The sequence below is a fragment of the Psychrobacillus sp. NPDC093200 genome (assembly GCF_050280345.1).
Classification (GTDB): domain Bacteria; phylum Bacillota; class Bacilli; order Bacillales_A; family Planococcaceae; genus Psychrobacillus; species Psychrobacillus faecigallinarum.
Map to the genome: position 1 here is coordinate 57672 of NZ_JBNNVC010000001.1, position 115343 is coordinate 173014.

Consider the following 115343-nt stretch of genomic DNA (forward strand, 5'->3'; position numbering starts at 1 on the left):
AGAGGTGGACTATAATAAAATAAATGAGATGTAAAGTAGAAGGGAAGTATTAAAATGTTAAAAACAGCAGTATTTGATCAATTGAAACAAGCGATGCGTGATAAAGATGTGCTTTCTAAGGGAGTATTAACCCTTTTAAAGGCAGCTCTAGATAAAGCAGAAAAAGAAAAAGGATCCTCTTTAACTCCAGAAGAGGAAGTAGCGGTAGTAAACCGTGAAGTAAAACAAACAAACCAAGCATTGGATGGCGCAAAAGATGCAGGACGTGAAGATTTAATCGAAAAAGAGGAAGCAAAGCTGGTATTACTCAAGAGCTTCTTGCCTAAACAATTAAGTGAGGAAGAAATTGCTGCAGCTCTAACAGAAGCTGGAGTTACTAAGGGAATGAACATGGGAGATGCAATGAAAATTGCTAAACCATTACTAGCAGGAAAAGCAGATGGCGCTACAACATCTAAAGTGGTAAAGAGCTTAATCTAAAAAAAGGGATGGCCGTGACTTGAATCACGACCATCCCTTTTATATTTGCTTGGAGCGCCAAATAAAGTAGCTTATCGAGCGCATTGTAAACCTTGCGGGAAATGGGTTAAACCTTGCACAAATGGTCCAAAACCTTGCGGAAAAGGGTTAGAACCTTGCACAAATTTACTTAACCCTTGCAGAGAACACCCTGAACCTTGCAGTAATGATAAAACATTGCCCCTTTACTTACTTGTCCGGTTCAGCGCAACCAAGGATATTTGCATCGAATGAAGAAATGCCTCCATTTGCTTGTCGGGGCAGAAACAGCCGCTTACACTTTTCTTATTGTCCAGTTCCATCGACTTGCCCCTCGAGGTCAAATGAGGAACTACTGCGGTGGCTGAGGAGCTGCCTCCTCGTATTTCCGCATTTGCTTGTCGGTGCAGAACAGCCGCTTACCCTTTTCTTATTGTCCAGTTTCAGCGGCTTGCCCCTCGAGGTCAAATGAGGAACTACTGCGGTGGCTGAGGAGCTGCCTCCTCGCATTTCCTCATTTGCTTGTCGGGGCAGAAACAGCCGCTTACACTTTTCTTATATAGCTCGTATGAAAAGTACTTTTAAATAGTTACCCTCTTTAAAAAGTGGGGAAGTACGGAAATCATTTGGTAAAGAGAATTCTTCCTCAATTACGTACTTTTGACTGCTTTCTTTAAAAGCTTTTTCTACAAAGCTTTTAAATTTTTTCATTCCAAAGGTTGCATTGTTCGTGGAGGCAACTATTACACCATTTTTTTCAGTAATAGCAATTGCATCCTTCAATAATTTTGTATAATCTTTGGCAGAGCTGAATGTATACTTTTTCGAACGTGCAAAGCTAGGGGGATCTAAAATGACCATATCAAAGGATAGCTCCTTGCGCTTCGCGTACTTGAAATAATCAAAGACATCCATGACGATGATATCCTGCTTCTCAACGTCAATTCCATTTACCTCAAATTGCTCAGTTGTTTTGCTCAAACTACGCTTAGCTAAATCGACGCTAGTAGTTTTCTTAGCACCACCAGCTGCAGCAAAAACAGAAAATGCACCAGTATAAGAGAATGTATTAAGAACATTTTTTCCTTTGGCATACTCATCACGAATTTTTTTTCGGACTTCCCTTTGATCTAGAAAGACTCCGACCATCGCACCGTCGTTCAAGTATATTGCAAAATTTTCCCCATTTTCTTTTACTAGGAGAGGGAATTCTCCTCGATTGCCTTTGACAAAATCGTCGTCCTCTAAATATTGTCCCTTAGTATCAAATCGTTTCTTTTCATAAATTCCTTTGTAGGAAGGGACAGCAGATTCCAATGCTTCTAAAATTAGCTCCTTAAACGCAAAAATCCCCTGGCTGTACCAGCTGATTAAATAAAAACCATCAAAATAATCAATAGTTAAACCGCCGATTCCATCTCCTTCCCCATTAAAGATGCGGAAAGCAGTTGTATCATCGCTATTAAAATAATCATCCCGATGCTTCAAAGCATTGGTGATTTTCTTTAGGAAGAAGTCAGTATCAATTGCTTCGGCTTCATTTTTGGTAAGTAACCAGCCAATCCCTTTATTTTGCTTTCCGACGTAGCCTTTCCCGATAAATTTTCCACCGGGATTACGCAGCTTTAAGATTGTGCCCTCTACTAGCGAATCTATTTCATGAAAGCCATCCTTCAATAAAACAGGGACGCCCTTCTGTAAATCATTTGCTAACAACTCTTTTACTTTTATATCTATTTCATTTCTCATCAAATTCATCCTTAAAATGTGTTTTCTCTATTATCACATAAGAAACTAGATTTAAAAAGGAATGGGGTATTTGGTGTGGAGCTTAAGGAGTTTATGGAGAAGAAGACGATAAGTGCTTATACGAGACAATGAATGAGTTGTAGGAGAGCTTGTCGAGTAGGTACAAAATACGTGGCATATCTTATATAACTTTAATTGGCTCATTTCAAGAAGATAACAAACTCATTCCATATTTCACCCATGTACTCACATTCTCCCTATGATTTTATGGTATACTAAACTATATGTCGGAAAGGAAGTTCGCTTTGAAAAAATCAAAAGTTATCATACCGATCATGGTAATTGTGGCTGTATTGGCATCGATTATTTTATCTCAAGAAGAATATAATGAAGTGACTATTATAAATAAGATCCTTATCGCACTTGGTGCAGCTATTGTGTCCTCTCTCTTAGGGTATATCCTCTTAAAACCAGACATCGACAAAGTTGATCCAAAACCCCAAACAAATCAAACTAATACAGGGAATAAAAAGAAGGGAAGCGGAAAATAATCTGTTTCCCTTTTTACTTCACTAGATAGGAGCGACCAGCATGCTAGAAAATGCAACACAACTACTACAGGAATATTATGGGTATGACTCTTTTCGAGAAGGACAAGAGACTATTATAAACTATGTAATGGATGGCAAGTCGAGCCTATGCGTAATGCCAACAGGAGGCGGAAAGTCTCTTTGCTATCAAATTCCGTCCCTATTATTAGATGGTACAACGATAGTAATCTCTCCTCTAATCTCTCTGATGAAGGATCAGGTCGACACATTGTTGCAGGCTGGGATACCAGCAACTTTTATCAATAGTACATTGACGGCAGAAGAAGTCAGAGAAACGATGGAAGAGGTTTTGAATGGCCAATATAGAATGCTATATATTGCACCAGAGCGTTTGGAGTCTCAAAGTTTTTTAAACCAATTAAAAAAAGTGAAGGTGCCATTAATAGCAGTTGATGAGGCTCACTGTATCTCGCAATGGGGACATGATTTTCGACCTAGCTACCGTGCTATCCATCGGTTAAAGGACGTATTTACAGACCCCCCTGTTGTACTAGCACTAACAGCGACAGCAACACCAGCTGTACGAGACGACATTTGTCGTTTACTACAAATTAATGACGGCAATACGGTTATCACTGGATTTGCTCGTTCCAATCTTTCGTTCTCTGTTGTACTTGGACAAGACAAGAATAAATTTCTGAAGGATTTCATTAAAAAGAATGCGCACGAAGTTGGTATTATTTATGCAGCAACAAGAAAAACCGTAGATTTGCTGTATGATTTATTAAACAAGTCAGGGGTACAAGCAGCTAAATACCATGCTGGATTGCCTGAGGCATTTAGAAATAAGGAGCAGGAGCGATTTCTAACAGACGAGGCACAAGTTATGGTGGCTACAAATGCTTTTGGAATGGGAATTGACAAGTCCAATGTCAGATACGTCATTCACTATCAGCTCCCAAAAAACATGGAAAGTTATTACCAAGAGGCTGGAAGAGCTGGGCGTGATGGGCTCGCAAGTGAATGTGTCGTGTTATATGCATCTCAAGATGTACAAACTCAACGATTCTTAATAGATCAGGCTTTGGACCGTGAACGAATTCCACAAGAGCTAGAAAAGCTACAAGGAATGGTAGACTACTGTCATACAGAAAGTTGCTTACAGCAGTACATTGTCCAATATTTCGGTGAGCCAAATGGAGAACCTTGTGGTCAATGTGGAAATTGTACGGATTCCAGAGAAGTGCAGGATGTAACAAAGGAAGTACAGATGGTTCTATCTTGTGTGGTAAGGATGGGACAAAAATTTGGTAAGACGATTATCGCTCAGGTATTAACTGGTTCTCAAAACAAAAAAGTGGTAGATTTTGGGTTTGCTAAGCTATCTACTTATGGGATTTTAAAGAATAAATCCTCTAAAGAAGTTTTAGGGCTTATGGAGTTTATGATTGCGGAAGGATTACTATTAGTAAAGCAGGGTAGTATGCCGACAATTTATATATCAGATGCAGGAAAAGATGTGTTGTTAGGAAAGAGAAAGATAACTCGTAAGGGAGTGGCGGTCACAAAGCAAATCGCTAAGAATGACCCATTATTTGAAGGTTTAAGGGTACTTCGGAAAAAAATTGCGGACGAAGCTGGTGTTCCACCGTTTGTTATATTTTCTGATAAAACATTACAAGACATGTGTGTAAAGCGTCCGCAAACCGAAGATGAATTATTAGATGTACATGGAGTAGGTGCTAATAAGCGAGACAAATATGGTCAAGCTTTTCTGGAAGAAATACTTCGTTATAGCACCGTATAATTTTTATGAGATACTACTGTAAGGTTGGAAGGAACATTAATTTTCTTCGCATCCTCCATAGATATTTCGACAATAACAGATTGCTCTAAAATTTTAAAAATAGTACCTTGTACTTCAACATCATTACGTGTAAAAGAGATCTTCTCATCAATTTTCCGTGCTGCCACGAAAGGTGAAACGTCCTTAGGTTGTCGTTGGAAACTCATGTATCTGCCTCTTTTCAATTATTTTCACTCACAGAGCGATATGGTAATTATACCACAGTTCTATGATGAAAATTGTAGATTAAGATTATTAAAAAGAGTTTCCTTGCGAAAGCTGTCGAACTCACTTTAGAATTTAAGGAGAAGTTTTGGGGAAGTATTAGAAATATAACCTATTTAGATATAACGTATAGATCCAAGGGTTTGAGAATAACGAATTTGTTCATGATAGAGATAGATGGCAAGATAAAAAAGATTTCATATAGAGGAGATAATGCATGATGCATTTTAAAGAATTTAAGTTAGATGATAAAATATTGCAAGCTATAGAACAATTAGGATATATAGAACCAACCGAGGTACAACAGAAGGTGATACCAGTAGCGTTGTCAAAGCAAGATATTCTAGTGAAATCCAAAACCGGTAGTGGTAAAACGGCAGCTTTCGCTACACCTTTATGTGAGTTAGTGGACTGGGAAGAAAATAAGCCTCAGGCATTAGTGTTAACTCCAACAAGAGAGCTTGCAGTACAGGTTCAAGAGGATATTACGAATATCGGTCGCTATAAGCGAATTAAAGGATTAGCGTTATATGGAAAATCGCCTTTTGCAAAACAAAAGCTGGCATTAAAACAAAAAACACATATTGTTGTAGGTACACCAGGTCGAGTGCTTGACCACATGGAAAAAGGAACATTGGATGTGTCCAAGATAGAATACTTAGTTATCGATGAAGCAGACGAAATGTTAAATATGGGCTTCCTAGATCAAGTGGAATCTATTATAAAGCTACTTCCTAAAAAACGAACTACAATGCTATTTTCTGCTACTTTGTCACAAGAAATAAAAACGTTAAGCGGCAAATATATGAATGATGCAGTATCAATAGAAATAGACGCAGGTGAAGAAGACGCCCCTAAAATTGAACACGTAAAATATGTTGTAAAGGATGATCAGAAGTTAGCATTTTTAGAAAAATTAACTATCGTAGAAAATCCTGATAGCTGTATTATCTTTTGCCGTACGAAAGAGCGCGTAGATCAGCTGGTAGATGCACTGGATCAAAAAGGTTATACAGCAGATAAGATTCACGGAGGCATGATGCAGGAGGATCGTTTTGAGGTAATGGACGATTTCCGAAGAGGAGAGTTCCGTTATTTGATAGCTACGGATGTTGCAGCCCGAGGTATAGATATTGAAGATATTACCCATGTAGTACATTATGATGTGCCATTAGAGCAAGAAAGCTATGTTCACCGGACAGGTCGAACAGGACGAGCAGGCAGAAGTGGAAAATCCATTATGCTAGCAACTCCTCATGAAGATAAATTTGTGAAAGAAATAGAAGCGTTTGTTGGCTTTGAAATTCCTAGTGGAAGTGAAATGAAGGCAGAAGCAGTAGCTCAGAATCGCGCGGCATTTGATTTGAAAATGCAGGAGCAGCCTGAATTTAAAAAGTCGAAGGGCGAGCAGCTGAACGCTAATATTACTAAGTTATATTTCAATGGCGGGAAGAAGAAGAAAATCCGTGCAGTAGATTTTGTTGGAACAATAGCTAAAATTGAAGGCATTTCTGCGGATGATATAGGTATTATTACTATTCAAGATAATGTTTCCTACGTTGAAATCCTAAATGGAAAAGGTCCTCTTGTTTTGAAAAAGATGAGAAATACAACGATAAAGGGTAAACTTCTAAAAGTTCATATTGCCCATAAATAAAAAAGAGAAGGAGTTTTCCTTCTCTTTTTTTAGTATGAAAGCAAATGCTTTTCAAATTTGGTTAGGCTACTTGAAGAGGGCTGTGAATTTTTACTCGTTTTTGGATTTAGATACCACCTTAAGCCAGACGAAGTGGGAAGTAGTAAAATTCCCAGGATTTGAATATAAAGATAAGTAGGCATATCATGAATAAGATAAAATAAGTCAGCATCCATTAGGCCGCTGACTTTTTACTAATCATTTTATTCCTTTGTATATTCCTGGATCAAAAGAGACAGATTTTCACCTAGTATGTTAAGTTTAATAACTAGTGATTAGAATAGCTCGTTCTCTATAAAGGTGCGATAAGATGCTACAATACCTTCGGGCAAGTTATTTGGAGGGAAAAATTGAAGAGAGATAGTTTCCAAGCCATCTGGAGTAAGAATACCTTCAAATTCGTTTGTTTTGTAGACAGCTGTAACCGAATAGAAAGTATCTCCGTTTGGGTTTTCAATATAATAATCTTGACCAGAATAGACATGACATAGTGTAAGTTTACCTATACGCAAGCCTGTCTCCTCAAAGACCTCTCGGCGTGCAGTATCTTCCAAGCTCTCACCCAGCTCCATTAGACCGCCAGGCAGACCATAAACTCCTGTCGCTCTTTCTTGAAGTAGTACCTCTTTATTATTGTTTAGTATTAGCACGACTGACCCAGGAAGTATAAGAGGCTGATGACCAACATATTGGCGCAGTGTTTTATAGTATTCCAAAAGTCTTCCCCCCTCTCCAAATTAAGATTTATTAACAGTTTACTATAAAAATGTTACGATACGTATATAAGTGAAACTTACCTAAAGATAATGCGTATAGAATATTAAGTTAAACATACATTGAGGATGTGAAAGTTAGTTGACTAAAAAACTATGGTTTCAAGTTGGAACTGCAATTTTATTTACGTTATTGATTATTTTTATGTTCATGCAAGTTAAGTCTATTTTCTCTCCATTTATGATAATAGCTCAAGCAATTTTTATGCCGTTATTATTAGGAGGGGTGCTCTTCTACTTATCAAGACCTCTTCAAAAATGGCTAGAATCCAAAAAGTTTCCTAGATGGGCAAGTATTATATCTGTATTTATCGTAATTGGTCTACTTATATGGGGCTTTATAGCACTTGTAAGCCCGGTATTGACCAAACAGGTGAATGCTCTGGTAAATAATACACCGGAAATGGTAGAAGAAATAGAAGATTTTATTAATTACACAATTTCTCAACGAGAGAAAATAGGAGAACTACCAAAGGCCCTCCAAACAACTTTGGATAGCGCAAGCGGAAAAATTGAAACAATAGCAGTATCTGCCGGTGGTTTTATAGTCAAGTTCATCCAGAATGTTTTCCAAGGGGTATTTTTACTAGTTCTTGTACCATTCTTCCTTGTCTATATGTTGAAGGATCACGAAAAGTTTGTTCCTTTCATTACGCAGTTCTTTAAAGGTGAAAAGAAAATCTTCATACGTAAAACTTTATCGGATATTGACGATACACTTCGTTCTTATGTTCAAGGGCAATTGTTTGTTAGTTTTCTAGTGGGAGTTATGCTATTTATCGGATATACAGCTATTGGTCTAGAGTATGCATTACTGCTAGCACTGTTTGGGATGATTATGAATGTTATTCCTTTCTTAGGGCCGTATATATCATTAGTGCCTGCTCTCATTATTGCTTTAATTCAAGAGCCTAAGTTAGCTATCTATGTGGCAATTATTATGCTAGTTGCTCAGCAGATTGAAAGTAACTTCATTACACCTAATGTAATGGGTAAATCATTGGATATTCATCCGTTAACGGTAATCACGATTATTTTAGCAGCAGGAAATATTGCCGGTCTTATGGGCATCATTTTAGGGGTACCAACCTATGCGGTAGTAAAAGCGATTTTGAAAAATATTTATGCCCACCGGGAAGGTATTAAGGACACAGCCACGAAATCTGTTTAGGAGGCGATGGGATGACCTTTAAATCTAAAATTGATAAAACCTTTACTTATATAATCATGAGTGCGATATCTATAGTAGCTCTTGCTACTCTGGTACCTGTAGTTTATGAACTATGGTCAGATAATGTAGATGTAAAAGCTGTAATTATTATTAGTTCATTGTTTGTCATGTGTGTTGCGTTTATTTTGTGGTTGACCTTTGATATTGAATACTCCTTCAAGGAGAATTATTTATTTATTAAAGGGGGACCATTCAGAAGTAAAATTCCATATGAAGATATTACGAAGGTCAATAAAACTTCACAGATTCTAGCTGGTTATCGGATTCTTTCTTCCAAGGATGCAATTGAGATTCACTATAAAAAAGCATCCCTTGGTAGTGTGATTATTTCGCCTAGTGAGCAACAGAAATTCTTATTAGTTTTGTCGGAAAAAGCTCCACATATCTCTTTGAAATGAGGATTAATGATGGACAAAGACGAATATATTCCTCCTGTGAATGATTTGATGGGGGACATTCTAAGGAACTATGAAAAAACTGGTGGGATGGAAAACTTAAAGGGCGCTGGAAAGCCGCTTTCTGAAGAGTATTTTAAGGGGGACATCTTTCAGCACTTTCAGAAAGTAGCTAAGGATGCCGGATATAAACCACATTGGCTCAAGCTACAGCATGAGATCCGTGATGAATTACAGCATATCGCTACGAAGTATGCACAGGGTCTTAATGAGGACCTGCACTTCCGAGTTACAAAGGTGAATGAAAAGATTTTAGCCTACAATAAATCCTGCCCACCTCCAATGCAAAAAAGTACGGTGAAATTAGAATCGGTAGAAAATGCATTAAACAGTTGGCATTAAGAAATAGTCTTACCTCGTGCACCTAAAATAATTAAATATATAAATCAATTAAGCGGGGTTATTTGGTTCTACTGGCGGCTATATTTTACCAACTTTTACAGCTGCGATATGTATTAGCTTTCTTTTAGACACATTAGGCTATAGTAAAAAAACAGCTATCGGTGCTAATATGCTTAGTATATTTATAATAAAAAAAAGAATGCTCCGAGGGGAACGGAGCATTCTTTTTTGTTGCTACTAGGAGCATTTTGAAACTTATCTTGGGGGAAATCGTTCTTCACTTGAAGAACGGTCTTTTGTGTGGGTATGATTTCTTTCATCTTGCACCTGTATGTTTAAATCCTCTACAGAAATTGCATCGACGGTTTGCATATCTTCATGCATATCAAACAGACTCATTTTCGTTGTCTTTACCCTATCGGGATTATCGAGTAAGCGACCATCTGATTCTTCCCGTCTATCCTTCATTTCTTGTAAGCTTTAAAAGCATATGACTAAGCGCATGTTGTTGATCTTTATCTGCACTTTTCCACAATTGCTGTAATAGGTGTTCTTCTCGGTTTTTCGGTTCTTCGTTAGCAGCAAGGTATCCAGCAACTTTTTCAGTAGCTTTCGCTAAAGTATCATCGCTAAGACCCATTTTTTCACCGATTCTCACTTTGTCAGATAGATAGTCCTTAAACGTAGTAAAGTTTTTTAGGATATCATTTTTTTCATCAGTACTGAAGCTTTCCAATGCGACTTCCACTTGTTTGTCTATTTTGCGATCCATTCTTTCTCACTCCTTTTTTTTGGATTGTTCTTAGCTATTCCCAAAGTTTTAGGGAATATGCATATTAGATTTTAATCAAATTTTTATAAAAAGTATAAGAGCTATAATTCCAAGTAAAAACCAAAATTTATAAATAGTTGACAACCCAATTGAAAATGATTATCATTATCGTATAGAGCTTGCTCAAATAGTGAGAAGGTTCTTACCAGCAACTTTTCTCCAAATTGTGGCTGAATTTTTGCAGACTTAACCCCCTCAACGTTAAGTTCGTGCATATTCTGAACGACATCCTAAGTGATGTCGTTTTTTTTATGAATTTTTTACCTCGCCTGGCTTTCAAGGTTAGTTGGAATAGTAGCGGTGGGATTGTATCTTCAATTTTTTAATGTTATCTGGATTGTGAATAACAGAATGAACCAGACATAAAAGAAAGCAAAACAGGACAAATTATAAGGAAATGTGAAGGTATTAATGGATAGCGAGTGGACAATGACATTAAGAGATCGATCATTAAGGATTCGTAAGAGAGTAAAGGTAAATTAGAAGCAGAATCCTCATTACTTGTGATGACAGGAGATGATTAAAAAAGATTTGAAATTGTAGATGCATTCCCAATTAACTTTTAGAGCGATAAATTTTTTCATGGAAGTGCAAGTAATAATAATCATATATTATTGATGATGCTGGAGTAGTAGGAATGGCTATTATAAAGGTCCTTGTCCAATTTGTTTATATATTAATTATTATGCGCGATTCAACAGCAGTTATTTACGAGAAAATGGAATGAACCGCATGACAATTTTATAGCCTACCTAAAGATTGCAATTAGGATGCTGATTATTTTTTGCGCTAAATCAAAATAGATACTTCCGTTAGTATTTGGAACCTTTTACCTTTTTAACCGTAAATTTAGAAAGGGGGAGTTTACAATGAAAGATGTGCGAGATTTTTATGTGAAAATTACACCTATTAATGCTCTGAGAGTGATAGAAGAATCAATTGTTACAGGGTCTATTTCTGGTAAGGTTCTAGACGTTTATAAACGTTCTGTGGGAAGTCAAGAGGTTGTTGTTTGTGTAATAGAAAAATTTTATTATAGAACTAGCAATAGAGCTTCTCTAACTATTACATTGGATAACCTAGAAGGAGACACAAAAGTTCATGCTGTTGCCTCTGGAGGAGGACAAGGGGCTTTTCTCCGTTTTGATTGGGGAGCTGGTGGTAATTTTGTGGACAGTGTCCGACGAGCATTGGAAAATCATATTGTAGAACAGTGATATTTTGATATTTGTAGTCTATTATTACTATTCAACAAAAATAATGAAAAATCTAAAAATTTAAAATATAATTAATGTAGAAATAAAAATGAATGGTCATTCATTTTTATTTCTACATTTTTTAATTTAAATAGGGGGTTATGTATGGGTGCGTTCCAAATGTTAGGCAAGGAGTTATCCAAGTTAACAGAGAAAAAAGGGGTGTTATTTTCACTAATTGGAGTTTTGTTAATTCCAGTAGTCTATGTAGCTGTTTTGTTATCTGCTACTTGGGGACCGTATGACAATCTTGACAATTTACCAGTGGCATTTGTTAATAATGATGCCGGCGCTGAATCAGGGGGAGCTCCAATAAATGTGGGGAATGATTTAGTGGCAGACTTGAAGAAAAATCCTTCACTTGGTTGGAACTTTGTATCGAAGGAAGAAGCTGAAAAGGGGCTGAAGAGTCAGAAGTATTATATGGCAATTGAAATTCCAGAGGATTTTTCTAGAAAAGTAACGACTGTACTTGATGCTAATCCAGAGGTGGCAGAAGTAATTTATACTCAAAATGAAGGTTTAAATTTCATGGCTGCTCAGGTAACCAAAAGTGCAACAGAAAAAATTCGAGAACAGCTAGGAAACAAAATTACTGAGACTTACACCAAAACATTATTTGCTAGATTTGGTGACATTTCTAATGGATTCGCTTCGGGAGCAGATGGTTCTAGCAAACTATATGAGGGGACTGCTAATCTTTCCGCAGGTACGAGTCAATTATTACAATCTCTAAATGAGAAGTCTGGAGATATCCAAAAGCTAGCATCTGGAGCTAAGACAGCCGAGGATGGCGCTAGCCAATTACTTAGTTCGATTAAAGGCGGAGAGAAAGATATTAAAAGGTTGGCTGCAGGTTCAAAAGAGGTTGTTCAAGGCATAGACTCTCTTAAAGCAGGATCTGACCAAGTACTAAATGGATTAAAGACCGTTAGTACAGGGAGTACAACATTATCGACAGGCTTAGAGAAACAGTTAAAGCCAGGAGCGGAGCAGTTAGCAGGCGGAATGGCTAAAGTGACGGAATCCACGAAAACGCTTTCAGGAGGTTCTCAAGGGTTAACAGAAGGTTTGAAAGGTTATTTAGCAAAACATCCTGAGCTTGCAACAGATGTTGAGTTTATGACTCTTGTTGGTACGAGTGATGCGATTACAAAAGGTCTTGCTCAATTTGATCAACAGGTTCAGCCGTTAAAGCAGGGAGCAGATGCATTAGTGGCAGGAGCGACTCAGCTAACCATTGGATCTAAGCAGCTGGATGCTGGTATCAATCAATTAGTGGAAGGGCAAACAGCAGCTAATGCTGGAATTACTCGACTAAAAACAGGAGCAAATCAGGTAGCAAATGGAAATGCTACTGTAGCTAGTTCTTGGACGAAGATTGGAAATGCAGTAAACGACTTAAAAGCAGGACTTACACAAATTAGTGATGGAAACCAAACTGTTGCGGTTGGTTGGGAGACGATGACTTTAGGTGTAACATCACTAAATGATGGTGCTAATCAATTGCAATCTGGAAGTCAGGAGCTTCAAACTGGTTTAGCTGGTGGAGCTGATCAGGTTAGCGGTATTCAAGTGAGTGAAGCCAACATTACTAAATTCTCTAATCCAGTTAGCTTTAAAGGTGAAACGGTGAATAGCTATAACTATTATCGCGATTCTACGGCCCCATACATTATTTCTTTAGCTTTATTTGTTGGCATTTTAATATTATCATTTATAGTTGACTTCAAACGTCCCGTTACTTTACCTGGTTCACTGTTTAGTTGGTACGCAAGTAAACTAATGCAGCTTTCATTATTTGCTATAGCACAAGGTCTAATGGTATCCTTATTTTCATTATTCATTTTAAAGCTTCAAGTAAATAACGTTGGATTGTTTATATTGTTTACAATCTTTGTTAGCTTGGCGTTTATGTCTATTATTTTCTTCTTAGTGGCAATAGGAGGAAACATTGGTCGCTTTATCGCTCTAGCTTTCATCGTACTTCAGCTTTCTACAACAGGATCCAATCTGCCGATACCTATGTTACCGGAAAATTTACAGGCACTTAGTAAGTTTTTACCGCTGACATACTCAAATGCAGGTCTGAAAGCTGTTATTTCTTTAGGTGATCCTGGATTTATGATGGCAAATGCATTTGTGCTTCTAATCTGCCTAGTAGCATTCCTTGTACTCACGTTTATCGTATTTGCTGTTAGCTACAAGCATGTAGCTCGCTACATCGCAGAAAAAAACCAAGTGGCAGAAGCTACAGTGTAACAAGGAGTTAATCAAAATATAAAAAGAGACACTCGTCAAAGGACTTAACGAGTGTCTCTTATTTTTTCTAGTTATCTGGCCTAGTATTAGAAGTTATCAGTTTAGTACTTTGAACCGTTGTATAGTAGCAGTGTAATACCATACCGAAGATAATAACTCCTAAGCCTACTAATGCTAAGGCAGGAGGTAAAGGGATACTTAATAAAATCATTTCTCCAATTATTACAAAGATAATTTCTGTAGATTGTGTAGCCTCCACTGCCGCTAATTTTCCTTGGTTGTTTCGTACTCGATCGGTTGCCATAAAAAAGAGGGTGGTAGCGATAACTCCAGAGCTAACTCCCACGATAAAGGACTGAAATACTTGACTGCTGGAAGGAAGTCCTACAGTAAAGGCTGCATAGAGAGCAAGTATAATCCATAATGGCATAGAAGCAATAGTCATTCCAAGGACTCTTTGAAATGTATCAAGCCTGCCTTCTAAGTGCTCCATCATCTTTCGATTTCCGAGTGGATAAGCAAAAGTGGCTATTAGAACGGGTAAAACTCCTAAAAGCAACATGCTCCCGTTTAAGTTTTGGACATCAGGTACTTGTATAAGTACAATACCTACCAAAATAATCAAAGATATAAGAAGGGACACCCGTGGAATCCTCTGCCTTATGAGTCGATCTCCAACCTTTACAAGGAAAAAGGGGGCTAATAATACTCCTGAGACTATGGTAAATTGCCACATTCCAGAAATCAGCCAGCCAGGACCATAGGCAGCGGCAAAGGTTAAAGGAGCGTAGAACAAACCAAATCCTACAAAACTCCAGATTAACCAAGTTAATGGAGCAATTTTAAGCTCCTTAACCATAGTTGGTAATCCATTTCTAAAGAAAACAATGAAGAATAAAAATGGGACCATAAAAAAGTAACGAAGAGAAGAGCTCCAAAGCCAGCTCCCCCCCGATACTTCCATAGAACGATTAAGTATAAATGTAACAGCAAAAAATAGTGAGGCTAGAATTCCTAATAATATTTCACGCATGGAAGCACCTACTTAGGCCTGTTTTTCAAAAGATTGAATGATTCCCTTCATCACTTCTGTAGCCTTTTCCATTGCATCTACAGAGATATACTCGTATTTTCCGTGATAGTTTTCTCCACCTGTAAAAATATTTGGAGTTGGCATACCCATGAAGGAAAGCTGAGAACCATCTGTTCCTCCGCGAATAGGAATGATTAATGGTTCAATATCTAATGCAACCATAACATTCTTCGCTATATCCACAATTTCCATAACAGGGGTAATTTTTTCGCCCATATTATAGTATTGGTCTTTTACGTCAACAGTAATTGCTTTCTCTCCATATTCGGCTATAATTTTTTCTGCAGTATCTTGGAAAAGCTGTTTTTTAGCTTCAAATTTTTCGCGATCATGATCACGAATAATGTAGCTTAACTCAGATTTTTCTACATCTCCATTAAAATTCATCAGATGAATAAATCCTTCATTGCCATCTGTTTTTTCTGGCACGGCATCTGTAGGCATATGAGACTGGAATTTAGTAGCCATTGTAATGGAATTCACCATTTTTCCCTTAGCAGAGCCAGGGTGCACACTCTTACCATGAGTGGTCACTTTAACGCCAGCTGCATTGAAGCTTTCATACTGCAGTTCCCCAAGTGGACCTCCGTCCATTGTGTACGCATATTTTGCTTCGAATCTCTCTACATCAAATTTATGTGGCCCACGACCAATTTCCTCATCTGGTGTAAATGCTACACGGATTTTCCCATGTTTAACTTCCGGATTTTGCAGGAAGTATTCCATAGCAGTCATAATAATAGCGATTCCTGCTTTGTTATCAGCACCTAGTAAAGTTGTTCCATCTGTAGTCATCAATGTCTGACCTACATACTGTTTTAGTTCTGGAAAGTCTGTAACAGACATTACAGTATGATCATTTAGTTGAATATCCTGTCCATCATAGTTTTCGATTAGCTGAGGATTTACGTTTTTGCCTGTGTAGTCTGTTGCTGTATCCACATGTGCTAAGAAGCCAATTGTAGCCACTTCTTTATCTGTGTTAGCAGGAAGAGAAGCAAATAAGTAACCATTCTCATCTAATGTTATTTCTTCCATTCCAAGCTCTGCTAATTCCTTCTCCAATAAATGAAGTAGGTCCCATTGACCTTCGGTAGAAGGGCAAGAAGTGCTCGAAGCGTTGGATTGAGTATCTATTTTTGCGTATCTGGTTAAGCGTTCAATCAGTATTTCTTTCATGTTAAAATCTCCTCCAATATGCAAAGCATATGTTTATTTTAACAGATTATTCCGTGTAGCGGAATAATGGGAAATTATACTGAATGCAAATAGAAATTGTGCTCCGTAATATGAAAGCATTACTAGCGCATGCTCATAAGGAACGTCTATTATAAATTTGTTAATTGCAAGAATAGAGTCAGAGAATATAAACAAAGTAGCACCAATAATGACGAATTTATTCCCTGTTTGGAAAGCGTTCCATCCCATAGTTAATATCACTGCTATGTAGAGAACTACAGCAACAGCTAAAATGGTTTCCTTTTCTGACCATAACGTTCCTGCTAGCCAAATGGTCATAATGAGACCATATATTAATAATAATGCGGCTGCCCACTTAGGAATTGAATGTTTCTTAATTTTTCTAAAGGCAAAAATGTAAATAATATGTCCAATCAAAAATGTGATGAGACCAACTATAAACCAATAAATTAATCCATCTGCAAGCATACATACAAAAAGTCCTAAAATAATGAGTGTTTTATAAATCTTTGGCAAACCAGGCGCTTGATGGAACGCAAATAAAATAATAAGCAACATAGGAATTAATTTGAACGTGATTTTTAATCCAACTGGATCATGAGGAATCAAGAATATATAGATGATTCCCATTAACGCAATAGCAATGGATAAGATTTTACTCCACATAACTGCACCCCTTTAAATTTGTTATTTACAAATATTTTCCTGATATTGTATGAGGTCCTAGTCTAATAAATTCTATATAACCACACTAAAAGGACTGAGACATGCTGTCCCAGCCCTATACTTCGGACACTAGAGATCAAATCTCAAAAAGCTGAGACCGCTCACCGCTCGGGAACTGCCTCTTCGCTTTTCTAAATTTGCTTGCCGGGGCAGATATAGGCGTTTAATCTTCATAATAAGGAGGATTATGTGTTACATAAGTTCCCCCTATAAAATCATGAAGAGCTCGCTTATCTTCACGTAAACCTACCATGAAGGCACTTACAATGACACCAATACCTAAAGTCAACCCATAAAGAAGCCCTGCGATTAAATCTCTCTTTACCATCGTCCAAATATCTACATTAGATCCGTCTATCTGGACGATTCGAATACCTGTGATTCTTTTACCTACCGTATATCCCACCCAAAAAATAGGTACTGCAAAGGAATAGAATGTCTGACCAATTGTGGTAAGCCAAGTATCACCTTCTCCTAAAAATATGAAGCTAATTAGTGATAACGGTATTCCAATAATAATTGCATCTAACAGACTTGCCCAAAAGCGTATCCAAAAACCAGCAGGATTGCTCATAAAGTATAAACCCCTTACTTTCTAATATTAAAGAGCAGCGTCGTTTACGCTATTTAAGTAATCTTCAATCGTACCAATAACTGATTCCACGCAACCTTCTTCAAAAGGAGAAATGAGATGAGCTTCCTCTACAAGCTTGGTGAAGGACATAGAGCCTCCTAATTTACAAAGGTGTAAATAATCTCTCCACGCGGCTTCACGATCCTCTCTGGAACGTTTCCAAAATTGGAATGCACAAATCTGCGCCAATGTGTAATCAATGTAATAGAAAGGACTTGCGTATATATGTCCCTGACGGTGCCAGAAGCCACCAGCTTCGTAATAACTGTTGCCATCATAATCACGGTGAGGTACGTAAATTTGTTCAATATTTCTCCACGTGGCCTTTCTTTCTGCAGGAGTCATTTCTGGATTTTCATATATAGCGTGCTGGAACTCGTCTACAGCTACTCCGTAAGGCAAGAAGAGAAGCCCACTGCTTAAATGAGCAAATTTATATTTTTCTGTTTGGTCTTTGAAGAAAAGTTCCATCCAAGGCCAAGTAAAAAACTCCATACTCATCGAGTGAATTTCACAGGATTCGAAGGTTGGCCAAATATATTCCGGAATCCCAATGTTGCGACTAGTATATACCTGGAATGCATGACCTGCTTCGTGAGTAAGAACATCAATATCTCCTGAGGTTCCATTGAAGTTAGAGAAGATATATGGAGACTCATAGTCATCTACAAACGTACAATAGCCGCCAGCTTCTTTCCCTTTTTTAGCTTCTAAATCCATCAAGTCACGATCGATCATAAATTGAAAGAACTCAGCTGTCTCTGGAGATAGCTCTTCATACATTTTCTTCCCATTATCAATAATCCATTGTGGAGAGCCTTGTGGAGTAGCATTCCCTGTTAAGAAGTTAAGTGGTTCATCGTAAAATTTAAGTTTATCTACTCCAATGCGGTTAGCCTGTCTTTCATATAGCTTATTTGCAAGAGGAACAATGTGATCACGTACTTGGTCACGGAATTTTTTAACCATTTCCGCGTTATAGTCGATTCGATTCATACGAACATAGCCAAGCTCAACAAAGTTTTTATAGCCTAGTGTAGTTGCGATTTCATGACGAATTTTAACAAGTTGATCATAAATACTATCAAATTTTTCTTCGTTTTCTTGAAAGAATCCAGCTGAAGCTTCTCTAGCCTTTTTTCTTACTTCACGATCAGTAGACTCCGTAAATTTTCCGAGTTGTGCGAGTGTATATTTTTCCCCTTCAAACTCGACTTCGGCCGATGCAACAAGCTTAGAGTAGTCAGAAGTTAGTTTATTCTCCTTTTGCATTAAACTGATTACCTCTGAAGAGAACCCCTTGATTTGAAAGTCCGCAAGATCAAATAGTTGGCTACCCCATTTCTGTTCCAATACGTTTCTATATGGGGAATTTACTAGAACTTTATAGTATTCCGTTACAAGCTCATCTACCTCAGGGCTAATTTCATCAAAGAAATCTCGTTCTTTTTGATAAAATTCATCGTTTGTGTCAATAGAAGCTCGAATATAAACAAGGTTAGCCTGAGTAGAAAAATTGTTGCGAATTACATTTATTTCTTCAATCACCGAGTTCTGCTCTTCAACAGATGTTGCTTCCTTCATTTTAGCCAATAGTTCATGAAAAGCCATCTTCATTTCTTGTAAATCTGGTCTCTTATATTTGTATTCCTTAAATGTAACCAATGTATTTCCCCCTATATATATATTAATCTATTCCTTCTAATTGTTTATTATTTTCAGATAAATTGCAACTTATAATTTAACTTGTTTTATTATAGATAATAATATAATATGTTTGTAAATAAATAAACATATTAAGGAGTTGTTTGTTTTAGTCATGATAGAAAAATTTTGGGAAGTTACCATTGAAGAGATGAAAAAGGGATACGTGGAAGAAACAAACGTTTTTCAGTGTTTGCTATGTGGGGAACAGATAGAAAAGGGTGTCATCTACCCGGAGAATAATGTGTTATATGAAGCTGAGAAATTTATGATTCGTCATATCGGCAACAAACATGTGTCAATTTTTGAGTATTTAAGTGGTTTAAACAAAAAGCTAACGGGCTTGACCGAACATCAAAACAGTCTGATTCGTCTATTTTTTGAGGGGAAGAGTGATTTAGAGATCCAAAAGGAGCTAGGAATAGGGAGTGCCTCAACTATTCGAAATCATCGGTTTGTTCTAAAGGAAAAGGAAAGACAGGCGAAAATATTTTTAACAATGATGGAACTGTTGAAGGAAAGAGATAATCATGCCCCTGCATTCCTGCCTGTTCACAAGAATGCAACCATGGTGGATGATCGCTACAATATCACGGAAGAAGAACAAGCTGAACTCGAAAGCAAATTTTTTCCCGAGGGGATTAACGGACCAATGCTAAAATTTCCGAAAAAGGAAAAACAAAAGCTTTCAACACTTAGAGTTATTATTCAACGTTTTGAACAAGAGAAAAATTACACTGAAAAAGAAATAAATACGATCTTAAAAAATGTCTATGAGGATTATGTGACGTTAAGACGTTATTTAATCGAGTATGGGTTTTTAGATAGAAAAGATGATGGCAGCACTTATTGGGTGAAGGATTAACGATGAATTAAAAAGAGCCTCAAGTAAACTCTGCAAGAGCTTATAGTGGATAGAAAGATACAGAGGAGAATCGATGCAACAAAGGGAGCTCGGATAAAGAAGTCAATCCGTTCTTTTAGCTAGGGAGAGATTATAATTTTTGCATCTCTCCCTTTTATTATTTTCCAGATACAAAGGTTTTGAGCAAGGCAGCCCTTTCACGTAATCGCAATTTTGACTCTGAAATTTGTGGTGTCTTAGCAGCAACCACATCTGCATTCCATCCTATTCCTTCTGCAATAATCTTTGCCCGTTGTAGATGAAAATCACTCGTAATAATTGTGACAGAGGTAACGCTATCGGGTAGAAGCTGTTGGGAGAACAGAAGGTTTTCATACGTAGAAGTGGATTGATCTTCTACGATTATTCGACTCTCGGGGATTCCATTCTCCATGAGATATTCCTTCATAACCACTGCTTCCTCTATATCCTCGTCCGGTCCTTGTCCTCCAGTCACAACGAGCTTTACATTATGATATGTGTTTGCATATTCTAGTGCAGCCTCTAGACGATATCGTAGTGCAAGAGAAGGAATCTGGCCTTGTTTAACCTTGGCCCCTAATACAATTGCGTATTCATTGGAACCGTTTGCCTTAGGTTTTAATCCATCCTCTAGCCATTTGCTTGTAAGCATCCACATACCGACTCCACTAGTTGCCATTATTATTAAAGGAACTAGCACAATCCACCTCTTTTTTTTGCTCATTTAACCACTCCTTTTACAGTGATGGCTTTTTTTTCTTCATAACAGAGGAAATCTTTACTTCTTCTTTTCGAATTAACCGCTGAACATTCTCTATATGTAAGAACGACGCCATTAGAAATAGAAATCCTGCAACTATGATTGGACCTATTCCATCTGCGGTCCATATAGAGGCTCCTATAAAGATAAGGTAGAAAAAGAATACACCTATCAATAAATAATCAGTCAAAAGTGTGATGCATATTAACAATAATAGTCCTGCTAATCCAATCGGCCAATGTAACGCTAGCAGTACTCCAATGATGGAAGCTGTGCCTTTACCGCCTTTAAATTTTGTGTAAATAGGAAAGTTATGCCCTAAGATTACAGCAGCACCAGCTATATAAAGCAAAAAATCATGCTCAGAGGTACTAAGTGAGGTCAGCTGCGGAGCAATTAATCTTGCCCCAATAATCATAATTGCGCCTTTTAAAATATCTATGGCTCCTACTAAAACGCCATACTTCCATCCAAGCACTATGGTGGCGTTGGAAGCTCCTGAATTATTTAAGCCTTCTTTTTTTATATTAACACCACTCATCCATTGGGCTAATTTTGATCCATGAATCGAACCAACTAAGTAGCCTATTAAAAGAATGCTAACACTCCAAATAATCATTCTATGACACCCCCAAAAATAATATTCTATCTATTATATTAAACGATTATAAAATGATGAAGTTTCAGAATTTTATATAAAATAACTTGACTTATAAATAACGGAGGATTTATACTGTGTAACAAGATGGAACACTAATCTAATACTCTTATCAAGAGTGGCGGAGGGAATAGGCCCTACGATGCCCGGCAACCACCAAGTTCTTTTACTTGGAAAGGTGCTAAATCCTACAAATTCTTTTATGAATTTGGAAGATAAGAGGAGGAACATGTCAATTTGACCCCTCTTCTTAAGTGAAGAGGGGTTTTTACATTGGCAGTTCTATAATCCTCTCCCGCCTCCAAGCATCCATCTAATCTACTAATAACGGAGGAATTCAAAATGACAAATCTTCAAAAAGAAACACTTCTATTGCATGGTGGACAACAACCGGATCCAGTCACAGGATCAAGAGCGGTACCGATTCACAAAACAACCTCATATGTATTTCAAAACACTGAGCATGCTCAAAATCTATTTGCATTAAAAGAGACTGGTAACATCTATTCCCGAATAACAAACCCAACAGTTGATGTTTTTGAGCAAAGAATTGCATTACTTGAAGGAGGTACTGCCGCAGTGGCCCTTTCATCAGGGATGGCAGCCATTGCATTTTCTATTTTAAATATTGCAGGCGCTGGAGATGAAATTATCGCAGCTGAAAACTTATATGGAGGGACCTTTAATCTTTTTGCTCATACACTTCCTCGCTATGGAATTACTGTGAAGTTTATAGATTCAACGAATCCTGAGAATTTCAGATCAGCAGTTACTGAGAAGACAAAAGGTTTTTTTGCTGAAATTATTGGAAATCCAAGCTTAAATGTACTGGATGTGGAGCAGGTAGCTACCATTGCAAACGAAGTGGGGGTTCCATTACTAGTAGATAATACTTTCGCTACTCCGTTTGGTTCAAATCCAATTGAGCATGGCGCTCATATAGTTATCCATTCGGCGACAAAATGGATTGGAGGTCACGGTACAACAATTGGTGGAGTAGTAGTTGATGGAGGTAACTTCAACTGGAATTCTGAAAAATTCCCGGGCTTTACAGAGCCAGACGTAACCTATCATGGTTTGCGCTACGGAATCGATGTTCCAGGCGTGGCATTTGCTATAAAGCTAAGAGTCCAGTTGCTACGTGATTTTGGTCCTTCTCTAAGCCCAGAAGCAGCTTTCTCCTTTCTTCAAGGATTAGAAACACTTCACTTACGAGTGCCAAGACATAACGAAAATGCCCAGAAAATTGCGGAGTACTTAAATGACAATGAGGAAGTTTCATGGGTTAACTATTTAGGGCTTGAAAGCCATCCTACACATGAACTTGCTAAAAAGTATTTAAAGAATGGATACGGTTCTATTTTGACATTTGGAGCAAAGGGAGGTAGAGAAGCAGGTAGACATATTATCGATAATATAGAGATTTGGTCACATGTAGCAAATGTGGGAGACGCAAAATCTCTAATTATTCATCCAGCTTCCACTACTCACCAACAACTTACACCGGAGGATTTGGTAAAAACAGGGGTTACAGAGGATCTAATTCGCTTGTCTGTAGGCTTGGAGGCAGTAGAAGATTTACAAGAAGCACTTGGAAAAGTACTTTTAGAGAAAACAAATGTCCTCTCTAGATAGAATTTTGTTGTTAATTGAGTGGAAATAGTCTACAATATGTAAAATAGTCAATTAGTTAATTGAAATTTTATTCAAGTACGATTATTTAAATTCAATTGTACAGATTCATTTGGAGGAGACAGCATGGCAAAAATAAAAGCAGCAATCTTAGGATTTGGAACAGTCGGCCAAGGGATTTATCACATTGTGAATGAAAAACGAGAAGACTTAAAAAAGTCATTAGGATTGGACATCGAAATATGTGCGATTCTCATTAATAATTTAGCTAAAGAAAGACCCGAGACCCCAGGCGTATTAGTGACAGATGACTTTGAGGATATTGAAAATATTCCTGGGCTTCAAGTAGTTTTTGAAGCAATAGTTAACGAAGAGCCGGCTTATAGCTATTTATGTAGAGCGATAGACAAGGGCTGTCACGTCATTACAGCAAATAAGGTCATGTTCTCAAAATATAGTATCCCATTGCAGGAACGCGCAAAGTCACGAGGAGTTTTTGTAGGGTATGAGGCGACCACTGCAGGTGGAGTCCCAATTATTAAGACATTAAAAAATCTACTTCAAGTAAACTCAGTAAAAAAGATTCAAGGTATTTTAAACGGAACGTCCAATTATATTTTGACACAAATGCGTTTAGAGGAATCTCCATTTGAAGATGCGTTAAAAGAAGCACAGTTATTAGGGTATGCGGAGGCAGATCCTTACAATGATATCTCTGGTCAGGATGCATTTCGCAAATTAATGATTTTAAGTGCATTAGCGTTTGGAAAACAGCCTGATTGGAACGAGGTACGTGTAGTAGGAATCGATGAAATTACATTAGAGGATGTGCGTAAAGCGAAGGATACCGGGCTCCGTTACCGCCATGTGGCAGAAATCGAACAGGATGAAAACGGAGAGCTTTATGCTTCAGTAGGACCTCAATTAGTGGGACCAGATCATCCGTTATATGCTATTGAAGGTGTAAATAATGCTGTATCCTTAGATACGAACTATATTGGAACACTAACATTGGTAGGACCTGGAGCTGGTATGTATCCTACTGCTAGTGTAATGGTAGAGGATTATGCAGAGATCATTGGAAAACGCGCAGGTTTTTTCATTACTATATAAAAAAACAAAAGGACATTTCCCAAGGAAACGTCCTTTTTGTTTGATGTATGCTTAAAACGGTTAGTCTTCGTCTTTTACGTCTATGTCTTCTGGAATAGGAGTGTTTCGCCACTCGTCGATTTGGCGTTTCAATTCTTCCACTTGCTCTAAATGGGTTTCGAACTGTGCACTATTGACGACATACTGCTCTCCGTCAAAGACAGCACGTATCTTTTTTTCGGCTATATACCTTTTGACCTGATCAAGTGGCATTGACAAGAAATCAGCCGTTTCTTCTACTGTCATGTACATGTACAAATCCCTCCTACATATTAGTATAATGGAGAAAAAGAAGTAACTCAACGCTCCTACTTATATTTTAGTGATAGCAGAAAGGATGAAATGAGTGACTGTTATACCATACATATTCGTATTACTCGGTGCCATGCTTTGGGGAACGACAGGCACTGCCCAAACATTTTTACCAGATAATGCACATCCATTTATTATTAGCGCAGGGCGTTCAGCAACGGGAGGAATTCCTTTACTGATCGTTATGATTTTACTAAAAAAATTTAAGTTTCGCTCTTGGCCATGGAAAGAAACATTATACGCTGCTATTTGCATATCCCTGTTTCAATTATTATTTTTCTCATCGGTTCGTTTAACAGGAGTGGCGATTGCTAGTGTGGTGGCTATAGGAAGTGCACCGGTATTCTCCGGAATGGTTGAGTGGATCTTCTTTAAAATGAGACCGACAAGAGTATGGGGTCTCTCTACTGGACTAGCAATAGTAGGCTGTCTGTTTTTATTTTTAACGAAGGGTGAAGTCACTATAGATCCCGTCGGCATTTCGTATTCACTGATCGCCGGACTTATTTTTGCCTTTTATACATTAACAAGCAAATCTCTTTTGCAAAAGGAAGAAGCGATACCCGTGGTAGCGATGACATTCTCGCTTAGTGCGTTTCTGTTAACACCATTTCTCTTTGTGTATGACATAAGTTGGCTAGCTGATGCAGGGAACGTGGGAATCATCTTCTATTTAGGATTAGCTACAACAAGCGTGGCCTACGTTTTGTATGGTTGGGGTCTTCGCAAAATCCCAGCCTCCTCTGCACTGACCTTGTCTCTAGCAGAGCCGACTACAGCAGCCCTTCTTGGTGTGGTTGTCGTAGGTGAGATATTGAGTGCTACTTCTTGGGTCGGTATTGGCCTCCTGCTTGGAAGTATTGTCATTCTGACTGTAGGCAGTAAAGCAAACAAAGAATCGAAACAGGTGGAGGTATAGGTTGAAAAATGTAAGCGAAAGACAAGTAAATCACATGAATCTGAAGAGTGCTATACCAGCATTTATGGGCTTGAATCTATGTTGCTTGGCAATCCTCCTTTTTATGGTGATAGAAGACTATTTGGCACTTTCAAGCGTCTTATCATTTAATGAAGTTTCGAAAATGATTATCTTAATAATCTTCGCATCGATTGTTTTAACCCTATATGGAATTTTACTTACCTATTTAACTTCAGCAGAACATATAAATGATACGAATAAGGGATATCAAAACAACTCGATTTTTGTTATTGTCTCGTTTATGTTTGTAGCTGCACTTTTTGAGGAACTACTTTTTCGAGGAATTATCCAAAATGTCTTGTTTTTAACCTTGGAACATCAATGGCTTGCAATTATTTTAACTGCTTTTTTGTTTATTGCATTTCACATACAGTACTATAGGAAGCCGTGGATGCTGCTAAATATCACAGTTCCAAGCTTAGTGTTAGGCTGGAGTTATTTTTATACAGACAATTTATTGGTCCCTTTATTTATTCATTTTGTAAACAATGTTGGTATTACGATATTATTTAAATTTAATGTGATAAAACTAAAATCTTAATTGGAACCGCAGCCTTTTAAAAGGGGCTGTGTTTTTTGTTTTCAGGGAAAGGTGAATGAGTGCGACTTGTTGAATAATATAAAAAGAAGTCCTAATCAGGAGAGGAAAGCTACCATTTGCATGTATATGATACAGATGCCATGGAAAGTTCGGAGAGTCATATAGAAGAAGAAACATTGGCTTTACCAAAGCATTGAGAGAGGGATCGTTATCCCTCTCTTTTAATCTAATTTGTTTGTGTTCTGAAGATTGTCTAGCTTTCTAGAAATCTCTTTTAATAGTTCATTGCGCTCTTTGCTCGAATGAACCAATGTAATGACAAACCAGATAATAAAAATCCAGAATGCAAAGAAAAGAATAAGAGGGATAATTGCAATAATTGTATTAATCATACTTCTCCTCCTTTACTATTTTATTGCTTAAATGCTCATGAATGAGTAACCACCTTCCTTCTTCCTTCACGAACACATTCGTAGCTCTACCTTCTCCACTTGAATACTCTCCATTGATGTACCCTTCATAAAAGTAAGTATAAATACAAGTGGCTGAAGTTTCACCTTGATGAAGCCAGTATACATTGCGAGCTTCATAGTTTTCGTCTTTTACAATGGTCCAAGCATTTTCAAAATAAGTCTGAATTGCTTGATGAGTAGTACAGGTTTGATCAGAAAAAAAATAAACGGCATCTTTGTGCAATACTTTTTGTACTTCTTCAAAGTTGTGGGTATTAGTTGCTGCTATATAAGTGTTCAATATTTCCATGATTATCCTCCAAATATGTATTATTTTTATAATATAGAAAACTTTTCGTGAAAACAACCGAGGTTTGAAACTAAAAAGGAGCTTCCAATTGGAAGCTCCTTTTGTTTATGTCCATTTAGCGAGATTTATGACCGCATAAAAAATTTTATGACCGTTCATAAGGAAAATATGACCGTATAGATTTTTTTATGACCGGATACAAGTATTTATGACCGTTCAGCTTTAAAATCCCAAAACGCTCCTAACCTCCGCCATATAAGATTGGCTAACGGGTAATTCCGTACCGTTCGTTAATACAACTAATAAATTTGATGAAAAGTCTCGAATGATTCGATCAATAAAGGAGATGTTGACGATATAAGAGCGATGTATACGTATAAAATTATCGGGTAGCCGCTTTTGAAGATCCTTTAAAGGAATAGTTGTTTTATACGTCTCTCCCTCTGCGTAAAACCAGGTCTTCTTTTGCAAACTTTCCATGTATTCTATTTTTTCAATGGGCACTGGCTTCCATTCATCTTCCTTTTTTCCTGTAAGAAATCGAAAGGGTTGAAACTTCTTCACGCTATGTTGTGGAGGGAGTATTACAACTAATACTGCATCTTCGCCATTAATCTCTATTGGGTATCCCACCCCGTAATAAGGTATATGAAACAAATTATCGTCTAACACAGCTTCCGCTCTGCATCCACTCTTCAAAACTACATCTGCAATACTTCCTGGCTGTACCTTCTGTCCTTCTTTTAACTGGAGATCATGCTCTCCTGCGTAGTAATAGATGTACTGGTCTTTAACGGCAATTGCTATGGAAGCCTCCTTAGGAATCCACTCCTCTAGCAGGCTACTATATCTCTTTAATTGGTTTTTTGTTATTTCCATTTATACACCTCCAAGGTCAATTATTTGCATTCATCCATCCTATTTCTAATTCATCCCTTTAAAAAAGCAACCTATCCAAAAACCGATACAGAATAATTCCTTCTGTTATATATTAGATTACAAGAAACACAGCTGTTATGATACAGTAAAAAAGACATATTTTCAATTATCAAAAAATTAAGGAGAGGTGTGTTGAATTATGATAAATAGACAACAACAAGTAGAAGAGCTTAGAAAGCAATGGGAAGAGGATAGCCGTTGGAAGGGAATAGAGCGCCCTTATACTCCAGAAGAGGTTATTAAACTTCGAGGATCGCTACAAATCGAGCATACATTGGCGCGCAAGGGAGCAGAACGCCTTTGGAAATCTCTTCATACAGAAGATTTCATAAATGCCTTAGGAGCCCTAACAGGAAACCAAGCAGTACAGCAGGTAAAAGCAGGTCTTCAAGCAATTTACTTGAGCGGCTGGCAGGTGGCAGCAGATGCTAACCTTTCAGGTCAAATGTACCCAGATCAAAGCCTTTACCCGGCAAACAGCGTGCCAGCAGTAGTTAAGCGTATTAACCAAGCTCTACAACGGGCAGACCAAATTGACCAAGCAGAGGGGCGTGAGGATGAGTTTGATTGGTTTGCACCGATCGTTGCAGACGCTGAGGCTGGTTTTGGTGGACCACTAAATGTATTTGAATTAATTAAAGGAATGATTGAAGCTGGGGCAGCAGGCGTTCACTTAGAGGACCAATTAGCCTCCGAGAAGAAATGTGGTCATTTGGGAGGGAAAGTTCTACTTCCTACGCAAAATGCTATCCGCAATTTAGTAGCAGCTCGTCTAGCAGCAGACGTGTCAGGGGTACCAACCGTTTTAATAGCACGTACAGATGCAGACGCTGCAGATATGGTTACAAGTGATATCGATTCAAGTGACCATGAATTTATTACTGGGGAAAGAACGCCAGAAGGCTTTTACCGAACAAAGGCAGGTATCGACCAAGCAATTGCACGTGGTTTAGCATATGCACCATACGCAGATCTAGTTTGGTGTGAAACGTCCCATCCAAGCCTAGAGGAAGCAAAACAATTTGCTGATGCCATCCATGCTAAATATCCAGATAAAATGCTTGCATACAACTGCTCTCCATCCTTTAACTGGAAGGCTAATCTGGATGAAGAAACGATAGCTGAGTATCAAGTAGAACTAGGCAAGATGGGTTACAAGTTCCAATTCGTTACACTTGCAGGTTTCCATTCACTGAATCACAGCATGTTTGAGCTTGCGCATGAATATAAAACTAAAGGCATGGCAGCTTATTCTAAATTGCAGCAAGCAGAGTTTGCCAATGAGTCAAAGGGGTATACAGCTACCAAACATCAGCGTGAGGTTGGTACTGGCTACTTTGATGAGGTATCTCAAATTGTATCTGGTGGAACTTCCTCTACAACTGCAATGAAGGGATCCACAGAAACAGCACAATTTGCTTGATCATTGAAGAAATGGGAGGGTAAAGGAATGGAACAAACAACTGCAAAAAATATTGAAGTAGTAGGGAATGAAGTTGAAGGAATGTACGAAATATTAACGCCAGAGGCTTTGGATTTCATCGCTTCACTTCATCAAACATTTGATGATCGAAGAAAGGGATTACTGATTGCTCGGAGAAAACGCCAAGAAAGGCTAGATAATGGTGAAAAGTTAGATTTTCTAGCAGAGACGAAGCATATCCGAGAAGGGGATTGGACAATTGCCCCAATCCCTCAGGATCTACAGGATAGAAGGGTAGAGATTACAGGGCCGGTCAATCGGAAAATGGTCATCAATGCCTTAAACTCTGGAGCCAAAGCATTCATGGCCTGCTTCGAGGATGCAACATCTCCTACGTGGGAGAATATGATTGAGGGTCAAATCAATATGAGGGATGCAGTTAAAAAGACGATTTCTTATATTCAACCTGAAACGGGTAAAAGCTATCATTTAAAGGATGAAACAGCAGTGTTGCTCGTGCGTCCAAGAGGTCTACATCTCATGGAGAAAAATATTCATATAGATGGAAAACCGATTTCCGGCAGCTTCTTTGACTTCGGTTTATATTTTTTCCATAACGCAAAAGAGGCAATCGAGCGGGGAACAGGACCGTACTTTTATCTGCCAAAGCTAGAAAGTCATCTAGAGGCTAGACTGTGGAACGATATCTTTGTTTTCGCTCAGGAGAAGCTAGGTATTCCACTGGGGACTATAAAAGCAACTGTATTAATAGAAACAATTATGGCGTCATTTGAAATGGATGAGATTTTATACGAGCTAAAAGAACATTCTGCAGGATTAAATTGTGGACGCTGGGATTATATTTTCAGCTACATCAAGCGCCTCCGCAATCAGCCAGGGGTAATCTTACCAGACCGAGGCCAGGTGACAATGACTTCTCCGTTTATGAGAGCATATACGCAGCTTTGTATTCAAACCTGTCACAAGAGAAATGCTTCCGCAATCGGTGGCATGGCAGCCCAAATCCCCATTAAGAATGACGAAGAGGCAAACGAGGCAGCCTTTGCCAAAGTACGGGAAGATAAAAGAAGAGAAGCCTCTGATGGTCATGATGGAACTTGGGTGGCCCATCCAGGGCTAGTACCAGTAGCATGGGAGCAATTCGATGAGCATATGCCAACCCCAAACCAAATCCATCGTAAACGAGAGGATGTGCAGGTAACTGCGGAGGATTTACTTGAAGTGCCAACTGGAACAATTACGGAAGAAGGACTTCGATTAAACTGTAGTGTTGGGGTTCAGTATATCGCTTCTTGGCTTCAAGGAAATGGAGCTGCACCTATTAACAACTTAATGGAGGATGCAGCGACGGCAGAAATTTCTCGTACGCAGGTTTGGCAATGGGTTAGACATCCAGAAGGAAAGCTAGAGGATGGAAGGAAAATTACAATGCCGCTTGTCGAGCAAGTTCTAACAGAGGAGCTAGGAAAGCTAAAAGCAGATTTCGGCAATGATATCTATTTGTCCGGTAGATATATGGAGGCAGCAGAGCTATTTTTGACTCTTGTAAAAGAGGATAACTTCATTGAATTTCTAACAATTCCAGGCTATGCAAAACTATAGGAGGTGATTGGAATGAATAAACCTACAAGTGAAAAAAATTCAAAGATTTGTCGCGAATGTGGATGTGTCATCCAAGAGCAAGTAGAATCTCCATTATTCGAATGCGAACGCTGTCTAAACAAAAGAAGTGAATAAATAAAAAGAGCTTGGAGGCAATCCAAGCTCTTTTCATTTCATTAATTTGGTTTTGTATATTGTTCATCTCTTGTAAAGGTGCTAACTGCTCCCATATGTGGAAGAACAGCCGGGCTTCCATCTTGTTGCACGAAATCAATCTCCTCTAATTTAGGGAAGTTCTCAAAGTAGGAATGAAGGACTTTACCAATGAATAAATACTCCCCAGCCGTACCTTGTACGTTTTCTGTAGTTTTATCCATAACAAGCACTAGCTTTTTATCGTCATTTTCAAATCGATAGTCCAACAAACCGACTTTAGTTGTATCTATTTCCTCAAATATTTGCTTCACCATATCACCAGATGGATCGATTTCTACATCATAAGGCTCCACGAATTCAGCATTATCGTCCTCGCGATAAAGAGTAACTTTACTTATTTCTTCTGCAGGAGGGGCGCTCTCCTCTGCTTTTTCCGTACCAGCCCATTCATAAGTAGTTTCAACTTTTTGGTCACTAAGTTCAGGTGCTAATGACCAAGCCACCAGCGTATACTTTCCAGCAGGTACATCCACGAGCTCATTTTCCAGGTCTAGCTCAAAGGTAATTTCTTCATTTGGCTGAAGCTTTTTTTCTTGAATTGCTTGTGTAAAGCTTTTATTTGCAGAGTACGTATATACTACAGTTTTATCTTGGTCCAGTAGCTGATATTCCACTTCCTGGCCACTGGTAAATGACAAGGTACTTTCTTTATTTGACTCGTTTTTTATAAGGAAAACTGCTTCTCCATTAGCTTCCACGTTTAACTGAGTAGACACTTTAGACTCAGTTTCTTGCTGCTCGCTTCCCGTCGTAGAATTATTTTCATCATTATCATTAGTTCCGCAGCTTGCAAGAATTAAGAGCATAAAAACAGTTAGCAAACTCCATAGCATTTTTTTCATCTTGTTCACTCCTTTAAAACATTAGACAGTTTTTGCGCGAGAAAGTTTCAGATAAGACGGAAAAATAATAGAATAGATGCTACAATTAGATAAAAATGGTATTTTATAGGGCGAAATATTCTTATTTAGTTGTTAATTAATTTATATATAAGAACGATGACATATAAGGTGAACAACATATAATTTTAGATTGGAGTTGAAAATTATTGATAAATTTCGTTCATTAAATGTAGTCCAAGTCATTTTAACGATCTTTTTTTATCTTTTATTTCTAATATTATATCTTCAAGATTACATTGATGGAATCTCGTTTTTACTAATATTACTGATTAGCCTTATAGTTTTATCTATCTCAATGATTGTGCTTCGAAAAAAACGAGCAACGAGACGAAAAATTGGAATTTCTCTATCCATACTTCTCCTATTATTTTGCTATGAGCTCCCGCTGTTAGGGTTTATCTCAAAAACACACGTAGCAGACGTATACTTAGAGCCAAGGCAGACAGTAGTAGGTTCAGGGATCTATATAGTAAGCGTTGCTTCTATACCTTTAGATAATATGGAAAGCAAACAGGAGGCACAGGAATATTTGATAAGAACAAATGAAGATTTTTATAAGATTACTAAATTGACGAATCAAATACTTTATAAAGAAAAAAATAAGACGCTATTAAGTTGGATACACCTAAATGAAAAATCTCCAAAAGACAAGATGAGAGAGAATCTGAAGCAATATTTCGGGAAAGAAGAGGTAAGGCTTACCGATTATTTTAAACATGATCAAGCTATAGGAGATAGCTCGGGGCTTAGCTTATTACTAACAGAACTCATTATAAAAGGCGAATTGCAAAATAGGTTAAAAATTGCTGTTACAGGGGCAATAGATGGAGACGGAAACGTATCAGCTATAGGAGGCTTGAAGGAAAAGCTACAAACTGCAGATAAATACGATTTTCACTTTATGATTATCCCGAGCGAAAATGCAAAAGAAGCGGTAGCTATTCAAAAAGAATTAAAACTAAATATGGAAGTCTATGATGTTGAACATGTAGATGGAGCGGTTGAACTTATTAATGATTTGAACGAAAAATATAGAAATAACTGAGAAGGTTTTTTGAAGAAAGAGGGATTATTTAAGTGGATGTTGAATAATTTTAATAGGTTAGTGAGGCTGGTTGATTAAAAAATGTTTTTTAAAGGAGGGCGATAAGATGGATGTTTTCAAAACCCAGTATGATTGGATACAACGTACAAGGGAATCTTTATTTGATTATTGCGAAACGTTGTCACCTGCAGATTATGTTAAAGAGCTTGAAAATTTCGGTGGTGATTCAGTTCAAAGTCTACATGTTCATGTAGCTAACTGTTATCGAGTATGGTTAGGAAATCGTGCACTTGGGAAATCACTTTCCAAAATAGAAATAGAATCAGTAAACAATGTCGAGAAAATGCGCGAGATTTTCAGGGGAACGGATGACTTGGTTTATGAATTTCTAAAAAAATTTAGTGGTAAATGGGATGAAACTAATAAGGTTGATGGAAGAGGGGAATTTACAGCATTGTGGCTTTTTACCCATACCATCACTCATGAATTTCACCATAAAGGACAAATCGTTAAAATAGGAAGACAACTTGGGTATATCCCGCCAGACACTGATCTCATTGAACCTCAATAGTTAGAGATTAGCAGTTTCGAGATGGCTTCGGCATCGTAGAGTCCTACTATCGTAACGGTTAAAGGGCAGTAATTTAATAAAAAGTAACATTGAGGGCATCCAATCGGGTGCTCTTTTAATATTTGATAGGAATAAAATGCACTTTCCTTATTGAACTTATACAGTAGGAAAGTTGAATTAGGAAAGGTGAAAATCGTAACGTATTTATAGAACAAACTTTTATATAATAGCTTGATTTTAGAGGGTGCATTACCTAGTAATTAAACCATCTTTCCCATATAATTTATTTTAGTTAAGTTAACTAAAAAAATTTATATGGGAGGGCTTAGCATTGGAAAAAGAACTATTGGAAAACAAAAATAAACAAAAGAAACCATTTCTATTTAAACTTGGAATAGTACTTCTAATCCTTTATCCTATATTTTGGGGGGCAGCAGCCATCGTACCTTTCACCTCATTGCCAACCCATATAAAGGCTACTATCATTCCCGTATGTATAGTAATTGGCGAAATCATATTCTTGATAGGTGCTGTATTTGTTGGGAAAGAAGTGGTGAACAAATACAAAAACAAGTTAAACCCGAAAAACTGGAGAAGAAAAGGTGACAGTCAAGAGCATGAAGAATGAAAATATAGCTGAGAAAATCAATAAAACAATTGAACATGTGGCATAAATAGTCACACTCTTTTTTATACAATAACCCCTTTTCTCCAAGTTCCACTGAAAATGTACGCTTATCTTCCACGTTTTGCTTTCTAATAATATATCCTTCTGCCTCAAGTTTAACTAACTGTTGACTGATTGCACTCTTGGTTATATTCATTTTTTCCGCCAACTTTGGAGTAGTAGATGATGGGTGCTGAATAATTAATGTTAGCAACGTATATTGTTGATTATTTAATTGAAAATTCATATAATTTATTTCTTTTTCTTCTAGCAACAGCCATAGCACTATGCTGCAGAACGTCAATTCATGAAAATATTTTGAGTGCGTTGGTGCAATTCTTCATTAATGTTTCTAAAGACAACGATATGTATAAGCTAATATAGAGACTGATTAAATTCATATCTTTAAAACCACCGACTAGAGAATATGTTAGGTGGTATTTTTATGAGGAAAAGTATATTTAGTGTACCCCGTTTAAAAATGCTCATGACGTATTTAAAATAAATATTGTAAAACTGTAAAGTTCTGCAAGTCAACAAAATCAAAGAAATCAATTAAATATATGAATTTCTTAAGATTTTCTTAAGGACTGACTATGTCAAGAACCCATTGTATATGGGCGTTTAGGGGGTACTATTATAACACCACTTTACCTAATTCAAATGATAAGCTACCTACAGATAAGAAACGCTTTGCAAGTGCTCATATATTTGTAGATCGTATTAAAGCACTGGAATTGATTCCGTTAGATGAGGTAGCTTTTCATGCAAATGAAAGAAAAGCAGGACCATTACTTCCAGTATTAAGAGCTACAGCACCTTACTATAAAGGTGGTAATGCCAACCTGATAACAATCGGAATAGAGATGTGTGTAGAGAAAAACGGCATTATTCACCCAGACACAATTGCCCGTACAGTGTTAGTTGTTAAAATGCTGCAAGCAAAATTCGGTAAGCGTCCTATTTATCGTCATTATGATATCACAGGTAAAAACTGCCCTGCTCCTTTTGTGGCAAATAAAAACCTTTGGTATGAGTTTTTAAATAATGTAAATAAAGATGTGGCAGGTGTCACAAACACAGATAGAATCATGTGGGGGAAAACGGAGCTTAAAAAAGGTCAAATAGGCAAAATTACAATCCTAAAGCCTATTAATCTGTGGACTGAAAAAGACGGAAAGCTAGTAGAGGTACGTGTATTGAATCCAGGTGAAGAGTATCGAGTATACGGGTATCGTGACGACCATGAAGGTCAATATAACGTAGGTGGGGGTATGTGGGTGACTAAAATGCCAGAACATATCAAATATGAAACTCCATCTAAAGCAATGTTAGGACGATTAAATAATAAGTAAAAATTAGCCCTGCTACTTAATTGTAGTAGGGCTTTTTTTTGCCATTTCTTGTCTGAATCTTCATGACCAACTAAGTAAGTAGTAATATAGAATAAAATAACAAACTAGTATAGCCGATAGAAATAGGAGAAAGCCGAAAGGGGAAATAAAGATGAAGAAAACAGTAGTAAGTATTGCCCTAAATCCAACCCCAATTCCAGACTGAGCGAATGTACTTCCTCCGATTATTCTTATTTATATAATCTCCCAAATATTGTAAATTTATCTCTATTTATTATTATATCTAGTTGAAGGCCAAACGTAAACAGCCTTTCTACAAATAAAAAAAAGACTAGCAAATGCTGCCAGTCTACTTTGAATATCAAATTTTAGATATACTTATTTCTTGGTTTTCTATAAAATGGAATTATGTGACAGTTATCAATGTAATATCTCTTTATTTTTTTCTTTCGATTTCAGTGACAAAGTACCTAATTTTCGATTTTTTTAAAAAATAATTTTTTTACTTTAAAATTCTCCTACCTCAACTCCTCCCTAATATTTGTAAAGTTTTTTGAATTTTAGACAAACTAATTCAATATAATCATTTCACTAATAACGAGTAGTATAATTTTTCTAGTAATGTTACTATTTGGAAGTACCATCAATACAAACTAGGAGATGAAAAAATGAAAGCAAAAAAATCACTAATGTTCTTTGGTCTAGTATTCGGAATGAGTATTTCACTTGTATTACCTTCAGTTCAAGCTTCAGCCTCTACTTCAGCACTTAACCCAGAAGTAGATGTTCAAAGTAAAATTGATTATGGTTATGAAGATTATTTACTTCAAGAAATAATCGAGTTTGAAAAAGCTAATCCTAATCTTTCTCAAGAAGAAATAGATGCTCATTTCTTAAAATTAGCTGAGAAGTATAACCGGAATAACAAGGACCTACAAATCGAACCGAAAAAAAATACTGACACGCCAGATTTTCAAACATATGCAAATGATACAAACTACATTTACAAAGTAGTAGGCGGAGAATGTAATTTAAATTCATTAGAACAAAGTCTATTCAATGCCAATCCTACAAAAGGATTTAAAGCTTGTGTTGCTGGTAAAGAAGCACAAGACTATACACTTCATAAGTTTGGACGAAACGGTCACAATGATAAAACTGATGCCTTCCGTCATTCTGCTTGGAATATAAATATGATTGGTTTTACAGATGACGTTACTTTTACACAAAAGTGGACTAATGCTCATGAAAATGGAGCTACAAATCAACCTGTTATGGAATTTAATATGGATATGCATAATAATGCTCAAGGAAGACTCAAAGCTCAAAAGGCGGGGGTTTCGACTTCAAGTAGCGTGACAGCAGTAAGAAATGTTATAGATCAGGCTTATAAAAGTGGAGACTTACAATATATGCCTAGTTCAACTCAAAGAGTAAATTTCACAGGAAAAAGTTCTGATTACGTAAGATAAAAATAAAAAACTCTATGGACACCCATAATAGGTTCCATAGAGCTTTTTTTTACGAACATTTGGCGATTGCTTTGTCACTATCGTCTTCTTCAACTACCAAATTTTCCTCTTCATCAATTTTATATTTTACTTTTTGATCGTCCAAACACTCAGTCAGGCTATCATTTATATGTTCACTTGAGGTAAAAAAAACATAGTTTTCATTTTCATCATTACACGCTGTCAAAAATAAAAACAGTAGGAGCGTTATCAAAAACTTTTTCTTTTTCAAAAGCTTAGAGGGCTCTAAAGTTCCGTTCATAAATAAACCTCCATTTAAACTAAATCTCTTTTTGGTATTTAATTTACATTAATTTTTCTTTCTCTATCAGTTTAATATTACATACATATAAAGTCAAAAAATAGAATAGATTTTAAATGTACATAGTAGTTCTAAACAACATATTAGCATTCCTAGCTAAGACAATTGAGCCTAAAGCCGAATGACCCTCAGTAATGAATACCTCAGCCTCAGATCCGTGCTTTTTACAATCGACTAAGTTTTCTACTTTGTTTCCGATTCTATCAACTTTTTCACTTAATTATTTCTTTAATAAATCAATAACAGAATCTGGAGTTGTTCAGTTTACTGAAATTGAGCCAAGGCCGATAGGAGAAAATTTTAAAACTGACATAAAAGGAATTGGAATAAACGATGCTCCTGTTACGTTTATTTTTAATAAGATTGAAAGTTTAGATGCAGTGATTTATCAGTTACAAAAGTTGCGGGATATAATGGGTGAATAAGGTAAGTACCAGTGGGAAGAAAGTGGAAGAATTGTAGAAAAAGACAATAATGCAAAAAATTGAGGATGATTAAATTCATAACAAAGAATACCATCAACCAGTGAAAATGGTTGGTGGTATTTTTTGTACAGAAAAGTATAATTTAATCCAAGAGCGATGTATTAAAATTAAATTTAATAATTTGTACCCCAGTGTACCCCACAGGAAATTGCTTTGTACCCCAATTGTACCCCATTTAGAAATGCTGATAACGTCTATAAAATAAACATTAGAATACTGTAAAACACTATAAAGTCAACAAATTCAATGAAACCAACTTAATAAATACAAGTAAATATATGAATTTCTTAAGATTTTCTTCAGAATTATACTGCTGGAATGTTAAGAAATGAAGGTTACAATAAGAAACATAAGAAAGCGATGCGGAGGAGGTATAAGGATGCCTGAGTTTACTGTACTAGTGACGGACGATGATCAAGATATTCGAGATGGAATAGAAATATATTTAAAAAATGAAGGCTACCGTGTATTGAAGGCGGGAAATGGATTAGAGGCACTGGAGCTGTTGGAGGAAAACGAGGTTCATGTCATTGTACTAGACATTATGATGCCTCAAATGGATGGGATTTCTGCTACGTTTAAAATAAGAGAGCAAAGAAATATACCTATTATTATGTTAAGCGCTAAAGCCGAGGATTCAGACAAGATTCATGGATTGTCTGTTGGAGCGGATGATTACGTGACGAAGCCCTTTCACCCAATGGAGCTTGTAGCTCGAGTGAAGTCTCAACTAAGAAGGTATACAAAGCTTGGGACATATCAAGGGAAACAAGCAACCGTAGAGGTAGATGGACTTATATTAAATCAGGAAGCAAAGGAGCTCTCCGTGGAAGGCGAAGCAGTTAAGCTTACACCTATTGAGTATAAGATTACAGAGTTGCTGATGATTAATGCAGGTCGAGTTTTTTCTATTAATGAGATTTATGAGAGAGTTTGGAACGAGCCAGCTTATAACGCAGAAAATATTGTAGCCGTCCACATTCGAAAAATACGTGAAAAAATTGAGACGGATCCTAAAAACCCAAGATATTTAAAGGTGGTGTGGGGAGTTGGCTATAAAATCGACAAGTAAATGGAGTCTGATATTTTCTATAACTGCTATTTTATGTGGTGCACTTTGCTTATTTTATTGCACAATTCACCTAATTCCCATCATGGATATTAGTAGAACATTTACCGAAGCAATTGAATTAATGAAAGGGGGAGCAAGATGAAACGTCCGCTAGGAAAAGTAGTTATATTGAGTGTGTTAGCAGTAATAGCAATTGGTGCTCTATATACTCTCACAAATAAAGCCAGAGAGTACGTTGGTACTTCTTATTTTGATAGTTATGATTTTCAACAAGAGTTAAGTGAATATGAATCTGCACTAGTCCCATTAGTATTGGCTGTCCCAGATATAGAAGAAGTAAAGAAAAGTATAACAGTGTCCTCTAGTGAGATTGAAGAGTATCGAAATCGTTTTGGAAATTTAGAGGAGCAGATTTATTCAATTGAGCAAAATTATGAGGAAAGAATAAATTCTACAACAACAGAGGAGACCTCAACTGATGGTGATGCAGCACAGGAGCAGACCAAGGAAAACTCACTAAAAGACGGTATAATAGCAGAACGTGATGCAAAGATTGCCGATATTAGAAAGAACTTTGAAAGCGATGAATATGTAGAAGATAAGATTCGAAGAGAAAAAGAAGACGAAGTGGATGCTTACTTTCGAAACTTAATTAAGGCCAAGAATAGATTTCTCATTGAAAGAGATGATTTTAACTACGAATTAAAAAATATTGAAACTGGAGAAGTATTTACCAATGGTGATATTGGGAAGAAAAATGCATTTAAGAAAGTGTTCTCTAGTGATAATGGATTTTTAAAGAAAAGTAACGTTTATGATTTAGCAGAAATGGAAAGTAATTATTATGATGGTGAAGAGTGGGATCTGAGAGATGCCATTGGAGATCAGTATTCTCGTTTTGAAGGCACAATTGCCATATCTGAAGCAAGTATGCTAAGTGGAAATAGAGCTGATCAATACAATTACTTTAAAACACAACAGCTAATATTCTACGGTGTCATTGTTATAGGGATTCTTTCAGCAATATTTTTTGTTTCCTTATGGAGGAAGAATCGAGATACATTCCAATTTGATCCAGGGCGAGAAAAATTTCAGAGCTTGCCTATTGATGTTCGTTTTGTGTTAGTTTTCGTTAGTGCTTATCTAGCAATCCTATTTTCTAAGGAAGCAATGCTATCTATCTTTTATTATGGCGGATATGATATTCCAATCGGTAGTTTTATTGCAGCAGTTATATTAACGGCATTAACCTTATATCAATTGCCATGGCTGAAAAAATCATTTAATACAGCAGATTGGAAAAATAGCTTAACAGTAAGTTGGATTAATTCATTAGAAGGTTTCTTCCTGAGACGTTCTATAGGGGTACAAACGATTATTCTGTTAGTAGTGATTTTCTTCTGGGGATTTGGAACAATGTTAACCTTTCAGTTATGGGAGTTAATTTTGGTTTGGATTCCAGCTACATTATTTATCGGTATTCCGGTATTAGGTATTTTAACTTCTCGGATGGCTTACTTGAACAGGATAATAGGAAAGACAGAAGAGATGGTTAAAGGTAACAATGGAACGGAAATAAAAGTAAAAGGCAAATCACCAATAGCAGAGCTTGCATCTAATGTTAATGAGCTTAGAGGTCGTGTGCAATCCTCTCAAACAGAGCAGGTAAAGAGTGAACGATTGAAGACCGAGCTAATCACAAATGTCAGCCATGATTTGCGTACACCTTTAACTTCTATTATTACGTACACTGACCTATTGAAAAATCCCGATATTACGGAGGAAGAGCGAGCTTCGTATATCGCGATTTTAGACAAAAAGTCATTACGTTTAAAAACATTGATAGAGGATCTATTTGAAGTTTCCAAAATGGCTACAGGAAATATTGAATTAGACAAACGTAAGGTAGATTTAACCCAGCTTTTGCAACAGGCAGTTGCCGAGCACCAGGAGGATATTGAAAAATCAGGTCTCGATTACCGAGTAACTATCGGCACAAAACCGATCATGTCCTACGTAGATGGTCAGAAATGGTGGAGAGTTCTAGACAACCTTATTATTAATACGTTGAAGTACTCCCTACCTAACACACGGGTCTATATAAATTTAGATCAGGTGGATGGATACGCGGTGTTTGTTATTAAAAATATCGCTAAATATGAGCTAGGTGATGATGTGGCAGAACTTACTGAGAGATTTAAGCGCGCCGACACATCTCGTCATACAGATGGCTCTGGTCTAGGGCTTGCTATTGCACAATCCATCGTAGACCTACATGGCGGAATTCTAAGAATGGAAGTAGACGGAGACTTGTTTAAAGTTACTGTAAAAATACAAACAATCTAGTTAGAAAATGTACCCCCTCCTTTTGCGGAGGGGGTTTTTTGTATGGAAATGGATTGTAGTAAACCAGCGTGTAATTGTCGTAAAGTAGAGCTCGATTGTAGTAAAGGAGCTCCAGATTGTCGTCAAACTGTCTCGAAGTAAGGGGGAGGAAGTGCATTGTAGTAAAGTAGCGTGTGATTGTAGTAAAGTAGAGCTTGATTGTAGTAATCGATCCTCCGATTGTCGTAAACAGGCTCGGGATTGTCGTAAAACTATCTCGAGAGAAGGAGTCGGAAATGGATTGTAGTAAACCAGCGTGTAATTGTCGTAAAGTAGAGTTCGATTGTAGTAAAGGAGCTCCAGATTGTCGTCAAACTGTCTCGAGAGAAGGAATAGGAATTGGAAATGAGGCCTTAATCCAACCACACTCTGTAAACACATGAATTATCCAGAGACAGTGGCATTTATCTTTTTTGGATTACATAATATCTGCTTCTCGTGTTGTTTACCGGATATAATCTAGAGGTCTTCATTAAGTATGACGCCATATGCTTATCTTTTAGATTTAGGAAGTCCACACACTCTTTGTTAGAGATAGATTCTTTATACAAATAAAACCAGTCCTCTAATGCTTGATGCTGCATTATTTTTTTTAATGTTCCACAAATAGGGCAATTACCTTCTACAAATTGAAAGCATTGTGAACATAGCGTTCCTCGTTTTATATCTGTAAGTTCCAACGGATAGCTATGAGATAGAGGCTTCGGAATAAACTCTGTCGAATGTGTCATTAGATATTTTATTAGTTGTTGAAATTTAGTAATGGATAAAACATCAGGGAGTGCATTGAGTGAATCGATGTGGGTGGCAATATCGCAGCCCATAACTGCTTTCACTTGTTTAGGAGGTTGTGCCACTATAGTTTTGGTAGATGCAAATACAATAAAAGATTTAATTGGAATTTGAATTTTTAGGGGATGTAGTAGTAAAGCTAGCTTTTGGGTATTGCGTATTACTTGTTGCTAGGGACATTTAAATGCAGTGATTTGGTCGTCGATTTCTCGTATAAGTTGTTCGGGATTTCTTTGGAAGGAGATTTTCCCGCGAATATTTTTGACTTCAAGGATTGCTAAATACTTTGGGGTAAGAATCATGGTGTCTATTTGAAGATAGATGGAATCAGAAATAGAAAAGTGGAGGTCTTTTAAAATTGAGTAATGCTTAGAAAAGGGGCTCTGTTTTAAAAAATTATCAACGTAAGTCTCACCAGCATAACCAGCTTTAAGACTGTAAATCCGATTTTCTATGTGCGGTATTAGTGGATGTTGAGTAGAAAGACGATGAATGGAACGCTTGTAAACTTCGATTGTTTTAGGAATACTTCGTGGTTGGTCTATATTAATCTCTCCTTTCTTGTAAAAGATACCACCTAGTAAAATATAAAACAAGTAGTAGGAGACAGAATTTTCCCATAAATGATATACTCAAATTAAAAAGAGGTGGGAAGTCATGGAATCTTTATACCAACTTAACTTTGCGAGAATCTATACACTAGGAAGGATCAAACAGTGCAAGGAAGATATGTGGGATATAAAGCCTAAAGGATTCTCCAACACCGTCCGATGGAACGTAGGACACATCTATGTACAAATGGAAATATTGGTTCAAAAAGCAATTCCAACCTACAGCATTGTTCATCCCGAATGGATACAATTTTTTGCTCCAGGGACAGATTCGGATGAATGGCAGGAGGTCTCACCTTCAAAGGAAGAACTAATAGTTAGTTTAAAAGACCAGCTAGACCGTATACTGGCCCTTTTAGCACCTAATCTTCAGGATTACTTAATTGAAACGTTAGAAATAGGAAATCTACATAGCATGGAAACAGTAGAAGCAATTGTCCAATTCATTGTTTGGCATGAGGGGGTTCATGCCGGAGTCATTCATTCTATCAATCAAGCAAATGCGGTGTAAAATATGAAAATATATATTGTAGGCTCTGTAGGAAGTGGGAAAACAACACTTGCTCGCCAGTTGGCACAACATTATAGAATTCCCCATTTTGAAACAGATAACTTTGTTTGGACTAGAAATCATCAAGGGCAAGGGGATATTAGGAATTCTGTGGAAAAAAGGGATGAGCTGCTAAAAGAAGCAGTTAACCTCGACCAATGGATAATCGAGGGTGTACATATAGATTGGACGGATCCAGGATTAGAAGCTTCCGATTACATTATTTTTTTAGATATTCCTGTGTCTATTAGGTATTTCCGAATTACAAAGAGGTATGCCCGTCAAGTGCTTAGATTGGAAGAGGCTAACTACCAACCGACCTTTTCTATTTTTCTAAAAATGTTTCAATGGACAAGCTACTTTGAAAAACAGATGAAACCAGAATTTTTAAAGAAGTTTAGTAAGTATGAGATGAAAGTGGTACTACTAACAAAAAATGATTTATCAGTAGTTCAAAAAAATATATAGTTTTACTGACACTGCTAAAACAGACAAAAAGATGACCCTCTTATGTATAGGGTCATCTCTTTCTTTTTAATGCTTCAAGTTCGTTAATGACGTAGTCTAATTTTTTTTCTATTTGAGAAAGCTGGAGTTTTTGATTGCTCTTAGATTTTTTTTCGGATTGCTCTTCTTCTAAGTTTTCTTGGAGGGTAATTCCTTCTCCAATCGTGCCAATAAGAAAACCTAATGTCACGACGACAGAGCCCAAGAAGTCCAAAGTTGCGCCTAAGTTTGGTTGCTCACTGGATTTGTCGTTGTTTTTGGGATTCATATGTTGTCTATCATCCTTTGGCTGTCTTTTTAATAGCATATGACAGCTCGAGAGGATTGGTTATTTTTTTGTAGAGACTAACTTATGCTCATACGCATAAATGACAGCTTGAGTTCGATCATTGACCTCCAGCTTAGATAATATGTTGCTTACGTGTGTTTTTGCAGTTTTTAAAGCAATGTATAAAGTGTCCGCTATTTCCTGATTAGTTTTACCTTCAGCCATGAGAAGAAGTACCTCTCTTTCTCGATCGGTTAAATCTTCATGTAGTGCATGCCCGGAGCCTTGGCGCATTCGCATCATCATTTTATTGGTTACCTCTGGCTCTAATACGGCATTCCCACTTAAAGTTTTACGAATAGAATCAGCTATATGAGAAGCTTTCGAGGTTTTCAATAAATAGCTAATTGCTCCTGCCTCTAGTGCGGGGTATACCTTGTCATCGTCTATAAAACTAGTGACAACCATTACCTTTGCTGTGGGCCATTTTTGGATAATTTCCCGAGTTGCCTCTGCACCGTTTAAAATAGGCATGACCATGTCCATAAGGATGATGTCAGGTCTGTGCTCAAGAGCCATGTCAACGGCTTCTTGACCATTCACGGCCTCCGCAACGACCTCCATATCTGGCTGTGCCTGTAAGTATGCCGAAACCCCAATTCGTACCATTTCATGATCGTCAGCTAACAAAATACGTATCATTCTATTCACTCCTCTCTGCGGTTGTAATTTTTTCTAAATTTATCGGTTGGGCTACTGGCTTTTCAATCGGCAGTTTAACTTCTACAATTGTCCCTTGAGAAGGAACAGATACTACCTTACAAGTAGCTCCAATTTCAACCGCACGTTCTCTGACACTTTGAATTCCGTAAGAGCCATTTTTACCTTCTCCTACTTCAAAGCCAACCCCGTTATCCTGTACACGGAAAATGGCAAGATTGTCTCTTTCCACGAATAGAATGTCTACTTCAGTTGCTTTAGCATGTCTTAACGTATTTGATAGAGTTTCCTGTGCAATACGGAATAAATGATCCTCAGCACCTTTAGATAAGGAAACCTCTTCTAATCTGTATCGAATGGTAAAAAACACTTTCTCCTGAAGCTCCTGAAGTAACTCTTCTAAGCCTTCCTTTAGGGTTTTATTGTGTAGAGCGGCAGGACGTAAATGAAGTAGTAAAGCACGCATTTCTAATTGGGCCTGTTGCACAATTTTTTCCGTTTGCATTAATGTCTTTGGCACTTCTCCATTTTTAGCTTCCTCTATTTCAACCATAGTAGAGAGGAGCATGGAGGCTGCAAAGAGCTGCTGAGATACAGAGTCATGAAGCTCTCTAGCCAGTCTTTGTCTTTCTTGGACTAGTCTTTCCTGAATAATTCTGTCCTGTGTTTCTGCCTTTTCGTTGGTAATACGTTGCAATGTTTTTCGCTGAGTTAATATTAGTTGTTCCAGTTGGGTAACAGTCGCCTGCATTCGCTTTGTTTGAGTATATTTTTTCTTACTCGGTTCAAAGGTTTCTGCAAGTAAAGGTCGTAGGCTCGTTTCTATTTTCTTTTCTTGGCTTCGTACCTTTTGGAGTGTGTTCAATGAAAAACCAAAGCTTATGAAGGCTAGAACAAATACAATCCACACACCAAAAGGGATTTGGGCATAGGTCGTCTCTAATAACGACAACCATGCCTCTTCATTAGGCCATCCCCAAATAACATACAAAAGCAAAGCGATAATAATAACTAAGTAGGTAAAGATGGAGATTCCTTGCCCCAAAAATATTCTCATTTCCGGATCACCTCGATATCTCCAATCCAAGTAGAAACAGTAATCACTAGCTCAGCAGAGTGAGCAACATCTTCCGAATACCCATCCTTTACAAGAACGGTTTGGTTCCACAAACGACGAGCACCACGAGAAAGAATATGGGCTTCGCCGATAACGGTAGTATAATGTATGCGGACTGGGATCTCATATGGTACATAAATAGTGACCTTACCTAAAGACTGACGAATAGAAATAAGGGAGGTACCTTTTGGGAGCACCGTTTCCGTCACGTCGATCAAGTAGTCACCGTAAAAGCTTTGCACATGTACATCTTGCCATTCATAGGCTTGAAATGGAGTAGACTGTGATGTGAATAGCTTATTTTGAATAATACTATTCGGTGTTTCTTCATATACCGTTCCAAATGGTTTAATCACCTGGCTGATGGGTTCATTTTTCCAAAGCTTATAAAGGGAATAAACAATGATGGCTACTAAAAATAATCGTAGACTCCACATCGAAAAGACAGCCAAAATAAGAAAAATAAAACCTAGCCAGAAAATATACTTAGACTGCTTTCGCAAGCTAAAGTACATCATTCCTATGCCAAGAAGGACTAATATAATATTGCCATTCCCAAATATAGTAGCTTCTATAAAAATGAGAAAAACAAAACAAATAAGAAAAAAAGCTAGCTTGTTTGTTTGGTTTTCTTTCATGCTTGTATTCTCCCTTCTTCGCATAGTAATGCATGAGAAGGAGAAGGCGCTTGCCTTCTCCTCATTAGTCCTAAAAAATGGACAACCTTTTCTATATTTTACACAATTTCAGCCTTTGGTTGTTCGTTTTTTTCTAATTGTTCTAAACGTTGTTCCATTGAAGTGATTTCATGCTCTTTTTCGATCTTCTGTCCTAGACGTTCAATGTATTGCTCCATGTCTTGGAAAGTACCAAAGTTTTTCTGTGTTTCTTCAGGCTTTAATAATTGATCCATTTGGTGGTGGGCGCGAGTTACATTTTCTTTCCCCATCAGCTGTAATTGTCGGACCTTCATATCTTTCACCTTGTGTTTCATCTCTTCATACTTACGTTCTAATCCAAAGAGCTCCTCCATTGTTTGACGAATGCTGTTTTGTAAAGTTTTAGCACGCTCGTTATAAGCATTTACCTCAGCTTGAGCAAAGGAGATTAGATCCTCTTCGCCTGTAGCGGTAGCTAGCTCCACTTGTTTTTGACGTTTCTCTGCCATTTGTAATGTTTCTGTTAATTCTTTTTCAAGCTCTAATTTTAGTTTGCCTTGGCGCTCTAACCATTTACCTGTTTGTTCAGTTTGCTTTTCCGCTTCACGAATGTATTGGTTAAGCATAGCAATTGGGTTTTTTTCCTCTTTTTTATCAAATAATCGGTGTAGATCTGCTTCGACTGAATACTTTAATCGTTGTAGTAATGATGTCATGATAGTTTCCTCCTTATTTGTTAAGTTCGTTCCACTGTTTTTCGAAGTTTACGAATGGGTCATCAGTTTTGGGTATCGAAAGGGAGATGTCGTCCTTTTTCCACTTCTTCCAGATGAAATAAAGTGCGACAATAGATAAGATACCAACAAATCCAGGTATGTTAGAAATAGCTGTTAATAACCCGATAATTCCAACAATTGCCCAAAAGATTTTCAATAAGCTAGAGTCGCTCTTTAGATAAAAATGTACACCTGCAAAGACGAATAGCGCGGATATCCCTAATCCTAACAACGGACCAAGATTCACCAAAGCGACAATTCCTGCGATTATTCCAAGTGTAACTAAACCAAATTTTTTCATATGTTTGTTCCTCCTCTCGTCTGTATATATAGCTTACCAATTCCTTGTGTTTAGCCAAACGGTCTTAAACATGATTTTCTTCTCGGTCTAGAGGCTGAGAAAGAGTAAATTATTCAAATCTGCTATACTAATGGGAAAAGACAAAAATGGAGAATTTCACAATGAAAAAAATTGGCTCTATTATATTAGCTATCATTATATATTCGTCTATTGTTTTTTACTTTGGTTGGAGCGTTTCAACATGGTTAGAAGCTTTCTTTACCATCAATTCTTGGCTGTTTTTAGTTATCTGGTTCTTATTTGCTTTTGCGATTATTATCGCAAGGCTTGACCACAGACTTAGAACTTTTAGTATAATAGGTTCTTATTGGCTTATCGTCATGCAATATGGGATTCTCCTTTTTCCTGTTGCAACTATATTTGCATGGGTTTTTCCAGGGCAGTTAAAGCTGATAGGTGGGATTGTTTTATTATTTTTTGTGTTAATAATGCTACTAGGAACATATAACGCTTTCTCGCCAGTTGTTCGCGAGCTTAAAATTACCATGCCAAAAAAGGATGCATCAGTGGACAGTCTAAAAGTTGTCGTTGCATCTGATTTCCATCTTGGCTTATTGTCCAATAAAGCGCATTTAATGCGATTTGTAAAAAAATCAAATGAACAAAATCCTGATCTTGTCTTATTGGTTGGAGATTTAGTGGACGATGACCCGATTTGGTTTGTAAAAAAAGGCATGTCCGAGGTGATGAAGCAGCTACGATCAACGTATGGTAATTATGGGGTTTTGGGAAATCACGAATACTACGGAAAGAAAATTCCACTCTTAATAGAAGAAATGGAAGCATCTAGTGTGCAAATGCTATTAGATGAAACAATCTTAGTGGCAGATACGTTCTATTTGACAGGACGTGAGGATTTAACAAATAGAAATCGAAAAGAGTTATCTGAATTGGCTCCAAAAGAAAAGAATTTACCTTGGTTTGTGATGGATCACACACCTTCCAATTTACTTATACCAGAGAAAGAAAAGGTAGACTTTCATGTTTCTGGCCATACGCATCGTGGACAAATGTGGCCGAATCATTTGTTTACTCAAAGAATTTTTGAGCTGGATTATGGGTATAGGGAAAAAGGGAGTATGCACGCGATTGTATCTTCTGGTTTTGGATTTTGGGGACCACCAATTCGACTAGGTAGTCGATCAGAGCTTTGGTCGATTGAGATTAAGTTAGAGGATGTGGAAGTTTAATGGAAGCCTGGATCACAGAATGGATGAACCAGTTTGGATATTTTGGCGTATTTTTATTGATTTTATTAGAGAATGTTTTTCCGCCAATCCCTTCTGAGGTCATTTTAACGCTCGGAGGATTTATGACGACATCTACTTCCATGACCAAGCTAGGTGTTATTTTGGCAGCTACAGCAGGGTCAGTGATAGGGGCAGCCATTCTATATGGGATTGGTTTGTTATTAGATGTAGAGCGTTTAGAGAAGATTGTAAAGAAATACGGTAAATTCTTGAGATTGACTGTAAAAGATATTCATAAGGCAGATGCCTGGTTTGATAAATACGGCGTATGGGCAGTATTTTTTGGACGACTTATTCCATTAGTAAGAAGCCTGATTTCTATTCCAGCAGGGATGTCAAACATGAAGTTTTGGCTGTTCCTTCTATTTACTACTTTAGGTACTCTTATTTGGAATACTATTTTAGTTTCAGTAGGATCAGCAGTTGGTGAAAATTGGGAAGATATCGTAGGGTATATGGATATCTATTCGAACATAGTTTATATTATTTTAGCAATTGTAGGTATTGCATTTTTAGTATGGTATTTTAAAAAACGTGACTAAGGAGATCGTATGGAAATTCTAGAATTATTTAAAGCACTAATATTAGGTTTTGTAGAAGGTATGACAGAATTTGCTCCAGTATCATCTACGGGTCATATGATTATTGTGGATGATATGTGGCTGCAAACAAAAGATTTTTTAGGGGAATATTCAGCAAATACATTTAAAATTGTTATTCAACTTGGGTCGATTCTCGCTGTAGTTGTTGTTTTTTGGAAAAGGCTACTAAGTTTAATAGGCTTATATCAAATAAAGGATGCGCCAAAAGGTGAACAGTTAAAACTGACTCACGTAATTGTTGGTCTTATTCCGGCTGGTGTACTTGGTGTGTTATTTGAGGATTATATCGATGAGCATTTATTTACAACAAAGACGGTTTTAATAGGTTTAGTGCTTGGTGCTATTTTAATGATTATAGCAGATAAGTTAGGACCTAAGCATCCGAAAACGAATACACTAGACAAGATTACATATAAGCAGGCGATTCTTGTAGGGCTTATACAATGTCTATCATTATGGCCAGGGTTTTCTCGTTCTGGATCAACTATTTCCGGTGGGGTATTATTAGGGATGAACCATAAAACGGCGGCAGATTTTACTTTCATCATGGCTGTGCCGATTATGGCAGGGGCAAGCTTCCTTTCTCTTTTGAAAAACTGGGAATATGTAGAGATGGATCACATTGGCTTCTATGCAGTGGGCTTTGTCAGCGCATTTGTTTTTGCATTAATATCGATACGCTTCTTCTTGAAACTGATCGATAAAGTCAAGTTAACTCCGTTCGCAATTTATCGTATTGTATTAGCTGCAGTACTAGCAGTTATTATATTTTTATAAGAAAAACAAAAAGCATTGGGAGCTCCCAATGCTTTTTTATTCTATTGGAAAAGTGACGGTCACCAGTGTTCCTATTTTTGAGGATTCTACCAGTATCGTTCCGTTATGTGCTTCTATTAGTTGCTTGGAGATTGCTAAACCAAGCCCAGTGCCCGAAATTTCAGAGGTAGTATTTGTACCTCTATAATAACGGTTAAACAAGTTGTCTAAAGCTACCTTTGGAATACCAGGTCCCTCATCTCGGATGACCAGACAGGCTAAGCTATCTTTTTCATAAATTTCTAAGTGTACCTTGGTGCCCTTCGGAGTATGTTTTACTGCATTTCCTACAAGATTGTCGAGAACCCGTTCAAATAGCTTTGCATCTAAATAGACGGTAATATCCTTGTTTCCTATAGGTTCTTGAATATCATTCCAATCACAGGCGTAAACATAGGACCTTAAAAAATCAAAGAGATTCAACTTTTCTTTGTTAAGTTGAATCGCATCGTTTTTCAACTGGTAAGTATATGTCAAATCCTCGATTAACGCATTCATATAAATAGATTTTTCCTGCATTGTTTTAGCGAAACGTTGTACCTCTATGGGGGTCCATGTGTACTCATTAGATGATAGCATTATAGAATATCCATAAATAGAACTAAGAGGGGTTTTTAAGTCGTGAGAGAGACCAGTGATCCAATCCTCTCTTAGTTTTTCCGTTTTTATTATTTTCTCTTCGTTACTTTTCAATGTATTTGCTAACCTAGCTAGTGACTTGTCCACTTCCTCGTATATACGGTATTTTCGTTTAAATCTACCGGATTTTGGGGAACGTAATTTTTTGTCATTTGGAGGATCGTAGTCCTTTACGCTTAATTTTTCAATTCTATGTAAGAAATATAGTAAGGGACGACCAAATCGATATCCAATCCAAATGGAAAAAAGAATAGTAAAGATAAACAGGAAGAGATGGAACGCTAAAATGGAGAACACTAGCTTTTTCATAGTATCTATTAAGGCTGGTTCAAAGGGATGATAATTAGTATTTGGCATTCGTACTACTAGGACTTTTCCATTTTCCATCGTTTGAAAGGCAGTAATTTCTTTTCTTTCAAAGTAATCCTGACTATTTGTAACTATCTCCATGCTACTTAATGCTTTATATACATCTCCATAAAGGATTTCTTCTCTTATCCCATCTTGGTTATATATTTCAACGGCTGCATCTACAGATGAAAACTCCTTTTCCAGCTCATCGTTCATTTGAATTTTATTATTAATGTAAAGTTTACCAAGCAACAAATCTACAGGTTGGTTTTCTATGAAAAGTAAGAACAGCTGGTCTGTTAACTCCCAAACAGCGTGATCTTGTTTCTGTATGTCAACCCATTCAATAGGTAGTATTTCTTGTTCAGTAGTTGCAAGTACTTCGCCTGCTTGGTCTACAAGATATAAATGGCCGGAGTTTTGCTTAGCCAATTTAATAAAGTCCTCCGAAAATACATAGCTGCCATCCGGTTGTTTTGCAATGTCACTTTCTATTTCAAAGGCTTCCAATGCACGAATATCTGAGATAGCTTCCTTTGAAAGCAGGTCGAAAATGATATAAGCAAACATTCCAAATGTGACTAAAAATAATACAGCATAAAATACAACAAAATAAACTAAAAATCTTAGAGATATTTTACTTGAAAGTCTCATTACTATTTCGCCTCGTTTACGAGCTTATAGCCAATCCCTCTAATTGTAATCAGCTGTTTAGGATTACTAGGGTTTTGTTCAATCTTCTCTCGGAGTCTCCGTATATGTACCATGATTGTGTTGTCATCTATATAACTGTCTTCTCCCCAGATAGAAAGAAAAATTTGCTCCTTAGATAAAATCTGTCCGGCGTTTTCACAAAATAGGAGTAGTAAATGAAATAGTTTGCCCGTAACAATGCTTTTTTCTCCGTTCACAGTAAGTTCTGCGCTTCCCTTATCTAACAAAAAATGGCCGAATTTATATACTTTTTCATCGGAAGCTTTAAAGGAAGAAGTATAGCGTTTCATGTGTGCTTTCACTCGAGCAGCTAATTCCAGTGGATTAAAAGGTTTTGTTATGTAATCGTCAGCTCCATTCATAAATCCTCTTATTTTGTCAGCATCACTTTCTTTTGCTGTTAGAAAAAATATAGGAGCATCGGATTTAAAACGAATTTGTTTAGCTAAATCAAGTCCCACTCCATCCGGAAGCATTATATCGAGAATATATAAATCATAATGCATATTGGAAATATAATTACTTGCCTTCTGGTAAGTTTCACAAATAACAATATGTCGAAAATTTTCTTTTCTTAAAATAATTTCTACCATCTCAGCGATAGCAAGCTCGTCTTCAACTATCAAAATATTAGTTTCTTCCATTAGTAAATCACTCCTAGAAATATTTAAGGTTTCTGTAAGGTTAGTTTCAATTTATTATAAGCTTACCATTTTATACTAACTAAGAGATATTTTTAGGAGGTTTCATGATGAAAGAAGAAAGAGTGCGTTTTATAGATGCTTTAAGAGGAATCAGTTTGTTTGGTATATTATTAGCGAATTTGTTAATTTTCCATTACGGTATATGGGGAAAGGAAGAATTAGAGTACTTTACGGCTTCTGCCACAGACAAGACTATTTATGCTATTCTTAAAATAGCAGTAGAAGGTAGTTTTATGCCGATATTCACTTTTTTGTTTGGTTTTTCATTAATAAAACTAGCAGAATCAATTAAAAAAAAGAACGGAAAAGTAAAAAGGCATTTATGGAGACGTTTTATATTTCTTTTTATTCTAGGTTTACTTCATTCAACCTATTTATGGGAAGGGGATATTCTAGCCTTTTACGGGTTAATGGGATTATTCCTATTACTTTTTTTAAATAGAAAAAAGAAAACTTTAATTATATGGGGAACTGTTTTGTTTGTATTGACTGGTGCTCTTAGTTACGGAATGGAAGAAAAAAGTAAGGAAGAGTTGGAAAAGCAATCATTATACATAGAAACCACAAATGAAGTCTATCAAAATGGCTCTTATGAGGAAATTAAGCAACACAGAAATACAGAGGATCCACTGTATTTTGAAAGTGAAGGGGAGAAAATATTTTTTAGCTTGTTTATGCTTTTGTTTGGACCATTGTTGACGTCACCGATGTTTTTGTTTGGTATGGCAGCTGCAAAGGGTGGCTTATTTCTACACATGGAACGAGAACAAAAATGGTATATATTAAGTATGGCTCTTTTGCCAATTAGTTTACTTTTAAAATCTATCGCTATTATTGGAGAAGAAACAAATTGGACAGCAGTTCTATTACAAATGGGTACACAATTACTGTGTATATCCTATATTGGTATATTTGCTATCCTATTTATAAAGTTCTCAGGTAACAAGGTTTTCATTGGTTTTGAAAGTGTTGGGAAACTTTCTTTAACAAATTACATTATGCAAAGTGTTATTTGTACTTTTATCTATTACGGATACGGTTTAGGACAATTTGGCTCTTTGGGCATGCTAAATAGTGTCTTGCTGGGCTTTGTAATTTTTGTTCTACAGTGTATAGGTAGCTACTACTACTTGAAGGTATTCAAACGAGGTCCCTTGGAAATGATTCTTCGAATGGGAACAAACCTCTCCTGGAGCGGTCATATGAAAGCTAAGAAAAAGAAGGTAAAGCTGCAAGGTAAGCCTGTATGAATAAATACGAAAGTAAGTTTTCATAATACGGCTACGAAAGCTTATAAAATTTATATAGAATAGAGATTAGAAAGAGCGATTAAAGGGATATGAAATTAGTTTAATGTACAGAAATAAAGCTGTGTATCAAACGTCTAGTCTTTTTACCTATGTACAAGTTTAAACACAATATGTTAGGGTATATAAGTAACCAAAACACAATATATAGTATTTATACGATGAAAAGGTACCGTTATGGTTTAAAAGGGAATTCGGTGAAATACCGAAGCTGTCCCCGCAACTGTAAGTGTGGACAACTGTTGAATATGCCACTGCGATTTTTCGTGGGAAGGCCAGCAGAAGGAAGAAACACGAGCCAGTAGACCTGCCTGTTTATCGGTGAAGCAACACTTTCTTCGGGGGTTGAGAGGTGGGGGCGAGAGACTCTATCTTTAAACGAACGATACGTCTTGTTGTTTCCTACTTTAAAATCGTGAGCGATGACTCAGCCGAAGAGGCTAGAGCCATCGCTTTTTTGTTATGTAAAGACAGGGAGGAATTCTAAATGACCATTATTTCAAACACAGAAAAACAACAGGTACTATACCAATTAACACAGGAGTTTGGGGAAGAAAAGATAGCACCATTAAGGAGGTCACATGACAAGTGGCTACAAAAACACCCAGAGGGCAATATTGCTAGCTGGTCTAAAGCCATGTCCTTAGAGTCACTGAGCTTTCTTGATGAACATGAACCTTATTGGACATTTGTAGCGGCTCGAATCTATTTAGCAGAAGTATATTCGCAACAAGCGGAACGAAGAAATACAACGGCAGATGCAGTCTATACAAAGTTTGCAGATAACGTTCAAAAGCTATCGGCTAAGGGAATTTATGATTCTCGTATCATAGAAACCTATTCTACAGAGGAATTAGAGCAATTAGCAGAAATCCTCGTTACTGAAAGAGACTTCCTCTTCACATATATAGCTTTAAAAACGCTTTTAGATCGTTATGTAGCGAAGGATTTTGATAAGACTATTGTAGAATTGCCACAAGAACGCTGGATGATTATTGCAATGACGCTAATGAAGGACGAAAAAGAAAACCGCATAGAAAAAATTAAAGAAGCCTATTGGGCGATGAGCAATTTATATATGACGGTTGCTACTCCTACTCTTTCTAATGCAGGAAAGCCACACGGGCAGCTTTCTAGCTGTTTTATCGACACGGTTGATGACAGTCTACAAGGAATTTATGATAGCAACACAGACATAGCCACACTTTCTAAGTTTGGAGGAGGAATAGGCGTTTATATGGGCAAGGTCCGTAGCCGGGGCTCTTCTATAAGAGGTTTTGTGGGAGCGTCTAGTGGCGTTCTTCCATGGATAAAGCAACTAAACAATACAGCTGTCAGCGTAGATCAGCTAGGCCAACGTCAAGGTGCAGTAGCTGTTTACTTAGATGTGTGGCATAAAGATATATTTACATTTTTAGATTTAAGACTAAATAATGGCGATGAACGACTTCGAGCACATGATATTTTTACTGGTGTATGCTTGCCAGATTTGTTTATGGAAAAGGTTGATGCAAGAGGAGAATGGCATTTGTTTGACCCTCACGAGGTTCGTCAGCTCAAAGGTTACTCATTAGAAGACTTTTATGATGAAAAACGTGGAGATGGTTCTTTCAGAGAAAAGTATGAAGAATGTGTAATGGATCATCGCCTTTCACGAGAAACAGTTCCAGCAATAGATTTGATGAAGCGAATTATGCGATCCCAGTTAGAAACGGGTGTCCCATTTATGTTTTATAGAGATGAAGTGAATCGCCGTAATCCAAACAAGCATGTTGGAATGATTTATAGTAGTAATCTTTGTACGGAAATTTTTCAAAACCAAAGTGCCACTGAATTTGAATCCATCCAGCTAGAGGACGATGTGATTGTAACTCGCAGAAAACCTGGTGATTTCGTAGTTTGTAACCTTTCTTCTATTAATTTAGGTAAAGCAGTACCAGAGGATGTACTAGAACGATTGATAAACATCCAGGTAAGAATGTTAGACAATGTTATAGATATGAACATGATTCCAGTGCCACAGGCAGAGCGCACAAACGCAAGGTACCGTGGAATTGGACTTGGAACGTTTGGTTGGCATCATTTACTTGCCCTTAAGCAAATTCGTTGGGAATCAGAGGAAGCGGTAGAGCTTGCTGATAATCTATATGAAAGAATTGCCTATTTGACGATTCAAGCTTCCTTAAATCTTGCGAAGGAAAAAGGGGCCTACCCTTTATTCGAAGGTTCTGATTGGCAAACAGGGGCTTATTTTGAAAATCGACAATATGAAGGAGAGGAATGGGTAAGTCTGCGTGATAAAGTAGCTGAAAATGGTATCCGAAATGGATATTTGATGGCCGTTGCACCAAACTCATCTACTTCCATTTTAGCGGGAAGTACGGCAAGTATTGATCCGATTTTCCAAAAGACCTATTCAGAGGAAAAGAAAGATTATAAAATTCCAGTGACAGTCCCAGATTTAAATTCAGAGACGACATGGTATTACAAATCAGCTTACTTTATCGACCAGCATTGGACGTTAAAACAAAATGCCGCCCGTCAAAGACATATCGACCAAGGTGTTTCGCTAAATCTATATGTTCAAAATACTATTAAAGCTAAGGAATTGTTAGCGCTGCACTTAGATGCCTGGAATAGTGGTCTAAAAACAACTTATTATGTACGTTCCACTTCAATAGAACTGGTAGAATGTGAGTCTTGCTCGAGCTAATGAAAACCATCATTTGTTATTTGAGCTATAGCGGAAATACAGAAGAGATAGCTGAACTTTTAAAAGTGAATTTAGAGGAACAAGGTTATATGGTGGACATGTATGAAATAGGTGATGGGATAGTGCCACAGCTATCGGCATACGACTTCCTATTTCTAGGAACCTTCACTTGGGACGAGGGTGGCATTCCGGATGAAGTGAAGGAATTTGTTCGAGCAGTGGGCTATAAACCGAAAAATGTCTATATATTTGGTTCAGGAGACACACAATTCGGTGGCGACGACTTATTTTGCAATGCTGTAAACAAACTAACCGAGTTTTATGCTTGTGAATATGAAGGTTTGAAAATAGAACAATCACCAAGAGGAAGTCAAGAAAAAATAGTTACAAAATGGCTAGAGGGAGTTTTGGAAAATGTTAAAGGCAAAAACATTAGAACCTAGAAACCCAAACAAATCCACAGGGATATTTAATGGGAAATCGAGTGGAATTTTAAACTGGAATGATATAGCTTATCCGCATTGGCATAAAATCTATAAACGCTTACTAGGGAACTATTGGCAAGCAGATGAGATTAATATGTCGAATGATATTAAGCAATTTGATAGCTTAACAAAATCGGAGCAGGAGGCCTATTTGAAAATAATTGGTCTACTGGCTACATTAGATGCGCCCCAGACTCGTACAGCTCTGTTGCTGTCACTTTACGCTACAGATTCATCCGTACAATCTATTATGGCAGTAATCGCGCAGCAGGAAGCTGTACATAATGAAAGTTATTCTTATGTGTTGTCCTCCGTTGTTTCGCTTAATGAACAAAATAAATCCTTCGAATTTGGAAGAACGGATGAGATATTATTAAAGCGCAACCAAAATATTATGAAATACTATAATGAGTTTGTGGAGAATCCAACGACAGAAAATATATTAAAAACATTAACTTACACAACGTTACTAGAGGGTTTATTTTTCTACTCGGGATTTGCCTATTTTTATAACCTTGCGCGCTATAACAAAATGGTAGGTACCTCTACAATGATTAGCTATATTAATAGAGATGAACTAGAGCATGGACGATTTATCTCAGAGTTATTCCGCGCTGTACTGGCGGAAAATCCTGAGCTTAATAATGAGGATATGATGAACTGGGTGTACGATCAATACAAAGAATCAGTGGAGCTCGAAATTGAATGGTCAAACTATGTGCTCAAGGACATTGAGGGAATTGATTTAGATGATATGCATGGATATATTAAGTACCGCGCTAATAAAATGCTGCGTCTTATCGGTCTTCATGAAATCTACCCGGAGTATGTAGAGAATCCTATGAAATGGATCCGTGCCTATGCTGATAATATAGATGGCACGAAAACAGATTTCTTCGAACAAAAGTCACGCCAGTATGTAAAAGTTAATGCCATCGATAATGGCTTTGACGACTTATAAGAAAAGCGCAAATGTCTATACTTACAGAGGATGGTCGTGACCTACGTCATGATCATCCTCCTTTTTAGTTAATAATAGAGGTAAGATAGACTATTTTTAATAGAATCTCATGAATACCATGATAATTAGAATTACTCGAAGTTTAGCGCTAAATTTTCTTGTGAAAATCGATAGTAGGGTTGCTCGTTTTAAACAACAGTGGAATATGTTTTATTAAAGGCCATGTTCAAGTTAATAGTTGATTTCAAATTCCCAGTACCATAATTCTCCATCTACACGGAGAATTGGGGCTATTTCATCTATCTCTCCACAATATATTTTGTCAAAATGTTTATATAATAATTGGCTTAACTCATCTAGATGGGGGCTAACAGCTTTACTAGAAGCATTATCTCCCATTTGAGAACCAAAGGTAATATAATAATTATCCTTCATTTCCATCAGTTCACCTTCATTCTTTAACTTCTTAATATAATGCTAACAGCTTCGTATCATCAAGCTAAAATTGATATTCACGGAATACAAGTAAAAGAGTTATAATGGTTATCAGCAAGGAAAAAGGACGTGTGCAAAATTAAAGAAGAAAATCAAATATTCAAAGCGTTTTTAAGAAGTCACCTTGATTGGTTGTCAGAGTTGCAAATTGCAATAAAAGAAAAAGACCTTGAAACAGCCGAAAAAATAATCGATAAAGTCGTAAGACAAGCGACGAACTCATTAGAGGATTAAAAGACAAGCTCACTTGAAAAAGTGGGTTCTTTTATTGCCTAAAAAAATAAAATTTTGCTATATCCGGCAAGCATTTTAAACCAACCTACCATACACATAATCCGCTTTATAAAATTAAGATAAGAGGGCCTATTTTAATTTTTCGGTAAGTAAATTAAAAAAGTAGTGCCAATATTTAATGCACTTTCTACCTGGATTCGACCATTATGGGCTTGAATAAAACGATAAGCAATAGCTAGACCTAAACCTGTACCACTGCTTTTACTTGCTGTGGTAGTACCTCGATAGTATTTCGTGAAAAGCTGGTCTATCGTTTCTTTTTCCATCCCTATTCCGTTATCATTTATTTTTAATACAATTTCAGTTGGACTTAGTTGTGCGATAGAAAAGGTAATAGTTGTTTTAGGTGGATTGTGTACAATCGTATTTACTAAAATATTCTGAATGGATCTTTTTAACAGCACCTGATCGAACTGTATGTTTAATTTCTCTATTTCGGCTTCAAAAAAAATTTGAGTGTCATGATAGCGTGGATCCATTTTAAAATTCTCTATTACTTCTTGAATAACCGCAACGATATCTCCAGCTTTCAAAAAAATAGGTACTGTTTGTTCTGGTGAATCGATTAAAGCAACATGCTGTAAATCATTAATTAACTCTTCAATATGCTGTCCCTTATCTGCAATTTCCCCTACAAATGTTTGCTGTTCTTCGGTAGACCATTCATAAGAAGGATTGAGTAGCAATGTAGAATAGCCATTAATATAAGTTAATGGTGTTTTTAAATCATGGGAAATTCCTGCAATCCAATCTAGTTTTGCTTCATCAATTTTCTTTCGATGTTGTTCTGTCGCTTGTAAATTATCATGAAGCACACCTAAATCGACAATAATGTTTTTATAAATTAAATAACGTAGTTTGATTTTCCCCTTCTTGTTATAAATTTTACGGTCAAGGATGTCTTCATTAAATTCGCCGGTTGTTAAATGCTGAATCCATTTTTGAATGGACCATAGAGGGCTAGCAAAATACCACGCAAATAGGGAACTAAATGTAACGAGCTGTAAGGTGAATACGATAATGACGATGAGCGTTGCATAAGGGGTGTCGTCCATAAAACCTAGTGAAGGTAAAAGTATTTCTATAGTCACTGCCATGGCAATTGACATAGTACATACCCAGAGGATAATCCCCAATATGAAATAAATCATGAAATAAATCATATTATTGTTCCCTTTTAATTGGTGGAATGAATTTATAACCTAATCCACGCATATTGACAATGATTGTTGGATTTTTTGAGTAATCTCCAAGTTTTCTTCTGATTTTGGAAATATGCATCGCAACTGTTTTTTCATCGCCCCAAAATTGTTCACCCCAGACACGCTCATATAGCTGAGACGAAGTAAAAAGCTGATTTGGATGTTTAAAGAAAAATGTCATAAGTTCAATTTCTTTCGCAGTACATGGAACAACTTCATCATGTACTTTTAATAGTGCTTGTGTCTGGTCGAAAAAAATAGTTGGAAATTGATAAACTTCGGGTAGCGATGATTTTGTTTCGTAAAGTTTTTGACGTCTAAGTATCGACTTTATGCGTGCAACAACTTCGAGCGGGTTAAATGGTTTTGTAATATAATCATCTCCCCCAATACCTAAGCCAAGAAGCTTATCATAATCTGTTGATCGCGCTGTAACAAAAATTATAGGTGCTAATGAATGCGTGCGTATTTCTTGGCAAAGATCAAAACCATTACAATCTCCTAGCATGACATCGAGCAAAATAATATCATACGATTGCTGTTTTACTAAGGTCAGTGCTCCCATACCTGATGTAGCCGTTGTTATGTTTATAAAATGTTCCTTCATTAAGGTAATCTTTAGTAACGTTAAAATTCCCTCTTCATCGTCTACTAATAAAATTCGACTATTCTCCATTGCTCCACCACCATCAATATTTAGATATCTACTTATAGCGTATCATATTTTTAGCCTCTAATTTCCAGACAAAAAATGTTTCCTTCATTTTAATTACAGTTTACCTAATTTTTACTTTCATTTTCTATGCTTATTGTTAGTTGCGAATTGGTGTATTAAATGGAGGAAAGAAAATGAAAATATCAATAGAAAATGTAAGTCGAAAATATGGGCAGCATGTAGCTATTAACCAGTTAAATCTTGAGTTAACTAACGGTGTCTTTGGATTACTAGGTCCGAATGGTGCTGGGAAATCAACTTTAATGAAAATGCTTGCCACTATTGAAAAGCCGTCTGCAGGAAGAATCCTTGTTAATGATTTGAACATATCGAAGTCACCAAAACAAATACGTAAGCAATTAGGCTATTTACCTCAAGATTTTGGGATTTATCCAAATATGACACCGCTAGAATTTTTAGAATATATGGCAGTAATGAAAGGTCTCCCAGCAAAACCAGCTAAAATACGCATTCATGAACTGCTTGAGTTTTTGAATCTTGAGCAGCATCGAAACCGGATGATTGGTAATTTTTCTGGGGGAATGAAGCAACGAGTCGGAATTGCTCAGTCTTTATTGAATGATCCTAAGTTATTAATTGTCGATGAGCCAACAGTTGGTTTAGACCCACAAGAGCGTATTAATTTTAGAAATCTGCTGGCATCACTTTCAACAAATAGAATTATTATTTTATCTACACATATTGTGTCTGATATTGATAGTTTGGCTACGGATATAGCAATACTTGCGAAAGGTAATTTACAAGTACAGTCAAAACCAGAAGCATTAATTCAACAAGTCGAAAATAAGGTTTGGCATAGTGTCATTCCTTCAAGCGCTCTAGCGGAAGTACAGAAGAAATTTATAGTGAGCTCACTGGCACATCGTAGTGATGGCTTACATGTTCGTATTGTCAATGAACACAAGCCTTTACAAGATGCGATATTAGTTGAGTCATCTTTAGAGGATGCCTACTTGTATCACGTGGTAAAGAAGGGTGAACGTATATGAGGATAATTACAAATACCGCACTGATTGTGAAGGGGAATTTACTCACACAAATGCGGACATACACGTTTTTTTTAATGATTGGTTTAACGCTTTTTTTAAGTTACTTATTCATTCCTAGTGCCGACCGTCATTATGAAGTGTTTTATATTGGTGGGGTACGAGGTGTTTATAACTCAGCCTGGCTCGGGGGAATGCTTGCCATGGTCAGTAATTTACTATTATGGTTATTCGGCTTTTACTTTTTAAGAGGAACCATTAGTCATGATGAGCAGTTGCGTGTCGCACCGTTTATCGCGACCTCGCCAATTACAAAGAGTGCATACATTTGGACAAAGGTCATGTCAAATTTTTTTATTTTGGTCATCATTAGCACATCATTGCTACTATCGTTTATATTTATGCAGATTATTCGAGCAGAGGACACACAAATTTTATGGGGTGATTATTTGTTGCCATATATTTGTATGACCCTTCCATCAATATTTCTTTTGGCATCGTTCACAATTGTTTTTGATGTGATTGGGTGGCTTAAAGGTACTTTAGGTAACATTATTTTTTTCTGTTTTTGGATAGCAATTAGTGTATTTTCGATTTCATTTCCAAATATACTTTTCGATTTATTTGGATTAAATAGAATCTTAACAAATATGGTAAATGACGCTACACAAGTATTCCCGTTTTTAAAGGATAGTGACAGTGGAGGGAGTTTTGGCTATTATCCGGTAGCGAATGTCTTAACATTCACATGGGAAGGGATTGTATGGACAAAGGGAATGCTGATAAGTAGTTTTCTTTGGTTATTCATCGCACTCTGTAATATTTTGTTAGCAATCTTAACGTTTAATCGTTCTCAGAAGCATAAGCCTCGTACATTTGGTCATAAAAAGCATGAAGCAAGTGATTTAACAAGAATACAAGAAGATGTACGGCTGTTATCACCAGTACAATACGAGCAATCATTCCACTATGCTCGATTGATCATTGCGGAGTGGAGGGTTTTACTAAGAGGGTATTCTAAATGGTTGTATAGTATTTTAATAATTTCTCTTATTTTGAGTTATGCACTGCCAATGAATATTTTAGGAAGCTGGTCTCCGTTATTCATGTTGTTTCCACTTGCTATTTGGTCAAAAATGGGTACGGTAGATACTACTCATCGAACTGAACAGTTAATAGTGTCCACACCTTATGCATCAATGAAATTTTTCATTACATGGCTTTCTGGACTGTTTATCACGCTCATTTATTCTTTCGGTATTGTTTTACGACTTAGTTTAGCTGGAAATATTAGCGCAGTGATTGCTTATGTAATCGGGATTTTATTTATTGTGACATTGGCGATTACATTGGGCTATTTTACTAAATCAAGAAGAGTCTTTGAATCGGTTTTTCTTTTACTATGGTATATGGGACCAGTTAATCAAATTCCATATTTAGATTTCACAGGAATTTCTATGGATCAATCGTTACAGTATTTCATTATTTCAGTATGTTTAATGGGTAGTGTAGTTATTTTACAAAAGAAAAGGTTGGGATAAGGATGAAATTCAAGATATTAAGTATTGTAAGTGTGGTAATTATTTTTATGATTATATTGATCTCCTATGTGTTAAATAAGGAAGAGTCAACAGCATCGAAGCAGTATAGTATCGAGAAAGTGAGTACTATAGAAGTTCAAACAACTGCTGCCAACATCATATTTGTTGCATCAGAAAATAGCGAGGTCACTGTACGAGCATCTGAAAAAATGAAGATAGATACTACTATTTCAGGTGATATATTACGTATTAAATCAGATGAAACAGGGAATGGAATCGTGAATTTAAAGAGTGGAGAAATACTAGTAGATATACCAACAAGTGCATTTCTAGGGTTAATTGCAAATACAGATTCCGGGAAAATACATGTGGAGGAAATGAGTTTATCCAATTTAAAAGCAACGTCAACATCAGGTGAAATCACTGTTAAACGACTAACTAATCACTTTACGATTATCAATGAATCGGGTGACGTTGAAGTAGCATCGATTGGAGATTCAATAGGGAAAAGTAGCATATCGACTAATTCTGGTCATATTAATGTACAGTTTTTAGAAAAACCACAAGCTATAGCTGCGGAAACAAAATCAGGGAAAATAGCAACTTCCTTATTTCCAGAGACTAGCATTAAATCACAGAATGCTGGCTATGGACTTCATGAGGGACTTGAGACAGAAGATGATTTCTTAAAGTTAAGTAGTATAACAGGAAATATTAAAATTCACTAGAATATTTGCAAGCAAAAGTAGCTAATTTTTCCTTTTCTTTTAACTTAAAACGATGTTGTCGAACCGTCGATACACTATTCGCTGAGGAGTGAGCGACAATGTCCTTGTCTGACCATCCTTTCGCAAAAAGTAAAAGCTTAAATAACTCTGTCTGTACCTCTGATAAACCTGTATGTTTCTTATCTAAATGAATCATGGCAGGCGGCACTCCCCCGTGGAACGCGTCCGCCTAAAGCGAAAATCAACCATCTATTGTTAAACGCAACATATAATACTTTCTCCTTAAAAAAACGTACAACCCAAAGGGATGTACGTTTTCTTGTTAAATGGAGTACTTCTCTCTTATTAAATAGGCAACCCACTTACATTGAGGGTTGTTTTTAATATTTTCCAATAAACCCTTAATAATGGCGAGGCTATTGTTTTCACTTTGTAAGCAATTTTTTAAGAGCTCCAATGATTCTTTTTCAATCGGCTCCTCAATTTCTATTATGAGCTGCTCGATTAATTCAATAATCTGTTTTGAATTATTATCAGTACCTTCAATATGATCCTGTAAGATCTGTGCACTTTCCTTGGTGATAAAAGGAATAGTGGAATGCTTAGCTAAGATGTTTGTCTTCTCTACTAGCGATTTAGTGAGGATATCTAGATCTAGTAGAGGTAATTCGTAGATTAAGAAAAGATCCACGTAGACCTTCATAAATCCTTTTATACAAATTAGCAAATCAAACTTAGTCTTTTCATTTTCTAATACCAAATGATCAATTATGTATAAGATAATGTCATTTACCTTACTATCATAATAAGACAATCTATTCAAAAGGTTTTCATTTACTGTATGGGTTTGCTCCTTAAAGAAAATCTTTGCAAAAGTAGAGTTATCTTGAAACGCTTTATTGGTAGTGTAAAAAAATGTAGATAGCATATCATCAGAATGTGAACAGTCTTTGACTGATGAGTCAATATCAGCAATTATTTGTTTCATAAAGCAATCTACAAAAGAGATGATTAGTTCATCCTTAGATTTATAAGAAAGGTAGAAGGCACCTTTAGAAATTCCGCAATGGTCAGTAATTTGTTGGACTGATGTAGCTTCAAAACCTTGTTTAGCAAACAGTTCTAACGCTTTATCCATAATTAGTTGTTTCTTTACCATATATAATCGCTCCTAATGCATATTGTTGACAAATGACCAATTAGTCATTATTATAAATAAATGAGTTCGATAAGTCAATTGAGGGTAGGTGTAAGGGTGAAAGGGTTAGTAAATTTTGTCCTGAAAAATAAACTAGCAGTTTGGTTATTAACGATTATTATAACTGTTTCTGGTATTTATTCAGGTACAAGAATGAAAATGGAGACCATTCCAGATATCTCGATTCCGTTCTTAATGGTGATGGAAGTTTATCCTGGTGCGACTCCTGAAAAAGTAATGGAAGACGTTTCGATGCCTTTTGAAAAAGCATTAGAAGGATTAGAAGATGTTAAGTCTGTATATTCTAATTCATATTCGAGTATGTCTAGCATTCAAGTGGAATACGAATACGGCACTGACATGGATGAAGCAAAACGCGCCATGGAATCTGCCTTGGATAAAATATCTTTACCGGAAGGTGCACAGGAGCCAACTATAACAGCAATCAGTATGAATATGATGCCAGTAGTTGCACTTAGTGTAAGTAGTACAGAAGAGGATATTGTAGAACTAACATCGACAGTAGAAGATATTTTACTTCCAAAAATTGATAAAATCGATGGCGTTGCATCGGCGACTATAACAGGTCAACATATTGAAGAAGTGGAGCTTACATATGACGAAGCGAAGATGGCTGAATTGGATGTAACAGAAGACACTGTCAAGCAAATGATTCAAGCAAGTGATATGGCTGTATCATTAGGATTGTTTGAATTTGAAGAAGGTGAGCAGGCAGTAGCAGTCGATGGTAAGTTTATGACTGCTGATGAATTAAAAGAAATGCTAATTCCTGTGACTCCATCTGCTACCAACCCATCTCCATTTGTTAAATTAGGGGATATTGCACAGGTTGAGGTTGTTGGTAAAGTAGAGTCTGTTTCACGTACTAATGGCAAGGATGCCATCGCAATTCAAATAGTAAAAAACCAAGATGCTAACACAGTAACGGTAGTAAATGCAGTGAAGGATTTAATCGCAGAAGAAGAAAAGAACATTGATGGTATTGTTATTGATGTATCTCTAGACCAAGGTGCTCCTATCGAAGAATCTGTATTCACGATGGTAGAAAAAGCAGTCTTTGGTGGTTTGATCGCAGTATTAATCATTTTGCTATTCTTGCGCGATTTCAAATCTACTATTATTTCAATTGTATCTATACCAGTATCTATATTCATGGCTTTACTGCTATTAAATTGGTTAGATATAACGTTGAACATTATGACACTTGGAGCAATTACGGTTGCGATTGGACGGGTAATTGATGACTCCATTGTAGTAGTAGAAAATATTTATCGTCGTTTACATTTAAAAGGTGAGCCATTATCAGGTCGTGCTTTAGTTCGTGAAGCGACTATTGAAATGTTCAAGCCAATCCTTTCATCTACATTAGTAACAGTGGCAGTATTTGCACCGTTAATCTTCGTCGGTGGAATGGTTGGAGAATTATTCATGCCATTCGCATTAACAATGACTTTTGCTCTTGGTGCATCTTTATTGGTAGCGATTACGATTGTACCAGCAATGTCTCATTTCTTATTTAAGAAAAAACTTTATGCTGAAAAAACAGAAAGTAATCACAAAGAGCAAGGCAAATTAGCTGAAGGTTATAAGAAAATTCTAAAATGGACATTGAACCATAAAATTATTACTTCTATTGTTTCTATTGCATTATTAGTAGGTAGTCTAATGCTTACTCCTTTAATTGGCTTTAGTTTCTTAGGAAGTGAAGAAGAAAAAGTAATGTATTTAACATACACACCAAAAGCTGGTGAACTAAAAGAAGATACCTTAGCTAACGTTACAAAAGTTGAAGAAGAGATGCTAAAACGCAAAGATATCGATATCGCTCAAGTATCTATTAACGGTGACGGTGCAAATGACATGACTGCTATGATGGGCGGGGGTACAGGCGGAGCGTTAATGTACTTGATCTTTGATGAAGACATGGAAGATTTCCCTGGTGCTCGTGAAGAAATTGAGGAGTATGTCTTTAACATTGGTCAAACCGGCGAATGGAAGAGCCAAAACTTCTCGAGTATGTCTATGTCAACAAATGAAATCAGCTACACATTCTATAGCGAAAATTTAGATAAACTAAATGAAGCTGTATCTATGGTTGAAGGGGTAATGGGAGAAACAGAAGGATTAAAAGATGTTTCTTCAAGTGCCGAAGATAGCTATGTAGAGTATACGTTCCAAGTAGCACAGGATGAATTATTACAATATGGTTTAACAACAGGTCAAATCGTTATGATGTTAAGTCCTACTACTACTCAGGAAGTATTAACTACAGTTGAAAAAGACGGTAATACTTTAGAGGTTATCGTACAACAAGAACAAACAGAAACACCTAAATCAATTGATGATATTTTAGCAAAAGAAGTTCCGACAGCAATGGGAACAACAATCCCATTGTCTGAAATTGTAACAGTAGAAGAAGGGTACGCTTTAAATACGCTTGCGCGTAGTAAAGGAGAGTACTATGCTACTGTATCAGCTACAATCCTAGATGATGATATTTCAAAAGCTTCAGCAGATGTAGATGAAGCGATTGAAGAATTAGACTTACCTAAGGGTGTAACAGTTGGAGTTGCAGGGGTAACTGCAGATATGAATGAAACATTTACTCAGCTTGGAGTGGCGATGCTTGCAGCGATTGCGATTGTTTACTTCATCTTGGTAGTAACATTTGGTGAAGGTGTAGCGCCATTTGCTATCCTATTCTCGTTACCATTTGCAGTAATCGGTTCATTTGCAGGTCTATGGCTTGCAGATGAAACAATTTCCGTATCTGTTATGATGGGTCTCCTCATGCTGATAGGTATAGTTGTGACGAACGCTATCGTGCTTGTGGACCGTATTATTCATATGGAACGTGATGGTATGACAATGCGTGAAGCAATCTTAGAAGCTGGGGCAACACGTTTACGTCCAATTCTTATGACTGCGATTGCAACAATTGGAGCACTTGTTCCACTTGCGGTTGGTTCAGGTGGTGGCGGTGGTTTAATCTCTAAAGGATTAGGTATTACCGTAATCGGTGGTCTAGCAAGTTCAACATTGTTAACGCTGATTATAGTTCCAATCGTTTATGAGGTTCTTTCTAAGCTATTTAAGAAAAAACGTAACGAAGTACAAGATAATTAATTAAAATAAAAACGCCTGTGGGAGTCATTTTCCCATAGGCGTTTTATTCAAATATAAGTGTTCCTGCAAGATGCGTGAGCGGCGGTGAGGGATTATTGGCTACTTCTACGGAAAGCGAAAACCTAAAGCGGAGTGGAAATCGAAGAACATTTTTGTCTCGACTGCGCTTTTTTTAAGTCACATCCACTCTAAAATCTCGATTCGATTACCAAATGGATCATGAATGTAGATGCGATTAGCTCCTGGTAGCTCTGCATCGACTACAAAGCTTACTCCTTGTTCGGATAAATGCTCTTTTAGAGCTTCTAAGTTTTCCGCCTCGAATGCTGGATGTGCCTTCTTGGCAGGAGAAAACTTTTCTTCAACCCCAATGTGAATTTGATAGCTACCTAATGTAAACCATACACCGCCCTTCTTTTTTAGAAGAGGTGGTTTTTCTATTTCTGGCAATCCTAAAATTCCAGTGAAGAATCGGCGAGCTTCTTCTTCACAGCCCTTTGGAGCAGCTAATTGAATATGATCGATTTTTTTAAAAGTAAACGACATGCTTCATACCCCCTTATGAATAACTTTATTTTAACGTAAGTTTTCTGATAATAAAAATTTATTTAATTCATAAAAAGGTATAAGAAATTCTTATGTCAAACATACTACATTCTTTCTAATATTTTTATCACTGTATTTTTGTTTCTAGCTGTGCAAACCGTTTGGAGCTTCTTTTCAAAGAAGGCATTCGTATACTTTGTCTGGTGATAGTTTTTTGAATGATTAATGATCAAATTACGTCTATGAAGAACTACAAAATCGTCCTCTACTATTTCCTTAAGTATAGTAATCTGTTCGTTGGTAATTTTCCTTTGTAGAAACATGACAAAGGTTTGGTCATTTAAGAAAAGTGGATGGTTATGTACTTCTTCCAATTCAGATTTCGTTCTTAAAGTAACCGGAATAGAGAACCCATAGGTGATTCTTAGTGCTTCCTCTAACTTTCCCTCGCTACATTCACCGTTATCAAAAATAACGTTTCCTGTTTGAATATATGTACGTACATTATGAAAGCCCAATTCTTCAAAGAGTTGCTTTAGAGATTTCATATCTACTTTATTAATCTTTCCTAAATTAATTCCTCTTAGCAGAGCCACTGATGACATTTAATAGCCTCCTATATAATTTTATGATAATACCTATTTTTAACAGTATTTGAATATTCGCAATAATTATATAACAAAAATAAGTAATCATAAAGAACCAATTTTCAAAAATTCGACACACATATATTGTAAAAATATTATAAAGTAAAATATTTAATCAAAATTATACTATTACATTATGGTTTTTATGTTATATGTCTGGTCGATATGGTATAGTTTAACAGATAAGTTGTTCGTCGAAAGGAATGACAAAGTTGTTTTTTAGTGCTATATCACCTATATATTCTATAGAGTTACAACCGGAGTATTCATTGGTCGGTGTGATAATTTCAATTATAGTTGCCTGTATTGCTTCATTTACAGCGCTATCGCTAAATGAAAGAGTCCAAAAAAATAGTTTTTTTCACTATTTATTTTGGTTAATATTAGCATCTATTTCACTTGGTTTGGGAATTTGGGCTATGCATTTTGTAGGTATGACCGCTATTACGTTGCCAATCAGTATGCATTACAATTGGATATTGACTTTTGTGTCACTAATTCCAGGTGTTTTAGCATCTTTTATTTTTTTCTATTGGGTAAATAAACCAATTCAATCTTGGTGGAAATATATAATTGCAAGTATTTTAATGGGGTTAGGGATAGCAGGAGTTCACTATATTGGAATCCGTTCCATGGAGATGGATGTGCAATACGTTTACGATAGACCTACTATATTTATCGCTTTGTGTATCTCTATCATGTTTACGCAGACTGCTTTATTTTCCATTAAATATTCATCTAAAAAGACAAAAAACTTTATTACTAAAACTTTTTCATCCATTTTAATGGGCTGTGCAATTGCTACAACTCATTATGTAGGAATATTAGCAATAAGTGTTTACGCCCCGAGAGATTATTTAGTCGCAACTGCAGAAAATCACTCGATGCATAATACTTTTCTAGGTGTAACTGTAACCTTTTTCCTTGGAATGCTAATAGGGGTATTACTTTTATCTAGTATGATGGATAGGTACGTAAAATATAGAGCCAATTATTTTGATAATCTCACAATGCTACCTAATCGTAGAAGCTTTGAATCATACATTGAAAAGTCTGTTATTGGTCAAACACTAGCAGTCTGGCATTTACATGACTTTGGAAAAATAAATCAAGAGTTTAGCTTCATGTTTGGTGACGAGGTCATTCAACATTTAACTAAAATCTTCACGGATTACAAGCCGCCATCAGCTCGTTTATTTAAATTTGAAAGCAATCGTTTCGCTTATATTATGAGAACTACTGATGACACAAATATCCATGAAATGCTAATAGCAATGGAAAAAATAGCGGAGATTTTAAAGAGACCCATTACAATTAAAAACAAAAAAATAGTACTTCCAGGGGTTTGTGCTATTTCCGCGGTAAAGGATTATCGAGACCTTCATTCAATCTATTCGAATGCCCTAGCTGTGTTTAATGACTCTTCCATTGAACATAAACATGAAGTAATTATGTTTGATCCGGTCATACATACGCATACGTTTGAAAAAGAATTAGTCGATGGAATTGAAAAAGCAATGATTAACAAAGAGTTATATCTCGTGTATCAACCAAAAATAAATCTACGAAATGTGGAAGTAGCAGGAGTAGAGGTTCTTCTAAGATGGAATAATTCAAAATATGGTTTTTTGTCTCCGGCTGTCTTTGTCCCTATGCTAGAGGAAAATTCGAAGATGGAAATGGTTACGGACTGGATTGTAGAACAGGCTTGTAAACAAATGTACCAATGGAAGAAAGAAAATATTTCACTAGGAAAAGTAGCGATTAATATACCTGGACATTATGTTACCTCTTCAGCTCTACTAAAACGTTTGATAAGTATTACAAGTAGTTATGAAATCTGTCCAAATGAAATAGAGTTAGAAATTACGGAAACTAGCTTTGTAAGTAATATTGAAGAAGCAATGCGGGCGGTAGGAGTATTTAGGGAGAAAGGTTTCTCTGTTGCCCTGGATGACTTTGGAACAGGGGTATCCTCACTTTCTTATTTAAAGCAAATACCAATCTCTACCTTAAAGATTGACAAAACATTTATTGAGGAAGTTCCAAATTCTCATAAAGATTCTTTAATAGTACAGGCTATTATTGCACTAGGGACGTCACTCGGACTAGAAATAGTCTTTGAAGGAGTGGAAACAAAAGAACAGGTAGGATTTTTAAGGGCATCCTGCGAAAATCCTATTTTACAAGGTTATTATTTTGCTAAACCTATGCGAGCAGAAGAACTATTTCATTGGCAAGAGAATATAAAACAAAAGTTTGCTGATAAAATATGATTGTATTTAAAGGAAGAGAGTGTCACCCAAGTCTGGTGTCACTCTCTTTGTTTTTACGCTAACCAAAAATTACTGAAACAACTGATTAATAATAAACCAATAAACAAGAATGCTAACATGAAATCATTCTTTTCAATAGTAACCTTATGATAAAAAAACCTTCTTGGTTCTCCTGTGAAACCCCTTGCTTCCATAGCAAATGCAACTTTCTCCGCTTTACGAACAGCTCCAGCGAGCATGGGGATTAGTACGCGCCGTAAACCTATTATTCTCTTGAAAATATTTGATTGGTCATCCAATCCCCTAAGTTTCTGTACCTGTTGAACTAGTATAAATTCATCCTTTAAGAGGGGTAGAAATTGATAACCAACCATAATTCCGTAAGCAATTTTTGGAGATAGTTTTAACTGCTGCATTAGGCTACGTATAAATATAATTGGATCGGTAGTTAAAGCAAATAACAAGCTTAGGCTAGAAAAAGCTAAAACGCGAAAGCTTAGGGACAAGGCGTGATTCAGTTGACTCATAGTTATTTCAACAGAACCGATAGACCAAAGAACAGGACCAGTCCTACTGTCTGCAAATAAAAGAGTAGTCCAAAGATAGCCAAATGCTGCTATAAAAAATGGTAGCATCAGTAAGCCCCATTTTCTCCAGGATATATGGCTTAAAAACATTTGCACCACAATAATACTTAACCAAAAAACAAGTGGAGTCCATGGATTGAAAAAAAACGCAAGTGTCAGCATGCAAATCATTACTATCACAAACTTAACAGACGGATTCATCCTATGTAGGCTAGTGTGCATAGAGAGCACCTCGTCTAGGTGAGAGTAATTGATGTTCTAGCAGTAAATCTTCTTTACCCCAAAAGCTGTCAGAGTGATATTTTCCTGTAATTGCTCCGTCTTTCATTAGTAAAATGGTGTCTGCAACCTTATAAGCAAACTCCATATCATGTGTAACAATTAGGAAGGTAGTACCTGCCTTAGAACGATTATCAATTACTTTAAACAGTTCGGCTAAAGTAGCGGAGTCCTGGCCAGAAGTAGGCTCATCCATCAGTATCACTTCACGATTCTGACAAAGCATAATGGCTATAGCTAGGCGCCTTTTTTGCCCATGACTGATTGAAAAAGGATGTGCATCTGAAACAGTAGATAAATTCAGTCGCTCCAACATTTTCTCCGTATTTTGAACACCACCGAAAGAAACCTCTTCCTTCACTTGCCCTGTAATAAACAAAAATTCTGGTGATTGAGGTACATAGCCTAACATGCTAGGCTTTACTTTGCCATTAGAGGGTAAAATACCTGAAAGAGCCTTCAATAATGTAGATTTCCCACTGCCATTTGGTCCAGCTAGCACTGCGATTTCTCCTTTATTTAAAGAGAATGAAGTTGGCTGTAAAAAATGCTTTGTACTAATATTTTCCACATGCAGAGACTTTTCTGCTTGAACCATGCTCTTCCTTTTGGTATAGCTTTCATACGGAATTCTATCTTCCTTTAACTTAATTGTTCGATGAAAGAAGTTGTCCCATAGGTCGAGTCTATGCTCAATCGCTAAGATGGTTATACTCGATTTTTGCTGAAGTAAGTCCAACCATTCAATATATTGTTTTGCGGTATACGGGTCCAGATGGGTGATAGGCTCATCTAACAATAATATTTCTGGCTCCATAATCATTGCACAAGCAGTGGCAACCCTTTGCTTCATACCTCCAGAAAGCGATTGAATGATGGAATGTCGATAATCCGTTAACCTAGTTAACTCCAATACTTCAGAAATCTTCGTCTCCATTTCTTCCCGTGCGACGAGTAAATTCTCTAAAGTAAAAGCAAGCTCTTCCTCTACAGTTGGCATACAAAATTGTGCATCTGGATCTTGAAATACTGTTGCGATACGATGATTGACTTCGCCAGGTCGATAGGAATCATTTTCTTTACCAAAAAGTTCTATTCTACCGGACACTATGCCATCGCAATTTTCTGGATAGAGACGATTGCACAAATAAAGTAAAGTGCTCTTTCCACAGCCGCTTGGTCCGGTTATGACGACACGCTCTCCTTTTTCGATAGACATAGAAAAGTTTGATAGAACAGCAGTATCCTTGTCTGGATAAGAAAAGGTGACATCTTCAAAACGGATAACTTTAGGCACGAATATCACCTTTTTTTGAACGCGAAATAGCATATCCTCTTAACGAACCAGTGGCAAGCAAGCCGTCAGCTACAGCTTTTCCACCTAAACCAGCAATGAGAGTTCCGCTAAAAATACGAACAACTAGCATGAAAACTACATATCCAGTGGTATAAACGGCAAATCCTCCTAAGAAATAGCCATACACAAAGCTAAAAACTGCGGATCCTGCTCCCGCAAGCATTAAAACCCAAAGGTCAAACCGTTTGTAACGTGTAGCGGCGAATACAGCCTCGGCACCTAGACCTTGTATGACACCAGAAAGGATAAGACGTGGCCCGACGGCATTACCTAAAAGTACCTCTATTGCTGCTGCGATAGTTTCCGAGATAACCGCCGCCCCGGGTTTCCGAATGATGTACATACAGATAATTGAAACGATAAACCAAACACCAAAAATCCACTCATATGCGATTGGTCCGACGAAGCCAGACCAAATGTTTCCTACATGAAGGAAGAGTAAATAAACAATCCCAAACACCACTGCAAAGACCGACATTAAAACAATTTCTTTTAGCTTCCATGATTTAAGCATGGAGGTCATCTCCGTGAGAAGGGCTATTAATGCTCATCGATAAAGTCATCACTAGATGCTTGTGCTCTTCTGATCTAGCTCTGCTGAAGGCTGCCTCATAATAAGCAAACACGTCATGGATATCCCCATGAATCCCGCTAGCATAATGCATAGATTCATTGAATACACCCTTCACTTTAGCGTGCTCAATCTCTCTGTAGATCACATCCATATAGTTAGGATTGTTCATAGGGTATAAAGCAAATTGAGAAGAAACATATTGGTTTGTTTCATCCTTATTTGTCACTTCATCAACCTTGTCTAAATAAACGTCAGCAGTGGTGTCGCCAGGACAACCCGCTGAAAATGTTCCAGAAAGAGCTACATGTACCCCTGTTTTGGCAGCATTCAGAGTAATAGATTTTGCCACATTAAATACATGAACTTGTTTTCCTCTGATAACGGTTGAGACATCATCCGTATGCATCCACACATTGGATACATCTGTATTCTGTAGTGCACCTTTAATAATACTTACAAATTCATTGCTCATCGGATGTAGGGAAAAACGAAACCCTACAATTGGACTTAAACCACATTCCATCCTAAAAACCTCCCTCAATTTTTTCATAAAAAAAAGCTACATCCGTGAAGATGCAGCCACTAACCCTTATGAAAAAAGGAAAGTCACCGCACTTCCTCACGCAGGTATTATCCTGATCGAGTAATAAGGGATCGGAGCTAAAAAGCTCTCATCACAGCCAAAGTGGGCACCCCTAGTGCAGAAACGGTATGTAGTTTTACAGTTGTGTATAAATTTACACAATTTGTTTTCTTTATGTGCCCACAGTATAGCGTATAAAAATATAATTGTAAATATGGTTGAATTCTTTTCTCTAATCGTCCATGCTTAAATTATCAGAAAACATAAGGGGGAAACTAAATGGACAAAATTTTTATTACTCGAAAATTACCGGAGGAAATTGTACAGCCATTAAGAGAAAAATTTGAGGTGAATATGTGGCACAGCGAGGAAACTCCAATGGATTATGAAGATATAAAAAAGGAGGCAAAGGACGTCCATGCCCTGTGGACGGTTCTCTCGGATAAAGTGGACCGGGAACTTATAGAAAATTTACCGAATTTAAAAATTATCAGTAATCTAGCGGTTGGCTTCAATAATATTGATGTGGAAGCAGCGAAAGAAAAAGGGGTGATGGTAACAAATACTCCTGGTGTATTAACTGAGACAACTGCAGACCTAACCTTTGCGTTGTTATTGGCTACTGCTCGTCGTATTACCGAAGCAGAACAGGATATTCGTGCAGGTAAATGGAAATCATGGACACCGATGCAGCTGACGGGAATGGACGTTTTTGGAGCTACGTTAGGAATCATAGGCATGGGAAGAATCGGTGAAGCGGTAGCAAGACGTGCGAAGGGTTTTAATATGAAAGTCTTATATCATAATAGAACAAGAAAATTAGAGGCAGAGCAACAAAATAACTTTACATATGTGGAGCTAGAAACATTATTGCAAGAATCTGATTTTGTTGTAATATTGACACCTCTAACTCCAGAAACTAAAAGGATGATTGGAAAAAAAGAGTTAGGATTGATGAAGGAAACCTCTGCTCTTATTAATGTTGCACGTGGCGGAATCGTAGATGAGCAATCCCTTTATGATGCCCTCCTAAATAAAAGAATATGGGCCGCTGGACTAGATGTTTTTGAGACGGAGCCTGTTCCTTTAGATCATCCACTCTTAACCTTGCCTAATGTTACAGTCCTCCCCCATATCGGCAGTGCAAGTATTCATACGAGACTTGCTATGATGCAAATAAATGCTAAAGCAATTGAAAATGTTTTAGAGGGACAAGAACCTGATAATCGAGTTGTTTAAAGGAAAAAAATTATAATCTAGGCTGCCATGAATCCAGTATTCATGGCATTTTTTATGAGGTAAGAAGGTGTAAGTATGCGACGGGGATGGCTTATCGCTCACCCAACAGAAAGTGTCCACCTGAAATCAAGCTTACTATCCTATGTCCTAATCTAGTAGAAAGCAAGTGAGCATGCACTTTTCAATTAAAACTATACAAAAGCACTATCTATCAAATATTTGATAAAAATTACTGTTTTTAAACGAGAATATTGTACAATATTTACCTATTTATCTAATCGTATTGGTCTACTAAATTAATGCTAAATATTCAGATTAAAATAAAAAATTAACAACTATCTCTTTAAGTAATTTGCAATATACAAATTTGTTTAGTAGTATTAGTAGTTATAAATTAGGCGTCCTTTAATTTCAGTATTAGGAAGTTTAATTGTTTTGAAATTTTAGCAGTTATTTTATAGGTATTGAAGGAGGAACGATCGAACGTCTAATTTAAAAATTGAATGAAAAGAGGTAGTCAGACTAATGAAAAAAATTATGTTATTTTTTTCACTTTGCATGCTTTTAGTACTTACAGCTTGTGGCAACGAGACAAGCAAAGACAGTATTGAGGTGATTAAGTTTGCTGATGCAGGATGGGATAGTATACGCCTACACAACAGCATTGCTCAAACTATCATCGAAGAAGGTTATGGTTATGAAACCGAGGTAACAAGTGGAACAACAGCAGCTACGATGCAATCACTTGAAAAGGGCGACATAAATGTCTATATGGAAGTATGGACCGATAACATTAAAGATGTCTACGAAAAAGCAATTGAAAGTGGAAATATCATGAAGGTAGCTACTAATTTCGCTGATAACGCGCAAGGATTATATGTTCCAACTTACGTGATAGAGGGAGATGCAGAACGAGGAATTGAACCAATCGCTCCAGATTTAAAGACGGTTCAAGACTTAGAGAAGTATCCAGAAATTTTCCAAGATCCCGAAGATAGCAGTAAAGGCCGAGTGGTCGGAGCTCCATCTAGTTGGGTAGTAAGTGAGTATTTGGGGACGAAACTTGAAACATATGGCCTTGACGAACAATATAACTATCTAGCACCCGGCTCTGATTCTGCAATTGTTGCAGATTTAGCAGGAGCATATAAAAAAGGGGAGCCTTGGGTAGGATATTATTGGTCACCAACGTGGGTAACAGCTAGCTACGATTTAACTCTATTAGAAGACGCACCTTACGACGAAGCCAAATGGAATGAATCAAAAGGAACTGAGTTTCCACCAAATGATGTAGTTATTGCAGTTCATAAGGATTTACCAACACAAGCTAAGGACGTAGTAGACTTTTTAAGTAAATATGAAACTAGTAACGATTTAACGGAAAGTGCATTAGACTATATGCAGGAAAATGATGTTGAAGCAGATGAAGCCGCTATTTGGTGGATGAAAGAGTATGAAGATATTTGGACAGCTTGGGTGTCCGAAGAAGTGGCTGAAAAGGTAAAAGCTTCTTTGAAATAATTCATTACTTAATCTAACTAAAGAAAGGTGGTTGTGGCTGTACTTTTACAGTCCCATTCTATGACAGAATTTCCAAACGTACGATTTCCAATAGGGGATGTAGTAGAGAAATTCGTGGATTTTCTTGCCATGAATTTTGATGCATTCTTTGATTTTATCTTTATCATCTCGTCTTCCATGATTAAAGGTCTTGAGGCGGGTCTACTAGCAATTCCTTGGTGGTTATTTATTGTTATCATCTTTTTAATTGGATGGTTTTTTAATAATCTATATGGAGGACTGCTATATGCAGCATTTATCTTCTTAATTGGATCCTTTGATTTGTGGCCAGAAACAATGACCACCATTTCCATCGTTTTAATCTCCGTAATTTTGTCTCTTGTTATAGGCATACCACTAGGAGTTGGAATGGCTTTTAGTAAATCAATGTCCAGAATCATGCGTCCGATATTAGACGCGATGCAGACAATGCCAAGCTTTGTCTACTTAATACCAGTAATTTTCTTCTTTCCGCTCGGAAATGTACCAGCAGTTATTGCAACAATCATTTATGCATTACCACCAGTAATCCGTTTAACAGAATTAGGTATCCGAAGTGTAGATAAAGAGATTGTAGAATCTGCACAATCATTCGGCTCCTCTTCCTCTCAAATGCTCATGAAAGTACAACTACCACAAGCCTTACCTACAATTATGGCAGGTATAAATCAAACAACAATGATGGCGCTAGCAATGGCGGTTGTTGGTTCTATGGTTGGTGCGCAGGGACTTGGAGAACGAGTACTCTTTGCAATTAACCGAATAGACATCTCACTAGGTTTTGAAGCTGGGATCAGTATTGTTTTCCTAGCGATTATCATCGACCGCGTTACCGGAGGAATTGCGAATCGCCTTCAGAAACATAGGAGGGATGCCGCATGACAGTAAAATTAAAATTAGAAAACGTATCGAAGATTTTTGGGTCTCGACCTAAAAAAATTATTCCGATGGTAGAGAAGGGTGTACCAAAGGAAGAGATATTAGCTAAAACAGGGCATACGGTCGGAGTGTACAATGCCTCAATGGAAATCATGGAGGGAGAGACCTTCGTGATTATGGGGTTATCAGGAAGTGGTAAGTCTACCCTAATTCGTTGTTTAAATTTATTGAATAGACCTACTTCTGGCGCTATATACGTCGATGGAGAAAATGTCGTGGATTACAATAAGACACAGTTAAAATACTATCGTCAAAAGAAAATAGCTATGGTATTCCAGCATTTTGGGCTGTTTAGCCATCGTACGGTATTAGAAAATATTGAGTATGGTTTAGAGATAAGAGGAATGTCTAAGAACGAGCGCCAGGAAATTGCTCAGAAACATTTAGAAACAGTTGGTCTTAAAGGTTATGAAAACCAATATCCAGATGAACTTTCTGGAGGTATGCGCCAGCGAGTAGGCATCGCCAGAGCACTTGCTAACGATCCAGATATACTATTAATGGATGAGCCCTTCAGTGCACTTGACCCATTAATCCGTAGAGAAATGCAGCTAGAGCTACTTGATATCCAAAATCGCCTTCAAAAGACAATAATCTTCATCACACATGATGTCAACGAGGCTTTTAAAATTGGGGACCGTGTTGCGGTTATGAAAAACGGAAAAGTTGAGCAAATTGGCACTCCAGAAGAGATTCTGGAAAATCCGGCAAGTAGCTATATATCAGAGTTTATACGAGATATTGATCGCACTAAAATTCTTCAAGCAGAGCATATTATGTCTAAGCCCAACGGATTAGTATCATTAAAGGATGGACTAAATGTTGCAATCCAGGTGATGAGAGAGAATGGGAACTCGAGTGCTTTTGTGGTAGACAGAAAGCGTCAGTTGCAAGGTATCATTACCATTGACCAGGCTATCGAGGGCATGAAGCAGAAGAAATCCTTACAAGAAACAATGTCAAAGGATGTGAATACAGTCCATCCTGAAGAATATGTACAAGACTTGATTCAGCAAGTCCTCGATTCTAAGTATCCTCTTGTTGTAACAGACGAGGAAGGAACGATGAAAGGAATGATTTTACGCGTTCACGTTTTAGCAAGCTTAATAAGTGATCCTGTAGAGGAGCCTGAACAAAAAGCGTAAGTTGGAGAGCCCAAAAACGATTAATTCGTCTTTGGGCTTTTCTATGAATTAAATTAAAAACGTTTAATTTTTTCAAAAATGTTCACAGGTTATCTATTGTAAAATTGGATTTTTTTAACTAAACTAAAGCTAGTAAGAGATGATTTGTGAACTACTAAAACAATAATGTAAGCGCATTCAATCAAACCGAGGAGGTAGTTGGAATGAGACTTCAAGACAAAGTAGCGGTAGTAACAGGTGCGGGTTCAGGTATGGGAAAGGCGATTGCAGTTCTCTATGCTAAAGAGGGGGCTAAGGTCGCTGTTTCGGATTTAAACGAAGAGACGGCGAAGGCTACTGTCGACGAGATTAAAGCAAATGGTGGAGAGGCAATAGCCATAACTGCGAATGTTGCAAAGGAAGATGATATTCAAAATCTGATTGATACGACGGTAAATACGTATGGTACTGTTGATATTTTAGTGAACAACGCAGGTATAATGGACAACTTTGAGCCTGCTGGGGATATCGAAGATAGCAACTGGGAAAGAATATTTTCAGTTAATACTACGAGTGTCATGCGTTCCACACGTAAGGTATTACCAATCTTCTTAGATAAGCAAAAGGGAGTTATTATCAATGTAGCCTCTGTTGGTGGACTGCAAGGATCTAGAGCTGGCGGTGCTTATACTGCTTCTAAGCATGCAGTAGTGGGGTTCACTAAAAATACTGGATATATGTATGCGGACCAAGGCATTCGCTGTAATGCAATCGCACCGGGTGGGGTAGAAACTAACATAAATAATTCTATGACGAGTGTGAGTGAAAAAGGAATGGGGCGTATTCGATTAGGAATGGGCAACAATCCAAGAATGGGTAAATCAGAAGAGATAGCAACTGTAGCATTATTTCTTGCTTCTGACGATTCAAGCTTTGTTAATGGAACTGTCATAACAGCAGATGCAGGCTGGCTTTCCTATTAAATAACTTCAGAAAACCCTTCTCCATTATGGAGGAACTGCCTCAGTCGTAGCATATGAGGGACATAAGCATTTGATGGACTATACCGCTACTAAAGCTGCTAATGTAGGGTTTACTCGGGCACTTGCAAATAACCTAGTAAGCCAAGGGATTAGAGTCAATGCAATTGCTCCGGGAAAAATTTGGACACCACTGATCCCAGCTAGCTTTTCTGCAGATGAGGTCACACAAGCTGGCAATCCTATGGAGCGGCAGGGTCAACCATTTGAGCTAGCACCTACTTTTGTTTATTTAGCTTCAGATGATTCTCGGTTTGTAACTGGCCAAACACTTCACGTAAACGGCGGGCAAGTAACTTCTTCCTAAAAGCAATAATTTAACTCTTCTAAGGCCAACTCACTCGTGATTTGGTCTTATTTATGAGTGGTTCTTCAAAGAAGGTTCTTAAAATGAATGAATATCTAAAATTCATGTTTCTAATCAGTTAAATACTAAATTTTCCTGTATTGAGTTTATCAGCCATGTTTTTAGGCTATATAGATAAAATGAATGTCGAATTTTGTTATTAAACACAAAGTGTTACGCACATTCATCTTTTAAAGGAGGTCTAGTATGTTAAAAAAAGTATTATTTTTAGCTGCACTTAGTTTACTACTTGCAGCCTGCTCAGATGAAGAGACAACAGTGAAGAAAGATAACGATGTTGAGGGAAGTGAGAAAGAAGTTGTTGAAGATGAGGAGTTCTCACTTGAGGTAACAGATGAAGAATGGCTAGCATTATCTAACCAAAGCAAATGGTGGGAGGAAAATGAACTAACTGAGCCAGAATTTGGACAAGCAGTAATTGTTCAATTTGACGAGGATACTATTCCAGAAGTCGTTATTCCTTATACGCAAGCTAAAGAGGAACCCCAAGGCCTACTAATAGGGAAGTATAATGAGACTGAGGAAAAGTGGGCAATCTCACAAAACATACCTATCGAAAACAATATGAAAATAGAAATATTAAACGATAAAATAACATTTAATAATGGATCTGAGCTACTCATCACACAAGAAAGTGACGATAAAAATAAAACACTAGCAACTTATAAATACTCTAAAACAGATGAACAAGTAATTGTTGAGCATAGACTTGCCGTAGATGTGGACCAAGCTATCGAAATTGATACAGAGCGTAACACAATTAGCTATTTTGTTAAAGGAGAAGAGAAACAAGAGACATTAGAGGAGTAACCTTACAGGCGTAGACAAAGATTATGTTTTTAGCTCCTCCCATTTATAAGCAGAGAAAATGCTCTGAGGTCTTAAAGGACTTTAGAGCAATTTTTGACACAACACTAACCATTGGTTATAATATAACCAATGGTTAGTTGGGGTGATTAGATGACAAATAGACAAAGTGCACGTTCAGACGAAACAAAGAAAGAAATTATCAATGCAGCAGAGAAATTATTTTCTCAAAAGGGTTATGATGCTGTTACCATACGAGAAATTGCAAAGCTGGCCGGATGTTCTCATACCACTATTTACCTTTATTATAAGGATAAAGAGGCTCTTCTTTACAAGTTGTCCATGCCACATCTGAATGATTTATACATTCAAATGGAACAAACGCTTCAACAAACGAATTTATCAGTAGAAGAAAAGTTAAAGATAATTAGTAAAAAATATATTTACTTCTGCCTACAAAACAAAAGTATGTATAGCATATTTTTTAACGAAATGTCTTCTAGGGTAGATGAAGAGCCGGTGACGGAAATAAATAAATTACGTCTTTCTATATTTAATTTGTTAAAAACAGCTGTTACAAATTGTCTGCAAATTAAATCAGAACAGCAAATTCTAGCCTATTCTCGTATATTTTATTTTAATTTAAATGGCATACTTAGCACCTATTCCTACCAGCACGAGCCGCTTGAAGTGCTAATGGAAAGATTGATTCCGACATTCGATTTAGCAGTAGAGATTATGTTAGAGGGTATGAAGGGGAAATATATAGGGGGAGAAAAAATTGAAGATTAAACAGATTTCAGAAAATATTTGGAGCATAAGATCTTGGATGATATGGCTAGTTATACCTGTTCAAGTATGGGTAGTGGTGGAGGAGGACGGTGTTACGTTAGTGGACGCTGGCTTACCAAAAATGGCTAAGGGAATATTGGGGTTTATTGAACAGCTAAACGCTGGACCCTTGAAAAGAATAGTATTGACGCATGGGCATGCAGATCATGTGGGTGCAGTTGAGCACATTGTAAAGGGGAAGGAAGTTCCGGTATTTGCACACGCAAAAGAAATTCCGTATGCGGAGGGCAAAATACTCTACCCAAGACGACAGAAGCTCGAGCAGAATCTTCCTAACGGACTGACACAGTCTTTGTATGAAGTAGCAGGAGAGCTTCAAAATGTAGGAGCACTTAAGCCAGTATATACTCCTGGTCATTCCCCAGGGCATGTGGTTTACTACCATGAGCTAGATGATGTTCTTTTGGCCGGAGATTTATTTACGACGCGCAATGGAAAACTGCATCAACCTATGCCAATGTTTACTGGAGATATGAAGCAGGCCACAGAAAGCGGAATTTCTGCCATAAATGATATAATGCCGAAACAGCTAGAGGTTTGTCATGGAAAAACAATAGATAATCCGTTTGATGGCATTACTACTTACATTAATCAAATGGGAAAAACTTTAAAAGCAAAGCTCTGATTAAGAAATAATATCATAAAATCCACTTTGCCGATAAAACACGGATAATTGAAGAATGACTACTTTAATGAAATATTATAGCTTGAATACAAAAAACAGTCCCCGAGGGAATTCGGGGACTGTTTTTTATAATATTTCATTGTAAAGAATGCCTTCATCATTAAGCTGAATGACTTTTAAATAATTCTCGTCTTTAACAAAAACACTTTTATATGTTTTATTGCCATCAGAATCTTCAAAGAAAATTATTCGTGACCCTTTGTTATCCGTCTCAATATCTGCCACATATACTTGTAAATCAATAATGTCATCTAGAATTGGGTATTCAGGGAAGTCCTTTAGTACTTGGTTTTGCTTTGGTAGTTCTGCTTTAGAGCTGTTTTCGGTTAGTGTGCCATCTGTAGCTTTTTCTTGTCCATCGGAGCAACCGGCAAGTAGTGACAAACCTACCATAGCAACTAATAACTTTTTCATTTTTGCATGACTCCTTTATTATTTATTTAATTGTATTTAGAGAATACATCACTATTTATAATTATGAAAAAATTATTCCTTGAATAGTTATCCTAGAATACTGAATTTAGTAAGTCAAATGATACCCCTTATTCTTTGTCACCAATTGAGAAAAAAAATAATAATATAAGCAGATAAATTAAATAATTTGAAGTTACATTTAGGAGTGTGTTTATGCCTGCAATTAATGGAAAACAGTATATAGATCGCATTAATAGGTTGAATTCTGAAGTATGGATTGATGGAAAGCAAGTAACAGGCAATATATCAGAGCACCCGGCGTTCAAAGGCATTATGAAGACCCAGGCGGCGTTGTTTGATATGCAGCATGACCCTCAATACAAAGAAATATTAACCTATGCTTCGCCAACCACGGGAAATTTAGTAGGTTTGTCCTTTTTGGAGCCCAAGTCAAAAGAAGATTTGGCAAAAAAACGAATGATGGTGCAGGAATGGGCTCGAGTAACTCATGGATTGATGGGTAGAAGTCCTGATTATATGAATACGACCTTAATGGCATTTGCCTCTTCTGTTAAATTATTAGAAGACAAAAAAAACTGTTTCCCTCAGTATTTCCAATCTTACTATGAATATGTACGAGAAAATGATTTAACTTTGACTCATAGCTTTATCGAGCCCCAAGTGAATCGAGCGTATTACTATTTAGAAACTGCAGAGGAGCCGATTGCGGCAAAGGTTATTGGTGAAAATGATCAAGGAATCATTATAAAAGGTGCGCGCCTTCTTGCTACACAGGGTGGAATTACCGATGAAATATTAGTACTCTCTACAGGTTCTTCATTAGAGGAAGGAAAGGGCTATTGCTTTTCTATCCCAAGTAATACGAAGGGAGTAAAATTTATATGTCGTGAGTCACTAGTTGGTGGCGAGTCAACCTTCAATTATCCACTTAGCTCCAAGTATGAAGAGATGGATACCATTGTAGTCTTTGATAATGTGTTAATCCCTTGGGAGCGTGTATTTTTTTATGATGATACGACCGTTGCAAATGACTTTATGATTAGTAGCTCCTTCCACTCGTTCTCCCTTCATCAGGTGATAGCTAGACAGATTATTAAAACTGAATTTGTCCTAGGAATTGTACAATCAATTATTAAAACTATTAATATAGCAGAGTACCAGCACGTGCAGGAAAAGGCGACAGAGGTAATCGTCGCATTGGAATCATTAAAAGCTCTGTTAATGAAATCGGAGGTGGAAGCGAAGGTCAATAGTTTCGGACTCATGGAGCCAGATCGATTAACATTGCACGCAGCTATTACTATTTTTCCGCGTATCTACCCAAGGCTGACAGAAATCATTCAGCTATTAGGAGCAAGCGGGCTTATGTCTATTCCAACAGAAAATGATTTTAACTCACCCATTAGAAAGGATCTCGATCATTATATGCAGGCTAAGGCTGCCTCTGCTGTAGAGCGGGTAAAATTGTTTCGACTAGCCTGGGATCTCACGATGAGTCCATTCGGTACGAGGCAAACTATATATGAGCGATTTTTCTTTGGAGACCCAATACGCGTAGCAAGCCTGCTATACTCTGCCTATGATAAAGAGCCTTATGTTCAACGTATTAACGATATTTTATAGAGCTGCTTTAAATTTGGAGAAAATCTGGCTGAATAGGACGTTTACTATTGATTAAAGCTGATAATCGGCCAACTTCTCACAGAATTCTAACTTATAACCATATAATTTAGAAAGGCAAGAATGCATGATTTCAGCATTCTTGCCTTTAGCTATTCTGACTAAACTTATTTCTTTCTTCTAATAAGAGAGGAGTTGACCTCTTTCATCGAGGCAAACCCAGATAAAGCTAAAGTTACATCAATATCATTAATCATATTACGTAAAACATGCTCTACTCCTTGTTCTCCTGCAACAGCTAGGCCATAAATAAAAGGTCTGCCAAGTAGAACTACATCTGCTCCAAGTGCCTTTGCTTTTACGACGTCAGAGCCCCGTCTTATCCCGCTGTCCAATAATACCGGAATCTTCCCCTGGACGATTTCCGCTATGGATGGGAGGGCCTCTAGTGATGAAATACATCCATCTAGCTGTCTGCCTCCATGATTTGAGACTATAATTCCATCGACTCCGTGGTGTAAAGCTTTTCTTGCATCTCCCTCATGAAGAATACCCTTAAGCAAAATAGGAAGCTTTGTATGCTCCTTAATAGTTTTGAGATTCTCCCATGTTAATGAAGGATTAAAGATAATATCTACAATATTCTTGATGACCTCTGGATCGTCTGCAGAAGGAGGACTAGCAAACCTACCTTGAAAAACAGGATCGTGTAAGTAGTTTGCAGCTCCTTTTCCCAATTTTAAAGGAGAATAACGATTATTCAAGTCACGCTCTCTATTACCAAGAAGAGAGGTATCAATCGTTATTACAATAGCCGAGTATCCTGCTTTTTCTGCTCGACGCACCATACTTATCGCCATTTCTTCATCGTTTGACCAATACAACTGATACCAACGAGGGGTGTTTCCTAGGTTGGCGGCAATATCTTCTAAAGGATAAGAGGATAATGTGCTAGCTATAAAGGGTACTCCACAAGCTGCAGCAGCCCGTGCTGAAGCCAGCTCACCCTCTGGATGAAAAATACTTTGAACGCCGATTGGTGCAAGTGCAAAGGAGGAAGGAAAGGTAGTGCCTAGTAAAGTAGCTGAAGTGTCCCTGAAGCTCACATCATTCAAATACTGGGGCACGATATACCAATCCTCAAAGGCCGCCTCATTGGCACGAAGCGTGCTTTCATTGCCGGCTCCGCTATGGACATAGGTAAACGGCCCTTTTTCAATAGACTTGGAAGCCATTTGCTCTAACAGAGAAATAGAATGTGGTAGTTCCACATGAGAAATAGAACTGGTCATACATATCATCCTTTCAAAATTTAACTAGTTTTTTTCCCTAAATATGCCTCGACAACTCTTGGGTCCTCCAGTAGGTTACTCGCTTCACCGTTAATAATTATTTTTCCTGTCTCCATGACATAACCATAGTCTGCTACTTTAAGAGCCTGCTTCGCATTTTGCTCAACCAACAAAACGGTTGTACCGCTATCTTTAATTTCACGAATCATTTTAAAAATATCCGCTACGATTAAAGGTGCAAGACCCATAGAAGGCTCATCCAATAGCAAAAGTTTCGGCTTAGATAGTAGAGCTCTAGCTATAGCAAGCATTTGCTGCTGACCACCAGAAAGGGTGCCTCCTAATTGGTCCTCACGTTCTTTTAAAATAGGAAATTGTTGCATAACATTTTCGATATCCTTTTTTATGTCCTTATCATTTCTGTGGAAAGCTCCCATTTCTAGGTTCTCGAGAACGGTCATCGTAGAAAGGATAGCTCGCCCTTCTGGAACAAGGGCGATACCTTTTCGAACAAGCTGATCTGGTCTCATACCTGTAATGTTTTCTCCTAAAAATTCAACTGTTCCCTTTTGCGGTTTTAACAGACCGGCAATTGTTTTCATCGTAGTCGTTTTCCCAGCGCCATTTGCACCAAGTAGGGTTACAATCTGCCCCTGCTCTACTACTAGGTTCACATTTTTAAGAGCCTGTATTTTCCCATAAAATGTTTCAATACCAGATACCTTAAGCAATTTCTTCATCCTCCTCTGAGCCGAGGTAAGCTTCAATTACATCTTGATTGTTTTGTATTTCCGTTGGAGTACCTTCAGCAAGCTTCTTCCCAAAATTTAAAACGGTAATTCTGTCGCAAAGCTTCATAACAAAAGGCATGTCATGCTCTATCAATAAAACAGTAACTCCACGCTGTTGAACCTTTTTGATCAAATCAAATAAATTCTCTGTTTCTGTTTCATTCATGCCAGCTGCTGGCTCGTCTAATAATAAAAGCTTTGGATTACTTGCCAAGGCTCTGGCAATTTCCAATCTTCGTTGTTGACCGTAAGCTAAATTTTCTGCAATGGTATCTTCATATCTAGATAGACCTACTAACTCTAGTAATTCTAAAGCGACTTCATGGTTACTCTTTTCTTCATGCTTTTGAGATTTGGTTCTAAGTACGCTTGTTAAAACACCAGATTTATTTCGACAGTGGGCACCTACTAAAACATTTTCCAAAACAGACATTTGAGAAAATAACCTTATATTTTGAAACGTACGACAGATGCCTTTATCAGTGATTTTATGTGGCTTAATACCAGAAATATTTTCTCCGAGAAAAAGAATTTCCCCAGAGGTAGGGGCGAACATATTCGTAATTACATTAAACATAGTTGTTTTACCAGCACCGTTAGGGCCGATTAAGCCGAATATCTCTCCTTCGTTGATTTGGAAAGAAACATCAGTTAAAGCAGAGATACCACCAAAGTTTTTAGTTATATTTTTTAGCTCTAATACCATTGGAGTCCCTCCTTTTAAATGTAAATGTTCTCTTTAGCCAATTTAATACGGGGACATCTATAATTCCTTGAGGGCGGAAAGCCATCAACAAAATAAGAATTATTCCGTAAATCATGTATCGATATTCACTGATGAATCGCAATGCTTCTGGAAGAAGTGTCATAAAGGTTGCGCCGAATATTGCTCCCCAAATAACCTCACTTCCGCCAAAAATGGAGAATATTAAAATATCTATTGCACGGTGATAAGCGAAATCTGCTGGACTAATATAAGCTAATACATGGGCATATAAAGCGCCTGCGAAGCCTGCTAAAATAGCTCCTTGGGTGAAGGACAGTACTTTGTAGTAAGTGATATTAATACCCATCGCTTCCGCGGCTTTTTCATCCATTTTAATAGCAGCGTATGCTCTGCCTACACGTGACTTGTTCTGTCTGATAAAGAACCAAATGATGGAAATAGTAATTATTAGTAAAACAAGTACAACTATTAAATAGATAGCTTGATTGTTTTTAAGACCAAGCATATCTGGGTCAAAGCCTAAGTCTCTTAAAAATTGAAAAAGCTCTCTACCAAGATGGGGTATACCTGACAATCCAACCGAGCCCTTCGTGACAGAGTCCCAGTTTACAAAGATTACTCGAATTACTTCCCCAAAGCCTAATGTTGCTATAGCTAGGTAAACCCCGCTTAACCTTAGAGCAGGTATACCGATTAGAACCCCAAAAGCACCTGCAACTAAAGCGCCTAAAATAATACTTATATACAGAGGAACCTCAAAGTTGATAGTCAGTAGTGCAGACGTATAGGCTCCGATACCCATGAAGCCTGCATTTCCTAAAGATAATTGTCCAGAGGAAAGCGTTATGTAAATGCTTATCCCTAATATAATATTGATAAGAATGAAAGAGATAATTTGTAGATGGTATGGGTTTAAGATTTCTCCTAGCATGTCATCATCACCTTCCTGCCTCAGCGGTTTTATTGCCGAAAATACCCTGTGGCCTTATGAGAAGGATAAAAATAATGGCGATAAATGCAACAGCATCTCTGTATCCGGAGTCTCCATAGGCAACAATCATTGTTTCTGAAAGACCAAGGAGTAATCCTCCAACCATCGCACCCTTTACATTTCCCATTCCTCCTAGAATGATGATGGCTAAACCCTTTAAACCCATGGATAAGCCCATCTGAGGGTTAACAGAGTTAAAGGCCATGCCTACTAGAATTCCAGCAATTCCACCTAGAGCGGATGCCAGTATGACGGTAGTTGTAATGGTTCGCTTCGTATTCACACCTAGTAAACTGGCAGTCTCTAAGTTTTCAGCAGTCGCACGTAATGCCTTTCCAGCTTTCGTTTTAGCGAGCCAGTAGGAAAGTACAACCATCAAGGTAATAGAAATAGCAAAAATTAAAATTTGTACTAAATAAATTGTAATTGAACCTACTTGAATTTGAATTTGTGCAAAAGAATGTCGGAACGGATGATTACCTGCGCCAAATAAATGATGGGAGAGATTCTCCAATAATATGGAAACCCCAATCGTACTGATCAATGGGGCTAGATGAGAAACTCCCTGTTTACCGCGTAGGGGGCGAAGTGCAATTCTTTCTAACAAGTACCCTAAGATAGCAGTCACAATTACCGCTGAAAGAAAGGCTACCCACAGTGGTAAGCCTAATACGCTTGTTACTAACACTCCTATAAAAGCACCAATCATGAAAATCTCGCCATGGGCCATGTTAAGGATACCTAGTACTCCAAAGACAAGCGTAAATCCAAGGGCAACGATCGCATAAATGCTTCCGAGTGTTATTCCGTTAATGATTTGTTCTAAAAGCAAGAAAGCTCACCCTTTCAAAATAAGGTAAGGGCTATGCACCCTTACCTGTATTAGTTAAATTTTGAACTACTCAAACAACTGGAATTCTCCATCCTGGATGATAAGAACTGTAGGATCCATTATTACGTCTCCGTCCTTGTCAAAAGAAATCTTCCCTAGGATGCCTTCTAAATCCTTAATTTCAGCCAGAGCATCACGAAGCGCATCTCTGTCTGCTTCTCCAGCATTTTTTAATGCCTCTGCAATAATATAAAGAGCATCATAGGCCTGTGCAGCGAACTGGTCAGGCTTGTGACCATACGCTTCTTCATATTTTTCTACAAAAGCTTGAACTTTTTCATCTGGTTTATCCGCAAACCAAGGAGTTGCAACAATTAATCCGTTAGATGCTTCTCCGGCAATTTCAATTACTTGAGGGGAATTGAATCCATTACCTCCAACAAAAGGAACATCAATCCCCATTTTTCTTGCTTGGTCCATGATTACTGCACCCTCATTATATAGAGCGGAAGCCAAGATTAGATCTGGCTGAAGATCTTTAATCTTAGTAAGTTGCGCATTATAATCGGACTGTCCTTTTTGAAAGGTCTCGATTGTTAAAATTTCAAGCCCCATATTTTCAGCTTCTGCCTTCATCGTATCGAATCCGGACTGAGTGAATAGATCATCATTTCCATATAGAATAGCAACTTTTTTAGCTCCATATTTGTCTACCGCTTTTTCCAATGCAGCAGGGATTGCTAGGGATTCTGGTATAGAATTACGGAATACATAATCTCCAATCTGAGGAATACCTGCCGCGGTAGTGGAAGTCCCCATAATTGGGATACCATTGAGATCAGCTTCAGGTCCAACAACGTTCATCTCTGTACTTAATGTTGGTCCTATGATTGCAACAATATCGTCCTGACTCATCAATTTTTGACCCACAGATAATGCCTGCTCTTGTTTTCCGACTGAATCTTCAATTGCAAGCTCAATTTTTACATCGCCTTTTTCATTAATTTCTTCTAAAGCTAATTTCAATCCATTTGTGATTGCTTCTCCATAAGCAGCACCAGGACCTGTCATGTATGAGATAACCCCAATTTTTGCTGAAATCGTTCCATTCTCGCCTTTGCTATTTTCTCCACTTGAAGTTGAAGATTCTCCCGTTCCACAAGCTGCCAATAAAACTAACATCATAATGGAAAGCAAAATAGATAGTTTTTTAAAAGTCTTTCCCATTCCCAAACCCCCTAAAGATAATTGTGAAACATATATCTATATTAAAGCCTTTATAACGAGGATGTAAAGTTAATATTTAGAATAATTATAATAGTAAGAATTTAATTGGTTGGGTTAGAATTCTTTAAAACATAGAGAAATTCAAAATTAATAGAGTATTTTAGGGGCATAATGAGGGTTTAAATTGTTACTTAATAAATAATAATATTTTTAAATTTTTATCTTGTTTTAGGAAATTTATTAGGGTAAGTAAAAAAATATATACTTTTATTACTATTTAATTTATTATATTTTAATATAACATTCGATTAATATTGAAATATCTGAAATTATGAATAGGGGCGTAATTGATGGAAGAAAAAAAGAAAAGGTCCTGGTTTAAGGTACCGCACACATATACATTAATATTTACTATTATTATAATTGCCGGACTAGCTTCTTATGTAGTACCCGCAGGAGAGTTTGAACGAGTAGAAGATGAAGAGTCAGGGAGAACGCTCGTAGTAGATGGAAGTTACAAAGAAATAGATAGCGATCCAGTGAGCTTTTTTGAGCTGTTTACAGCTATTCCGATGGGTTTAGAAAAAGGCGCACAAATTATTTTCTATATCTTTTTAGTAAGTGGTGTATTTGGAATCATCCATAAAACTGGGGCTATTGAAGCTGGAGTGTATAAAGGAGTACGTGCTTTAGAAGGTAAAGAAAAGCTTCTGATTCCAATGAGTATGATTCTCTTTTCTATTGGAGGATTTACTATGGGGATGGCAGAGGAAGCCATTATTTTTGTTCCAATTGGAATAGCAATAGCTCGAGGAATGGGTTTTGATGCAGTGACAGGTACAGCAATGATTACACTTGGAGCAGCTAGTGGATTTTTTGGAGGTATGTTAAATCCATTTACGGTAGGTGTAGCACAGTCGTTAGCTGATGTACCTTTATTTTCGGGTATTGGCTTTCGTTTCGCTGTATACATATTAGTTTTGGGCTTTGCGATTTGGTATGTGATGCGCTATGCCTTCAAGGTGAAGCGAAACCCTGAACTTAGCGTTATATATGATATTGAACAAAAAGAAGTTAATGCAGATATGAATAACTTTGCTAAACTGACAGGTAAACACAAGCTAGTTTTTTTGACAATGGCTATTGGAATAGGATTTAATATTTATGGAGTTTTTAACTGGGAATGGTTTATCACTGAGCTGGCAGCCTCGTTTTTAATAATGGGAATTATAGCAGGATTACTAGGTGGTCTAAACACTACACGTATTTTTGACTCTTTTATTGACGGGGCAAAAGCGGTAACATTTGGGGCATTAATTGTTGGATTTGCACGTGCAATTACCGTCGTATTAGAGGAAGGGAAGATTATAGACACTATCGTGTATTATGCTGCAGAAGGTATTGGTAATCTTCCTCAATCAATTAGTGTGATCGGCATGTTATTTATTCAAGCAGTGCTTAACTTATTTATCTCATCTGGTAGTGGTCAGGCAGCAGCTACAATGCCAATAATGATTCCTATAACAGATTTGCTAGGCCTTGAAAGACAAGTAGCGGTATTAGCATTCCAATATGGAGACTCTATTACCAATTCAATTATTCCTACTTCTTCAGCTTTAATGGGTTATTTGGCTGTTGCTGGTATTCCTTATGAACGATGGGTAAAATTTATATGGAAAATGATTCTTGGCTGGGCAATTATTGCATGCTTTGCATTGCTTGTGGCTGTTGCCATTGGTATTTCCTAAATGTTCGCTTTGTAAGGTGGATAATATATTTTAAACTAAGTATATATAAGAGGATTGTCCCTAGGGGCAATCTTTTTTGCATTTCAAAATGATAGGCATAAAATGTATTTATAATCACGCCTAATTTCGAGGCCATGTTATTTATTTGCTCGCCACCATAATGGGAAATTTATCGTTCGTATAGAAGACACAGATATTGAGCGTAATATTGAAGGCGGAGAATTATCGCAGCTGGATAACTTAAAGTGGTTAGGAATGGAATACGACGAATCTGTAGATATCGGTGGACCTTATGCGCCTTATCGACAAATGGAGCGTTTAGATATTTACATAAAATATGCGGAAGAAATGCTAGAAAAAGGACATGCTTCTGTACTTCAGAGGAGTTAGAAGCTGACCGTGAGCAACAAAAAGAAAATGGTGTGGCTGCACCGATGTATAACGGAAAATGCAGACATTTATCTAAAGAAGAAGTGCAAGAGAAGGAAGCGGCTGTAATGCCTTATACTATCCGTATGCGTGTGCCTGAAAACGCGTGTAGCACAATTGAAAAGGACACCAGGGAAGGGATTTAGATGATGAATCAATGGATCTCTAAAATAGAATCCATATTTATGTCTGGTCTAACAGATGTAAATTTCGAAGCGAATAGATAATATAGACGAGTTAGTAGGAACAGAAATCGATCCTGAGATACTGAGTATTATGGAAAATGGTAGGATTAAATCGGTTGAGGGTGAGCCAGATGAAACTACATTGTTTGTCAGGTATCATGTTTATGACAACGGACTTATTGTAAAAGAATTTCAAGCTAACGAATCAGCTCCAATTCAATATGAAATAGTATCCAAGGTAGAGGAAGCACAGGCGAATAAACCTGAAGATAAAAACTTTTTTGAAGCTACCGCTGACTTTCTATTTATGGATGATTTCCGAACATTAACCGATCCAAATGCGTCTTTTTTGGATAAAGGAATAGCTGCTGCCTCCCTTATCCCTCTTCCTGTAGGAAAAGCAGTAAAAGGTGGCGCAACAGCTGTAAAAGCTATAGACAATGCCGTTGATGCCTCAAAAGCTGCAGATAAGGTGGGAGATGCTTCTAAAATTGTAGATAAGTTACCTCCTATTGAAAATGGACCATATATTAAAAATGGAAAACCACGAGGTAGACCACAATTATCAGGGGACAAAAAAATAGAATTTGAACGGAATGTATATGAAAACAATGTTGGACCTGATGGCATTTTACGTGATCCTAATACGATGGAGGTCCTTGATTGGAAGCCAGGTCTACCAAGAAAAGGTGCAGTAGACTTTGGACATCGACAGGGATATGAGTATCATCCTATGTTTGAAAAATATAGGAATCGTGAAATAACCTTAGAAGAATTGAAAGAGTTCCAGTTTAATCCTGAAAACTTTAGGATAGAGAGTCCTGGAGCAAATAGAAGTCGTAAATTCGAAGGGAAATGATAAGGATATGAAAATTACAAATGTGTTTGATGCAGTACTTAAGGGAACCTTTGAGGATTTTAAAAATTTCTATAACGGAGAGGCAAATCAGATTAATCCGAATAGTAAGTTTAACTTGTTGTCTACCGCAATGCTTAATGATAAGAATCCCGATGATAAGCTAGCCATTACTAAATATCTATTAGAAGACGGGATAGACGTCTCCTTTACAGACTCTTTGTATAATAGAAATGCTCTCCATACTTTTTTCTTTAACATTATGAAAGGTCCAAAAGATTATATGGAAACGGTTGTTAGACTACTCGTAGAAAATGGTGTGGACGTAAATGCCGTGGACAAATTTAACTCTATACCATTAAAATATGCGATAACAGTCAATAAAAACACTACAGAGGATATGAAGGATATTTATTATTATTTAGTGGAAAAGGGATCCGATGTAAATATAAAGGATACTTTTAATAAATCGATTCTAGACTACGCGAAAGAGTTTCCTTGGAGAAATGACTTCTTGGAAATAGTAAAGGAGTATGAGCATGGATAATAGAAATGATGCATATGGCGGTTTCATGATATCCAAAAACGTATTGAATGGTGTACCCATCCGATATAGCTTTAGAGAACCGAGTACAATTCCTCAATTAAACGGATGGAATATTTTTTCGGAGTTAGACGATGACGAATATGTGAACAATCCTAATAATTTTGTCATTGTGAATGCTGAAACTATCTATTCACTGGCACCTCAGATGCTAGAAATTTTTGAAGCACCATATGGGACAGATTTATTTTGGCTATATGAAGAAAACGTACACATCGGTTTTTATGATTTAGTAGCAGATAAGACAACATCAATTGAGCAAATTCTAGCATAGAGGTAATAAGCTAGTATTAAAAAACTTACAAGAAATTTTAGAAGCTAAATAAGAGGAGGAAAAGGGTGTCCAACAATGGGCATCCTTTTCTTTTCGTTTAGAAATGGTAAAGGTATGTACAGGACGCACAAACATTCCTATCATGCTAAAATAGAGCTAACAGAAACATAGAAAGGGTTTTAGATGATGAAAAGTACAATAAACGAAAAGAAAATTAAAGAACTATGTGGCATTACTGCTTATAAAAAGGGTAAGGCTTATTTTCTTGCGGATAAGGTACATCTTCATCCTAGCCCGAACAATCAACAGGTGATGGAGGCTACTGTGAAGGCTGGAGAAGATTTCATTGTTACTATAAAAGCTGACTCTGCTGGAGAGGTTGTAGCAACTTGTACATGTCCCCCAGTAGGATTCATTTCCACCTATTGTCAGCATATTGCTGCTGTTCTAATTGCAATTGAAGAGAAGCAACGAATAGATAATTATTTGGCAGAAAAAATGCTGAATTTGTTTGAAAAAAAGACATCGCCACCTATAGGTAAGCAACTACATTTTGATGAAAGAAAGATTTTGGAGATGGAGTTTACTTGCTGTTCAGTACCCTTGGATGATGAAGCATATGGATTCGGTATACAGTTAGCTATTGGTCTCGAATCCTTTCATGAAATCAAGCAAGTAGCGAAGTTTTTAAACGAGATGGAAAGAAGAAGGCCTTTCGAATATTCTACAGGCAGCTTCTACTCACCGGAAATTTATAGCTTTTCAAAGGAAACGGATGAGGTACTTCAATTACTAATGAAAAGTCAGCGCTTAAATAGTAAGGCTAATATACAAGAGGATATCTTACTTATCTCGGTATCGGATTGGGAACGACTCCTACCTTTACTTGTAAAAGCACCAAGGGTCAAGTTTCTGCATAATGATCTATATTATGAAGGTATTCAGCTTGGACAAGAGCTGCCTATTCGTTTTGAATTTGATGAAGCGAAGAAGCCTGATTATCAGTTAAACGTAAAAGGTCTAGATTTAGTGACTGTTTTCCGATCTTACGGCTATGCCTTCTCCAAGGGGGTGCTGTATAAACTTCAGCCAGAGGAAGCAAGCAGACTCGCTGAACTCAAAAGCATGCTGGATCAGTCCGGGAAGCACGAGCTAGTTATTCTTGAGAAGAATATAGACCATTTCATGAAAACAGTCTTGCCGGGCTTGATGAAGCTTGGTCAGGTATATATAGCGGAGCCTATTTCCAAAAGGATGGGTGAGACACCACTCAAGGCCAAGTTATTTTTAGATAGGGTAAAAAATCGACTGCTAGCAGGCTTAGAATTCCATTATGGCCATCTGCTAGTCAATCCCTGTGAAGAAACAGAGGAATCCTTTACTCATTTTCCTGGAGTGCGGCGTCAAAGAGAAAAGGAGCTTGAAATCATGAAGCTCCTATTGGACTGTGGGTTTACCCAAACACCAGGGGGATTTTTCTTGATGGATGAGGAAGACGAATATAACTTCCTATACTATGTACTGCCTAACGTGGAAAAATGGGTGCAGGTATATGCTTCTACTGCTGTAAAGATACGAGTTATAAAAGAATATACGGGTCCGAAGATAAGAATTGAGATGAAGGAAAGAACAGAATGGCTAGAGTTTCGGTTCGAGCTGGATGGTATAAAAGAAAAAGAAATTCAGCACCTTATGACAGCCATTGAAGAGAAAAGAAAATTTTATCGAATACCAAATGGCAATTTAGTATCGCTTGAAACACCCGAATTTTTGGATCTCGCAAGATTCATGGAGGATATGGAGATAAGCAGTGAACATTTCCGAGAAGGAATGAAAGTTCCACTCCTAAAAGGAATGCAAATTGCACAGTCGTTGAGTCATGGAGATTTACTAGAGCCTGGTTTACAATTTGCGAAGCTTCTAAAAAACTTAAACGACCCTGCAAATTTAGAAGAGAATGTGCCAACAGGGTTAGAAAATGTACTACGAGATTATCAAAAAGCAGGATACAGATGGTTTAAGCTTATGGCATCCTATGGATTTGGAGGTATACTCGCAGACGATATGGGCCTGGGAAAAACGCTGCAAAGCATTGCTTTTATAGAATCAGTGCTACCTGAAGTTCGGGCACGGAAGCAACCAATATTAGTAGTATCCCCAGCCTCACTGCTTTATAACTGGACAAACGAGTTAGAGAAGTTCGCATCCCATATAGATGCACGAATTATTGACGGTAGTAAGGCGGACAGAAATACAGCATGGCTCACTGCAACAGATGCGGATGTCATTGTTACCTCCTATCCTACATTGAGAATGGATACTGACCGTTATCGGGATATGTTCTTTCATACGGTGTTTTTTGATGAGGCACAAGCATTTAAAAATCCTATGACGAAGACGGCTAGGGCGGTAAAAATGCTGCAGGCCAAGCATCGATTTGCACTTACTGGAACACCGATAGAAAATTCCTTAGACGAGCTATGGTCTATTTTCTACGTAGTATTTCCTGGTCTATTGCCAAACAGAAGAGAATTCAGTGAAATGAGAAGAGAGCATATAGCGAAGCAGGTTCGCCCATTTATATTGCGTCGTATGAAAAAAGATGTTTTAGAAGAGCTGCCTAAGAAAACCGAGATGGTTATCTACTCCGAGCTTCAGGTGGAGCAGAAAAAGCTTTATGCAGCTCATTTGGCAGAGCTAAAGCATGATGCTCTGAAGCATTTGAAGAAAAAAACCTTTCGAAAAAATCGTATCAAGTTTCTAGCGGGACTCACAAGACTTAGACAGTTATGCTGCCACCCAGCCCTATTTGTTGAAGGCTATGAGGGTAGCTCGGCAAAGTATGAACAACTGATGGAGATTCTAGAGGATTGTCGTATGACCGGTAGACGAGTGCTTGTCTTCTCACAGTTTACTCAAATGCTAGCAATCATTCGCAGACAGCTTGTCAAACAGGGTGCACCTTACTTTTATATAGACGGACAAACCCCTCCAGTTGAACGTGTCAGTCTATGCGAACGTTTCAATAACGGTGAGGGTGACTTATTTCTCGTGTCATTGAAGGCAGGGGGTACTGGTCTCAACCTTACTGGAGCAGATACGGTTATCCTGTACGATTTATGGTGGAACCCAGCTGTTGAACAGCAGGCTGCTGACCGCGCCCACCGTATGGGACAAACAAATGAGGTTCAAGTCATTCGACTAGTTGCGAAGGGTACCATTGAAGAGAAAATAACCCAACTTCAACACAGAAAACAAAGTCTAATCGAGGAAGTTATCTATTCTGGACAGGATGTTTTGGCAGGGATGAGTGAAGAGGACATTTTGGAGGTGCTGATGGGGGAATGAGATGATTGAAGATCGAGTAGATAATTTTTCGTTCTCCAATTTAACTGATACCCTTTACCAAATGTTCACGATTGATATTCAAGTATATAAATACCTCATCGTTACTTTAGATTTCGACTTTTGAAAAGCATAAATCTATCCATAGATATGGATATTTGTGAAATACTCAATCTTATCTTATAATTTCTAGATTAGATGATGATGTAAAATAAATTATAGAAATTCAGCTGTTAAAAGTAAACGGTAAAGGGGTTCTCAAATTGATAGAAGATGTAGTTTTAATAAAAATTAATAAAACATACAGAGATAATATGTCGCCCGAAGAGTTGTTTAAAACCACAAGTAAAAGCTGGGTCGCTAGCTTTCAAAAAACCTCGACTCGAGAACTAAAGTTTTACTGTCCGGTATATAAAAACAAAATTATTGAAGTATATGACTTTTTGGGGTTCCATGAGGAGCTTCCCCAAAGAAAACCTTCAAGATATATACTTGAAGGTAAAATTAGTTCAACAGAAATGAGAGAAAAATTGGTAGATTTAGAAGTCAGTAAAATACATAAAGGGAGTGGCAATCCAATCAAATACACCAGTCTAAATAAGTTACTGAATTTAGATGGATCAGAAGAACATATAGAGGAAAATCCACTTATTAAAGATATTTATCAGGATGATTTAGTAACGCAAATTTATAATTTTATTATTTCAAAAGGATTTTCCTACTCTTTAGATAGTATTAAAAATCTCTACTTATCCATACGAAGTAAACCTTTTGTCATTATCTCAGGCATCTCTGGAACAGGTAAAACAAAAATTGTTCAGTTGTTTGCAGAAAGTATGGGGGCAACAGAAGAGAATAGCCAGTTTAAACTTATCCCAGTTAGACCTGATTGGAGTGATAGTGCAGAGCTACTTGGATTTGAGGATTTAAAAGGGGATTTTCAAAAAGGACCTTTGACTAAGATTATTGAACATGCACAGGCTAATCCTGATTTGCCCTATTTTGTTTTGTTGGATGAAATGAACTTGGCTAGAGTAGAGTATTACTTTAGTGATGTATTAAGTGTGATGGAGAGTCGAAGACGAGAGGGAGAGAATATAATCTCGTCTTTATTGGTCGATGAGAAGTATATAAAAGGCCTACGTATACCTAATAATTTATACATTCTTGGAACAGTAAACATGGACGAAACTACTCATCCATTTAGTAAAAAGGTGTTGGATAGGGCTAATACTATTGAATTCAATGATATAGAATTGAATAGCTTTAATTTTGTAGAAAGCCAGGAAGAAGTCGAGAAGATAAGAGTGTCTAATGAATTGTTAGAGGCTAGTTTTATTTCAATTAAAGATATTTATTCAGACCACATGCAATTAGTTGTTGATGTTTCTGCGCTCATATCCAAGATTAACAAACACTTAAAGTCGATAAGTGCTCAAGTAGGTTATCGTGTACGAGATGAAATATGTTTTTATATGGCCCATAATGCTACAAGCAAATTATTAGAAGAAGATAAAGGATTGGACTACTGTATTATGCAAAAAATTCTACCACGTATTTTAGGCAGTGATGATAGAGTAGCTGACGTACTAGAAAAGTTATATCAAGAATTTGTAGGCATTCCTTATGATGATGATAATTTACAATCTTCAAGTAAATATCCGAAATCTACTCAAAAAGTTATAGAAATGTTAGAGAGGTACCGTAATGATGGCTTTACTTCCTTCTGGATCTCTTAAAGAAAAAGAATTAGTTGTTATAGAAACGGGAGATCTCACTTGTATTATAAAAGGTAAAGCCGAACATCCCAAGTACAATAAATTGCACCAACATATGCCCTTTAAAGTAGAAGATGCTATGCAATTTCAGTGTAGAGCTAATGGAGAAGTAAAAATAGAAGTATACGATGTTTTAACTCAGCAGCTCGTACCTTATGAAGAACAGGATTTCCTTCCTATTTTTTTTGAAAATGGTAGATATGAGATTATAATCATTCCAAATAATAAGGAAAGTCTAATTTTTTATCATGAGTATCCAGAGTTTAGAGAAGCGATAGGTCAGATCTCTAGAGGTAATATTCTCACAGGAACATTACATTTTCAAAATGAAGTGGGATTAACTTCTTTTGAAGTGCGCGATGAGAAGAACAACGCTCTTGTTGAAGTGATGCTAGAAATTTATCCTACCAAACTAGACTATAAAAAAGATTACAAAGCTCTATTAGACGAAGTGAATGAAGAAGTCTATAACCTTGCCTATCATTTTATAAAGAGAACCTATTTACAAGCTAGTGCTAAAATCTATAAAGAACCCTCCTTGGCTGAATTTTACCGGCTAGTAGACCGACATTATAAACAGTATATTAGAGCAATCGATCAAGTGGAAAAAACATCCCACCACCAGCTTATAAAAACCTATAAAGAGGTAAGAGGAAATTGTCTTAGAAGACAAGATCAAAAGTCGTTAAATTATTTAAGAAAAAATGCAGACAAGTTTATAGATATATCCAATGGGTTTGCAATTGATGGTAGAAACATTTTGCCTATAAAAGGTCTGTTGATAAAAAAAGAGCATACTATGGATACCCATGAGAACAGATATGTAAAGTGGACTATGCTAAGAATAGGTGCACGATTAAAAAATCTCAAGGAGATAGTGTCTACATCAAATAAATGGGGAAATAACAAAGAAGACAATGAACTTATGCAACGATTGGATAAAATGATTGAACAAGTTGAAAAAAGACAAAAAAGACCATTTTGGAGGAAAGTGGGTAAACTAGACCGATCTGTAATGAATATGGTTTTACAAATGGCACCAGGCTACCGAGAAGTTTTACAAGTTTATACTATAGTTAGTAAGAGCCTTGTGCTGCAGGGAAGTATCTATAAAATGTCTATTAAAGATATTGCTACACTCTATGAATACTGGACTTTCTTGAAGTTAGGACAAATATTAGCGCGAAAATGTACACAAATAAGTCAAGATATCGTAAAAGTTAATCGAGATGGATTATTTGTTAACTTGGACAAGTCAAAAAGGGCTGAACGTAAATATATTCACCCCGTAACGGGTGAAAGAATTACGTTGAGATTCCAATATGACACTAGTACCGCAAACAACCGAGTCCCTACTGTCCAACAGAAACCTGATTCGATGCTTAGCATTAGCAAGAATGGGAAGAGCCATGAGTATCAGTATATATTTGATGCGAAGTATAGATTAGACTTGGAAACTGATCGTACGCCAGGACCTATGCAAGAGGATATTAACACAATGCATCGATATAGAGATTCCATTGTTGTAAATACAGGAGAAAGATATGAACGTACTGCTTTTGGTGCCTATGTTTTGTTCCCTTGGAGAGAATGGGAAGAATATCAAATACATCGCCTGTATCAAAGTATAGATCAAGTGAATATTGGTGGCCTACCGTTTTTACCTAATGCAACAGAACTAGTTGAACGATTTATTGATAATTTATTAAACAAGAGCGCGGAACAACTTCAACAAGAAGGAATTCTTCCTAAGGGAACTGAAGTGAGTGAAAATAATCTTTATTCAACAGATTATGTCATGATTTGTCGTGTGAACAAAATGAATAATCTCATGATATTAAAAGAAAGACAATATAGTATTCCATTGGATAGCTTAGATTCAAGTTGGCAAAAAATCAATTACATCTCTTTGTTGGAAGAAGGAACTGGCCAAATTATTGTGTATGCTAGGGTTGTTCAAATGAAAATTGAAGGGGAAAATCTATTATTTACACTAGCCGAGGAGAATAAGACTTCTATTATTTGCAATGAATACCTAGTGAACAATCATGCTATGTTTTACAGTAACTCCTTTCTCTATGCAAAACACCTCACAGATTTCTATAAAAAAACGAGAGAAGAAGAAATTCTTTGGAGACTATTAAATCGCATTTCGAACGAAGTAAAAATTGAGTTAGATAGTCTATATGTTGATAAAGCAAAGAAAATACTTGCTTATCGGTTTAAGAATTATGATCTAGAAATTGATAGAGATGCGCGTAATTTTTATTTCAGTGGACCAGGCTTTAGAGAGCGGTTTAACCTGGATTTAGTAGTAGATAATGAGACATACGTTTTCAAGCGCCTAGCAGAATGCATATATCCAGAAACTATCTGAAAAGTGCAACCTGAGAGGATGTTTAATCCAACAGGTTGACACTTTTTTATTTATTTTAAATTAACTTAGAACATTATCTATATTCGATAAGTGATTCTTTGTTCACGAACTAAATCAAATTATCTACTCTTTCCTACTAGAATTCTTCTGTGTATTATGTAATAGATTCGTAAATCACTATATTCACTGGCATTATAGTGGAAAAAGGCTAAGATATTGCTACAAAAAGATTCATAATACCACTTTCTGTTTTATTTCAGTTAAAAAATGGATAAATGCTTTTACTTGGGCTAGCTCTAACGTAACATCTCTATAAAATAACCAAGTATTGCGGGTCAGAAAACGATTGTTGTCTATTTTAATAGGTGACACACACAACAGGTCATTTTCTTGGATACAAATTTCTGGTAAAATGGCATACCCGAGCCCGTTTAGGACTAGCTCCTTGCAAGTATCAATTCTATCAACCTCCATGGAAATCATTGGTGGTTTCGTATAAGTTTCCTGCCACCAATTATCAATGGTATTTTTTAAGGATGGATCTGTTTTGTAATTTACTCTTGGAAGAGAAGGAAGATCTTTAAAATCTATATTCCTACTAGATGCTATGCAAATTTTTTCTTCTCGTAATAATATTTTATGTTCCTTCCAGCTATAATCTCCTCTTACAATTCCAAGATGTGCCTCTTCTTTTTGCAGCATCTGCTGTATCTCGGTACTCCAGCCTGTTTTCAAATTGACATCAACTTGCGGGTACTCCTTTAAAAAATCTTTTAATAATGAAGGAAGCTCAAATCGGGCAAACAATCCAGAAACGCCCAATCTAAGCGTACCTTTCACTGCTTCATCCATATTAGTAATATGTTCTTTTGTATGGCGAAGCTGATAAATCATTTGATTTGCATATTGAACAAGGTATTCCCCCTTTACGGTAAACTCCACCCCTTTTTTTCTTCGAGAAACAATCTTTGTGCAGAATTCTTTTTCTAATTGTTGGATTCGATACGTTAATGCAGGCTGAGAAATATAGAGACGCTGGGCAGTTCTTGTTATATTTCTTTCATCGTGAAGTGTAGTTAATATATGCCAATCTTTTTCGTCCAAATATAACTAACTCCTCTCTCTTTTAAAAAGAATTTTCAATTTATTCTAACATTAAATGTTATGTAAATCACATATATGGCGCTCTTATAAGATTTTTCTATGAAGAAAAATAGAAAAGTAATATTATTATTTTCTGAATTTTATATTTATTATATTTTTTAAGATTCATTATAACTTATTAGGAGGAATTAGCATGTCTCATACACATAATTATGATGTTGTAGTAGTAGGAGCTGGAAATGCAGCTTTATGTGCAGCAATTGCAGCGAAGGAGGGTGGCGCCAGTGTCCTGGTTTTAGAAAAAGGATCAATAGAAAAACGCGGAGGTAACTCTTATTTTACTGATGGAGCGATTCGAGTTGCCTACAATAATTTAGACGCTATCAGAAAAATAATACCCAAATTGACAGACGATGAGGCAGCAAATATTGTGATGCCAGAGTACACGGAACAAGATTATTATGATGACTTAATGCGAGTAACGAGTGGGGAAAGCGATCCTCAACTAGGTCAACAGCTTGTTTCCAAGTCCTATGACACAATTGCATGGATGCAAAATCAAGGTATTAACTTTGAATTGAACTATGATAATCAATCTTTTCTACAAGACGGCAAACGACATTTTTGGGGGGGTTTGCCGATTAAAACAGAAAACAAAGGCGTTGGATTAATAAAGAAGCTTTTTGAAAGAGCTCAAGAGCTTAGTATTGAGATTTGGTATGATTCCCGTGCTATAAAATTAAATAAAGAAGATGAGCAAATTACAGGTGTTGTTGTGCAAAAAGACAATGAATCGATTACTGTAAATACATTTGGTGTGATTTTAGCGTGTGGTAGCTTTGAGGCCAATAAGAATTGGAGAAGTGAGCATATTGGGGAAGAATGGGAAGCCGCCATTGTTCGTGGAACTGAATTCAATACAGGTGATGGTATTACGATGGCTTTAGAAGTAGGAGCACAAAAATATGGGGAGTGGGAAGGCTGCCATTCAATTGGTACAGATTATAATGCTCCCAAAGTAGGTGACTTTGCAAAACCCGGCGATATTTTTAAAAAGCACTCTTATCCATATAGCATCATGCTAAATAAAGAGGGAAAGCGTTTTGTTGATGAGGGAGCAGATTTACGAAATTATACGTATGCCAAATATGGTCGTGAAATACTGAAGCAACCTGGCCATGTCGCATATCAACTCTATGATGCGCAGGTTAGACCTATGTTAAGGAAAGAATACGATCTGGAAGAAGCTACTTTTTTTCAAGCGGATACTTTAGAAGAACTAGTAAATTTGTTACCAGTGGATAAAAAGCAATTTTTAGATACGGTGAGCGAATACAATCGAGCAGTAGAGGAAGGCGAATACAAGCCAGCGGAGAAGGACGGGAAGGGAACGAAGGGAATTACCCCTCTTAAATCCAATTGGGCACTTCGAATAGAACAAGGTCCGTTCTATGCTTTTCCAGTTACGTGTGGCATCACTTTTTCGTTTGGCGGACTACACGTAGATACGACAGGTCATGTATTAGATGCAAGAGAAGAGCCGATAAATGGACTTTTTGCAGCAGGTGAAATGATTGGTGGAATCTTTTACGAAAACTATCCTGGCGGGTCAGGTTTAATGTCGGGTGCTGTATTTGGGAAGTTGGCAGGAGCATCAGCAGCTAATTATATTAATAGGGAAAGAACAGAATTAGCCAAATAGCATATATTCTCCTCGTGTCTGGAAGCCGAGGAGAATTCATTTAAATAAAAATGTAGGCGCTTTCATACTATTCGAAGAGGTGAAGAAGTTATGAAGAAAACTGCAAAATGGAAAGGTGTTTTGGTAGGGATTGCATTAGTTTTGACTTTAGCGGGTTGTAGTGGGAATGGAAATAATACTGCGAGTGGAGCTGGAAAAAGTAATGGAACTTATCCAGAGAAACCAATTGTTGTTGTAGCACCGTCAGGTCCAGGTGGAGGCTGGGATCGGACAGCAAGGACCTTTTCAAAGGTGATGGCGGAATCTAAATTATTGGATAAGACGATGACAGTTGAAAACAAACCCGGTGGCGGAGGAACAGTATTTATTGCTAGTTATGCCACACAAGATGTTAAAAACGATTATAAACTATTTACTGGCTCCCCTCCTGTATTAATAAATAATTTAAAAAAGGAAGGTAATAGTCCTTTTGGACATAAAGATACAACACCTCTAGCTCAATTGACGAAAGACTATGGATCCATTGTTGTTAGGTCAGATTCTAAGTATAACGACCTCCCAGCTTTATTGGAGGATTTAGAAGAGGATCCAACTTCCGTAACATTCGCTGGAGGATCGGGACCAGGATCCATGTATCATTTAGTCTCTATTTTACCAGCGTATAAGTCTGGAATTGATCATAAATCTATAAAATATGTTTCGTATGATGGCACCGGTGAAGCAATGACGGCTTTACTAGGTGGTAATGCTGGAGCTATTGCAACAGATGCATCATCTGTCATAGAGTATGTAAAGGCAGGAAAAGTAAAAGTACTAGCAGTGGCGGCACCAGAGCGAATAGAAGGAGAGCTTAGTGATGTGCCGACTATGAAAGAGTTAGGTATAGATGCAGAATTTATGATTTGGCGAGGGATATTCGGACCAAAAGAGATGAGTGAGGAAGCGCTTAGCTTTTGGGACGATAAAATTCAGCAAATGGTAGAAACAGAAGAGTGGAAGAAATCAATGAAAAGCGCTGGGTGGGAAAGTGATTATAAAAACTCAAACGATTTCAAATTATTTTTAGATGAGCAAAGTAATCAAATAGCTGAACTGCTTCATGCGCTTGATATGGCTAAATAATCATGCAGAGGGAAAGAGAGTATCTCTTTCCCCTAATTTTTTTCGGAGGTGATGGCAAAGTGAATCTAAGTTTTGATCGTATGATAAGTATTTTATTTTTACTTATAGGGGGTGCATTTATAGCTGGAAGCTTAAAAATTCCAGAAACAGCTTATGGGAGTAATGTAGGACCAGACGTATTCCCAACAGCCTTAGGGGTAATATTAATTCTCCTTAGCTTTCGTCTCTTTTTTGAAACTTGTAATCATTCTTCTGAGAAAATTCAAAAAGTAAAAATAGAATATAAAAGGTTTTTAATTATTTTTGTCTCTGCTATCTTATATGTCTTGTTGCTTGAAAAGTTAGGATATGTAATTACTACATTTTTATTTTTAGTCATTGGATTTCAGGTAATGGAAAAGGGTGGTTGGCTTAAAACTATCCTAATAGCTGGAGGGTTTTCTCTTGGAATATATTTTGTGTTTGTGAAATTATTAGAAGGTTCTTTACCAGAGTTCCCAACAATTTTTTATTGAGAGGTGATAATAGTGGAAGCACTACATTTTCTTGCTGATGGATTTTCGGTTGCGTTTCAATGGCATAATCTACTATTTGCATTTTTTGGAGTATTGATAGGGACAGCAGTTGGAGTACTGCCTGGAATTGGCCCTATGAGCGGGGTTGCCTTATTAATCCCGGTCACGGCCACTATTACAAGCGGGCTTGACCCACAATCTGCCGCTACTAGTTCTATAATTATGTTAGCAGGAGTTTATTATGGAGCCATGTACGGTGGTTCTACGACATCTATTCTTTTGAATACACCAGGTGAGTCGTCTTCTGTTGTAACGGTATTGGATGGATACCAGATGGCGAAGAACGGTCGGGCCGGGGCTGCTTTATCCATTGCAGCTATCGGATCTTTTATTGCTGGGATTGTTTCATTAATCGGTCTTGTGCTTCTTGCAGAACCATTATCCGACATTGCATTAAAGTTTGGGCCAGCTGAATATTTTTCTTTAATGTTATTAGGCTTGTGTGCGGTTAGTGGACTTGCTGGCAATTCAATGACAAAATCTCTTATGATGACAGTATTGGGATTATTGTTAGCTACGATAGGGATAGATGCAGTGTCTGGAGTTGGCCGTTTTACATTTAATAATCCTAATTTATATTCAGGTCTTGAATTTTTAACAATTGCGGTAGGGTTGTTCGCACTTGGAGAAGTATTTAAAACGATAATAGAAAAAGATAACGAGGGTACTGAAATAATAAAAATAGGTAGAATCCTTCCCACTCGAAAGGATTTAAGAGATAGCTCAGGTGCAATTACTCGTGGATCGTTATTAGGCTTCTTTATAGGAGTTCTGCCTGGTGCAGGAGCAACGTTGGCATCTTTTTTCTCTTATATCATGGAGAAAAAAGTAAGCAAAAATCCACAGAAGTTCGGAAAAGGTGCAATTGAGGGAGTGGCAGCACCAGAATCTGCTAATAACGCTGCATCTGGTGGAGCTTTAATACCTTTATTAACTCTTGGAATACCGGGATCCGGTACTACTGCTATTTTGATGGGAGCATTAATCATGTATGATGTTCAGCCAGGTCCACTTCTATTCGACGATCATCCACAAGTAGCATGGGGGTTAATCGCTAGTATGTTTTTAGGAAATATTATGCTTCTAGTACTTAACATGCCTCTAGTAAAGGTATTTTCAAAAATTATTGAAACACCTAAGAAATATCTTCTGCCAAGTATTATTGCAATTTCAATCTTTGGTGTCTATGCGGTCCAATACACGGTGTTTGATTTAATGTTACTTCTCTTTTTCGGAGTGGTAGGTTACTTTTTTGCAAAGAACGATTATCCACTTGCTCCTCTAGTATTAGGTTTAGTACTCGGACCAATGATTGAAAACAATATGAGACGTGCGTTAACAGGCTCAAATGGTGACTTCATAGTCTTCTTACAGAGTCCTATTTCTCTAGTATTTCTAATTTTTGCTGTTCTTTGGGTAGTAATACCAATGATTCTGAAAATGAGAGGGAGAAACTTAGTTACCAATGAAGAAGGATGAGAAGTAGTCAGTCGAAATTAAATTTCGGCTGTTTTTTTTATTAAGCTTTGTTAAAGTTATTGGTTGATTTTGACTTGTAAACATTACAAAGGGAAAATTCAAATGACTATTATGAACATTAATAGACTAAGAAAATGGGATGGAGTTAGTTTTCCTGCTTTTTTTATGTGAGTTAATTTCATAAATAGAGCTTTATGTATGAAATAAATGCGTTCTCCATTTATTGAATGGAGTGATTACGGCGACTCCAACGGGATGAGGGAGACAGATAAGACATCACAACCACGCGCGTAAGCGATGGATGATGGCTTATCGTTCACCCCGCGGAAAGCGTCGGGCTGTCGCGGAAATCAATTCTACTCTCTGATTTAGAGATTTATTTGCATCATAAATCAACCCTAGCATTTAACATAGCCTTTAATTAAGCTATACATTAGTAGTTAAATTTCTATTCCAAATGTTATTATCTGTTATCTTTATGAAAAAAAGGGTATTAGTTAATATAATAAAACTTTGTAATTAAAAAGAGATAGTATTTTAGTGGTAATTAATGGATGTTAAAGATGGTGAATCATATATCTGTAATAGTTGGTTATACTTCTGTACACAGAGATTTTACAAAGCTGTAAGTTTATAGCTAATCGAGAGGTGATTAAAATGCGAAAATCATGGATGGTTCTAGTGATATGCTGTATTTTACCGATCATTACAGGCTGTACGGAATATGACCAAATGACTGTACAAAGCGAAGTGATACAAGTCCATGCAGATAGCCCAGCGATGTTGATTGCAAATGGCAATAGATTTACTGAGGTTAGAGAATCTGCTGGGAGTGAATTTACCATTGGAGAAAAGGTTGGAGAAGTACAAGAAAAAGTTGCTTCAGACGTTGTACCAAGCAGCGACTATTCTTCAAATGCCTTAGAGGTTGGTACTGAGATTTATTCTATTCTTGAGGATCCTGATATCTTTCTTGCAAAGGTTTCTGGAAGTAGCTATATGATTTATATTAGTGAATAAGGTTGAAAATAGTTTTTTGAGTTAGTGGAAATAATGTTTTAAACTGAATTGTTCAAAGACAAGGTAAAAGGATAATAATTTAGAGAAGAATACTCTCTAATGGTTAACTTTTACCTTTTACTATTCGTTAAAATAGAACGTATGTGTGGTATAATAAAGAGATAATAGTGCGGTAGCTCAAGGGTGGTTGGCTCACTCCCGATAGGAAGGGGGTGGTGCCTTGTCGGTATTCGAAGCATTAATGTTCGCAGTAGCATTCGCAACATTGGTCGTTGTAATACTGTCATTTAACCATAAAAAATAACCCATCCTTGAGTTGAGAGCTCTGATGGGTTAATCCTTTTACCAGCCAATCCCTTTGGGAACCAACTATTATATTTGGCTGATTGATGCACTAACATCAATCAGTCTTTTTTAATGTACTCAGTAGTTACTTTAAGTATACGTTTGGACAAAATTCTTTTCAAGTAGTTAGGTTCCATTAAAGTAACGTCCTCTTTTCTTAAAAATCACGATAAACTATGATTTCAATAGACTTAACCAAACAAATGAATCCTCAGTTTTTCTTGTTCAGATCTATAAATAATTATCAACAATAATCATTTAGTTATTATTTCATGGTTTTTTTCTATTATTTATTCATGTATTATATAAATAATTGAAATTTATATATATTTATATAATTCAATTTATTATACGAATTTATCATTCTCTTTTTTAGTATGATTATTGTAGATTAATAGGATGGAGGAGAAAAAATAATGAATGCGGTTACTATAGTAATTGGATCTATCTGTATTTTATTAATAGCTTATCGTTTGTATGGCACATTTATGGCTGCAAAAGTATTAAAATTAGATGATTCCAAACCAACCCCGGCACATGAACTGGAGGATGGGAAAGATTACGTACCCACGAACAAATGGGTCACGTTTGGTCACCATTTTGCTGCGATTGCTGCGGCGGGACCATTAGTTGGACCGATATTAGCGGCACAGTTTGGTTATTTGCCTGGCTTGCTTTGGCTTCTAATAGGTGCGGTGATAGGGGGAGCAGTTCATGACATGGTTGTGCTATTTGCATCCATGCGTCAGGATGGGAAATCATTATCTGAAATTGCGAAAAAAGAGCTCGGTCCTGTGGCAGGCTTTTGTGCAGGATTAGCAATGCTATTTATTATTACGATAACGATGGCGGGTCTTTCTTTAGTCGTGTTGAGCGCATTAGAGAGAAATCCGTGGGGAACCTTTGCAGTAGGAATTACAATTCCCATTGCAATGGCAGTTGGGTTGTACCATAAGAAAACAGGAAACTTGAAAGTAGCTACGATCGTAGGCTTTGGACTTATTATGGCGGCTATTATTTGGGGACCTAATATTCAAGGAACTGCATTTGGTGATTTCTTAACATTAGAAAAGAGTACAATCGCTTTAGCTTTACCAATCTATGCATTTTTTGCAGCAGCTCTACCAGTTTGGTTATTGCTAGCACCTCGCGATTATTTAAGTACTTTTATGAAAATTGGTGTTTTTGCAGCATTAATCATTGGTGTGTTCTATGTAAACCCAGCAGTTCAATTTCCTGCTTTAACAGAGTTTATCAATGGTGGTGGTCCAATTATTGCGGGACCGGTTTGGCCATTCGTTTCCATTACAATTGCTTGTGGAGCGATATCAGGGTTCCACGCATTCGTTGGTTCAGGGACAACTCCAAAAATGATTAATCGCTGGAGCGACATTAAAGGGGTAGCCTTTGGCGCAATGCTTGTAGAGTGTTTAGTTGCAATTATGGCTTTGATTGCTGCTGTATCATTAATGCCAGGAGATTATTTTGCTATAAACTCCACACCAGAGAAATACGCTACATTAGGAATGGAAACAGTTCATCTAGATAAGCTTAGTGAGGAAATTGGAATGGACTTGGAAGGAAGAACAGGCGGGGCTGTTACGCTTGCTGTAGGTATGACGTATATCTTTACAGAAATTCCTATCTTTGAAAAAATGGCCTCTTATTTTTATCAATTTGTTATCCTCTTTGAGGCAGTCTTCATCCTAACGGCGATCGACTCGGGAACACGAGTTGCTCGTTATCTGATCCAAGACTTCGGGGGGACATTCTTTAAACCTTTAAAAAGGACGGATTCGTTATGGGCAAATATTTTTGCCAGCGCCTTAGCGTGCTTTTTATGGGGCTATTTACTTTATTCCGGTGATATTAGTTCGGTTTGGGCACTATTCGGAGTATCTAACCAGCTGATGGCTTCTATTGGTTTAATAATAGGAGCAACTATTGTACTAAAGGTTGCAGATAAACGATGGTATATACTTACATGCCTGATACCTCTTTCTTATCTGTATGTCACTGTAAATGTAGCGGGGTATTGGATGGTAAAAAATGTGTACTGGAATTCAGACAATCCTGGATTTAGCTTTTTAAATGGGACACTGTCTGTAATTATGCTAGTCCTTGGTTTTATTATACTCGTAACCTCTATCCGGAAATGGGTTGAACTTTGGAAAATACCACAGAAAAAGTTAGTTGAACTTGCCGAGAAGGGTGCCGTCTAATTAATATAGAGAGGCCTTAAATGAATAAGTAACATTTTAAATTACTAACCCATCCGAGTGTTTATCGGATGGGTTAGTGCGTGTTGGTCATTTAATGTTGCTGCATTTGATAGTTACACTGTAAATTTAGAAATTTTTATCTGTAAATCTTCTGCAAGATTTGCTAAGGAAACAGCTGCTGCAGTTACTTCTTCCATAGAAGCTAATTGCTCCTCGGATGCAGAGGCTACAGATGCAGAATTGTCTGATGTCACTTTTGTTGCTTCGGACATTTCTTGTGCTCTTGTAGTAACTTGAGTAACCTGAGTTTGAATTTTGTTGGAGATCAGTGAGATATTACTTACTTGGTCTTTAACTTGCTCAACAGCTGTTAGGATATCATGAAATGTCACCTTCGTTGAATGAGCAATCCTTATACCAGATTTAACTCTTTCCTTTGCATCATTAATGGATTGAATGGTTTTTTTGGTGTCACCCTCAATCTCAACAGCAATACCTGTAATATCTGATACAGATTTTCTTGTTTGTTCGGAAAGCTTTCTCACTTCACCAGCCACTACGGCAAATCCTTTTCCTGCTTCACCAGCTCTGGCTGCTTCTATCGCTGCGTTTAATGCAAGTAGGTTCGTTTGCTCTGCGATATCTGTTATTAATTTTAATACATGTACAATTTCGGCTGTTCGATTATTAAGGATGACAAGTGCGCTATCCGTATCTTCTACAGCCTCGCTTATACGATTCATTTGTGTAACGGTTTCTGACACAAAATTTGAACCCTCTATAGTCATTTGATTCGTAGAAATGGTTAGTTGTAAAGCTGAGTTAGCCTGTGCTGCAATATGTGTTATTTCAACTGAGCTTTCTTCAGCTGAAACAGCAGATTCGTCTGAAATACGTTTCTGATGTTCGGTATCATCTGACACTTGTTGAATAGTAGTAGAGATTAATTCGGTACCCTTCATCGTTTCATCGGCACTAGCCATCAATTCTTCGGCTGAAGCTGCAACTTGGTTGGAGCTATCTGAGACATGAGAAATGATTTCTTTTAAATTTAAAGTCATTTTCTCAAAAGCTACTTGTAATGTAGCTACTTCGTCACGAGAATGGATTTTCTTCATATCAACTACTAGATTCCCGTTTGCGATTTCTTCTGCATTTTTAGTAATTTGTTTAATTGGAGAAACAATGCGATTTGTGAAAAATACAACAATTGCGATACTACCTATTAATAAAATCAATGCTAAAGCAATAGAAATACTTATGATACTATCTATTTTTGCATGCAAATACATTTGCATGTCCGTATATTCTTTGTTTATATTTCTTTTTAGTTCTATGACGTCATTTATTAACCCTTTTGTTCGTAGAGATTGACGTTTGACCTCGGCTTGATTGTTATTTGTAATAGCAGCTTCTGTCTCTTTTAAGACTTCATTATATTTCTTAGATATTTGTTGAGAAATATCTATTTGTTTTTCACTAGTCAAACTAGGAGTTAATATATCGTAAGTGGATTGGATAGAGTCTAAGTCTACCTGTATATCATTTTTATTGCTCTCTGATGTGTTGAGAGAATATGCACTTAATGATTTTTGTAAGCTTTTGGTTGAGCTATTAAGTTCCTCTACATTAAGAAGTGTTTGAACAATTGTCTCCGTAGAAGCATTTAAAGATTTTAACTGAATAATATTAAAACCGATAATGCAAGTGGAGAGCATTAAGGGAATAATGGAAATGAGTAATATTTTTTGTTTAAGTTTCAATCTATCGTCACCTTAATTTCTATTTTAATATTGTAATATTCCCATTTGAAATTTCTTCTCGTAATTTCTTCAATCTTTCCTCTTCAGTAGGTGAAAGGTCGATAATGCGAATAGATGCAATATCTACACCGTTCTCTTTTAAACCTAATTCACTATTCTTGTTAGCAATTTTTCCGGATTCAACAATTTCTTTTACAGTATTAAATATTACTTGATCCACCTGTTTAATCATGGAGCTGACAACTGCTTTTTCAGCTAAGTAAAACTGATCACTATCTACACCGAAAGAATATGTACCTAAACGTTGGGATTCATTTATAACGCCTACACCAGTAAATCCTGCAGCGGGATAGATAAAGTCTGCTTTATCTGCGATAAATTGCTCAGCGATTTTTTCTCCTAATTTATCGTCATCATAAGTATTGGCATACTGGCTTAGTATTTCTGCATTAGGGTTTTCAGATTTAACTCCCTCGATAAAGCCTTTTTCAAATTTTTGTATGAGAGGATTGTTTTCTCCACCGACGAACCCAACTA

The 115343-nt window shown here is 37.0% G+C and carries 113 protein-coding genes, 3 pseudogenes and 3 riboswitches (1 of these 119 only partly in view); of the genes and pseudogenes, 66 read left to right on the top strand and 50 right to left on the bottom strand.

Annotation, left to right across the window (positions count from 1 at the left end):
- Window positions 1-54 precede the first annotated feature (54 nt).
- A complete protein-coding gene (locus tag ACQKNZ_RS00300; protein WP_144538319.1) occupies window positions 55-480 on the top strand; it encodes a GatB/YqeY domain-containing protein in 426 nt (141 codons plus the stop codon).
- 573 nt (window positions 481-1053) lie between these two features.
- Here ACQKNZ_RS00300 and ACQKNZ_RS00305 read toward each other — a convergent pair.
- Window positions 1054-2247 carry a class I SAM-dependent rRNA methyltransferase gene (locus ACQKNZ_RS00305; RefSeq protein WP_427657407.1) on the bottom strand — a complete coding sequence of 398 codons (1194 nt, stop codon included), beginning with the start codon at window positions 2245-2247 and terminating at the stop codon, window positions 1054-1056.
- Window positions 2248-2552: 305 nt separating this feature from the next.
- On the opposite strand from ACQKNZ_RS00305, the gene ACQKNZ_RS00310 reads away from it, so the two are divergent.
- Window positions 2553-2798: a hypothetical protein gene (locus ACQKNZ_RS00310; protein WP_144538321.1), complete on the top strand. Its 246-nt coding sequence runs from the start codon at window positions 2553-2555 to the stop codon at window positions 2796-2798.
- 40 nt (window positions 2799-2838) lie between these two features.
- Window positions 2839-4605, top strand: a complete 1767-nt coding sequence (gene recQ / locus ACQKNZ_RS00315; protein ID WP_427657409.1) for a DNA helicase RecQ — start codon at window positions 2839-2841, stop codon at window positions 4603-4605.
- Here the strand turns inward: recQ and ACQKNZ_RS00320 are convergent.
- Window positions 4590-4811 carry a DUF2187 family protein gene (locus ACQKNZ_RS00320; protein ID WP_144538323.1) on the bottom strand — a complete coding sequence of 74 codons (222 nt, stop codon included), beginning with the start codon at window positions 4809-4811 and terminating at the stop codon, window positions 4590-4592. The genes recQ and ACQKNZ_RS00320 overlap by 16 nt on opposite strands.
- A gap of 275 nt (window positions 4812-5086) precedes the next feature.
- Here ACQKNZ_RS00320 and ACQKNZ_RS00325 point away from each other — a divergent pair, with 275 nt between their 5' ends.
- Window positions 5087-6526, top strand: a complete 1440-nt coding sequence (locus ACQKNZ_RS00325) for a DEAD/DEAH box helicase (protein ID WP_144538324.1) — start codon at window positions 5087-5089, stop codon at window positions 6524-6526.
- A gap of 314 nt (window positions 6527-6840) precedes the next feature.
- On the opposite strand, the gene ACQKNZ_RS00330 is transcribed toward ACQKNZ_RS00325, so the two are convergent.
- Complete coding sequence (locus ACQKNZ_RS00330) at window positions 6841-7281, bottom strand: NUDIX hydrolase (protein ID WP_144538328.1); 441 nt, start codon at window positions 7279-7281, stop codon at window positions 6841-6843.
- 139 nt (window positions 7282-7420) lie between these two features.
- Between ACQKNZ_RS00330 and ACQKNZ_RS00335 the strand changes: the two genes are divergently transcribed.
- The 3 genes from ACQKNZ_RS00335 to ACQKNZ_RS00345 are packed head-to-tail and all read left to right on the top strand — an operon-like array spanning window position 7421 to window position 9366.
- Window positions 7421-8509 carry an AI-2E family transporter gene (locus ACQKNZ_RS00335; RefSeq protein WP_144538329.1) on the top strand — a complete coding sequence of 363 codons (1089 nt, stop codon included), beginning with the start codon at window positions 7421-7423 and terminating at the stop codon, window positions 8507-8509.
- 11 nt (window positions 8510-8520) lie between these two features.
- Window positions 8521-8967: a PH domain-containing protein gene (locus tag ACQKNZ_RS00340; protein WP_144538330.1), complete on the top strand. Its 447-nt coding sequence runs from the start codon at window positions 8521-8523 to the stop codon at window positions 8965-8967.
- 9 nt (window positions 8968-8976) lie between these two features.
- On the top strand, window positions 8977-9366 hold the full coding sequence (locus ACQKNZ_RS00345) for a DnaJ family domain-containing protein (RefSeq protein ID WP_340862352.1): 390 nt from the start codon (window positions 8977-8979) through the stop codon (window positions 9364-9366).
- A gap of 255 nt (window positions 9367-9621) precedes the next feature.
- On the opposite strand, the gene ACQKNZ_RS00350 is transcribed toward ACQKNZ_RS00345, so the two are convergent.
- Window positions 9622-9834, bottom strand: coding sequence for a hypothetical protein (locus ACQKNZ_RS00350; RefSeq protein WP_144538332.1), 213 nt, complete (start codon window positions 9832-9834; stop codon window positions 9622-9624).
- Window positions 9824-10138 (bottom strand): DUF3243 domain-containing protein, encoded by a 315-nt coding sequence (locus ACQKNZ_RS00355; protein WP_144538333.1) that lies wholly within the window; start codon window positions 10136-10138, stop codon window positions 9824-9826. Before ACQKNZ_RS00355 ends, ACQKNZ_RS00350 begins: the two co-directional genes overlap by 11 nt.
- Before the next feature lie 929 nt (window positions 10139-11067).
- On the opposite strand from ACQKNZ_RS00355, the gene ACQKNZ_RS00360 reads away from it, so the two are divergent.
- Both ACQKNZ_RS00360 and ACQKNZ_RS00365 read left to right on the top strand, forming a co-directional pair.
- Window positions 11068-11415, top strand: a complete 348-nt coding sequence (locus tag ACQKNZ_RS00360) for a DUF6054 family protein (RefSeq protein ID WP_427657413.1) — start codon at window positions 11068-11070, stop codon at window positions 11413-11415.
- Between the two features lie 144 nt (window positions 11416-11559).
- Window positions 11560-13716 (top strand): YhgE/Pip family protein, encoded by a 2157-nt coding sequence (locus ACQKNZ_RS00365; protein ID WP_191697303.1) that lies wholly within the window; start codon window positions 11560-11562, stop codon window positions 13714-13716.
- 67 nt (window positions 13717-13783) lie between these two features.
- Here ACQKNZ_RS00365 and ACQKNZ_RS00370 read toward each other — a convergent pair whose 3' ends face one another.
- The 5 genes from ACQKNZ_RS00370 to ACQKNZ_RS00390 form a co-directional block, all read right to left on the bottom strand.
- Window positions 13784-14749 carry a DMT family transporter gene (locus ACQKNZ_RS00370; protein WP_191697302.1) on the bottom strand — a complete coding sequence of 322 codons (966 nt, stop codon included), beginning with the start codon at window positions 14747-14749 and terminating at the stop codon, window positions 13784-13786.
- 12 nt (window positions 14750-14761) lie between these two features.
- Complete coding sequence (gene pepT / locus ACQKNZ_RS00375) at window positions 14762-15988, bottom strand: peptidase T (RefSeq protein WP_191697301.1); 1227 nt, start codon at window positions 15986-15988, stop codon at window positions 14762-14764.
- Between the two features lie 33 nt (window positions 15989-16021).
- Entirely contained in the window at window positions 16022-16675 is a 654-nt protein-coding gene (locus ACQKNZ_RS00380) for a lysoplasmalogenase (protein ID WP_191697300.1), read from the bottom strand.
- Between the two features lie 223 nt (window positions 16676-16898).
- Window positions 16899-17309, bottom strand: a complete 411-nt coding sequence (locus ACQKNZ_RS00385; RefSeq protein ID WP_340844011.1) for an RDD family protein — start codon at window positions 17307-17309, stop codon at window positions 16899-16901.
- A gap of 27 nt (window positions 17310-17336) precedes the next feature.
- The gene (locus tag ACQKNZ_RS00390) at window positions 17337-19034 is read right to left on the bottom strand and encodes a M3 family oligoendopeptidase (protein ID WP_427657416.1); all 1698 of its coding nucleotides are present in this window, start codon (window positions 19032-19034) and stop codon (window positions 17337-17339) included.
- A gap of 154 nt (window positions 19035-19188) precedes the next feature.
- Here ACQKNZ_RS00390 and ACQKNZ_RS00395 point away from each other — a divergent pair, with 154 nt between their 5' ends.
- Window positions 19189-19938: a DUF2087 domain-containing protein gene (locus ACQKNZ_RS00395; protein WP_191697297.1), complete on the top strand. Its 750-nt coding sequence runs from the start codon at window positions 19189-19191 to the stop codon at window positions 19936-19938.
- 157 nt (window positions 19939-20095) lie between these two features.
- On the opposite strand, the gene ACQKNZ_RS00400 is transcribed toward ACQKNZ_RS00395, so the two are convergent.
- Both ACQKNZ_RS00400 and ACQKNZ_RS00405 read right to left on the bottom strand, forming a co-directional pair.
- Window positions 20096-20683, bottom strand: a complete 588-nt coding sequence (locus ACQKNZ_RS00400) for a YdcF family protein (RefSeq protein ID WP_151111703.1) — start codon at window positions 20681-20683, stop codon at window positions 20096-20098.
- A gap of 13 nt (window positions 20684-20696) precedes the next feature.
- The gene (locus ACQKNZ_RS00405; RefSeq protein WP_151111701.1) at window positions 20697-21338 is read right to left on the bottom strand and encodes a glycerol-3-phosphate acyltransferase; all 642 of its coding nucleotides are present in this window, start codon (window positions 21336-21338) and stop codon (window positions 20697-20699) included.
- Between the two features lie 145 nt (window positions 21339-21483).
- Window positions 21484-21599: riboswitch (SAM riboswitch) on the top strand.
- Window positions 21600-21719: 120 nt separating this feature from the next.
- On the opposite strand from ACQKNZ_RS00405, the gene ACQKNZ_RS00410 reads away from it, so the two are divergent.
- Window positions 21720-23012 carry an O-acetylhomoserine aminocarboxypropyltransferase/cysteine synthase family protein gene (locus tag ACQKNZ_RS00410; RefSeq protein WP_427657419.1) on the top strand — a complete coding sequence of 431 codons (1293 nt, stop codon included), beginning with the start codon at window positions 21720-21722 and terminating at the stop codon, window positions 23010-23012.
- 123 nt (window positions 23013-23135) lie between these two features.
- Window positions 23136-24122 carry a homoserine dehydrogenase gene (locus ACQKNZ_RS00415; RefSeq protein ID WP_144538345.1) on the top strand — a complete coding sequence of 329 codons (987 nt, stop codon included), beginning with the start codon at window positions 23136-23138 and terminating at the stop codon, window positions 24120-24122.
- A 60-nt stretch (window positions 24123-24182) separates the two neighbouring features.
- Here ACQKNZ_RS00415 and ACQKNZ_RS00420 read toward each other — a convergent pair whose 3' ends face one another.
- Window positions 24183-24413: an excisionase family DNA-binding protein gene (locus ACQKNZ_RS00420; protein ID WP_144538346.1), complete on the bottom strand. Its 231-nt coding sequence runs from the start codon at window positions 24411-24413 to the stop codon at window positions 24183-24185.
- A gap of 94 nt (window positions 24414-24507) precedes the next feature.
- Between ACQKNZ_RS00420 and ACQKNZ_RS00425 the strand changes: the two genes are divergently transcribed.
- Both ACQKNZ_RS00425 and ACQKNZ_RS00430 read left to right on the top strand, forming a co-directional pair.
- The gene (locus tag ACQKNZ_RS00425; RefSeq protein WP_154311910.1) at window positions 24508-25392 is read left to right on the top strand and encodes a DMT family transporter; all 885 of its coding nucleotides are present in this window, start codon (window positions 24508-24510) and stop codon (window positions 25390-25392) included.
- A 1-nt stretch (window position 25393) separates the two neighbouring features.
- A complete protein-coding gene (locus ACQKNZ_RS00430; RefSeq protein ID WP_427657422.1) occupies window positions 25394-25993 on the top strand; it encodes a CPBP family intramembrane glutamic endopeptidase in 600 nt (199 codons plus the stop codon).
- A 221-nt stretch (window positions 25994-26214) separates the two neighbouring features.
- Here ACQKNZ_RS00430 and ACQKNZ_RS00435 read toward each other — a convergent pair whose 3' ends face one another.
- From ACQKNZ_RS00435 to ACQKNZ_RS00445, 3 genes are all read right to left on the bottom strand, one after another.
- The gene (locus ACQKNZ_RS00435; protein ID WP_154311906.1) at window positions 26215-26385 is read right to left on the bottom strand and encodes a hypothetical protein; all 171 of its coding nucleotides are present in this window, start codon (window positions 26383-26385) and stop codon (window positions 26215-26217) included.
- Window positions 26378-26755: a YybH family protein gene (locus ACQKNZ_RS00440; protein ID WP_144538351.1), complete on the bottom strand. Its 378-nt coding sequence runs from the start codon at window positions 26753-26755 to the stop codon at window positions 26378-26380. The genes ACQKNZ_RS00435 and ACQKNZ_RS00440 overlap by 8 nt, the downstream gene beginning before the upstream one ends.
- Before the next feature lie 222 nt (window positions 26756-26977).
- Window positions 26978-27634: a LytTR family DNA-binding domain-containing protein gene (locus tag ACQKNZ_RS00445; RefSeq protein ID WP_154311905.1), complete on the bottom strand. Its 657-nt coding sequence runs from the start codon at window positions 27632-27634 to the stop codon at window positions 26978-26980.
- A 199-nt stretch (window positions 27635-27833) separates the two neighbouring features.
- Between ACQKNZ_RS00445 and aceA the strand changes: the two genes are divergently transcribed.
- From aceA to ACQKNZ_RS00460, 3 genes are read left to right on the top strand one after another with little or no spacing between them, the layout of a single operon-like run.
- Window positions 27834-29117 (top strand): isocitrate lyase, encoded by a 1284-nt coding sequence (aceA, locus tag ACQKNZ_RS00450; protein WP_154311904.1) that lies wholly within the window; start codon window positions 27834-27836, stop codon window positions 29115-29117.
- 27 nt (window positions 29118-29144) lie between these two features.
- Entirely contained in the window at window positions 29145-30740 is a 1596-nt protein-coding gene (gene aceB, locus ACQKNZ_RS00455; RefSeq protein WP_427657425.1) for a malate synthase A, read from the top strand.
- 12 nt (window positions 30741-30752) lie between these two features.
- Window positions 30753-30875, top strand: coding sequence for a YhfH family protein (locus tag ACQKNZ_RS00460; protein ID WP_191697291.1), 123 nt, complete (start codon window positions 30753-30755; stop codon window positions 30873-30875).
- 41 nt (window positions 30876-30916) lie between these two features.
- On the opposite strand, the gene ACQKNZ_RS00465 is transcribed toward ACQKNZ_RS00460, so the two are convergent.
- Entirely contained in the window at window positions 30917-31798 is an 882-nt protein-coding gene (locus tag ACQKNZ_RS00465) for a BsuPI-related putative proteinase inhibitor (protein WP_427657428.1), read from the bottom strand.
- A 196-nt stretch (window positions 31799-31994) separates the two neighbouring features.
- Between ACQKNZ_RS00465 and ACQKNZ_RS00470 the strand changes: the two genes are divergently transcribed.
- The 3 genes from ACQKNZ_RS00470 to ACQKNZ_RS00480 all read left to right on the top strand — a co-directional run bounded on the left by ACQKNZ_RS00470 (window position 31995) and on the right by ACQKNZ_RS00480 (window position 34102).
- Window positions 31995-32903, top strand: coding sequence for a S16 family serine protease (locus ACQKNZ_RS00470; protein ID WP_427657430.1), 909 nt, complete (start codon window positions 31995-31997; stop codon window positions 32901-32903).
- A 106-nt stretch (window positions 32904-33009) separates the two neighbouring features.
- Window positions 33010-33474, top strand: coding sequence for a DinB family protein (locus tag ACQKNZ_RS00475; protein ID WP_427657432.1), 465 nt, complete (start codon window positions 33010-33012; stop codon window positions 33472-33474).
- 331 nt (window positions 33475-33805) lie between these two features.
- Window positions 33806-34102, top strand: a complete 297-nt coding sequence (locus tag ACQKNZ_RS00480; protein WP_427657434.1) for a transporter suffix domain-containing protein — start codon at window positions 33806-33808, stop codon at window positions 34100-34102.
- 49 nt (window positions 34103-34151) lie between these two features.
- On the opposite strand, the pseudogene ACQKNZ_RS00485 reads toward ACQKNZ_RS00480, so the two are convergent.
- Window positions 34152-34445, bottom strand: a pseudogene (locus tag ACQKNZ_RS00485) (MarR family transcriptional regulator); the annotation flags it as partial.
- A gap of 292 nt (window positions 34446-34737) precedes the next feature.
- Between ACQKNZ_RS00485 and ACQKNZ_RS00490 the strand changes: the two are divergent.
- Window positions 34738-35496 (top strand): N-acetylmuramoyl-L-alanine amidase, encoded by a 759-nt coding sequence (locus ACQKNZ_RS00490; RefSeq protein WP_427657436.1) that lies wholly within the window; start codon window positions 34738-34740, stop codon window positions 35494-35496.
- Window positions 35497-36164: 668 nt separating this feature from the next.
- Window positions 36165-36968, top strand: a complete 804-nt coding sequence (locus ACQKNZ_RS00495) for a DUF6973 domain-containing protein (RefSeq protein ID WP_144538360.1) — start codon at window positions 36165-36167, stop codon at window positions 36966-36968.
- Window positions 36969-37017: 49 nt separating this feature from the next.
- Here the strand turns inward: ACQKNZ_RS00495 and ACQKNZ_RS00500 are convergent, their stop codons facing one another.
- Window positions 37018-37269, bottom strand: coding sequence for a hypothetical protein (locus ACQKNZ_RS00500; protein WP_144538361.1), 252 nt, complete (start codon window positions 37267-37269; stop codon window positions 37018-37020).
- Between the two features lie 194 nt (window positions 37270-37463).
- Between ACQKNZ_RS00500 and ACQKNZ_RS00505 the strand changes: the two genes are divergently transcribed.
- The 4 genes from ACQKNZ_RS00505 (at window position 37464) to ACQKNZ_RS00520 (ending at window position 41654) form a co-directional block, all read left to right on the top strand.
- The gene (locus ACQKNZ_RS00505) at window positions 37464-37754 is read left to right on the top strand and encodes a hypothetical protein (RefSeq protein ID WP_427657439.1); all 291 of its coding nucleotides are present in this window, start codon (window positions 37464-37466) and stop codon (window positions 37752-37754) included.
- A gap of 439 nt (window positions 37755-38193) precedes the next feature.
- The gene (locus tag ACQKNZ_RS00510) at window positions 38194-38886 is read left to right on the top strand and encodes a response regulator transcription factor (protein ID WP_144538363.1); all 693 of its coding nucleotides are present in this window, start codon (window positions 38194-38196) and stop codon (window positions 38884-38886) included.
- 138 nt (window positions 38887-39024) lie between these two features.
- Entirely contained in the window at window positions 39025-41232 is a 2208-nt protein-coding gene (locus tag ACQKNZ_RS00515; RefSeq protein ID WP_427657441.1) for a histidine kinase dimerization/phospho-acceptor domain-containing protein, read from the top strand.
- 194 nt (window positions 41233-41426) lie between these two features.
- The gene (locus ACQKNZ_RS00520; RefSeq protein WP_427657443.1) at window positions 41427-41654 is read left to right on the top strand and encodes a hypothetical protein; all 228 of its coding nucleotides are present in this window, start codon (window positions 41427-41429) and stop codon (window positions 41652-41654) included.
- A gap of 21 nt (window positions 41655-41675) precedes the next feature.
- On the opposite strand, the gene ACQKNZ_RS00525 is transcribed toward ACQKNZ_RS00520, so the two are convergent.
- Together ACQKNZ_RS00525 and ACQKNZ_RS00530 are read right to left on the bottom strand one after the other, a co-directional pair.
- Window positions 41676-42107: a hypothetical protein gene (locus ACQKNZ_RS00525; RefSeq protein WP_427657445.1), complete on the bottom strand. Its 432-nt coding sequence runs from the start codon at window positions 42105-42107 to the stop codon at window positions 41676-41678.
- A 126-nt stretch (window positions 42108-42233) separates the two neighbouring features.
- Entirely contained in the window at window positions 42234-42659 is a 426-nt protein-coding gene (locus tag ACQKNZ_RS00530) for a nuclease-related domain-containing protein (protein ID WP_427657447.1), read from the bottom strand.
- Between the two features lie 61 nt (window positions 42660-42720).
- On the opposite strand from ACQKNZ_RS00530, the gene ACQKNZ_RS00535 reads away from it, so the two are divergent.
- Window positions 42721-43185 carry a DinB family protein gene (locus ACQKNZ_RS00535; protein ID WP_427657449.1) on the top strand — a complete coding sequence of 155 codons (465 nt, stop codon included), beginning with the start codon at window positions 42721-42723 and terminating at the stop codon, window positions 43183-43185.
- 3 nt (window positions 43186-43188) lie between these two features.
- Window positions 43189-43692 (top strand): AAA family ATPase, encoded by a 504-nt coding sequence (locus ACQKNZ_RS00540; RefSeq protein ID WP_144538366.1) that lies wholly within the window; start codon window positions 43189-43191, stop codon window positions 43690-43692.
- 52 nt (window positions 43693-43744) lie between these two features.
- Here ACQKNZ_RS00540 and ACQKNZ_RS00545 read toward each other — a convergent pair whose 3' ends face one another.
- From ACQKNZ_RS00545 to ACQKNZ_RS00570, 6 genes are all read right to left on the bottom strand, one after another.
- Complete coding sequence (locus ACQKNZ_RS00545) at window positions 43745-44038, bottom strand: hypothetical protein (RefSeq protein WP_144538367.1); 294 nt, start codon at window positions 44036-44038, stop codon at window positions 43745-43747.
- 21 nt (window positions 44039-44059) lie between these two features.
- Window positions 44060-44701, bottom strand: a complete 642-nt coding sequence (locus ACQKNZ_RS00550) for a response regulator (RefSeq protein ID WP_427657452.1) — start codon at window positions 44699-44701, stop codon at window positions 44060-44062.
- A gap of 1 nt (window position 44702) precedes the next feature.
- Entirely contained in the window at window positions 44703-45776 is a 1074-nt protein-coding gene (locus ACQKNZ_RS00555; RefSeq protein ID WP_144538369.1) for a sensor histidine kinase, read from the bottom strand.
- Window positions 45773-46474, bottom strand: a complete 702-nt coding sequence (gene liaF, locus ACQKNZ_RS00560) for a cell wall-active antibiotics response protein LiaF (RefSeq protein WP_144538370.1) — start codon at window positions 46472-46474, stop codon at window positions 45773-45775. The genes ACQKNZ_RS00555 and liaF overlap by 4 nt, the downstream gene beginning before the upstream one ends.
- Before the next feature lie 98 nt (window positions 46475-46572).
- Window positions 46573-47211 carry a PspA/IM30 family protein gene (locus tag ACQKNZ_RS00565; protein WP_144538371.1) on the bottom strand — a complete coding sequence of 213 codons (639 nt, stop codon included), beginning with the start codon at window positions 47209-47211 and terminating at the stop codon, window positions 46573-46575.
- A 13-nt stretch (window positions 47212-47224) separates the two neighbouring features.
- Window positions 47225-47572, bottom strand: coding sequence for an ABC transporter permease (locus ACQKNZ_RS00570; protein WP_144538372.1), 348 nt, complete (start codon window positions 47570-47572; stop codon window positions 47225-47227).
- Window positions 47573-47733: 161 nt separating this feature from the next.
- Here ACQKNZ_RS00570 and ACQKNZ_RS00575 point away from each other — a divergent pair, with 161 nt between their 5' ends.
- The 3 genes from ACQKNZ_RS00575 to ACQKNZ_RS00585 are packed head-to-tail and all read left to right on the top strand — an operon-like array spanning window position 47734 to window position 50261.
- The gene (locus tag ACQKNZ_RS00575; RefSeq protein WP_340862364.1) at window positions 47734-48822 is read left to right on the top strand and encodes a metallophosphoesterase; all 1089 of its coding nucleotides are present in this window, start codon (window positions 47734-47736) and stop codon (window positions 48820-48822) included.
- Window positions 48822-49424, top strand: a complete 603-nt coding sequence (locus tag ACQKNZ_RS00580; RefSeq protein WP_427657455.1) for a DedA family protein — start codon at window positions 48822-48824, stop codon at window positions 49422-49424. Before ACQKNZ_RS00575 ends, ACQKNZ_RS00580 begins: the two co-directional genes overlap by 1 nt.
- A 9-nt stretch (window positions 49425-49433) precedes the next feature.
- Window positions 49434-50261: an undecaprenyl-diphosphate phosphatase gene (locus ACQKNZ_RS00585; protein WP_144538375.1), complete on the top strand. Its 828-nt coding sequence runs from the start codon at window positions 49434-49436 to the stop codon at window positions 50259-50261.
- Window positions 50262-50297: 36 nt separating this feature from the next.
- Here the strand turns inward: ACQKNZ_RS00585 and ACQKNZ_RS00590 are convergent, their stop codons facing one another.
- Window positions 50298-51944 carry a sensor histidine kinase gene (locus tag ACQKNZ_RS00590; protein WP_427657458.1) on the bottom strand — a complete coding sequence of 549 codons (1647 nt, stop codon included), beginning with the start codon at window positions 51942-51944 and terminating at the stop codon, window positions 50298-50300.
- Window positions 51945-51946: 2 nt separating this feature from the next.
- Complete coding sequence (locus ACQKNZ_RS00595) at window positions 51947-52648, bottom strand: response regulator transcription factor (RefSeq protein WP_427657459.1); 702 nt, start codon at window positions 52646-52648, stop codon at window positions 51947-51949.
- Window positions 52649-52755: 107 nt separating this feature from the next.
- Between ACQKNZ_RS00595 and ACQKNZ_RS00600 the strand changes: the two genes are divergently transcribed.
- From ACQKNZ_RS00600 to ACQKNZ_RS00615, 4 genes are all read left to right on the top strand, one after another.
- Complete coding sequence (locus ACQKNZ_RS00600; protein ID WP_427657461.1) at window positions 52756-53958, top strand: DUF418 domain-containing protein; 1203 nt, start codon at window positions 52756-52758, stop codon at window positions 53956-53958.
- A gap of 207 nt (window positions 53959-54165) precedes the next feature.
- Window positions 54166-54344, top strand: a riboswitch (cobalamin riboswitch).
- A gap of 158 nt (window positions 54345-54502) precedes the next feature.
- Window positions 54503-56728, top strand: coding sequence for a ribonucleoside-diphosphate reductase subunit alpha (locus tag ACQKNZ_RS00605; protein ID WP_427657463.1), 2226 nt, complete (start codon window positions 54503-54505; stop codon window positions 56726-56728).
- The gene (locus ACQKNZ_RS00610; RefSeq protein ID WP_340862369.1) at window positions 56728-57171 is read left to right on the top strand and encodes a flavodoxin; all 444 of its coding nucleotides are present in this window, start codon (window positions 56728-56730) and stop codon (window positions 57169-57171) included. The genes ACQKNZ_RS00605 and ACQKNZ_RS00610 overlap by 1 nt, the downstream gene beginning before the upstream one ends.
- Window positions 57143-58174 carry a ribonucleotide-diphosphate reductase subunit beta gene (locus ACQKNZ_RS00615; RefSeq protein WP_427657465.1) on the top strand — a complete coding sequence of 344 codons (1032 nt, stop codon included), beginning with the start codon at window positions 57143-57145 and terminating at the stop codon, window positions 58172-58174. Before ACQKNZ_RS00610 ends, ACQKNZ_RS00615 begins: the two co-directional genes overlap by 29 nt.
- 231 nt (window positions 58175-58405) lie before the next feature.
- On the opposite strand, the gene ACQKNZ_RS00620 is transcribed toward ACQKNZ_RS00615, so the two are convergent.
- Window positions 58406-58615, bottom strand: a complete 210-nt coding sequence (locus ACQKNZ_RS00620) for a hypothetical protein (protein WP_427657467.1) — start codon at window positions 58613-58615, stop codon at window positions 58406-58408.
- A 123-nt stretch (window positions 58616-58738) separates the two neighbouring features.
- Here ACQKNZ_RS00620 and ACQKNZ_RS00625 point away from each other — a divergent pair, with 123 nt between their 5' ends.
- Window positions 58739-58903, top strand: coding sequence for a hypothetical protein (locus tag ACQKNZ_RS00625; RefSeq protein WP_427657469.1), 165 nt, complete (start codon window positions 58739-58741; stop codon window positions 58901-58903).
- Between the two features lie 134 nt (window positions 58904-59037).
- On the opposite strand, the gene ACQKNZ_RS00630 is transcribed toward ACQKNZ_RS00625, so the two are convergent.
- Window positions 59038-60114 (bottom strand): sensor histidine kinase, encoded by a 1077-nt coding sequence (locus ACQKNZ_RS00630; protein ID WP_427657471.1) that lies wholly within the window; start codon window positions 60112-60114, stop codon window positions 59038-59040.
- Between the two features lie 13 nt (window positions 60115-60127).
- Complete coding sequence (locus ACQKNZ_RS00635; RefSeq protein WP_154311889.1) at window positions 60128-60841, bottom strand: response regulator transcription factor; 714 nt, start codon at window positions 60839-60841, stop codon at window positions 60128-60130.
- Window positions 60842-61014: 173 nt separating this feature from the next.
- Here ACQKNZ_RS00635 and ACQKNZ_RS00640 point away from each other — a divergent pair, with 173 nt between their 5' ends.
- The 3 genes from ACQKNZ_RS00640 to ACQKNZ_RS00650 are packed head-to-tail and all read left to right on the top strand — an operon-like array spanning window position 61015 to window position 64156.
- Window positions 61015-61890, top strand: a complete 876-nt coding sequence (locus ACQKNZ_RS00640; RefSeq protein WP_427657473.1) for an ABC transporter ATP-binding protein — start codon at window positions 61015-61017, stop codon at window positions 61888-61890.
- Complete coding sequence (locus ACQKNZ_RS00645) at window positions 61887-63428, top strand: hypothetical protein (RefSeq protein WP_427657475.1); 1542 nt, start codon at window positions 61887-61889, stop codon at window positions 63426-63428. Before ACQKNZ_RS00640 ends, ACQKNZ_RS00645 begins: the two co-directional genes overlap by 4 nt.
- Window positions 63429-63475: 47 nt before the next feature.
- Window positions 63476-64156 carry a DUF4097 family beta strand repeat-containing protein gene (locus tag ACQKNZ_RS00650; RefSeq protein ID WP_427657477.1) on the top strand — a complete coding sequence of 227 codons (681 nt, stop codon included), beginning with the start codon at window positions 63476-63478 and terminating at the stop codon, window positions 64154-64156.
- Here ACQKNZ_RS00650 and ACQKNZ_RS00655 read toward each other — a convergent pair.
- Together ACQKNZ_RS00655 and ACQKNZ_RS00660 are read right to left on the bottom strand one after the other, a co-directional pair.
- Window positions 64143-64352, bottom strand: coding sequence for a hypothetical protein (locus tag ACQKNZ_RS00655; RefSeq protein ID WP_427657479.1), 210 nt, complete (start codon window positions 64350-64352; stop codon window positions 64143-64145). The two genes, ACQKNZ_RS00650 and ACQKNZ_RS00655, sit on opposite strands and share 14 nt — an antisense overlap.
- 126 nt (window positions 64353-64478) lie before the next feature.
- The gene (locus ACQKNZ_RS00660) at window positions 64479-65315 is read right to left on the bottom strand and encodes a TetR/AcrR family transcriptional regulator (protein ID WP_340862374.1); all 837 of its coding nucleotides are present in this window, start codon (window positions 65313-65315) and stop codon (window positions 64479-64481) included.
- Window positions 65316-65411: 96 nt separating this feature from the next.
- On the opposite strand from ACQKNZ_RS00660, the gene ACQKNZ_RS00665 reads away from it, so the two are divergent.
- Entirely contained in the window at window positions 65412-68501 is a 3090-nt protein-coding gene (locus ACQKNZ_RS00665; RefSeq protein WP_427658875.1) for an efflux RND transporter permease subunit, read from the top strand.
- Window positions 68502-68678: 177 nt separating this feature from the next.
- On the opposite strand, the gene ACQKNZ_RS00670 is transcribed toward ACQKNZ_RS00665, so the two are convergent.
- Together ACQKNZ_RS00670 and ACQKNZ_RS00675 are read right to left on the bottom strand one after the other, a co-directional pair.
- A complete protein-coding gene (locus ACQKNZ_RS00670; RefSeq protein ID WP_427657481.1) occupies window positions 68679-69047 on the bottom strand; it encodes a VOC family protein in 369 nt (122 codons plus the stop codon).
- Window positions 69048-69151: 104 nt separating this feature from the next.
- Entirely contained in the window at window positions 69152-69652 is a 501-nt protein-coding gene (locus tag ACQKNZ_RS00675; RefSeq protein WP_427657483.1) for a DUF1697 domain-containing protein, read from the bottom strand.
- Window positions 69653-69897: 245 nt separating this feature from the next.
- Here ACQKNZ_RS00675 and ACQKNZ_RS00680 point away from each other — a divergent pair, with 245 nt between their 5' ends.
- Window positions 69898-71970 carry a bifunctional diguanylate cyclase/phosphodiesterase gene (locus tag ACQKNZ_RS00680; RefSeq protein WP_427657485.1) on the top strand — a complete coding sequence of 691 codons (2073 nt, stop codon included), beginning with the start codon at window positions 69898-69900 and terminating at the stop codon, window positions 71968-71970.
- A gap of 53 nt (window positions 71971-72023) precedes the next feature.
- On the opposite strand, the gene ACQKNZ_RS00685 is transcribed toward ACQKNZ_RS00680, so the two are convergent.
- From ACQKNZ_RS00685 to ACQKNZ_RS00700, 4 genes are read right to left on the bottom strand one after another with little or no spacing between them, the layout of a single operon-like run.
- Window positions 72024-72728 carry an energy-coupling factor transporter transmembrane component T family protein gene (locus ACQKNZ_RS00685; RefSeq protein ID WP_427658877.1) on the bottom strand — a complete coding sequence of 235 codons (705 nt, stop codon included), beginning with the start codon at window positions 72726-72728 and terminating at the stop codon, window positions 72024-72026.
- Window positions 72729-72768: 40 nt separating this feature from the next.
- Window positions 72769-74133 (bottom strand): ABC transporter ATP-binding protein, encoded by a 1365-nt coding sequence (locus ACQKNZ_RS00690; protein ID WP_427657488.1) that lies wholly within the window; start codon window positions 74131-74133, stop codon window positions 72769-72771.
- A complete protein-coding gene (locus tag ACQKNZ_RS00695; protein WP_144538389.1) occupies window positions 74126-74707 on the bottom strand; it encodes an ECF transporter S component in 582 nt (193 codons plus the stop codon). The genes ACQKNZ_RS00690 and ACQKNZ_RS00695 overlap by 8 nt, the downstream gene beginning before the upstream one ends.
- Window positions 74700-75290 carry a YkoF family thiamine/hydroxymethylpyrimidine-binding protein gene (locus tag ACQKNZ_RS00700; RefSeq protein WP_427657490.1) on the bottom strand — a complete coding sequence of 197 codons (591 nt, stop codon included), beginning with the start codon at window positions 75288-75290 and terminating at the stop codon, window positions 74700-74702. Before ACQKNZ_RS00700 ends, ACQKNZ_RS00695 begins: the two co-directional genes overlap by 8 nt.
- A 76-nt stretch (window positions 75291-75366) precedes the next feature.
- Window positions 75367-75474, bottom strand: a riboswitch (TPP riboswitch).
- Window positions 75475-75629: 155 nt separating this feature from the next.
- Here ACQKNZ_RS00700 and ACQKNZ_RS00705 point away from each other — a divergent pair.
- The 9 genes and pseudogenes from ACQKNZ_RS00705 to ACQKNZ_RS00745 all read left to right on the top strand — a co-directional run bounded on the left by ACQKNZ_RS00705 (window position 75630) and on the right by ACQKNZ_RS00745 (window position 83903).
- Entirely contained in the window at window positions 75630-76589 is a 960-nt protein-coding gene (locus ACQKNZ_RS00705; RefSeq protein ID WP_427657492.1) for a 2-hydroxyacid dehydrogenase, read from the top strand.
- Window positions 76590-77114: 525 nt separating this feature from the next.
- Complete coding sequence (locus tag ACQKNZ_RS00710) at window positions 77115-78110, top strand: ABC transporter substrate-binding protein (protein WP_144538391.1); 996 nt, start codon at window positions 77115-77117, stop codon at window positions 78108-78110.
- 60 nt (window positions 78111-78170) lie between these two features.
- Window positions 78171-79031, top strand: a complete 861-nt coding sequence (locus ACQKNZ_RS00715) for an ABC transporter permease (RefSeq protein ID WP_144538392.1) — start codon at window positions 78171-78173, stop codon at window positions 79029-79031.
- Window positions 79028-80233 (top strand): quaternary amine ABC transporter ATP-binding protein, encoded by a 1206-nt coding sequence (locus tag ACQKNZ_RS00720; protein WP_144538393.1) that lies wholly within the window; start codon window positions 79028-79030, stop codon window positions 80231-80233. Before ACQKNZ_RS00715 ends, ACQKNZ_RS00720 begins: the two co-directional genes overlap by 4 nt.
- Before the next feature lie 203 nt (window positions 80234-80436).
- Window positions 80437-81195, top strand: coding sequence for an SDR family oxidoreductase (locus tag ACQKNZ_RS00725; protein WP_151111674.1), 759 nt, complete (start codon window positions 80437-80439; stop codon window positions 81193-81195).
- 34 nt (window positions 81196-81229) lie between these two features.
- Window positions 81230-81559, top strand: a pseudogene (locus ACQKNZ_RS00730) (SDR family oxidoreductase); the annotation flags it as partial.
- Between the two features lie 246 nt (window positions 81560-81805).
- Window positions 81806-82429 carry a hypothetical protein gene (locus tag ACQKNZ_RS00735; protein WP_427657495.1) on the top strand — a complete coding sequence of 208 codons (624 nt, stop codon included), beginning with the start codon at window positions 81806-81808 and terminating at the stop codon, window positions 82427-82429.
- Window positions 82430-82579: 150 nt separating this feature from the next.
- Complete coding sequence (locus ACQKNZ_RS00740) at window positions 82580-83218, top strand: TetR/AcrR family transcriptional regulator (RefSeq protein WP_427657497.1); 639 nt, start codon at window positions 82580-82582, stop codon at window positions 83216-83218.
- Window positions 83208-83903, top strand: coding sequence for an MBL fold metallo-hydrolase (locus ACQKNZ_RS00745; protein WP_427657499.1), 696 nt, complete (start codon window positions 83208-83210; stop codon window positions 83901-83903). Before ACQKNZ_RS00740 ends, ACQKNZ_RS00745 begins: the two co-directional genes overlap by 11 nt.
- A 126-nt stretch (window positions 83904-84029) precedes the next feature.
- Here the strand turns inward: ACQKNZ_RS00745 and ACQKNZ_RS00750 are convergent, their stop codons facing one another.
- Window positions 84030-84377: a hypothetical protein gene (locus ACQKNZ_RS00750; RefSeq protein ID WP_151111668.1), complete on the bottom strand. Its 348-nt coding sequence runs from the start codon at window positions 84375-84377 to the stop codon at window positions 84030-84032.
- Between the two features lie 213 nt (window positions 84378-84590).
- Between ACQKNZ_RS00750 and hpaB the strand changes: the two genes are divergently transcribed.
- Window positions 84591-86021, top strand: coding sequence for a 4-hydroxyphenylacetate 3-monooxygenase, oxygenase component (gene hpaB / locus ACQKNZ_RS00755; protein WP_427657501.1), 1431 nt, complete (start codon window positions 84591-84593; stop codon window positions 86019-86021).
- 164 nt (window positions 86022-86185) lie between these two features.
- Here hpaB and ACQKNZ_RS00760 read toward each other — a convergent pair whose 3' ends face one another.
- From ACQKNZ_RS00760 to ACQKNZ_RS00785, 6 genes are all read right to left on the bottom strand, one after another.
- Window positions 86186-87310, bottom strand: coding sequence for an alpha-hydroxy-acid oxidizing protein (locus ACQKNZ_RS00760; protein WP_427657503.1), 1125 nt, complete (start codon window positions 87308-87310; stop codon window positions 86186-86188).
- A gap of 20 nt (window positions 87311-87330) precedes the next feature.
- A complete protein-coding gene (locus ACQKNZ_RS00765; RefSeq protein ID WP_144538402.1) occupies window positions 87331-88041 on the bottom strand; it encodes an ABC transporter ATP-binding protein in 711 nt (236 codons plus the stop codon).
- Window positions 88034-88807 (bottom strand): ABC transporter ATP-binding protein, encoded by a 774-nt coding sequence (locus ACQKNZ_RS00770; protein WP_144538403.1) that lies wholly within the window; start codon window positions 88805-88807, stop codon window positions 88034-88036. The genes ACQKNZ_RS00765 and ACQKNZ_RS00770 overlap by 8 nt, the downstream gene beginning before the upstream one ends.
- Window positions 88779-89759 carry a branched-chain amino acid ABC transporter permease gene (locus ACQKNZ_RS00775; protein WP_144538404.1) on the bottom strand — a complete coding sequence of 327 codons (981 nt, stop codon included), beginning with the start codon at window positions 89757-89759 and terminating at the stop codon, window positions 88779-88781. The genes ACQKNZ_RS00770 and ACQKNZ_RS00775 overlap by 29 nt, the downstream gene beginning before the upstream one ends.
- A gap of 7 nt (window positions 89760-89766) precedes the next feature.
- A complete protein-coding gene (locus tag ACQKNZ_RS00780; RefSeq protein WP_144538405.1) occupies window positions 89767-90651 on the bottom strand; it encodes a branched-chain amino acid ABC transporter permease in 885 nt (294 codons plus the stop codon).
- A gap of 66 nt (window positions 90652-90717) precedes the next feature.
- On the bottom strand, window positions 90718-91878 hold the full coding sequence (locus ACQKNZ_RS00785) for an ABC transporter substrate-binding protein (protein ID WP_144538406.1): 1161 nt from the start codon (window positions 91876-91878) through the stop codon (window positions 90718-90720).
- A gap of 350 nt (window positions 91879-92228) precedes the next feature.
- Here ACQKNZ_RS00785 and ACQKNZ_RS00790 point away from each other — a divergent pair, with 350 nt between their 5' ends.
- The 9 genes and pseudogenes from ACQKNZ_RS00790 to ACQKNZ_RS00830 all read left to right on the top strand — a co-directional run bounded on the left by ACQKNZ_RS00790 (window position 92229) and on the right by ACQKNZ_RS00830 (window position 103474).
- Window positions 92229-93626, top strand: a complete 1398-nt coding sequence (locus tag ACQKNZ_RS00790; RefSeq protein ID WP_427657507.1) for a YfcC family protein — start codon at window positions 92229-92231, stop codon at window positions 93624-93626.
- A gap of 138 nt (window positions 93627-93764) precedes the next feature.
- Window positions 93765-94177 (top strand): annotated as a pseudogene (locus ACQKNZ_RS00795) (glutamate--tRNA ligase family protein); the annotation flags it as partial.
- A 154-nt stretch (window positions 94178-94331) separates the two neighbouring features.
- Entirely contained in the window at window positions 94332-95099 is a 768-nt protein-coding gene (locus ACQKNZ_RS00800) for a GH-E family nuclease (RefSeq protein ID WP_427657509.1), read from the top strand.
- 7 nt (window positions 95100-95106) lie between these two features.
- Entirely contained in the window at window positions 95107-95643 is a 537-nt protein-coding gene (locus tag ACQKNZ_RS00805; protein ID WP_427657511.1) for an ankyrin repeat domain-containing protein, read from the top strand.
- Complete coding sequence (locus tag ACQKNZ_RS00810; protein WP_427657513.1) at window positions 95636-95974, top strand: DUF2185 domain-containing protein; 339 nt, start codon at window positions 95636-95638, stop codon at window positions 95972-95974. The genes ACQKNZ_RS00805 and ACQKNZ_RS00810 overlap by 8 nt, the downstream gene beginning before the upstream one ends.
- A gap of 186 nt (window positions 95975-96160) precedes the next feature.
- Complete coding sequence (locus ACQKNZ_RS00815) at window positions 96161-99322, top strand: SNF2 helicase associated domain-containing protein (protein ID WP_427657515.1); 3162 nt, start codon at window positions 96161-96163, stop codon at window positions 99320-99322.
- A 1-nt stretch (window position 99323) separates the two neighbouring features.
- Window positions 99324-99446, top strand: a complete 123-nt coding sequence (locus ACQKNZ_RS00820; RefSeq protein ID WP_427657517.1) for a hypothetical protein — start codon at window positions 99324-99326, stop codon at window positions 99444-99446.
- Window positions 99447-99582: 136 nt separating this feature from the next.
- Window positions 99583-101058 (top strand): McrB family protein, encoded by a 1476-nt coding sequence (locus ACQKNZ_RS00825; RefSeq protein ID WP_427657518.1) that lies wholly within the window; start codon window positions 99583-99585, stop codon window positions 101056-101058.
- The gene (locus tag ACQKNZ_RS00830; protein WP_427657520.1) at window positions 101027-103474 is read left to right on the top strand and encodes a DUF2357 domain-containing protein; all 2448 of its coding nucleotides are present in this window, start codon (window positions 101027-101029) and stop codon (window positions 103472-103474) included. Before ACQKNZ_RS00825 ends, ACQKNZ_RS00830 begins: the two co-directional genes overlap by 32 nt.
- 231 nt (window positions 103475-103705) lie before the next feature.
- Here ACQKNZ_RS00830 and ACQKNZ_RS00835 read toward each other — a convergent pair whose 3' ends face one another.
- A complete protein-coding gene (locus tag ACQKNZ_RS00835; protein ID WP_427657522.1) occupies window positions 103706-104578 on the bottom strand; it encodes a LysR family transcriptional regulator in 873 nt (290 codons plus the stop codon).
- A gap of 193 nt (window positions 104579-104771) precedes the next feature.
- Between ACQKNZ_RS00835 and tcuA the strand changes: the two genes are divergently transcribed.
- The 6 genes from tcuA to ACQKNZ_RS00865 all read left to right on the top strand — a co-directional run bounded on the left by tcuA (window position 104772) and on the right by ACQKNZ_RS00865 (window position 113043).
- Complete coding sequence (tcuA, locus tag ACQKNZ_RS00840) at window positions 104772-106280, top strand: FAD-dependent tricarballylate dehydrogenase TcuA (RefSeq protein WP_427657524.1); 1509 nt, start codon at window positions 104772-104774, stop codon at window positions 106278-106280.
- Window positions 106281-106370: 90 nt separating this feature from the next.
- Window positions 106371-107402 (top strand): tripartite tricarboxylate transporter substrate binding protein, encoded by a 1032-nt coding sequence (locus tag ACQKNZ_RS00845; protein WP_427657526.1) that lies wholly within the window; start codon window positions 106371-106373, stop codon window positions 107400-107402.
- Window positions 107403-107461: 59 nt separating this feature from the next.
- The gene (locus tag ACQKNZ_RS00850) at window positions 107462-107917 is read left to right on the top strand and encodes a tripartite tricarboxylate transporter TctB family protein (protein ID WP_427657528.1); all 456 of its coding nucleotides are present in this window, start codon (window positions 107462-107464) and stop codon (window positions 107915-107917) included.
- Between the two features lie 12 nt (window positions 107918-107929).
- Window positions 107930-109456 carry a tripartite tricarboxylate transporter permease gene (locus tag ACQKNZ_RS00855; protein WP_427657530.1) on the top strand — a complete coding sequence of 509 codons (1527 nt, stop codon included), beginning with the start codon at window positions 107930-107932 and terminating at the stop codon, window positions 109454-109456.
- A 657-nt stretch (window positions 109457-110113) separates the two neighbouring features.
- Entirely contained in the window at window positions 110114-110476 is a 363-nt protein-coding gene (locus ACQKNZ_RS00860; protein WP_144538418.1) for a hypothetical protein, read from the top strand.
- 761 nt (window positions 110477-111237) lie between these two features.
- Complete coding sequence (locus ACQKNZ_RS00865) at window positions 111238-113043, top strand: carbon starvation CstA family protein (RefSeq protein WP_427657533.1); 1806 nt, start codon at window positions 111238-111240, stop codon at window positions 113041-113043.
- Window positions 113044-113156: 113 nt separating this feature from the next.
- Here ACQKNZ_RS00865 and ACQKNZ_RS00870 read toward each other — a convergent pair whose 3' ends face one another.
- Together ACQKNZ_RS00870 and ACQKNZ_RS00875 are read right to left on the bottom strand one after the other, a co-directional pair.
- Window positions 113157-114806, bottom strand: a complete 1650-nt coding sequence (locus tag ACQKNZ_RS00870) for a methyl-accepting chemotaxis protein (RefSeq protein WP_154311852.1) — start codon at window positions 114804-114806, stop codon at window positions 113157-113159.
- A 19-nt stretch (window positions 114807-114825) separates the two neighbouring features.
- On the bottom strand, window positions 114826-115343 hold the 3' portion of the coding sequence (locus tag ACQKNZ_RS00875; RefSeq protein WP_427657535.1) for a BMP family lipoprotein. It continues 460 nt past the right edge of the window; 518 of the gene's 978 nt are visible here — the last part of the coding sequence; the start codon falls outside the window, past its right edge; it ends in the stop codon at window positions 114826-114828.

What these genes read in the sequence shown, in the direction of transcription:
- aceA (WP_154311904.1), top strand. Translation starts at nt 27,834, where the DNA reads ATGATAAATAGACAACAACAAGTAGAAGAGCTTAGAAAGCAATGGGAA.
- ACQKNZ_RS00675 (WP_427657483.1), bottom strand. Translation starts at nt 69,652, where the DNA reads ATGTCATCAGTGGCTCTGCTAAGAGGAATTAATTTAGGAAAGATTAAT.
- ACQKNZ_RS00740 (WP_427657497.1), top strand. Translation starts at nt 82,580, where the DNA reads ATGACAAATAGACAAAGTGCACGTTCAGACGAAACAAAGAAAGAAATT.
- ACQKNZ_RS00385 (WP_340844011.1), bottom strand. Translation starts at nt 17,309, where the DNA reads ATGAGCAATCCTGCTGGTTTTTGGATACGCTTTTGGGCAAGTCTGTTA.
- ACQKNZ_RS00445 (WP_154311905.1), bottom strand. Translation starts at nt 27,634, where the DNA reads ATGGAAATAACAAAAAACCAATTAAAGAGATATAGTAGCCTGCTAGAG.
- ACQKNZ_RS00640 (WP_427657473.1), top strand. Translation starts at nt 61,015, where the DNA reads ATGAAAATATCAATAGAAAATGTAAGTCGAAAATATGGGCAGCATGTA.
- ACQKNZ_RS00805 (WP_427657511.1), top strand. Translation starts at nt 95,107, where the DNA reads ATGAAAATTACAAATGTGTTTGATGCAGTACTTAAGGGAACCTTTGAG.
- ACQKNZ_RS00830 (WP_427657520.1), top strand. Translation starts at nt 101,027, where the DNA reads ATGATGGCTTTACTTCCTTCTGGATCTCTTAAAGAAAAAGAATTAGTT.
- ACQKNZ_RS00580 (WP_427657455.1), top strand. Translation starts at nt 48,822, where the DNA reads ATGGAAGCCTGGATCACAGAATGGATGAACCAGTTTGGATATTTTGGC.
- ACQKNZ_RS00695 (WP_144538389.1), bottom strand. Translation starts at nt 74,707, where the DNA reads ATGCTTAAATCATGGAAGCTAAAAGAAATTGTTTTAATGTCGGTCTTT.
- recQ (WP_427657409.1), top strand. Translation starts at nt 2,839, where the DNA reads ATGCTAGAAAATGCAACACAACTACTACAGGAATATTATGGGTATGAC.
- ACQKNZ_RS00370 (WP_191697302.1), bottom strand. Translation starts at nt 14,749, where the DNA reads ATGCGTGAAATATTATTAGGAATTCTAGCCTCACTATTTTTTGCTGTT.
- ACQKNZ_RS00395 (WP_191697297.1), top strand. Translation starts at nt 19,189, where the DNA reads ATGATAGAAAAATTTTGGGAAGTTACCATTGAAGAGATGAAAAAGGGA.
- ACQKNZ_RS00760 (WP_427657503.1), bottom strand. Translation starts at nt 87,310, where the DNA reads ATGACCAGTTCTATTTCTCATGTGGAACTACCACATTCTATTTCTCTG.
- ACQKNZ_RS00575 (WP_340862364.1), top strand. Translation starts at nt 47,734, where the DNA reads ATGAAAAAAATTGGCTCTATTATATTAGCTATCATTATATATTCGTCT.
- ACQKNZ_RS00420 (WP_144538346.1), bottom strand. Translation starts at nt 24,413, where the DNA reads ATGTACATGACAGTAGAAGAAACGGCTGATTTCTTGTCAATGCCACTT.
- ACQKNZ_RS00820 (WP_427657517.1), top strand. Translation starts at nt 99,324, where the DNA reads ATGATTGAAGATCGAGTAGATAATTTTTCGTTCTCCAATTTAACTGAT.
- ACQKNZ_RS00720 (WP_144538393.1), top strand. Translation starts at nt 79,028, where the DNA reads ATGACAGTAAAATTAAAATTAGAAAACGTATCGAAGATTTTTGGGTCT.
- ACQKNZ_RS00700 (WP_427657490.1), bottom strand. Translation starts at nt 75,290, where the DNA reads ATGGAATGTGGTTTAAGTCCAATTGTAGGGTTTCGTTTTTCCCTACAT.
- ACQKNZ_RS00355 (WP_144538333.1), bottom strand. Translation starts at nt 10,138, where the DNA reads ATGGATCGCAAAATAGACAAACAAGTGGAAGTCGCATTGGAAAGCTTC.
- ACQKNZ_RS00380 (WP_191697300.1), bottom strand. Translation starts at nt 16,675, where the DNA reads ATGTGGAGTAAAATCTTATCCATTGCTATTGCGTTAATGGGAATCATC.
- pepT (WP_191697301.1), bottom strand. Translation starts at nt 15,988, where the DNA reads ATGAAAGAAATACTGATTGAACGCTTAACCAGATACGCAAAAATAGAT.
- ACQKNZ_RS00505 (WP_427657439.1), top strand. Translation starts at nt 37,464, where the DNA reads ATGAATACCTCAGCCTCAGATCCGTGCTTTTTACAATCGACTAAGTTT.
- ACQKNZ_RS00810 (WP_427657513.1), top strand. Translation starts at nt 95,636, where the DNA reads ATGGATAATAGAAATGATGCATATGGCGGTTTCATGATATCCAAAAAC.
- ACQKNZ_RS00650 (WP_427657477.1), top strand. Translation starts at nt 63,476, where the DNA reads ATGATTATATTGATCTCCTATGTGTTAAATAAGGAAGAGTCAACAGCA.
- ACQKNZ_RS00565 (WP_144538371.1), bottom strand. Translation starts at nt 47,211, where the DNA reads ATGACATCATTACTACAACGATTAAAGTATTCAGTCGAAGCAGATCTA.
- ACQKNZ_RS00845 (WP_427657526.1), top strand. Translation starts at nt 106,371, where the DNA reads ATGAAGAAAACTGCAAAATGGAAAGGTGTTTTGGTAGGGATTGCATTA.
- ACQKNZ_RS00345 (WP_340862352.1), top strand. Translation starts at nt 8,977, where the DNA reads ATGGACAAAGACGAATATATTCCTCCTGTGAATGATTTGATGGGGGAC.
- ACQKNZ_RS00715 (WP_144538392.1), top strand. Translation starts at nt 78,171, where the DNA reads ATGACAGAATTTCCAAACGTACGATTTCCAATAGGGGATGTAGTAGAG.
- ACQKNZ_RS00655 (WP_427657479.1), bottom strand. Translation starts at nt 64,352, where the DNA reads ATGATTCATTTAGATAAGAAACATACAGGTTTATCAGAGGTACAGACA.
- liaF (WP_144538370.1), bottom strand. Translation starts at nt 46,474, where the DNA reads ATGAAAGAAAACCAAACAAACAAGCTAGCTTTTTTTCTTATTTGTTTT.
- ACQKNZ_RS00325 (WP_144538324.1), top strand. Translation starts at nt 5,087, where the DNA reads ATGATGCATTTTAAAGAATTTAAGTTAGATGATAAAATATTGCAAGCT.
- ACQKNZ_RS00630 (WP_427657471.1), bottom strand. Translation starts at nt 60,114, where the DNA reads ATGATTTATTTCATATTGGGGATTATCCTCTGGGTATGTACTATGTCA.
- ACQKNZ_RS00615 (WP_427657465.1), top strand. Translation starts at nt 57,143, where the DNA reads ATGTTAAAGGCAAAAACATTAGAACCTAGAAACCCAAACAAATCCACA.
- ACQKNZ_RS00405 (WP_151111701.1), bottom strand. Translation starts at nt 21,338, where the DNA reads ATGATTATTTGGAGTGTTAGCATTCTTTTAATAGGCTACTTAGTTGGT.
- ACQKNZ_RS00865 (WP_427657533.1), top strand. Translation starts at nt 111,238, where the DNA reads ATGAATGCGGTTACTATAGTAATTGGATCTATCTGTATTTTATTAATA.
- ACQKNZ_RS00725 (WP_151111674.1), top strand. Translation starts at nt 80,437, where the DNA reads ATGAGACTTCAAGACAAAGTAGCGGTAGTAACAGGTGCGGGTTCAGGT.
- ACQKNZ_RS00500 (WP_144538361.1), bottom strand. Translation starts at nt 37,269, where the DNA reads ATGAACGGAACTTTAGAGCCCTCTAAGCTTTTGAAAAAGAAAAAGTTT.
- ACQKNZ_RS00360 (WP_427657413.1), top strand. Translation starts at nt 11,068, where the DNA reads ATGAAAGATGTGCGAGATTTTTATGTGAAAATTACACCTATTAATGCT.
- ACQKNZ_RS00595 (WP_427657459.1), bottom strand. Translation starts at nt 52,648, where the DNA reads ATGGAAGAAACTAATATTTTGATAGTTGAAGACGAGCTTGCTATCGCT.
- ACQKNZ_RS00600 (WP_427657461.1), top strand. Translation starts at nt 52,756, where the DNA reads ATGAAAGAAGAAAGAGTGCGTTTTATAGATGCTTTAAGAGGAATCAGT.
- ACQKNZ_RS00540 (WP_144538366.1), top strand. Translation starts at nt 43,189, where the DNA reads ATGAAAATATATATTGTAGGCTCTGTAGGAAGTGGGAAAACAACACTT.
- ACQKNZ_RS00605 (WP_427657463.1), top strand. Translation starts at nt 54,503, where the DNA reads ATGACCATTATTTCAAACACAGAAAAACAACAGGTACTATACCAATTA.
- ACQKNZ_RS00635 (WP_154311889.1), bottom strand. Translation starts at nt 60,841, where the DNA reads ATGGAGAATAGTCGAATTTTATTAGTAGACGATGAAGAGGGAATTTTA.
- ACQKNZ_RS00300 (WP_144538319.1), top strand. Translation starts at nt 55, where the DNA reads ATGTTAAAAACAGCAGTATTTGATCAATTGAAACAAGCGATGCGTGAT.
- ACQKNZ_RS00410 (WP_427657419.1), top strand. Translation starts at nt 21,720, where the DNA reads ATGACAAATCTTCAAAAAGAAACACTTCTATTGCATGGTGGACAACAA.
- ACQKNZ_RS00400 (WP_151111703.1), bottom strand. Translation starts at nt 20,683, where the DNA reads ATGAGCAAAAAAAAGAGGTGGATTGTGCTAGTTCCTTTAATAATAATG.
- ACQKNZ_RS00545 (WP_144538367.1), bottom strand. Translation starts at nt 44,038, where the DNA reads ATGCTATTAAAAAGACAGCCAAAGGATGATAGACAACATATGAATCCC.
- ACQKNZ_RS00860 (WP_144538418.1), top strand. Translation starts at nt 110,114, where the DNA reads ATGCGAAAATCATGGATGGTTCTAGTGATATGCTGTATTTTACCGATC.
- ACQKNZ_RS00490 (WP_427657436.1), top strand. Translation starts at nt 34,738, where the DNA reads ATGTCAAGAACCCATTGTATATGGGCGTTTAGGGGGTACTATTATAAC.
- ACQKNZ_RS00685 (WP_427658877.1), bottom strand. Translation starts at nt 72,728, where the DNA reads ATGATTTGCATGCTGACACTTGCGTTTTTTTTCAATCCATGGACTCCA.
- ACQKNZ_RS00305 (WP_427657407.1), bottom strand. Translation starts at nt 2,247, where the DNA reads ATGAGAAATGAAATAGATATAAAAGTAAAAGAGTTGTTAGCAAATGAT.
- ACQKNZ_RS00510 (WP_144538363.1), top strand. Translation starts at nt 38,194, where the DNA reads ATGCCTGAGTTTACTGTACTAGTGACGGACGATGATCAAGATATTCGA.
- ACQKNZ_RS00800 (WP_427657509.1), top strand. Translation starts at nt 94,332, where the DNA reads ATGGAAAATGGTAGGATTAAATCGGTTGAGGGTGAGCCAGATGAAACT.
- ACQKNZ_RS00340 (WP_144538330.1), top strand. Translation starts at nt 8,521, where the DNA reads ATGACCTTTAAATCTAAAATTGATAAAACCTTTACTTATATAATCATG.
- ACQKNZ_RS00555 (WP_144538369.1), bottom strand. Translation starts at nt 45,776, where the DNA reads ATGAGAATATTTTTGGGGCAAGGAATCTCCATCTTTACCTACTTAGTT.
- ACQKNZ_RS00710 (WP_144538391.1), top strand. Translation starts at nt 77,115, where the DNA reads ATGAAAAAAATTATGTTATTTTTTTCACTTTGCATGCTTTTAGTACTT.
- ACQKNZ_RS00475 (WP_427657432.1), top strand. Translation starts at nt 33,010, where the DNA reads ATGGATGTTTTCAAAACCCAGTATGATTGGATACAACGTACAAGGGAA.
- ACQKNZ_RS00465 (WP_427657428.1), bottom strand. Translation starts at nt 31,798, where the DNA reads ATGAAAAAAATGCTATGGAGTTTGCTAACTGTTTTTATGCTCTTAATT.
- ACQKNZ_RS00320 (WP_144538323.1), bottom strand. Translation starts at nt 4,811, where the DNA reads ATGAGTTTCCAACGACAACCTAAGGACGTTTCACCTTTCGTGGCAGCA.
- ACQKNZ_RS00415 (WP_144538345.1), top strand. Translation starts at nt 23,136, where the DNA reads ATGGCAAAAATAAAAGCAGCAATCTTAGGATTTGGAACAGTCGGCCAA.
- ACQKNZ_RS00645 (WP_427657475.1), top strand. Translation starts at nt 61,887, where the DNA reads ATGAGGATAATTACAAATACCGCACTGATTGTGAAGGGGAATTTACTC.
- ACQKNZ_RS00460 (WP_191697291.1), top strand. Translation starts at nt 30,753, where the DNA reads ATGAATAAACCTACAAGTGAAAAAAATTCAAAGATTTGTCGCGAATGT.
- ACQKNZ_RS00350 (WP_144538332.1), bottom strand. Translation starts at nt 9,834, where the DNA reads ATGAAGGATAGACGGGAAGAATCAGATGGTCGCTTACTCGATAATCCC.
- ACQKNZ_RS00620 (WP_427657467.1), bottom strand. Translation starts at nt 58,615, where the DNA reads ATGGAAATGAAGGATAATTATTATATTACCTTTGGTTCTCAAATGGGA.
- ACQKNZ_RS00515 (WP_427657441.1), top strand. Translation starts at nt 39,025, where the DNA reads ATGAAACGTCCGCTAGGAAAAGTAGTTATATTGAGTGTGTTAGCAGTA.
- ACQKNZ_RS00770 (WP_144538403.1), bottom strand. Translation starts at nt 88,807, where the DNA reads ATGGTATTAGAGCTAAAAAATATAACTAAAAACTTTGGTGGTATCTCT.
- ACQKNZ_RS00785 (WP_144538406.1), bottom strand. Translation starts at nt 91,878, where the DNA reads ATGGGAAAGACTTTTAAAAAACTATCTATTTTGCTTTCCATTATGATG.
- ACQKNZ_RS00550 (WP_427657452.1), bottom strand. Translation starts at nt 44,701, where the DNA reads ATGATACGTATTTTGTTAGCTGACGATCATGAAATGGTACGAATTGGG.
- ACQKNZ_RS00790 (WP_427657507.1), top strand. Translation starts at nt 92,229, where the DNA reads ATGGAAGAAAAAAAGAAAAGGTCCTGGTTTAAGGTACCGCACACATAT.
- ACQKNZ_RS00435 (WP_154311906.1), bottom strand. Translation starts at nt 26,385, where the DNA reads ATGATTAATACAATTATTGCAATTATCCCTCTTATTCTTTTCTTTGCA.
- ACQKNZ_RS00440 (WP_144538351.1), bottom strand. Translation starts at nt 26,755, where the DNA reads ATGGAAATATTGAACACTTATATAGCAGCAACTAATACCCACAACTTT.
- ACQKNZ_RS00705 (WP_427657492.1), top strand. Translation starts at nt 75,630, where the DNA reads ATGGACAAAATTTTTATTACTCGAAAATTACCGGAGGAAATTGTACAG.
- ACQKNZ_RS00535 (WP_427657449.1), top strand. Translation starts at nt 42,721, where the DNA reads ATGGAATCTTTATACCAACTTAACTTTGCGAGAATCTATACACTAGGA.
- ACQKNZ_RS00495 (WP_144538360.1), top strand. Translation starts at nt 36,165, where the DNA reads ATGAAAGCAAAAAAATCACTAATGTTCTTTGGTCTAGTATTCGGAATG.
- ACQKNZ_RS00365 (WP_191697303.1), top strand. Translation starts at nt 11,560, where the DNA reads ATGGGTGCGTTCCAAATGTTAGGCAAGGAGTTATCCAAGTTAACAGAG.
- ACQKNZ_RS00570 (WP_144538372.1), bottom strand. Translation starts at nt 47,572, where the DNA reads ATGAAAAAATTTGGTTTAGTTACACTTGGAATAATCGCAGGAATTGTC.
- ACQKNZ_RS00610 (WP_340862369.1), top strand. Translation starts at nt 56,728, where the DNA reads ATGAAAACCATCATTTGTTATTTGAGCTATAGCGGAAATACAGAAGAG.
- ACQKNZ_RS00735 (WP_427657495.1), top strand. Translation starts at nt 81,806, where the DNA reads ATGTTAAAAAAAGTATTATTTTTAGCTGCACTTAGTTTACTACTTGCA.
- ACQKNZ_RS00590 (WP_427657458.1), bottom strand. Translation starts at nt 51,944, where the DNA reads ATGAGACTTTCAAGTAAAATATCTCTAAGATTTTTAGTTTATTTTGTT.
- aceB (WP_427657425.1), top strand. Translation starts at nt 29,145, where the DNA reads ATGGAACAAACAACTGCAAAAAATATTGAAGTAGTAGGGAATGAAGTT.
- hpaB (WP_427657501.1), top strand. Translation starts at nt 84,591, where the DNA reads ATGCCTGCAATTAATGGAAAACAGTATATAGATCGCATTAATAGGTTG.
- tcuA (WP_427657524.1), top strand. Translation starts at nt 104,772, where the DNA reads ATGTCTCATACACATAATTATGATGTTGTAGTAGTAGGAGCTGGAAAT.
- ACQKNZ_RS00680 (WP_427657485.1), top strand. Translation starts at nt 69,898, where the DNA reads ATGACAAAGTTGTTTTTTAGTGCTATATCACCTATATATTCTATAGAG.
- ACQKNZ_RS00585 (WP_144538375.1), top strand. Translation starts at nt 49,434, where the DNA reads ATGGAAATTCTAGAATTATTTAAAGCACTAATATTAGGTTTTGTAGAA.
- ACQKNZ_RS00750 (WP_151111668.1), bottom strand. Translation starts at nt 84,377, where the DNA reads ATGAAAAAGTTATTAGTTGCTATGGTAGGTTTGTCACTACTTGCCGGT.
- ACQKNZ_RS00815 (WP_427657515.1), top strand. Translation starts at nt 96,161, where the DNA reads ATGAAAAGTACAATAAACGAAAAGAAAATTAAAGAACTATGTGGCATT.
- ACQKNZ_RS00670 (WP_427657481.1), bottom strand. Translation starts at nt 69,047, where the DNA reads ATGTCGTTTACTTTTAAAAAAATCGATCATATTCAATTAGCTGCTCCA.
- ACQKNZ_RS00775 (WP_144538404.1), bottom strand. Translation starts at nt 89,759, where the DNA reads ATGCTAGGAGAAATCTTAAACCCATACCATCTACAAATTATCTCTTTC.
- ACQKNZ_RS00660 (WP_340862374.1), bottom strand. Translation starts at nt 65,315, where the DNA reads ATGGTAAAGAAACAACTAATTATGGATAAAGCGTTAGAACTGTTTGCT.